The organism is Rhodobacter capsulatus (assembly GCF_003254295.1).
Taxonomy (GTDB): Bacteria; Pseudomonadota; Alphaproteobacteria; order Rhodobacterales; family Rhodobacteraceae; genus Rhodobacter; species Rhodobacter capsulatus.
The window spans coordinates 131,644-244,067 of sequence record NZ_QKZO01000003.1 but is presented as its reverse complement, the minus strand read 5'-3'; the positions used below and the strand labels follow the sequence as shown (position 1 = coordinate 244,067).

Sequence of the window (112,424 nt, the reverse complement as noted above, 5' to 3'; positions counted from 1 at the left end):
GCGTCGCTTGACCGAAGCTGCGGGCCGAACCTGCGCCAGACCATGACGGCATTGGCCAGGTTCATGCTGGCCCCGCCAAGGCTGGCGGAGATCGCCGCCCCGATCATGCCGAAGACCGGCACGAGCAAGAGCCCGCTGGCCAGCATCACCGCCGCGGCGAAGATCGTGCCGTTGCGCAGATCGGTCTCGCGGCCGAAAACCAGCAGGATGTATCCCATGTTGACGCTCAGCGCGCTCAGCAGCTGCCCCAGCGCCAGAATCGCCAGAGCCGCCGCGCCCTGGGCGAACTCCGGGCCGAAGATCGACAGGATCCGGGGCGCGAAGACGATCATCGCCACCACGAGCGGCGTGGTGATCAGCGCCACCAGACCGCTCGAGCGCAGCGTGATGGCCCGGATCCCGCGCAGGTCGCCGCGCGCGCGCAACTCTGCGTATTTCGGGACCATGGCCGTGGTCATCGATTGCGAGAGGATCGCCAGAACCATGACGATGCGTGTCGCCGCCCCCAGAACGCCGACATCGGCGGGCGTGCCCCAAAGCCCGAGCAGCACCACCGGCATCCAGGGCAAAAGCCCGCCGCTCAGAAGGGTCATCAGCCAGAGCGGGCGGCTGCTGCGCCACAGCACGGCCCGCTCGAACTGCGGCGCGCTGGCGGGAAGCCGGTCGGCCCAGCGTCGCCAAAACAGATAGCCGATCGCCGCCGAGGCCGCCGTTCCAAGAACATAGGTCGCCGCCGCGCCGGCCGCCCCGAACCAGCTGGCCATCGGCCAGATCAGGATCAGCGCCGTCAGCGGATAGATCAGCCCGGACACCAGCACCGAGGCGCCGATCTGTCCGGCGCCGCGCAGGCATTCCGCCATCTGCATCATCATCGCGAAGGAGAAAATGCCAAGGCTGATCGCCCGCAGCGGCGTCTCCAGCCCGGGTTCGCCGAACAATGCGGTGGCGATCCAGGGCGCAAGGGCGAAGACGCCGATCCCGGTCAGCAGCGTCGAGAGCGCGGCGATCCGGGTGCCAAGCCGGAACACCCCGATCACGCTGTTCCAGTCGCCGCGGCTCGCCCCGTCGGCGACGAAGCGCAACAGGACATTGTCCAGCCCCAGCTTGGCCGCCACCGCGCCGATGCTGACCACCGACAGGGCAAGGAAATAAAATCCGGCGCCCTCGGCCCCGATGATGCGGGCGATGGCAATGTTGAGCAGGAACGCCAGAACCGCGCCCATGCCACGCAAGACGACGGCAAGGCCCGCGCCGTGCAAGATCTCAAAGGTATGTCTTCGGGTTTGTTTCACGCACTCAAAACCCCTTAATCCGCCAAACCGCTTTCACCGCCTACAAGGTAAAGAAACATCCGTTCGAAAAGGGCCGCCAACCGGGGCCCGGGCACAACCTATCAGATTGTTGTGACGCATTCCAGACACGCTTTGCGGTCGTTCCGGCGGCCGGGGCCGGTGTCGGGCCAGTGTCGTGGCCAGTGTCGTGACAGGCGCCCCTTGCATCGCGGCGCCTGTGGCGAGACCCTGCCGCCACGCCGGAGGGGCGCGGGGCCAAAGGGGGGCGCGATGGATGTGACGACGAATGGACAGGTGTCGTTCTGGTTTGCCGACATCGGCGGCCTGCCGCCCCGGCGCGCACCCTTGCCGGGGGATCTTGCGGTCGATGTCTGCATCATCGGCGCGGGCTTCACCGGGCTTTGGAGCGCTTATTATCTCAAACGGCTTGCGCCGTCGCTCTCGATCGTCGTGCTCGAGCGGGACTTCGCGGGCTTTGGCGCCTCGGGGCGCAACGGCGGCTGGTGCTCGGGCGAATTCGGCTGGAGCCGCGCGAAATATCTGCAAGGCGGCAGCCGCGCCGGGGTGATCGCGCTGGAGCGGCAGCTGCGCGACAGCGTGGCCGAAATCCTGCGCGTCTGCACCGCCGAGGCGATCGCGGCCGATATCGTGAAGACAGATTGCCTGACCTTTGCCCGCAATCCGGCGCAGCTGCAGCGCCTGCGCGACACCCTCGCCGAAGAACGCGCCTGGGAGATCGGCCCCGAGCGGGTGGAGCTGCTCGACGCCGCCGCCGCCGCGGCGCGGATCCGGGTGCCGGGGGCGCTTGGCGCGCTGGTGACGCATGGCGTGGCCCGGGTGCAGCCCGCGAAACTGGTGCGCGGTCTGGCCGCGGCGGTCGAACGTCTGGGGGTGACGATTTCCGAAGACACCCGCGTGACCGGTCTGGCCCCGGGGCGGGTGACGACCGCGCGCGGCACGGTGACGGCGCCGCGGATCCTGCGCGCGACCGAGGGCTTCACCCATGGCATCGCCGGGCAGGAACGCGAATGGCTGCCGCTCAACAGCGCCATGGTGGTGACCGAACCCCTTCCCGCCGCGCTGTGGCAACAGATCGGCTGGACGGGCGCCGAGCTTTTCGGCGATGCGTCGCATGCCTATTGCTATGCGCAGCGCACCCGCGAGGGCCGCATCGCGATGGGCGGGCGCGGCGTGCCCTATCGCTTCGGCGCGCGCACCGATCGCAACGGGCAGACCCAGGCCGCGACGATCGCGGCGCTGCGGCAGATCCTTTACCGGATGTTCCCGCAGACGCGGGGGCTGCGGCTGGATCATGCCTGGTGCGGCGTGCTGGGCGTGCCGCGGGACTGGTGCGCGACGGTCGGGCTGGACCCGGCCACCGGGATCGGCTGGGCGGGGGGCTATGTCGGGCTGGGGGTTTCCACCGCCAATCTGGCCGGGCGGACGCTGGCCGATCTGGTGCTGGACCGGGTGACCGAGCGCACCGCGCTGCCCTGGGTCGACCGCCGCCCGCGCCGATGGGAGCCCGAGCCGCTGCGCTGGCTGGGCGTGCACGGGATGTATCGGCTTTACGGTCTGGCCGACCGGCAAGAGGCGGCGGCCCGCAGCGTGCAAACCTCTGCGCTGGCGAGGCTGGCGAACCGGCTGACCGGCCGCTGAGCGCGCGGCCAGGGCGCAGGCCGCGCCGAATCCCCCCGGCCGCGCTTTGGCGCCGCTTGCGCGCCGTGGCGCGGGGGCGATGCGGGCGCCAATGCCCGCCGTGCCGGATTCTCCGGCCGCTTCCGGGATCTTCCGCGTGAAAATGCAGGATCGCAGCGAAACCTGCGCAATATCGCAGCGAAAATCCGAAAATATGCGAAGGCCGCGCAATTTTGATTGCCGGTGCGGCGGGACGTCGCATCCTCGGGGCAGATGACCCCCGAGCGACGGCCCCATGACACAGAGCCCTTCCGCCTTTGCCGATCTGCCGCTGCCGGTGCTGGCGCTTTCCGCCCCGGGCACCGCGCAGGCCGCCAATCCCCCGGCCGCGCTTTGGCTGGCCGCGCGCGGCATGGCGGCCGGGGGGGCGCTTGCCGATCTCTTCGCCGCGGAGGCGGCCGACCGGCTTGCGGCGATCTGCGCGGGTGCGGAACCGGCGCCGCAGGCCTTTGCGGTCCGGCTGCCGGATGAAGACACCCCGGCCGTCGTGCAGTGCGCCCTCCGGGCCGAGGGCGGGTTTTGGCTGTTCGTGCTGCGCCTGACCGAGCCGCTGCCCGCGGCCTTTGCCGATCAGCTTGACCGGGTCGAGATCCTGTCGCAGATGATCGACGCCGCCCGCGACGCCTGCTGGTGCATCGATTTTCTCGATCCGGTCGATCTGCGCCGCCCGGAGGAAGAGATCGTCGATCAGGTGTTTCGCAACCGCGCGCGCTGGCGGGCCTGCAATGATGCGATGGCGGCGCTTTATGCCGTGCCCGCGGATCAGGATTTCAACACCCAGCCGGTCAGCCGCTACTTTCCCGAAACGCCGGTGAACCGGGCGATGATCCGCGATCTGGTGCGGATGGGCTACCGGCTCGATGGCGCGCAGGCGATCGACCAGCGCCACGACGGCACGCCGATGCTGGTGGAAAACGATTTCCGCGCCCTGATCCGCGACGATCGGCTGATCCGGCTTTGGGGCACCACCCGCGACATCGGGCCTAGCCGCGAACGCGAACGTGCGATCAGCGCCGAGGCCGAGGTGATGCGCGACATTCTGGGCGCCGTGCCCGATCCGATTTTCGTCCTCTCCGAGGCGGGGATCATTCTGGCGACGAATGCCGCGGCCGACCGCGCGCTGGGCGGCAGCGGGCTGCTGGGCGCGCCCTTCGACAGCCTCGCCGCGACGCGGCACGCCTTTGAACGGCTGTGCAGCGCGGCGCTGGAGGACAGCGAGGAGGAGACCGAACTCGCCCTGCGCGAGCCCGATCACCCCCGCGCCGCCTGGCTTTTCCGGGTCACGCTGATGCCCGAGGGGCCGCGCCGTTACGTGCTGCGCGGCCGCCGCAAGACCGCGCGGCGCCGCGCATCCGCGGGGGAACCGGCATGAGGTTTTATCGCAGCGAACCGCAGGCGGGGCTGGGGCGGCGCCGTCCGGGCTTCATCGACGATCCCGGCTTTCCAAGCTTTCTCAACGGCTTGACCGATGGCGCGGCGCTGGTCGAGCTGGATGGCCGGATCCGGCTGGTGAATGCGCCGATGGAGCGGCTTCTGCGCGCAACCCGTGCCGATCTGCTGGGCGCGGATCTTGCGCGGCATCTGCGCGGCACCGGGCGGCTGGCGGCGGACCTGTCCGAGGGGCTGATCCGGCTGCGGCGGACCGAGACCACGGGCACCTTGCCCTCGGGGCGGGCGGTCGGCGCGCAGCTCTCGATCCTGCGGCAGGACGACGATCCCTATGCCGCGCTGCTGACCTTGCGCGAGTTGGGCGCGCATCCGGTGGCCAGCCCCGCGCGCGGGCAGTTCCGTCTGGCCCGTGATCTGGCCCATGATCTGGCCCCGCAGGCGCCCTTTGTCACCAGCCCGGCGCGCCAGGCGCTGGCCGCGCAGCTCGACGCCGCCTTGGCGCAGGGGCTTTCGGTGCATCTTTCGGGCGAGACCGGCACCGGCAAGACGACGCTGCTGACCCGGCTTCTGGCCGGGCAGGGGGCGCCGGTGGCGACGATTTCCTGTGCCGCGCTTGATCCGTCCACCTTCGAGGCCGAGCTGTTCGGCACGGGCATCGGCATTGGCGCCACCGATCCGGGCCGCATCGGCCGGATCGAGGCGGCGGCGGGCGGCACGCTTGTCCTCGAGGCGGTCGATCTGCTGCCCCCCGCGCTGGCCGGGCGGCTGCTTGTGACGCTTGACGCGGTGCAGGAAACGGGCGGCACCAGGATCGTGTCCACCGCCACGCGCCCGCTCTGGCCGCTTTGCACCACCGCCACGCTGCCCGAGGCGCTTTATTTCCGGCTTTGCGGGCTGAGCCTGACCCTGCCGCCCCTGCGCGACGACCCCGCCTTTCTGCCGCCGCTGCTGGACGCCTGGCTGGCCGAGATCAACCGCGCCCGGCCGCGCCCGCTGGCGCTTTCGGCGCGCTTCGTCAAGGCCTTGGCCGCGCGGCCGCTGCCCGGCAACCTGCGCGAGATGATCGCGGCTCTGCGCCGCGCGGCCCTTCTGGCCGAGACCACGGCCGAGCCCGCGCATCTGCCGCCGGTGCAGGGCTGCGCCCCCGCAAGCGCCCCCGATCGGACCGGGCTGCCGCTCAAGGATCTGGTCCGGGAGTTCGAAATCCGGACCATCGAAAATTCCGTGGCCGACCACGGAAGCAAGCGAAGCGCCGCAAAGGCGCTCGGCATCGATGTCGCGACCCTGATCCGCAAGATGAACAGGTCACCCGACACGCAACCAACAAGGAGTGAAACCCCATGACTCGGAGACGGACCGCGCGGGCGCTGACCGCCTTTGCCCTGGCCACCCTGCCGCTTGCGGCCGCGGCGGGCGAATTGAACATCCTCACCTGGGAGGGCTATGCCGACCCCGCCTTCCTCAAGCCCTTCGAGGCGGCCTCGGGCTGCACCGTCAGCGCCACCTATGTCGGCTCGAACGACGATTTCGCGGCGAAGCTTGCGGCGGGCGGCGGCGTCTATGACGTCATCACCCCCTCGCTTGACACGGTGTCGATGATGCGGCTGGCGGGATTCGTCGATCCGGTCGACACCGCCGCGGTGACCGGAGCCGAGGGCATCTATCCCGAATTCGCAAAACATCCCGAGATCGTGGTCGAGGGCGAAACCTGGGCCGTGCCGCTGATCTGGGGCTCGGTCTCGGTGATCTACCGCCCCGACAAGGTCACCGGCACGCCGGACTCGATCGGCGTTCTGTTCGACCCGGCCTACAAGGGCAAGATCTCGCTTTGGGACGACAAGTCGGCGATCTACTGGACGGCGCGCTATCTGGGCTTCCCGAACATCTTCGATCTGAGCGACGCCGAGCTGGAGGCGGTCAAGGCCAAGCTGATCGCGCAAAAGCCGCTGATCCGCAAATACTGGTCCAGCGCGGGCGAGCTGACGGATCTGATGGCGAACAACGAGGTCTGGGTCTCGAACGCCTGGACGGGGCTGACCTCCAAGGACGTGAACGCGCTGGGCAAGGGCTTCACCGTGGCCGAATTCTCGCCCCGGGAAAAGGCCGAGGGCTGGATGGATTCGATGATGCTGGTCAAGGGCACGCCGAACCAGGAATGTGCGGTCAAGTTCATGTCCTACATGCAATCGCCCGAGGGTCAGTGCGGCATCGCCAAATCGACCGGCTATTTCCCGGTGAACCCGGGCGCGGTGGCCAGCTGCATGGACGCGGCGATGAAGGCAGAGCGCAAGGTCGACAACATCGACTTCGTCAAAAGCCTGGTGATGTGGCAGCAGCCGGTGCGGCTCGACAAATATCTTGAAGTCTGGAACGCGGTGAAAGCGGCGCCCTGAACCGCTTCCCCAGCGTCCTGCACGTCTGATCTGCGACCCCGGAGATGCCCCGGGGTCGCCCCCTTCCGCATTGCACAGGATTGGCCCATGTCCGCACGCCCTATCGTGACGCTCGACGGCGTCACCAAATCCTTCGGCAGTTTCAAGGCACTGCATGAAACCAGCTTCTCCATCGGCGAAGGTGAATTCGTCACCCTGCTGGGCCCCTCGGGCTGCGGCAAGACGACGACGCTGCGGCTGATCGGCGGGTTTGAATTGCCCAGTTCCGGCAAGATCGGCATTGCCGGGCAGGATGTGACGACCAATCCGCCCTATCGCCGCCCGGTGAACACGGTGTTTCAGGATTACGCGCTGTTTCCGCACATGACGGTGGCGGAAAATGTCGCCTACGGGCTGACCGTGCGCGGCGCGACTGTCGCGCGGTCGGACATTCCCCGGCAGGTGGCCGAGGTGCTTGAAATGGTCGGGCTGAGCCAGATGGGCGGCAAGCGTCCCGGCGCGCTGTCGGGCGGACAAAAGCAGCGCGTGGCGATGGCGCGCGCGCTGATCCGCAAGCCGCGGGTGCTGCTGCTCGATGAGCCGCTTTCGGCGCTGGATGTGAAACTGCGCGAGGTGATGCAGGTCGAACTGAAGCGGCTGCACCGCGAATTGGGCATCACCTTCCTCATGGTCACGCATGATCAGACCGAGGCTTTGGCGCTCTCGAACCGGATCGTGGTGATGGAGGCGGGGCGGATCCGCCAGATCGGCACGCCGAACGATCTTTATGACCGTCCGGCGACGCCCTATGTCGCCGATTTCATCGGCGCGACCAACTTGATCGAGGCGCGTTACGCCGGGCGCGAGGCCGAGTTCGACCTGATCACCCTGCCGGGGGGCGCGCAACTGCGCCGCAAAACCGCGGGCAATGGCGGCTTCCATCCGGGCAGTGCGGTGCTGATCGGCATCCGCCCCGAACATCTGCGCCCCGCCGCGGGCGACAATCTGGTGCAGGGCAGGGTGGTCGACACGCTCTTTCACGGCGACAGCATAAGGCTGGAATTCCTGCCCGATGGCGCGACGCAACCGGCCTTTGCGCAGCTCGCGCGGGGCTCCTCGCTTTCGGCCGATGCGCTGCTGCCGGGTCAGCCGATCCGCTTTGCCGTCGCGCCCGAAGACGTGATGCTGTTTGCCAAGGTGGCCGCATGAGACGCCCCGCCTCCTCGATGCTGCTGACGGCGGGGCTTTTCGCGCTGCCGCTGGGCTGGGCGCTGCTGCTTCTGATCGTGCCCTATCTGCTGATGATCGCGGTCGGCTTCTGGACCCGGCAATTCCCGCTGTTCGTGCCCGATTTCCAGTTCGGCAACTACCTGCAACTTTTTTCGGACCCGCAATACACGACCGTCATCCTGCGCACGCTGAAGATCGCCGCGATGGTGACCGGCTGCGCGCTGATCCTTGGCTATCCGCTCGCCTATTTCCTTGTCTTCACCCTCCGCTCCGACCGGCTGCGCAATCTGATCTACATGGCGGTGATCGTGCCGCTCTGGGTCAGCTACCTGCTGCGCGCCTATACCTGGAAGATCATTCTGGGCACCGATGGCGCGCTCAATTCCGCGCTGATCTGGCTTGGGCTGATCGACACGCCGCTGGATGCGTTTTTGTACAACCAGACCGCGATGGTGATCACGCTCACCTATATCTTCGTGCCTTTCATGGTGATGCCGATCTATGCCGTCCTTGAAAACATCCCCAAGGGGCTGATCGAGGCCTCGGAAGACCTTGGCATCGGGCCTTTGGGCACCTTTCGCCACGTGATCGCGCCCTTGTCGCTGGGCGGTGTCGTGGCGGGGGCGATGATGACCTTTTGCCTGAGTTTCGGCGATTTCGTCGCCCCGGTGCTGGTCGGCGGCCCCGACGGGACGATGGTGGCGAACCTGCTGCAAACGCAATTCGGCGCGGCGCTGAACTGGCCGCTGGGCTCGGCGCTGGCCACGCTCGTGCTGATCATGGTGCTGGCGATCCTGGGCCTGACCGGCTGGGCCGAACGCGCCTCGGCGCGCAATCTGCGATAGGGGGCGGTGATGAAACAGCTTTTGTGGTGGCAAAAGGGGATGGTCGGCTTCGTCTTCGGGGTGCTGGCGTTCCTTTACCTGCCGATCGTCGTGCTGGTGGTGTTTTCCTTCAACGACAGCAAGGTGACCTCCTTCCCGCTTTCGGGCTTCACCTGGCATTGGTATCAGGCAGTCTTCGCCAATGCGCAGATGCTGACGGCGCTGAAAAACAGCCTGATCGTCGCCACCTGCGCCACCGGCCTGACGCTGACCATCGGCACGCTGGCGGCGCTGGTCCTTGATCGGCACGACTTCCCGGGCAAGGGGCTGTTCCGCAACGCGATCTTGCTGCCGCTCAGCCTGCCGGGGCTGGTGACCGGCATCGCGATGCTGAACTTCTACAAGCAGATCGGCATTCCCCAAAGCCTGACCGCGGTGGTGATCGGCCATGCCACGGCTTTGCTGGGCGTGGTCGTCAGCCAGGTGATGGCGCGGCTCGCCAAGACCGATCACCGGCTGCTGGAGGCCTCGGCCGATCTGGGCGCCGGGCCGGTCGAGACCTTCTTTCGCGTCACCTTGCCCGCGATCCGGCCGGCGATCCTGGGGGCGGGGCTTTTGTCCTTCACCCTCTCCTTCGACGAGATCCCGGTGACCTATTTCCTCACCGGGCGCGACATCACCCTGCCGATCTACATCTATTCCACGCTGCGCCGTGGCATCACCCCCGAGATCAACGCCATCGGCTCGCTGATCGTTCTGGTCTCGCTTCTGCTCATCATCCTCTCGGTCGGGCTTCTGCGCGACCGCAAATAACCACAGGGAGACCACCATGACCGATACCACCTTGGCCTATTGGCAGGGGCTTGCCGAAAAGCTGACCCTGCGCACCCGCCACTTCATCGGCGGCGAGCATCTGCCCTCGGCCGATGGCCGCAGCTTCCAGACGATCAACCCCGCGAATGGCGCCGTGCTGGCCGAGGTTTCCCGCGGCGGTCAGGCCGAGATCGACCGCGCCGTCTCGGTCGGCCGCAAGGTCTTCCGTTCCGGCGTCTGGTCAAAGATGGAGCCGCGCGCCCGCATGGCGGTGCTGGAGAAATTCGCCGCGTTGATCGAGGCGCATGGCGAGGAATTCGCCGTCCTCGACAGCCTCGACATGGGCAAGCCGGTGATGGACATGATGACCATCGACGTGCCCTTCTCGGCCACCTCGATCAAGTTTTTCGCGGAATCGATCGACAAGTTCCACGGTCAGGTGACCGCGACGGCGACCACCGCGCTGCATTACATCCTCAATCAGCCGCTCGGCGTCGTCGGCATCATCACGCCCTGGAACTATCCGCTGATGATGGCGGCGTGGAAGCTGGGCCCGGCACTGGCCACCGGCAATTCGGTGGTGCTGAAACCGGCCGAGCAATCGCCGCTTTCGGCCTGTCTGCTGGCCGAGCTGTTCATCGAGGCGGGCGGTCCGCCCGGCGTCTTGAACGTTGTCCACGGTCTGGGCGAGGAGGCGGGCAAGGCGCTGGCGCTGCACATGGATGTCGACAAGATCGCCTTCACCGGCTCGACCGAGGTCGGCAAACTGCTGATGATCTATGCCGGTCAATCGAACATGAAGCGCGTTTCCACCGAATGCGGCGGCAAGACCCCGCAGATCATTCTGGGCGATTGGGACGATCTCGACACCGCCGCGACCTATGCGGTGAACGGCATCTTCGGCAATCAGGGCGAGGTCTGCAACGCGGGCTCGCGCATCCTTGTGGCGCGGGACTTGCACGACGCCTTTGTCGAAAAGTTCATCGCCACCGCGCAGCAGAATTTCGTTCCGGGCAACCCGCTTGACCCTGCGACGACGATGGGGCCGCTCGTCACCACCGACCAGCAGGCGCGCGTTCTGGGCTATATCGACAAGGGCCGCGCCGAGGGGGCGGTGCTGGCCTTGGGTGGCGGCACGCCCGCGGGCCTGTCGCACGGCGCCTATGTGGAACCGACGCTGTTCACCGGGGTCGACAATTCCATGACCATCGCGCGCGAGGAAATCTTTGGCCCGGTCGGCACGATCATTCCGATCGACGGGCTCGAAGACGGGCTCGAAATCGCCAATGACTCGCCCTATGGGCTGGCGGCCTCGGTCTGGACCCGCGATCTGGCCAAGGCGCATACCTTCGGGCGTGACATGGAAGCGGGCGTGTGCTGGGTGAACTGCTTCGATCACGGTGACATGACCTCGATCTGGGGCGGGTTCAAGCAGACCGGCAACGGCCGCGACAAGTGTTTCGAGGCGCTGGCGCAATATACCCAGACGAAATCGGTCTGGATCAATCTGGGCTGACAGATCCGGCCCGTCCCGGTTCCGGGGCGGGCCCGCGCCCGGGCCGGACCGGTGCCGACTTGTCGAACCGCGGCGGCGCATAGCCCCCCAGCCGCGAGGTGGCCAGACCGAGCCGCACCATCCCCTCGGCCAGGGCAACGGCACAGACGACGCCATCGAGCACCGGCAGCCCATGCGCCTGCGACAGCGCCCGGGCCAGATCGGTCATGCCCGCGCAGCCCAGCACGATCGCCTCGGCCCGGTCTTCAAGGATCGCCCGCGCGACTTCGTGGCCGATGCGGGAACAGGCGTCGCTGAGCGGGTCTTCCAGATCCAGCACCGGAATTTCCGAGGCCCGCACCCGGGCGCAGCGCGCCGCCAGCCCGTAGCGGGCCAGATTGTGCGAGATCGCCGGAACCGAGCGGCCCAAAGTGGTGACGACGGAAAAGCTGTTCGACAGCATCGCCGCCATGTGAAAGGCCGCCTCGCCGATGCCGATCACCGGCTTGTCGGTCAGACAGCGCGCGGCATCCAGCCCGGTATCGTCGAAACAGGCGATGATCACCGCGTCATAATCGTCGCGCCCGGCGATAAGGCCCAGAAGCCCCGACAGGCTCATCGCCTCGTCGTAATAGCCCTCGATCGAGGCCGGGCCCGCCTCCGGGTTCACCGCGACGATCTCGGTGCCGGGGCTGGCCACGCGCCGGGCGGCGGCGGCTGCCTTTTCGGTCATGCTCGCGGTGGTGTTCGGGTTGATCAGCAAAAGTCGCATCAGATGTCTCCGCCCAGATAAGCCGCCTTGATGCGCGGGTCGTGCATCAGATCCTTCGACGCGCCCGAGAGCGCGACGGTGCCGGTCGAGAGCGCATAGGCGCGCGCGGAAATCGACAGCGCCATGCGGCTGTTCTGTTCCACCAGCAGCACCGACACGCCCTCGTCGCGGCTGATCGCCACGATGGCGCGGGCGATGTCCTGCACCAGCTTCGGCGCGATGCCGAGCGAGGGCTCGTCGAGCAACAAAAGCTTCGGCGCCGCCATCAACGCGCGGCCGATCACCATCATCTGCTGCTCGCCCCCCGAAAGCGTGCCCGCCTGCTGGCCGTAGCGTTCCTTCAGCCGCGGAAACCGGGTCAGCACCGCATCGAGAGAGCGCGCGATCCCGGCCTTGTCGGAGCGGGTAAAGGCGCCCATCAGCAGATTGTCCTTGACCGACATCAGCGGAAAGACGCGCCGCCCCTCGGGCACCATCGCGATGCCCATTTTCACGATCTCGGCCGGGGATTTGCCGTCGATCCTGTCGCCGCGATAGGTGATCATGCCCGCGCGCGGTTTGCGCAGGCCCGTGATCGCGCGCAGGATCGAGGATTTCCCCGCCCCGTTCGCGCCGATCAGGGCCACCGTCTCGCCCTCGGCCAGATTGAGCGACACGCCCTTGAGCGCATAGACGTGATCGTAATAAAGCTCGATGTTTTCAAGGCTCAGAAGCATGTTTCACATCCCGATCGCGGCATCTTCCGAGCCCAGATAGGCCTCGATCACGCGCGGATTTTCCTGAATTTCCGCGGGCGTGCCCTCGGCGATCTTTTCGCCGAAGTTCAAGACCACGATCCGGTCCGATATTTTCATCACCGCCGGCATGTCATGTTCGACCAGAAGCACGGTGATGCCGCGTTCATCGCGCAGCCGCCGCACCAGCGCCACCATCCGCATCGTCTCGTCATGGTTCATCCCGGCGAAGGGCTCGTCCAAGAGCAGCACGGCCGGGTCGGTGGCCAGCCCAATCGCCATGCCCAGCGCGCGCAGATGCCCCTGCGGCAGGTTCGAGGCAAGTTCGTTTGCAATCGCCCCCAGCCCCAGAAAGCCGATGATCTCGTCGGCCGAGGCGGCAAAGGCGGTCTCGTCCGCTCGCGCCGCGGCGGAGCCGAAAAAGAACCCGGCAAGCGTCGCCCGGGCGCGCAGGTGATGCGCGACGATGACGTTTTCGCGCAGCGTCATGGCGCGGAAGATCGTGGTTTCCTGAAAGGTCCGCACCACGCCCTTGCGCGCCACCGCATGGGGGGAGAGGTTCGAAATCCGCTCGCCGCGAAACAGCACCTCGCCCGACGTCGTGCGCAGGAAGGACGAGATCATCTTGAACAGCGTCGATTTGCCCGCGCCATTCGGGCCGATCACCGACAGGATCTCGCCCTCGGCGACGTCGAAGCTGATGTCATTGTTCGCGACCAGCCCGTCGAAGCGCTTGGTGACATGGCGGATTTGCAGGATCGGGCTCATTTCCCCCCCTTGCCGCGCAGCATCGCGGGCAGGCTAAGCAGGCCGTTCGGCACGACCAGCATCGCGGCAATGAGCAGCGTCGAATAGATCAGCATCTGGTATTTCGCGGCGGCGAACAAAAGCGACCAGCCGAAATACAGGACCAGCGTGCCCAGCATCGGGCCGAAGACGAAGCCAAGCCCGCCAAGGAAGCAGTTCAGCATGAAGTTGACGCTGTCGGCGACCTGAAAGGACGAGGGGTAGATCGACTGCGAGATCACCACGAAGCCTGCCCCGGCGATGCCGCCCATGAAGGAGGAGATCGCATAGGCCAGCACCCGCAGAAGCGCGATGTTGACCCCGATCGAGGCCGCCAGATCCTCGTTTTGCTGCAAGGACCGGAACAGATGCCCCAGCCGCGACCGGGTCAGGCGCCAGAGCACCAGATAGGCAAGGCACATCAGCGTCACCGCCATCAGGTAAAACGCCAGTTTCGGGTTTTCGAGCCTGGCGAAATCGGGGATCAGCGTCAGGCCGAAGACCGAGACCTCGCCCGGCAGCGGGATCGAGGTGATGCCGCGCGCGCCATTGGTGATCGGCAGGGCCAGGGCCGAAAGCCGGGCGACCTCGGTCAGAACCAGCGTCACCATCGAGAAATAGACGCCCCTGAGCCGCAGGATCGGCAGGCCGATCAGCACCGCCAGCCCGGCGCAAAAGAGCCCCGCCAGCGGCAGCGTGGCCCAGAAATTGATCCCTGCCTTGGTGATCAGGATGGCGGCGACATAGCCGCCCGCCAGCGCATAGGCGCCCTGACCGATGTTGATGCGCCCGATGTAGAAGGTCAGCCAGACCCCGGCCGAGCCGATCGACAAAAGCGCCACCGAGGTGAGCGTATAGTAGAAATCCCACCGGCCGGTGAGGGCGATCAGCCCCGGCACGCCGATGTAAAGCGCCAGCAGGAAGGCGGCAACGGAAAGTGCACGGATCATGGCTCAGCCCCAGGGTTTGCCCATCAGCCCCTGCGGGCGGAAGGCGAGGAAGATCATCAGCGAGGCGAAGATGACAAGATAGGTGATGTCGCCGTAAGCGGCGAGCAGCGACAGCCCCACGGATTCGAGCATCCCAAGAAGGAAACCCCCGGCGATGGCGCCCGAAATCACCCCGGCGCCGCCGATCATGATCATCAGAAAGGCCTTGATCGAGGTCGGCCCGCCCATGCCCAGATTGACGCCGACGATCGAGACCAGAAGCCCGCCGACCAGCCCCGCCAGCATCGCGCCCAGCGCAAAGCCGATCATCGAATAGCGCGCGACATCGACCCCCATCAGCTCGGCCGCCATCCGGTCCTGCGCCAGCGCGCGCATCGCGCGTCCGGTGCGCGACTGGCGCATGAAGAGGATGAAGGCGACGATCAGCGCCACCGCCAGCACCCCGATCAGGATCCGGTCATAGGGCATGACGATGCGGAAATCCCAGTTGAAGACGCCCGGAACAAGCTTCGGAATGCCGCGCTGCTTCTCGCCAAAGACCAGAAGCGTCACCGCATCGAGGAAAAACGCGATCCCGGCGGCCAGAAGCATCGTCGATTCCTCGCGTTTCGAGCGTCGGATGACCGGGGCGAAAAGGAACCTTTCGACAAAGGCGCCCAGCGCCGCCAGCGCCACGGCCGAACAGATCAGCCCGACCACGAAGGGCAGGTGGAACTGCGCCACCACCGTATAGGTGATGAACCCGCCGATCACATACATCTGCCCATGGGCGAAATTGAGCACGTTCATCAGCGAAAAGATGAGCGTGAGGCCGAGCGCGATCAGCGCATAGGATGCGCCAAGAAAGAGCCCGTTGACGATGATCTGCTCCATGTCCTCTCCCCGGATCAAAGGATGGCCCGGCCGGTCGCGGCCGGGCCGGGGCCTGTCAATCGACGGTGGCGACGAACAGCGTCTGGAAGGCGCCGTCCTTGTATTCGTTCACCACGAGCGGCACCGAAAGCTGCCGCTTCTGCCCGAACGAGGTCGTGCCGACATAGCTCAGTTTCGCATCGCCCTTCATGTAGGGGTTCGGCGCGGCGAAACTGTCGATCGCGGTCTTGAAGGCACCGATGTCGGTCAGGCCCTGCGGATCGGCTTTCAGCGTCTCGAGGATGTATTCCAGCGCATAGACCTTGGTGTTCGACTCGTCGTTGTATTCGCCGAACATCTCGGTGTATTTCGCGACGAAGTCCTTCATGTAATCCGAGGCGATCTCGGGCGTCGACGCGCCGCCGACCGAGATGAAGCCGTTCGCCGCCTCGCCCGCGCCTTCCTCGATCACCTTGGCATCCTGCGCGGTCTCGGTCGAGATCAGCCCGGTGTAGCCCAGATCGCGGGCCGAGCGGATCAGCTGCGGCGCGGCGGCCGGGGCAACGCCCGAAAGCACCAGAAGATCCGGCTGCGTCTTCAGCACCGGCAGCAGAACGGGGGTGAAATCGGTGGTGTCGACCTGATAGGTCACGTCCGCGGAGGTCACTTCAAGGCCCAGCGCCTTCGCCGCCGCAACGCCGCTGTCGCGCTGGCTCAGCGGGTCGGATTCATTCGCCGCGACAAAGGCGACCTTGCTGACGCCCTTGTTGTCCTTGAGGTATTTGTAGATCGCCGGGCCCGATTGGTAGCTGGCCACCATGCCCAGGATCGCGTTTTCGGCAGGCTTGGTGTAAAGCTCTTTCGGGAAGGCATAGGGGATGTAGATGATGTCATTCGCCTCGGCCACCGGGCGCACCGCGGCCGCGCCGTCATCGACATTCGGGCCGACGACATAATGGATGCCCTGCTGCGCCATCTGCTCCATGCCGGCAATCGCGCGTTTGGGGTCTTTCTGGTCGTCAAAGGTGACGATCTCGATCTTGTAGGGGGTGCCGCCGATCTCGACGCCGCCCTTTTCGTTCAGCATCGCCGCCAGCGTCTGCATCGAGCGCACGTTCGAGGTGCCCCAGGCCGCCGCCGGACCCGAGGTCACGCCGACGAAGCCGATCTTCAGCGTCTCTTCGGCCCGCGCCAGCGTGGCGGAAAGCGAAAACGCCGCCGCGACCGCAAGCGCGGTGGTGGCAAGCATGATGCGTCTGTTCATCGTGGAAACTCCCTGTGGACCGTCTTTGTGTTTGCACCAGAGCCATGATCCGGCGCTCTGGCGCTGTTGCCTGAGGTCAGGGAAAAGATTGTTAACAATCCTGTCAACCATCCTGTTATCCTGACTGTGACCGCCGCGACGCTTGCTGGCCTCGGGGGGCGGATGTATTTGCCTGTGAAGACAGGATGTTTTGGACCCGGCGTGATGAACGAGAGCCCTGCACAAGAGACGGACGGTTCCGGTGCTGGTGACGAAATCACCGAAACCGAGATCGTCGAGCGCATTTTCGAGGCGGTGATGGAACGGCGGCTGGCCGCGGGGACCAAGCTGTCCGAATCGGAATTGTGCAAGGCCTTCGGGGTCGGGCGGATGCGGATCCGCCGCTGTCTGCTGCTTCTGGCCAGCCGCGAGGTGGTGGAGCTGCGCGAAAACCGCGGCGCCTATGTGGCCAGCCCGACGCCCGCGCAGGCGCGCGACGTGTTCGAGGCGCGCGCGGCGCTGGAACCGGCGATCGCGCGTCTGGTGGCCGAACGCGCAGGCGCCGCGGAAATCGCCGCGCTGGAACGGTTCATCGCCGAAGAGGCCGCCGCGCATGATCGCGGCAGCCGCCACGAGGCGATCCGGCTTTCGGGGCAGTTCCATCTGCAGCTGGCCGAGGCAAGCGGCAATGCCACGCTCGAACGGATACTGCGCGAGCTGGTGGCGCGCAGCTCGCTGATCGTGGCGATTTACGGCGCGCCGGGGCTGGAGACCTGCCGCGATCACGACCATGCCACGCTGTTGCAGGCGCTGCGCGCGCGCGACGGGGCGGCGGCGGAACGGCTGATGGCGGCGCATCTGCAAGACATCGCCGCCACGCTGGATCTGTCGGGCAGGGCGCCTGCCGGGGGCGATCTGGTGGCGGTGCTGTCCGCGCGCTGAGACCGCTTACCAGCTTTTGGTGTCGATCGGATAGGCTGTGGTGTGGCGCAGCCGCTCCATCGCGAAATGCGAGGTGATATTGCGGATCGGCACCGCATCGGTCAGGCGGCGGTAAAGCAGGTCATAGGCCGCCATGTCCGAGACCGCGACGCGCAGCAGGTAATCCATTTCCCCCGCCATGCGCCACACCTCCATGATTTCGGGCAGCTTTTCGACCGCGGCGGCAAAGGCGGCGCGCCAGTCCGGGCCGTGATCGGGGGCCTCGATGGCGACAAAGACAGTCAGCCCCAGCCCCAATTCCTGCGGATTGGCCAGCGCCACGCGCTTTTCGATCACCCCCGAGGTTTCCAGTTTCTGGATCCGCTTCCAGCACGGCGTCTGCGACAGCCCGACCCGGTCGGCGATCTGCGCCACCGGCAGCGTCGCGTCGCGCATCAGTTCGGAAACAATCTTGCGGTCGATCAGATCAAGCTGGGCCATCCGGGCTCTCCGAAGAAGGGTCTGTGCCAAGGGAATGCCATCTCCGGTAAAAAGTCCACTGTGTTTATCGAGTTTTGGTATTTTTTATGTGCGACCGGGAAAAAACGGGGTTTCGCGGGGGCTGCGGTCCCCGTCATGGCCCCGCCGTGGCCCAGCTTCCGGCCCCGGCGCCGGGCGCGGGCGGCAGAGCGCAAGCGCCGACGAATCCCTCTTGACCCCCGGGATTTGCGATGATCTTCCTGCAGATACGGGGCCTGTCCCGCGGGGCATGTCGCCTGGAATTGTGCCGGTACGCGGTTGGTCTGACCTTCGCCAAAGACGTCCGGGCGTCGGTGTTGCGCCGCTTCAGGAGAGTGCCAATCAGGAGGGTGCGAAACCCATGACATCTCCGCTGCCGCGACAGACGATCCCTGCCGGGGGGCGGCGCGCGCTGTCCACCCTGCATTTCGACATCGTCGGCGGCTGCCAGCTGCGTTGCGTCGGCTGCCCGAATTCCGGCCTTGATCCGCGGCCCGAGTTCATCGCGCCCGATCTGTTCGCGCGCTGCCTCTCCAACATCGACGTGCCGAAAATTACGCTGATACGCCTGTTCAATTACGGCGAGCCGCTGCTGCATCCCGAGCTGGAAGAGCTGGGCCGGATCCTGCTGGCCAGCCCGATCGAGCGGCATTGGGTGGAGATTTCCACCAATGCGCAAAGCGACGCCCGCGACCGGCTGGAGGCGCTGGTGGCGATGGGGGCGCTCAATCTGCTGACGGTCAGCTGCGACGGCGACGGCACGCCGGACAGTTACGAAGCCCTGCGCCCACCGGCCAAGTGGTCGAAACTGATGTCTTTTCTGGCCTTTGCCCGGGATCTGGCGACGACATATCCGGGCCTGCGCCTGCAGGCGCGCTGCGTGATCGAGACGCCCGAGGACAAGCTGCGCTGGCGCGATGTGCTGGCCCCCTTTGGCATTCATCCCGAATTCCGCGGCTGGATCCAGCTGCCCGACAGCCTGCGCGACCGGGCCCGCGATCAGGTGACGATGGGCAGCGGCGGCTGCGCGATCGCCGCCGATCCGGGCAATCTTTACGTCGATCATCGCGGCAACATCGTGCCGTGCTGCTTTCATCCGGGCGCCGCGCAGCTCGGCAATCTGGGGCAAAGCCGCTACAGCGCGCTTTGGGCCGGGGAGGGGCGGGCAGAGTTCTTGCAGGCGCTGGTCACGCGCCGGGCGACGATGCCGGTCTGCAACCGCTGCGAGATGGGCGCAAAGCTGACGCTCGGCCCCGCCACCGCGGCGGTGGCGCGGTTCCGGCAGGGGGGGCGATGATGGCGCAGACGACCGGGCCGGGGGGGCTTGCGTCCCTGCCCACCGATCAGACCACGACTTTGGCGCAGGTTCTGCAGCGGCACGCCCGGAACCGTCCCGACAAGGTCGCCTTGCGGTTTCTGGACCACGGCGAGGGCGCGGGGCAAAGCCTGACCTATGCCGATCTGGACCGTCAGGCCCGGCTTTGGGCGGCCGAACTGCTGGCGCGCGGCGCGCGCGGGCGGACCGTGCTTCTGGTCTATCCGCCGGGTCTGCCCTTTGTCATCGGCTTCTGGGCCTGTCTTTACGCAGGCGCCATCGCGGTGCCGACGCCCTACATCACGCCTGCGCGCTCCGCCCCGCGGATCGCGGCGATCGCCGCGGATGCGCGCCCCCGTCTGGTGCTGTGTTCGGCCGCGCTGGCCGCCGAAGCGACGATCCGCGACGCCGTCGCCGCGGTGCGGCCCGATCTGGACTGGATCCCCACCGACGGACCCGCGCCCGCGGGCGATGCGCCGCCTCCCGCCCCGCCGCATCCCGAAGATCCGGCCTTTTTGCAATATACCTCGGGCTCGACCGCTGATCCGCGCGGGGTGATCGTCACCCAGTCCAATCTGATCGCCAACATGGAGATGATCCGCCGCGCCTTTGGCCATGACAGCGAGACGCGGATGGTCAGCTGGCTGCCGCTGTTCCACGACATGGGGCTGGTCGGCGGGATGCTGCAGCCGCTTTATCTGGGCGCCGAGACGGTCTTGATGGCGCCGATGGACTTCATCCAGCGGCCGCTGCGCTGGCTGCAGGCGATCGCGCGCCACCGCGCCACCAGCAGCGGCGGGCCGAATTTCGCCTATGCGCTGTGCGCCGAGCGCCTGCGCCCCGAACAGATCGAGGGTCTTGACCTGTCCAGCTGGCGCGTCGCCTTTTGCGGCGCCGAACCCGTCCGGGCCGAGGATCTGCGCCGCTTCGCCGCCCGTCTTGCCCCGGCGGGCTTCGACCCGAAGGCGCTGTTTCCCTGCTACGGCATGGCCGAGACGACGCTTTTCGTCTCGGGCGGACCGGCGGGCAGCGGGCTGGCGACGCTCCCCGGGTCTGCGGACCAGCCCGAGCGGGTGATCTGCGGCATCGGCGCCGCGGGGCAGCAGCTGGCCATCGTCGATCCCGAAACCTGCGAACGCCTGCCCGAGGGCCGGGTGGGCGAGATCTGGGTGGCGGGTCCGCATGTCGGCGCGGGCTACTGGCAGCAGCCCGAACGCAGCCGGGGCAGCTTCGGCGCGCGGATCGCGAACGAGGACGGCCCGGCTTTCCTGCGCACCGGCGATCTGGGGCAGATGCAGGGCGGGGGGCTGGCCGTCGTCGGCCGGCTCAAGGACATCGTCATCATCCGCGGCGCCAAGCACCACCCCGAGGATATCGAGGCCGCCGCCACCCGCGCCCATCCCGCGCTCTCCGCCACCGCCGCCGCCTTTGCCGTGCCGCAGGATGGCACCGAGGCGCTGGTCGTGGTACAGGAGGTCAAGCGCGGCCATCAGGCCGATCCGGCGCTGGATCTGGCAACGCAGGCGGTCACGGCGGCGATCTGCGAGGGTTTCGGGGTGCGCCCGCTCGAGGTCGTGCTGGTGCGGCCCGGCACCTTGCCGCGCACCACCAGCAACAAGATCCGCCGCGGCGCCTGCCGCGCCGCCTATCTGGCGGCCGATCTGGCCCGCTGTCCGGCTGCGCCGGAAGAATGTGTTGCAATTTCAGGAGGTTCCGATGGGTGATCTTGGATCGTTCAACAGTCTTGCGCCGCTGTTGCGCGACGACCCCTATCCGGTCTACGCGACGCTGCGCGCCCGCGCGCCGGTGTTCTGGACCGAGACCGAACAGGCCTGGGTGCTGCTGCGTCATCAGGACGTCAGCGCGGCCTTTGGCACCCCCGGCCTGCTGACGCTGGATCTGGGGCAGTTCGTCGCCGATGTCTCGCAGGCGCTGGGTGATCATCCGGTCGAACTGTTGCGGCTGCTTGAAATGGCGATCTTTTTCCGCAACCCGCCCGCGCATGGGCCGCTGCGCGCGCTGGTGGCGCGGCTTCTGGCGCTGCGCCCGCAGGCCGCCTGCGCCGCCGAGGTGACGCGCATCGCCCGCGATCTGCACGCGCCGCTGGCCCGCGACGGCGGTCTGGACCTGATGACCGGCTTTGCCGATCCGCTGCCGCCGCGCTTCATGGGCTGGCTTTTGGGGCTGGCCGATGCCGATGCGCTCTGGCTGGCGCAGACGCTGGCGGGGGTGCCGGTGATCCTCAACCGCGGCGCCTCGATCCGCGATTTCCGCGCCGCCGAGCTGCGCCTGACCGAGGCGCATGCCTTCCTGCGCCCCGAGATCGCCGCCCGCCGCAACGCCCCGCGCGACGACGGCCTGTCGCTGCTGGTCAGCCGCAATGACGCCTCCGAGGCGCCCTTTGACGACGACCGGCTGACCGCCCTGACCAGCTTCGTCTTCATGGCGGGCTTCGAGACCACCTCGGCGCTGATCGGCAATGCGCTCTGGCTGCTGCTTGACCATCCCGATCAATGCGACCGCGTCGCGGCCGACCGGAGGCTGCTGGCTAGTGCCGCCGAGGAGGCCTTGCGGCTGGAGGCGCCGATCCAGCAGGTCCGCCGTCGCGCCGCCACCGACATGACCCTTGCCGGGCAGGAGATCCGGGCGGGGCAGCAGATCGTGCTGATGATCGCCGCCGCCAACCGCGACCCGCAGGCCTATCCCGACCCCGACCTTTACCTGCCCGGGCGCACCGGGCGGCCGGTGCAATCCTTCGGCGCCGGGCTGCATCATTGCCTTGGCGCCTGGGTCGCCCGGATGGAGGCCGAGATTGCGCTGGGCACCGTGCTGGACGGGCCGCGCCCGCGGCTGTGCATCGACCGGCCCGGCTGGCGGCCGCTGCACAACCAGCGCCGCATGACCAATCTTCCCGTGCAGGTCTGACCCGCATGGCCCCCGAAATCCCCTGCTGCGAGGCACCGATGCTGAACGAAACCGCCGTCAGAACCTGGATCACCGAATTTCTCGTGTCGCTGACGGGGGCCGAGGCGGCCACCATCACCGGCGATGCGCCGTTTTACAATCTGGGGATCGACTCGGTCGATGCCGTGGTGATGGCGGGCGCGATGGAGGAGCATTTCGGCACCGAGATCGAGGCGACGCTGGTCCTGCGCAATGCCACGATCGACGAGCTGATCGCCGATCTGCGGGAAAGCGGCCTGCTTTCATGACCCCCAAGCCGCCCGAGCTGAGCCTGATCGTGATCAGCCACGAGATGGCGCGCGAATTGCCGCGGACGCTTTACAGCCTGTCGCCGCGTTATCAGGAGGGCATCGCCGCCGAGGATTACGAGGTGATCGTGATCGACAACGGCTCGCGCCAGCCGCCGCGGGCCGAGGATTTCGCCGATCTGGGCCTCAATCTGCGGATCGAGCGCTTTGCCGATCCGACGCCCTCGCCGGTGCGGGCGATCAACCACGGGCTGGGCCTGGCCGCGGCGCCGCTGATCGGCGTCAGCATCGACGGCGCGCGGATGGCCAGCCCTGGCCTGCTGGAGGCCTGCCGCCGCGCGGCGCGGACCGATCCGATGCCGGTCGTCAGCACGCTTTCGTTCCAGATCGGGCCGGGGCCGCAATGGCTGACCCAGCAGCAGGGCTATGACAGCGCCTGGGAGGACCGGCTGCTGACCGGGATCGACTGGCAGGCCGACGGCTACCGGCTGTTCGACATCAGCCCCTTTGCCGAGAATGTCGGGCGCGGCTGGTTCGGCCCGCTCAGCGAAAGCAATCTGTTGTTCCTGCCGCGCGCTCTTTGGGACGCGCTGGGCGGTTTCGATCCGGCCTTCGAAAGCCCGGGCGGCGGGGCGGCCAATGCCGATCTGCTCTGGCGCGCGCTGGAACATCCGGGCACGCGGCAGGTGGTGGTTCTGGGCGAGGGGATCTTTCATCAGATCCACGGCGGCACCCATACCAATGCCGGGGCCGCCGCGCTGGAGGTGCACAAGCGCGCCGCCAAGGAATATTACCGCCTGCGCGGCCGGATCCGGGTCGTCGACACCGAGCGCAGCTATTTCGGTCCGGTCTCGCGCCGCGCCGCCGAGGCTTACGCGCGCCAGCTTGCCGCGGGGCAGACGGCGGCCCCGCGCGCGGTTGCAACGCCGCTGCGGCCCGGCCCCGAGGCGGGCGAGCGCTATATCGACCTGCTCAAGGCGGTGCTTTTGAACGAGACCGGGCTGGAAACCGAGGTCGCGCTGGATGCGCTGCGCGGCCGAAAGGACATCCCCCCCGCCTTCTGGAGCGAGACGCTTTACGACGTGCCCGGCAAGCTGGCCCCGGCGCTGGCGGAAAAGCGGCGGCTGCGGGCGCAGGGCCTTGACACGCTGACCGCGCAGGCCGGTCCGCCGCTGGGCTACACGATGATCGGGCGGCGGCGGCTGGACCATCTGCAGGACTGCGTCGCCACCATTCTGGCCGAGGCGGTGGCGGGCGATCTGATGGAATGCGGGGTCTGGCGCGGCGGCGCCTGCCTGCTGATGAAGGCGATGCTCGATCTGGCCGGGGCGCAGGACCGCAACCTCTGGGTGGCGGATTCCTTTGCCGGGCTGCCGCCGCCCGCGCTGCCCGAAGACGAGGGGCTGGATCTGTCGCGCGACCACGCCCCGGCACTCGCCGTGTCGCAGGCGCGGGTGGAGCGGGCCTTTGCCGATTTCGGCCTGCTCGATGCGCGGGTGCGGTTTCTGCCCGGCTTCTTTGCCGACACGCTGGCGGGCTGCGCGGTGGAAAAACTGGCGCTGCTGCGGCTCGATGGCGATCTTTACAGCTCCACCCTGCAGGCGCTCGAGGCGCTTTACGACCGCGTCGCGCCCGGGGGCTTCGTCATCATCGACGATTACGGCGGCCTTGGCCAATGCGCGCTGGCGGTGGACCGCTTCCGCGCCGCGCGCGGCATCACCGCGCCCCTTGGCATGATCGACTGGACGGGCGCCTTCTGGCGCAAGTCGTGACCCTTTTTCGGAGACAGCCCCGTGTTCCAATTCTGGCCCAGTGTCGTCAAACCCATTCTGGACGCCGCCGAAGCGCGCCGCGTGATCGAGGTCGGCGCCGATGCGGGCCGCCATTCCCGGCTTCTGGCCGCCTGGGCCAAGGCCGCCGGGGCGCGGCTTGACATCGTCGATCCCGAACCCGGGCCCGAGCTGGCGCGGCTGGGCGACCGCTTTGCCGGGGTGGCGGTGTTTCATCCGCGCCCCAGTCTTGAGGTGCTGGGCGATCTTCTGCCCGCCGATGTCGTGCTGCTGGACGGCGATCACAACTGGTACACGATGCATTCCGAATTGCAGCTGATCTACGGCCGCGAAGGCCCGCTTGCGGCGGATGCGCCGATCACCATCTGCCACGATGTCGAATGGCCCTATGCGCGCCGCGATCTTTACTATTGCCCCGACCGCATCCCCGCTGCGCATCGCCAGCCCTATCGCATCGGCGGGCTCTTGCCGCGGGAGCGCGGCCTCTCGCCGGGGGGCTACAATGCGGGCTTTGCCCATGCCGTGGAGGAGGGCGGTCCGCGCAATGGCGTCAAGACCGCGATCGAGGATTTTCTGGCCGAACGCGGGGCAGAGTTTCATGTCGTCTGGCTGCCGCTGCTGTTCGGTCTGGCGGTGATCGTGCCGCAACCGCGGCTGGCGGCCGACCGCGAGGGGGCGCTCTCGGCGGTGCTGGGCGGGCTCGAACTCAGCCCCCCGCTGCGCAGCCTGTGCAAGATCGCCGAGCTGGAACGGCTCGATGCCAGCCGCCCGACGCTGGCCCCTGCGGGATCGGGGCCAAGACCGGCGGCGGGGCAGGGCGGCGGGGCGCGGGATTTCTCCAGCGCGCTTCCCGACGCAGTGCTGACCGGCCTGCTCAAGGGCAGCCTCGAGACCCGCTACAAGGGCCGGGCGATGCTGCTCAACCCGCTCGACATGGCGAATTATCTGGCGCTGCTGGGCGCGCTGAAACCGGCGGCGGTGATCGAGATCGGCAGTCTCGAAGGCGGGCGGACCGAATGGCTGGCCGACATGATGGCGGCGCTGGGCCTGCCCGGGCCGGTGATCGGCATCGATCTTTTGCCGCGTCCCCCCAGCGCGCATCCGCAGGTCGATGCCCGCATCGGCGACGCCCGCGATCTGGCGCGGGTGCTGCCGCCCGAGGAGCTGCGCCGCCTCGGCCATCCGCTGCTGGTGATCGAGGATTCCGCCCATGACGAGGCGACCTGCACCGCGGTTCTGGACTACATCGATCCGCATCTGACCCCGGGCGATTACGTGATCATCGAGGACGGCGCCTTTCGCGACGCCGCCGACATCGCGGCGGTGGCCTCGGCGCTCTCGCCGCCCTCGCGGGCGATCGACGCCTTTCTGGCCCGCCGCGGCGCCGATTACGCGATCGACGCGCAATATTGCGACCGGTTCGGCCATAATGCGACGTTCAACGTCAACGGCTGGTTGCGGCGAACATGAGCAAGATCGCCTCTCCCGCCGCGCAGGACAGCCCGGCCGCCGCCCCCGCCGGGGCGGGGCTAATCGATCCGGCGCTGCTCGCGCATCTGCGCAAGACCGTCGCGGCCGTCACCCGGCCCTGGTGGCAGGGCGAGGTGGTCAGCGCAAACGGGCTGATCTTCGGGGTCAATCTCGGCGGCTCGCGCCCGCCGCTGGTCTGGTGCTTTCAGGGCTATGCGGAATTCGCCGCGCTGGCCGCGGCACTTGGCCCCGATCAGCCGCTTTACGGCCTGCGCTCGGGGCATCTGGTGGTGAAGCCCGGGGCGAAGACCCATCTGCACATGGCGATGATCTGCGCCGAAGAACTGCTGTCGCTGGGCCTGTCGGGGCCGATGTTTCTGGGCGGCAATTGTCAGGGCGCGCTTCTGGCGCAGAAGATCGCGCAGATCCTGACTGCCGCCGACCATCCGGTCGCGCTGCTGATCTGTCTCAACCCGTTTCTGATCACCCCCTATGGCGGGCGCGCGGCCTTCATCCTCGGGCGGCATGACACCACCAACCCGCTGCACCGCTTCCACGACGCCGAGGCGCTGTTGCGCGAGCGGCTGCCGCTGTGCAGCCTTGACACCATCCCCTCGGAACATGGCAGCCTGTTCAGCGGCAAGATCCTTGATCTGTGGAGCGCGATCCTGCGCCGCCGCATCGAGGCCGTCGCGGGCACCAGCCCCGGGGCCGGTCCGCTCTGGTCGCTGTGCGCCGAGCTTGCGGCGCCCGCGCAGCTGGTGATGCCCGCGCGCGGCCTGTGCGAGGTGCCGGTGACATTGCGCAACAGCACGGATCAGCTCTGGGCGCCCAGCCGCGAAAGCGGTCTGACGCTGGGCAACCACTGGCGCGCGCCCGATGGCAGCCTTTTGCAATGGCTTGACGGCCAGCAGCCGTTCACCCAGCCGCTGCCGCCGGGCGGCACGTTCGAGACGACGCTTCTGGTGCGCGCCCCCGAGCGGGAGGGCGAGTACCTGCTGGAGATCGACCTGCAACAGGCCGGGGTGCTGTGGCTGAGCGAACTCGGCTCCGCGCCGGCGATCTGCCGGGTCACCGTCCTGCCCCCGGTGGGCGGCGCGGCGGGCTGAGGGCGGCGCTCAGCGCCCCTGCCGCCGCGCCAGGAAGGCCAGCCGCTCGAACAGATGCACATCCTGTTCGTTCTTCAAAAGCGCCCCGTGCAGCTTCGGCAGCAGGTTCGCCGGATCGGCCTTCAGATCCTCGGGCGAAAGATCCTCGGCCAGCAAAAGCTTCAGCCAGTCGAGCACCTCCGAGGTCGAGGGCTTCTTCTTCAGCCCCGGCGTCTCGCGGATCTCGTAGAATCGGCTCAGCGCGGCGGCGAGAAGCGCCTCCTTGATGCCGGGGAAATGCACCTTGACGATGGCGCGCAGCGTCTCGGTGTCGGGGAAGCGGATGTAGTGAAAGAAACAGCGCCGCAGGAAGGCGTCGGGCAGTTCCTTTTCGTTGTTCGAGGTGATGATGACGATCGGCCGGTGGCGGGCGCGGATCGTCTCGCCGGTCTCGTAGACATGGAACTCCATCCGGTCGAGTTCCTGCAACAGGTCATTGGGAAATTCGATGTCGGCCTTGTCGATCTCGTCGATCAAGAGCACCACTTTGCCCTCCGCCTCGAAGGCCTGCCAGAGCTTGCCCTTGCGGATGTAATTCCTGACCTCGTTCACCCGCGCATCGCCCAGCTGGCTGTCGCGCAGGCGCGAGACCGCATCGTATTCGTAAAGCCCCTGCTGCGCCTTCGTCGTCGATTTCACCGCCCATTCCAGCATCGGCAGGCCCAGCGCCGCCGAGACCTGCCGCGCCAGTTCGGTCTTGCCGGTGCCCGGCTCGCCCTTGACCAGCAGCGGCCGCTCGAGCGCGACGGCGGCATTCACCGCCACGATCAGATCGGGGGGGGCAACGTAATCCTTGGTCGAACTGAACTGCACGGGCCTCTCCTTGCTTGCTGCCGAAAGCCTAGCCGGGCGCCAAAATCGCCGCAAGCGCCGCGCGGGATCGGCGCAGGAAAGATGCCGCAGCCGCAAAGCGGGGGTGACAACACAAGCGCGTTAGGGTAAGTGAGCGCGCAGCGGTGCCGGGGGGCAACCCCGACGCGACCGAGGGCCCGACAGTGAGTGACGCGATGAAAGCCGAGACCTTCCTTCCCGACAATTACCGCCCGGCCGAAGACGAGCCTTTCATGAACGAAAGGCAGCTTGAATATTTCCGCCGCAAGCTGATGGCGTGGAAATCGGAACTGCTCGAACAATCGCTCGAAACCCTCGAAGGGCTTGCCGAATCGGCGCGCAACGTGCCCGATCTGGCCGACCGCGCCAGCGAGGAAACCGACCGCGCGCTGGAATTGCGCACCCGCGACCGGCAGCGCAAGCTGGTCTCCAAGATCGACGCCGCGCTGCGCCGGATCGAGAATGGCGAATACGGCTATTGCGAAATGACCGGCGAGCCGATCTCGCTCAAGCGGCTTGACGCCCGTCCGATCGCCACGATGACGCTGGAAGCACAGGAAAAACACGAACGCCGCGAGCGCGTGCACCGCGACGACTGACCCCGGCCGCCGCCTCGGCAGGGGGGGTGCGACAGGGGGGTGCGACGCGACGCCCCAGCGCGGGGGGTTTGATTTCGCGCAAGGACATGGGACACCGGCACCAGCAGGGGCCGGTGCTTTTTTTTGGAAGACGGCTCCGGGTCGGGCGGGGTCCAACGGTTCGGAAAGGGTCTGGTCGTGCTGATCGGTCGGAAGGTGACGGTGCTTGGGGCCGGGGTGGCGGGTCTTGCGGTGGCCCGGGCGCTGGCGCTGCGGGGCGCCGAGGTGACGGTGCTGGAACAGGCCGATGCGATCCGCGAGGTCGGCGCGGGCCTGCAGATTTCCCCCAATGGCGCGCGGGTGCTGCATGCGCTTGGTCTGGGCGAGGCGCTGGCCGCGGCCGGTCCGCAGGCCGAGGCGATCGAGCTGCGCGAGGGCGAGACCGGCAAGCGGGTGACGCGGCTCGATCTGGCGCGGCTGCGCCCGGGCGAGGAATACCGGCTGGTGCACCGCGCCCGGCTGATCGAGCTTCTGGCCGAGGGCGCGCGCGCGGCAGGCGTCGAGATCAGGCTGCAAAGCCGGGTGGCCGAGGTGATGCTGGGCCCGCATCCGCCGCGGCTGAAGATGCTCAAGGGCGAAGAGATCGAGACCGGCCTTCTGATCGGCGCCGACGGGTTGCAATCGCGGGTGCGGCGCGCGCTGAACGGCGAGGGGCGGCCCTTTTTCACCCATCAGGTCGCCTGGCGGACGCTGATCCCCTGTGACGATGCCGAACCCAAGGTGGCGCAGGTCTTCATGGGCGACGGCCGCCATCTGGTCAGCTATCCGATCGGGCGGGGGCTGCGCAACATCGTGGCGGTCGAGGAACGGCAACGCTGGACCGCCGAGGGCTGGTCGCATCGCGACGATCCGCGCAGCCTGCTGGCCGCCTTCGAGGAGTTCTGCCCGCAGGTGCAGGACTGGCTGGAAGCGGTGAAGGAACCCTGGCTTTGGGGGCTGTTCCGGCATCGCGTGGCGCGGGTCTGGCAGGGCCGCGGCGCGGCGATCCTGGGCGACGCCGCGCATCCCACCTTGCCCTTCATGGCGCAGGGCGCGGTGATGGCGCTGGAAGATGCCTGGGTGCTGGCGGCCTCGCTGGCCGAGGCCGAAAGCGATGCCGAGGGGCTGGCCGCCTATCAGGCGGCGCGGCGCGGGCGCTGCGAGGCGATCGTCGAGGCGGCGAATGAGAACGCCCGCAACTATCACCTCTCGGGCCCGGCCCGCGTCATCGGCCATCTGGCGCTGCGCACGGCCTCGGCGATCGCGCCGGGCAAGATCCTGGGCCGCTTCGACTGGGTCTATGGCCACGACGTGACGGCGCCGCGGAAATAGGGGCCGCGGCAGCCAAGCCGGGGGGCCGTCTCAGGCGTCCAGATCGATCCAGACCGGGACATGGTCCGAGGGCTTCTCGCCCGCGCGGACCTCCTTGTCGATGCCCGCATCGCGCAACAGATCGGCCGCCTGCGGCGAGAGCAGCAGGTGGTCGATGCGGATGCCGTTGTTTTTCTGCCAGGCGCCCGCCTGATAATCCCAGAACGAATACTGCCCCGGACCGGGCACGCGGGCGCGGAAGGCATCGGTCAGGCCAAGGTTCACGATCCGCCGGAACGCCGCGCGGCTCGCGGGCAGGGCCAGCGCATCCGCGCGCCAGCTGTCCGGTTTCGCGGCATCCTCGTCTTGCGGGATCACGTTGTAATCGCCCGCGAAAACCAGCGGTTCCTCGCTGCGCAGCAGGGTTTCCACCCGCGCCTGCATCCGCGCCATCCAGGCCAGCTTGTAATCGTATTTCGGCCCCGGCGCCGGGTTGCCATTCGGCAGATAAAGCCCGCAGACCCGCACCGCGCGGGCACCGATCACCGTCGCCTCGATCCAGCGGGCCTGATCGTCGCTGTCGTCGCCGGGCAGGCCGCGCGTCACATCCTCCAGCGGCAGCCGCGACAGGATCGCGACGCCATTGAAGCTTTTCTGCCCGTGCGTGTGCACCGTGTAGCCGGTGCTGTCCAGAACCTCGTGCGGGAAGGCCTCGTCGGTCGACTTGATCTCCTGCAGCAGCACGACATCGGGCTCGGCCGCGCGCAGCCAGGCGGGCAGGGCCTCGGCGCGGGCCTTGATGCCGTTGATGTTGAAGGTGGCGATCTTCATGGTCTCTCCTTGCGGGCGGGGGTGGCCCGGGTCACAGCAACAACAGCACGATGATCTGCGGCGCCAGGATCCGCATGCACATCACCAGCGGATAGACCGAGGCATAGCCGACCGAGGCCGCCGCCGAGCCCGACATGCCATTGGCAAAGGCGAGCGCGGGCGGATCGGTCATCGAGCCCGCCAGCACGCCCGAAAGGCTCAGGTAGTTCACCCGATAGACGATGCGGGCGACGAAGCCCACGATCACCAGCGGCACGAGGGTGATCACCATGCCGTAGAGCATCCATGAAAGCCCCGGCCCGTGGATCAGCGTCTGCACGAATTGCCCGCCCGCCTTCAGCCCGACCGCCGAGAGGAAGAGCACGATGCCCAGCTCGCGCAGCGCATGGTTGGCGACGGGCGGCATGAAGAAGACGAAAGGCCCCAGAAAGCCGATGCGCGAGAGCAGGATCGCCACGACAAGCGGCCCGCCCGCCAGACCCAGTTTCAAGGGCGCGGGCAGGCCCGGAAAGGCGATCGGGATCGAGCCGAGGATCACCCCCAGCAATATGCCGAAGAAGACACCGGAATATTGCACCTGCTCCAGGCTTTTCATCTGATCGCCGAAGAGCGGCTTGACCGCCTCGATATCGGCGGGGGCGCCGACCACGGTCAGGATGTCGCCGAATTGCAGCGCCAGATCGGGCTCGACCGGCAGCTGCGTCCCCGCCCGGGTGACGCGGGAAATCGAGACCGAGCGTTCCTCGAGCCCGAGATCGCGGATATGCTTGCCCAGCGCCTTTGGCTCGGTCACTGCGACGCGCTGCCAGCTCAGCTGCGTGCCCTTGGTCGAGGTGAGCGAGACATCCACCTCCTCGCCCAAGATCAGCACCATCGCATGCAGCTTCTCGGCCGGGCCGACCAGATGCAGCACGTCGCCCATGTGCAGCGCCATCGAGCGCAGGGGATGCATCAGTACCGCGCCGCGCTTGAGCCGCGACACCACCACGCCCTGATCGTAAAGATCGGGCACCTCGCCCAGTTCCAGCCCTTCAAGATTGGGGTTGCGCACCACCACATTGAGCGCGGGCAGTTCCTTGGTGCCGCCCTTGGCCCGGGTCGCCTCGAACTCCGCCTCTTCGCGCTCGATGCGGATCGCCAGCACCTGCCGCACCGCGATCATCGTCAGCAAGATGCCAATTATACCAAAGGGATAGGCAACGGCATAGCCGAGCGAGGCTTCCGAAATCACCTCCGAGGGGATGCCCGCATCCTTCAGCACCTGCGTTGCCGCGCCCAGCCCCGGGGTGTTCGTCACCGCCCCCGACATCAGCCCGACCAGCGCGGGCACCGGAATGTCGGCAATAAAATGCAGCGCCACCGTGGTGGCGACGCCCAAAAGGACGATCGCGGCGGCGATCAGGTTGAACTGCAGACCGGCCCGCTGCAACGAGGCGAAAAAGCCCGGCCCGACCTGGATGCCGATCGTGAAGACAAAGATGATGAGGCCGAATTCGCGCACGAATTCCAGCATTTCCGGCGCCAGATGCAGGCCCGCGACCGAGGTCCAGTGACCGACGAAGAGCCCCGCGAACAGCACCCCGCCGATGCCCAGCCCGATGCCGCGCCAGTTCAGCCCGCCCAGAAGCAGACCCAGCGCCCCCGACAGCGCCAGCGCCGCCGTGGCCAGCCCCACCGGCGAAATCGTGCTGAGGAAATTCAAAAGCGCCATGGTCCCCCCCTGCGGGGGTGTCCTCCCCCACGGCAAATTGCGCTTCCCGGCCAGAGAGGTCAAGTTCTTGTGACCGGCTGAAAAAAACGGCCGGGGCCGGGTTTCGCGGCACCGGCCCGGGGCCGGGTCTCAGTCCAGATAGGGCATCGGATCGACCGAGTCGTAGCCCTTGCGGACCTCGAAATGCAAAAAGCCGGTGTCGCCCGCGCGGACCTTGGCGATGCTCTGGCCGCGGCGCACCTTGTCGCCCTTGGCGACGGTGATGCCGTCGATATTGGCATAGACGGTCAGCAGCCCGCCCTCGTGGCGCAGAACCAGGATCGGCACCTGTTCGGTGTCCTTGGTGATCGCCGCGACCGTGCCTGCATCGGCGGCCTTGACCGCGGTTCCGGCGGCGGCGCGGATGTCGACGCCGTCGTTCTTGCCCTTGGCATAGGGGCGGATGATTGCGCCCGGCACCGGCATGACGAATTTCGAGCTGCGCGAGGCCTCGGTGCGGGCGGCGCCCAGATCGGGGGCGGCGGATGTGTCGACCGGGGCCGAGGCTTTCGGTGGCACCTCTTTCGGCAGCGGTTTCGCCGCCGAGGGCGGCTCGGGCGTGGGCGAGCCTTCGCCCGGTTCGGTCAGCGCCGCGGTGGCGGGCCGCGGCGCGGCGCCGGTCGCGGGCGGGATCATCAGCATCTGGCCCTCGCGCACGCTCAGATCGGCGGGCAGGCCGTTCCAGTCCGCCACCGATTTCGCCGGGACATTGTAATAGCGCGCGATCGAATAGGCGGTCTCGCCGCGGGCGACGCGGTGGCGGATCGGCTCGGCGCCGGTCTGGCGGGCGGCGGGTTTCGCCACCGGGCTGGCACTTGGTGCGGCGGGACGGGGCGCGGCGGCGGGGGCCGCGGGCGCGGCGGCGGGCGGCTGATTGACGGCGGCGCGGTCGATCGCGGCCCCCGCCAGCGAGGTGATGTCGATCCGCTCGCTGCCCGCGGCGGCAGCCCCGCCCGCGACGGCGCCCGGTGCCGGTTCGCCGACCCGTTTGGGCAGGGCCAGAACCTCGCCCTTGCCCAAGGGCGTGTTCGGCGCCAGCGCATTGTAGCGCGCCAGTTCCGCCGCATCGAGCCCCAGCCGCGAGGCGATCGAGCCGACGCTGTCGCCCTGCCGGGCCACGGCAACCTGATAATTCGGATAGGAAATCACCCCGCGCGCATCGGGGGCGGGGCGGTCGGCGGTGGCTTGACGCACGGCCTCGGTGGTGTCGAAGCCGGTCTTGCCGAAATGGCGCAGGTCGGCATCGAAACGGCCGTCCTTGCCGCAACCGGCCAGCACGGCCAGCGCGACGCCGGTCAGCAGCACGCGGGTCAGTCGGCGGGAGTGGGGGGCTTGCATCGCTCGTCCTCGTTCGGTCTGTCGTTCTTCGGTCTTATCCCGGTTCCGCGGGGGCCCGGCTCAGTCGCCCGCCATGCCCTCGACCAGCGGCACGAAGCGCACCGGGCGCAACTCCTCGTAATCGAAGCCGGTTTCCAGTCGCGTCACGCGGATCAGGCTTTGCACGGTGTCGGACTGGCCGACCGGAAGCACCATGATACCGCCGATCTTCAGCTGCGACAACAGCGGCCCCGGCGGGTCCTCGGCGGCGGCGGTGACCAGAATCCGGTCGAAGGGCGCCTGATCGGGCAGCCCGCGCGAGCCGTCAGTGGCCAAGGCGACGATATTGGGCAGCGAGAGCGCCTCGAAGACCGCCTGCGCCTCGCGCACCAGACGACGGTGGCGGTCGACGGTATAGACGCGGCGGCACAAAAGCGACAGCACCGCGGCCTGATAGCCCGAGCCGGTGCCGATCTCGAGCACCCGGTCGCGCGGCCCCACGGCCAGCGCCTGCGTCATCAGGCCCACGACCGAGGGCTGCGAAATCGTCTGCCCGCAGGCGATCGGCAGCGGCATGTCCTCATAGGCGCGTTCGGCAAAGATGCCGCGCACGAAGGCGCCGCGGTCGATGCGCTCCATCGCCGAGAGGATCCGGGCCTCGGTCACGCCCTTCGAGCGCAGCGCGTAAAGAAACTGCATCGTGATCCGGGCGCGCTCGTCCTCGGTCATGCCAGCCGCGCCTCGAGATCGGCGAGCACGTCATGCGCGGTCAGATCGGCGCGCATCGGCGTGACCGAGATATGGCCTTCCAGGTTCACCATCGCATCGGTGCCGGGCGCGGTGGCGCCATGCTGCGGACCGCCCTTGATCCAGAGAAACCGCCGCCCATTGGGCGAGACTGCGGGCTCGACGGTGAAGAAACTGTCGCTCCGGTACCCCTGCGCCGCAACCCGCGTGCCCTTGACCGCGGCGGCGGGGACGGGGGGGAAGTTGACGTTGTAAAAGACGCGATAGGGGCCGTCGTCCCAGATGCCGTTTTGCCAGATCTTGCGCACCAGCGCCGGGCCATGCACGCGGGCGGCCTCGAACGGGTCAAGCCCGGGGCCAAGGCAGGCCGGGCCGAGGAACTGGCTCAGCGCGATCGCCGGAATGCCCTGCAGCGCGGCCTCCATCGCCCCGCCAAGGGTGCCGGAATAAAGCGCATTCTCGGCCGAGTTGTTGCCGCGGTTGACCCCCGACAGCACCAGATCCGGCCGCCCGTCGGTCAGCACGTCGTAAAGCCCCGCCAGCACGCAATCGGCCGGGCTGCCCTCGGCGGCAAAGCGGCGCGGCCCCAGCTCGGCGATCGACATCGGCCGGTTGTAGCTGATCGCATGACCGACACCCGATTGCTCGAAGGCGGGGGCGACGGTCCAGACCTCGCCCGCCGGGCCTGCCAGCTCGGCCGCGATCGCTTCGAGCACCGAAAGCCCCGGCGCGTTGATGCCGTCGTCATTGGTGATCAGAATGCGCATGCGACCCTCGTTGCCCGGTTTCTGTCTGATTAGCCGCTGCGCCGCAGCCAAACAAGCAAGGTGCTGCGTTTGGCGCGCAGGTGTGCCCTTGCGGACCCGGTCCGCCCCGGATCCGGCGGGGCAGGGGGCGCTGCCCCCTCTTGGCCTTTCGGCCAATTCACCCCCGAGGTATTTCAAGCAAGATGAAAGGCGTGATTTCATCTTGCTCGAAATACCTCGGGGGGAGCGTCAGCGGGGGGCAGAGCCCCCCCTTTTGTCAGAGGTCGGCCAGCAGCCGCTTCGCCTCGTCGCGGCAATCGATCAGCGGCGCGCGGTCTTCCGAGGGGAAAAAGCGCGCCCGCACGGCAGTGGCCATCGGCCGCGGCGCAAGGATGCGCACCTTCGGGCCGATCTTCGCCGCCTCGACCGCATAGCTGCGGGCCAGCGAAATCTGCGCCGCCTTTGTCGCGCCGTAAGAGCCGAAATAGGGCTGGCCCGCGCGGTCATCCTCGAAGAAGACCGCGGTGCCATCGCCCGCGCGCAAAAGCGGGTCGATCAGCGGGATCAGCGTCGCGGTGCCGGTCAGGTTCGTCGCCACCGATTTCTCCATGTCCTTCGCATCGGAATGCGCGGCGGGCGAGAGCGGCGCGGCATGAACCGCCGCGTGGATCCAGAGCTGCAGCCCGCCCCAGCGCCCCAGAATGCCGTTCGCCAGCGTTTCCATTTCCTCGGGCTTGGTGATGTCCAAAGGCGCCAGCGTCGCCGACCCGCCCCGGGCCTGAATGATGTCGTCAAGTGCTTCCAGCCCGCCCACGGTGCGCGCCACCGCCATGATGTGCCAGCCCTCGGCCGCCAGCTCCTCGGCGATGGCAAAGCCGAGCCCGCGCGAGGCGCCGGTCACAAGGGCAAGTTTCTTGAAGGCGGTTCCGGTCATGGCGCAACTCCTGAGCGTTTCGCGCGGGTTTTAGGCCCGCTCCGGCGGCCGCGCAAGGGGCGCGTTGGCGCGCCCGGGGGGGCGATGCTGCGCCCGATCGCCGCTTTTGCCGCGCGTCGGCCGAACGGCGGGCCGGGCGGGAACCGGCTGTTTGCCGTTCGTGCCGATCCTCACGCAAAATCGCTTCGCCTCGGGTTGCGCCCGGCGCGGTTTGGCGGTTCTTTAGGGCCTGCCCCAAGCAAGGTTCCGGCATGACCGATCTGACGACCGACACCGATCCCAATCCCGGCCTGTTCACGCAGCTGGCCGATCTGGGGCGCATCCTGCGCACCGTGCGCAGCGGGCGGCGCATCCTGTGGCTGATCGGCGGGCTTGTCGCGGTGATCGCCGTGACCGCGGCGGCGCAGATCCTGCTCAACGCCTGGAACCAGCCGTTTTATGACGCGCTCACGCGCAAGGATTTTCCTGCCTTCGTGGTGCAGCTGGGCGTTTTCGCGGTGCTGGCGGGGGGGCTTCTGGCGCTGAACGTCGGCCAGCTCTGGCTGGATCAGACGCTGAAGCTGACGCTGCGGCGGGGCATTTTCACCGCCCTGTTGCACGACTGGATGCGGCCCGGCCAGGCTTTGCGGCTGTCGCGCGCCGGGCGGATCGGCGAGAACCCGGACCAGCGGCTGCAAGCCGATGTCGACGGGCTGGCCGATCTGTCGGTGGCGCTGGGGGTCGGGCTGTTTCAGGCGGGGCTTTTGCTGTTCTCCTTTGTCGGCGTGCTGTGGCACCATTCCGACGGGCTTTCGGTCTCGATCCTGGGCCGCGCGGTCGAGATCCCGGGCTTCATGGTCTGGTGCGCGCTCTTCTATGCCGGGCTGGCGTCCTGGCTGAGCTGGCGCGTCGGCCGGCCTTTGGTCGCGATGAGCGCCGAACGCGCCGCGCGCGAGGCCGATTTCCGCTTCGAGATCGTCCGTGTCAGCGAGGCCGCCGAGGCGATCACGCTGGAACGCGGCGAGCGGGTCGAGGCGCGGCGGATCAAGGCCTCTTTCGCGCGGCTGGTCGAGGTGATCCATGGCGTGATCCGCGCCACCGTGGGGCTCACCTGGGTCACGGCGGGCTCGGGCTGGTTCAACACGGTGGCGCCGATCCTGGCGGCCGCGCCGTTCTATTTCAGCACCGACATGACGATCGGCGAGCTGATGCTGGTGGTTGGCGCCTTCAACCAGGTGCAGGGCGCTTTGCGCTGGTTCATCAACAACTTCGCGGGGATTGCGAACTGGCGGGCGATCTTGCACCGGGTGATGACCTTCCACCGCGCGCTGCACGATCTGGCGCGCGAGGACTGCGCGGCGCAGCCCGACCGCATCCGCCGCGACGGGGCCGAAGGCGGGGTCGAGATCGAGGGGCTGTCGATCGTCACGCCCTATGTCTCGGTCCGGCTGGCCGAAGACCCGATCCGGCTGGCGCCCGGGGATCGTCTGCTGCTCAAGGGCTCTTCGGGCTCGGGCAAGACGATCCTGTTCCGCACGCTGGCGGGGCTTTGGGATCGCGGCGCGGGGCGCATCGCGATGCCGCAGGCGGGGGCGGTGATGTATCTGCCGACGCGCGCCTATGTGCCGCCGGGGCGGCTGATCGACGTGCTGGGCTATCCGCATTCCGCCGCGCATTTCCCCCGTCCCGAGGTCGAGGCGGCGTTGCAGACGGTGGGGCTGGGTCATCTGATGGCCAGCCTTGACGTCGACGAGCATTGGGAACGGCTGCTGTCGGAAAGCGAAAAGCACTGCGTGAGTTTCGCGCGGGTGATCCTCAATCGGCCGGAATGGCTGGTGATGGACGACACGTTGCCGCAGCTGGACCCCGAGGCGCAGGCGCGGATCGTGACGCTGCTCAAGGGGCCGCTGGCGCATCTTGGCCTGATCGACATCGGCAATGGCGGCACGCCGCATGATGTCTTCACCCGCACGGTCGAGATCATCGCGGGCGAGGGCGTCGCCTCAGCCGAGATGCGGGCTTGAAAAGCCCAGCCGCCGCAGGCCGGTTCGCACCTCGGGGGCGGACATGAAAAGCCGCCACAAAAGCCCCGTGCGGGCGTTTTCGATCATGCCGATGATCGGGCCCTGATCAATCGCCAGATGGCTTGACGCGACCCAGCCGCGCGTGTCGTCAAAGGCGTCGACCATGCCGAAGCGTCCCCAAAGCTCGGGGCGCGCGGCCATGGCGCGGGCGGCCGACAGGCTGGCGCGCGGCAGATAGGGAGCCGCCGAAAGCGCCGCGGTGGGGGCGATCACGCCCTTGTCGTTCACGGGGGAAAAGGCACTGTAGCCATCCGGGCCGTCGCAGGCCGTCAGCCCCCAGAACGGGCCGTAACCCACGAAATTGCCGGGGTTTTCCACGCAATGCGCGTGGTTGATCCGGGTCTGGGCGCGGTTTTGCGCGAAATAATCGATGCCGTCTTCGACCAGCCCGCGCGGGTCCAGGCCCAGGAAGGAATAATGGCTGAAGAACAGGGGGCCCCCGGCTGCGGGGCCCAGCGGCAGGCGGATGCGGTGGTAGCTGTTGCCGTTGCGGAACCCGGGGCTTTGCTTCCAGCCCGCGCGATAGGCTTCGGGGGTGATCGGATGGGTGGGCGAGCCCGCGCCAAGGACGAAGGCGATCAGCCCCTCGTGCCAGCCCATCAGCGCGAGTTTTCCAAAGCCGTGATGGGGGCTCCAGTGCCAGTGCAGCCGGTCGGGCGCCGGGCAGAAGCCCGCCCAGTCGACCGCCCACCACAGCGCCTGAATGCGCGCGGCGAGCGCGGGGGCAAAGGGCGCAAGCCATTGCCGCAGCGTCAAAAGCCCCATCATCAGAAAGGCGGTTTCGACAATGTCGCCGCCGTCGTCATGGGGTGAAAAGGCGATGGTTGCGCCGGTCGCGCCATGCATCCAATGCGGAAAGGCGCCGCGATGGCGGGGGGCGGCCTCCAGATGCGCAAGGGTCCGGTCGATCTGCGCCAGCACCCTGTCGCGGGCGACGAACCCGCGCTCGGCCCCGACGATCAGCGCCATCAGGCCAAAGCCGGTGCCGCCGGTCGTCACCGTGTCGAGCCAGCCCGCGTCGCCGTATCTTTCCCGCGCCATGCTGCTGACGGGATGGGCAAATTCGGTGAAATAGCGCAGCGTTTCGGACTGGATCCGGTCCAGAAGGGCCGTCGTCCTCATTTCAGCCACCGGATGGAAATCTCTTGCGTCTCAAGTGCATGCGGGCCGATGTTGAGGCGAAACTCGCCGCCCTCCCAGTCGCGGCGCATCGTTGCCAGATCGGGGCCGCGGTCATATTCCAGATCCGCCGCGCTCAGCCGGAACCGCGCCGTACCGGTTTCGCCCGGGGCCAAAGTCAGCCGGGCAAAGCCCTTCAGCTCGCGCAGCGGCCGCGAGATTTCGGCCACCGGATCGCGCAGGTAAAGCTGCACCGTTTCCGTGCCCGCCCGCGCCCCGGTGTTGGTGACGTCGATGGTCACCTCCAGCACCGCCGCGGCGCCCCGCAGCTCGGTCGCGCTGAGATGTGGTTCGCCATAGGCGAAGCTTGTGTAGCCAAGCCCGAAGCCCGCCGGGAAAAGCGGCGTATGCGGGCTTTCCAGAATGCAGGCGGTGGTGAATTTGCGAAACACATGCTGCCCCGTCGCGTCGATCGCGTCATCGCCGATCACATCGACGCCAAGCCCCTCCTGCGGGCGGCCCGAGGGCAGGTCTTCGATCCGCAGCGGCAGTTGCCCGACATGGCGGGGCAGCGAAATCGAGAGCCGCCCCTCCGGCGCGCGGTCGCCAAACAGGATCTCGGCGATGGCCGGGCCGCCCTCGGCGCCCGGATGGCCGGTCCAGATCAGCGCATCGGAAGCCGCGGCTTCCTCGGTCAGGGCGAGCGGGCGGCCCGAAAGCACCAGCAGGATCAGGGGGATGGCGCGGGTTTTCGCGACCCGGGCCATCTCGCGCACCAGCTGCGGCTGCGCGCCGGGCAGGGTGATATCAACCCGTGTCGAGCTTTCGCCGGAATGTTCCTTGGCCTCGCCAAGCGCCAGCACGATCGCATCGGCCTGGCTTGCCACTTCGCGCGCCTCTGTCAGCATCTCGTCGAGCGAGCGGCTTTCCGGCGGCACCGAGGGCAGGACGCGGTTGTGCACGTTCAGCCGCGCCGCCAGCGCCGGGTCTTCGACGATGGAACAGCCCTTGGCGATCAGAACCTTTGTGCCGAGGCCCGCGACGGCGGTCAGCCCCTCGGCGAGGGTCACGCTGTCCATCGGGTTCACGTCGATGGCCCAGCTGCCCTGCAGGTCGATCCGGTCTTCGGCCAAAGGCCCGATGAGCGCAAGGGTGGCCCCGCGGGAAAGCGGCAGAGCCCCGGTATTCTTGAGCAGAACCAGCGACTTCGCGGCGGCTTCGCGGACAAGGGCGATATGGTCGGGGCAGCGGACCACCTTGGCGCGCAAGCCTTCGTCCAGCCCCATGAAAGGATCGGCGAAAAGCCCAAGGCGTTCCTTGGCGCGCAGAACCTGACGGCAGCGGGCGGTGATCTCGTCTTCCGTTACCGGGCCCCAGCGCCGCGCCTCGGGGGCGGTCTTGCCCTCCTCGACCAGCGGCGCCAGATGATGCAGGAAGGCGCCCGAGACCAGATCGACGGCAACCCCGGCCTTGAAGGCGAGATAGGCGGCCTCGCGCGCATCGGCGGCGATGCCGTGGTGGATCAGCTCGGGGTCGATGGCGGTGAAATCGGTGACGATCATGCCCTCAAACCCGAAACGATCCCGCAGGATGTCTTGCAACAGCACCCGATGCGCTGTGGCGGGAATGTCGTTGAGCGCGGAAAACGCCACCATCACCGCGCCCGCCCCCGCGGCCACGCCCGCTTTGAAGGGCTCCATGATCCGCATCAGCGTGGCGGGGCTGGCCTCGACCGCGGCATAATCGCGCCCGGCCAGCGACAGCCCGTAGCCCGCGAAATGCTTCAAGGTCGCCATCATCCGGTCGGGCCGGGCGATGTCGCCGTCGGCGCCCTGATAGCCGGTCACGATGGCGCGCGCGATGGCGGCGCACAGATGCGGCAGCTCGCCATGGCCTTCGGCGATCCGCCCCCAGCGCGCGTCGTAAGAAATGTCCAGCATCGGCGCCCAGGTGAGGGAGACGCCATCGGCCCGGGCCTCGCGCGCGGTCATTTCGGCAATGCGGGTGATCAGGTCCAGATCCCAGGAGCAGGACAGCGCCAGCGGGATCGGGCCGCAGGTGATGTAGCGCTGCAAACAGTCGCGGGCGAAGAACAGCGGAATGCCATGCGGGCTTTCCGTGATCGCCATGCGTTGCAGCACCCGCCGCTCGGCGATGTTTGCGCCCGCAGAGGTGCCGCACAGATGGCCGCGCCGGATCAGCGTTTCGGTATCGGCCCCCGCCGCCGCGCCGGTGGTGGGCAGGCCCGCGGCATGGGGAAAGTTGAGCTGGCCGATCTTGTCGGCCAGGCTCATCCGGCTCAGGAGATCATCCAGAAAACCCTTGTCTTCCGTGGACTTGCGCATGATCTGACCCCCTGGTTGACTGGGCTCAGATTACTCCCGAAGATCGGGGGCGCAAGCGGAAAGGCTCAGGCGCGGGCGGGCAGGCGTTCGCGCGCGGTGCGGGCCGAGACCTCTTGCAGACCATGCACCAGCGAAATGCCCATGATCCCGTGATACAGGATCGAGCCGCCCAGAATATGCAGGATGTAGATCCAGCCCTCGGCAAAGCCGCCGATCACCAGCACGACAAGCGAGCCCACCGCCGAGATCAGCAGCGAGAGCAGCATCGCCCGGCCGTTCGGACCGCGCCGACGCGCGACGATGGCGCGGCGTTCCAGTTCCGCCGCGCCGAACAGCAGGCCAAGCGAGAGCAGCATGTAAAGAACGATGACGTAGAACATCGGGGGGCCTTTCGGGATGATGACGTCAGGCTAGCAGAACCGCGGGGCGCTCGCAACGCGGGCGGTCAGCCGCGCAGCACCACGCCGACGGCCTTCGCATCCGGGTAGACATCGGGTTTCTTCGAGGAAATCGCGGCATGGGCCACGCCGTCAAGCCCGTGCACGAAGGCATGGATGCGCGAGACAAGCTCTTCCTGCGTGTCGATCCGCGCGCCGTTGAAGGAGCGGATGAATTCCGCCACGCGGTCGTAATCGAAGAACCGCCCCGCCTGCCAGTCGGTGCCGGTCACGGTGATCTCGGCCGAGACGAGGACGCGCTGCATGCGCGCGCGCTCAAAGTCATGGATGCCCAGAAACATCGTGATTTCAAGTTCTTCCAAGCGGATGATCAGATCAGCCATGCACATGTCCCTCTTTCACCAGAAACGCCACGTCGCGCGGCAGCTGCCACAAGGCCTGACCGCCATCGACCGCGATCACCTCGCCCGTCACGCCCTTGGCCTCCCAGAAGTAAAGCGCCGTGCGCAGCAGGTCGGCGGGTTGCACCTGAATGCCCAAAGGGTTGATGCGGCTGGATTTCTCGAAATTCTCCGGGGTCTGCTTGCCGGAAATCAGCGTGATCGCAGGCGCGATGGCATTGACCCGCGGGCAGCCGCCAAAGCGCATCGCCAGCATCTCGGTCGCGGCATGAAGCGCGGCTTTCGAGAGCGTGTAGGAAAAGAAATCCGGGTTCAGCGCCAGAACCTTGTTGTCGAGCATGTTGATCACCAGCGCATCGCCGCCGCCCATCTCCTGCGCCGCCATCCGCGCCGCCAGCGCCACCGGCGCCTTGAGATTGACCGCGAAATGCGCGTCCATCTTCGCGTCCGACAGCGTGAAGATGTCGTCATTCATGAAGTTCGAGGCGTTGTTCAAAAGCACATCGACCCGGCCAAGGAAGCCCTCGGCCGCGTCGAAGACCCGCTGCACCGCGGCGGCGTCCTGCAGATCGCCCTGCACCAGACGGCAGATCTCGCCCGCGTGGTTCAGCTCCTCTGCCAGCGCCTCGGCCTCGGTCGCGGAGGCGTTGTAATGCAGCATCACGCGAAAGCCGCGCGCGGCGAAACCGCGGGCCATTTCCGCGCCGATCCGCTTCGCGCCGCCGGTGATCAGAATGCCGGGCATGGGGTCTCCTGTGTTCATCCGGTCAATCTAGGGCGGGGGGCGCAAAAGAAAAAGGCCCCGGGGTTTCCCCGGGGCCGGACCTTGCGGTGCAAGGGCTCAGATCTTGCCGTTGCGCTGCAGGATCATCATGAAGGTGTCGTAGTTGTATTCCGCCACCTGCGTCCACAGGTAGTGATCGGCGCGGAAGGCCACCATCGAGTCGTAAAGCGTCTTGAAGCCCGGGTTGGTCGCGGTCATCTCGGCATAGACCTCCTGCGCCGCGTTGAAGCAGGCCTCGAGGATCTCCTGGCTGAACGGACGCAGCTGCGCGCCATTCGCCACCAGCGATTTCAGCGCCAGCGGGTTCTTGTAGTCATACTTTTGCAGCATGTCGGCGTCTTCGGCCTGGCAGGCCGTGCGCAAAAGCGCCTGATAGGATTTCGGCAGGCCTTCGTAAGCGGCCTTGTTGAACATGAAGTGGACGGTCGGGCCGCCTTCCCACCAGCCGGGATAGTAGTAATAGGGCGCGACTTTATAGAAGCCGAGCTTCTCGTCGTCATAGGGGCCGACCCATTCGGTGGCGTCCAGCGTGCCCTTTTCCAGCGCCGGATAGATGTCGCCGCCCGCCACCTGCTGCGGCACGAGGCCGAGCTTCTCCATCACCTTGCCGGCAAAACCGCCGACCCGCATCTTGAGCCCGGAAAGATCGGCGACAGTGTTGATTTCCTTGCGGAACCAGCCGCCCATCTGGGCGCCGGTGTTGCCGCCCGGGAAGCCCACAAGGCCCTGGGTCGCGAGGAATTCATTGTAAAGCTCGATGCCGCCGCCGTGGTATTGCCAGGCGTTCATGCCCCGCGCCGAAAGCCCGAAGGGCACGGCCGAGCCCAGCGCCCAGGCCGGATCCTTGCCCCAGTAGTAATAGCCGACGGTGTGGCAGGCCTCGACCGTGCCCGCGGCGGCGGCGTCGGCGGCCTGCAGGCCGGGGACGATCTCGCCACCGGCGAAGACCTGGATCTGGAAATTGCCGTCCGAGGCTTCCGACACCATCTTCGAGAGCACTTCCGCCCCGCCATAGATCGTGTCGAGCGATTTCGGGAAGGACGAGGTCAGCCGCCACGTCACTTTCGGCATCGATTGCGCCAGCGCGGGCGTGGCCAGCGTGGTCGCGGCGGCGCCGCCGATCGCGGCCCTGGTCAGAAATGAACGACGATCCATTGGGTTCTCCTCCCGTTTGTTTCGGTCTGGTTCTTCATGCCGACCGGGTCGTTGCCCGGCCGGTCCGGCGCTCAAACTGGCATCGCGGGCCGGTTCTGTCCAGACGTCGCGCAGGAAAATTGCGCAAATCGGTCCTAAAACATGACCAGATGAACGCGGGCTCGCCTCCGGGTGGAAGATCCTGTGCCGAACTGCCGCATCCGGGGCGGGGCAAGGCGGCTTTCGCCCTAGCGCATGTTGGGCAGCTGGATTCGGGCGACCCGTTCGGCGATCGGATCGACCGAAAGCGGGTGGATCTCGCCCGAATGATCCTCGGGGTCGCCAAGCGGCTGCCAGCGCCCGGCCTTGAAGATTTCCAGCGCCGAGAATTTCGCCTTGTAGCCCATCTTGCGCGAGCCGGGCACCCAATAGCCCAGATAGACGTAAGGCAGCCCCGCGCGTTTCGCGATCGCGACGTGGTCAAGGATCAGATGCGTGCCGAGGCTCAGATCGATCTGGTCGGGGTCGTAGAAGCTGTAGACCATCGAGACGCCGTCATCGAGCACATCGGTCAGGCAGACGGCCGTCAGCGGGCGGGGCCCGGTCTCCACCCGGCCGTTGCGATATTCGATGACGCGGGTCTTCACCGGCGTTTCCTCGATCATCGCGGCGAATTCGAAGATGTCCATGTCGGCCATGCCGCCATCGGCATGACGCGCGTCAAGATAGCGGCGAAAGAGCGCGAATTGTTCCTCGGTGGCCCAGGGGCTGGTCGCGGTGCGCTTGAGATGGGTGTTGCGGTTGAGCACCTTGCGCTGGGTCCGGGTCGGCTCGAAATCCGCGACGCGGATGCGCGCCGAAAGACAGGCCGAGCAATCGGCGCAGGAGGGGCGGTAAAGCACGTTCTGCGAGCGCCGGAAGCCCTGGCGCGAGAGCGCATTGTTCAGTTTCTCGGCGCCCTCGCCCTGCAGGGCCGTGAACAGCTTGCGCTCCGACCGCCCGTCCAGATAGGGGCAGGGCTGCGGAGCGGTCACATAGAATTGCGGTGCAAGCGGAAGCGAATGGCGCATGAGAGACGGGGGCTGACGCGTCAAAGGCGATCGACGCAGGACCACGCTATCAAAGCGCGGGCTCTGCGCCAAGGATTTCCTTCGAAAGCGGGACAATGACCCTGCCCTTTGGCGGGCAGGGTCGGGGGCGGGATCAGTTCGCCGCCTCTTGCCGATCTGCGGGCCGGTCTGCAGGCACCGGCGCAGCCGCGGCGGCATGGGCGCGTTCTTCCATGTATTGGTCGAATTCGGCCTTGTCGCGGGCTTCGCGCAGGCGGATCAGGAAGGATTCGAATTCTTCCTGTTCGCGTTCGAGCCGGGCCAGCATGTCGGCGCGATAGGCGTCGAAGGCGGCATTGCCGGTCGGGCGCATGGCATGAAAGGCGTAGCCGCGCGCGAAGCGGGGCGTGAACCCGGCGCGGGCGCGGCAGGTGCGGCCGCTGAAACGGCCGGTCATCAGGATGAAGCCCAGCACAAGAAGACCGAGCGGGCCCGCGAAGATGAACGATCCGATCATCACCACGATCCAGCTCATCGGGCCGCGGTCGTCGAGCCAGGCGAGCGTGCGGGTGATCGTGCCGGGGCGCTCGGGGCCCGTGTGGGTGGCGGCGGTGGTATAGGTCATGGAACCCTCCGGGGTTGGATGTGAAGTCTGTTCACATTGCGAAGGTGGGGAAGGCGCGGGGCCGGGTCAAGAGGGGATGTGAAAGATTTTCACATCGCGTCGGGGTGGGGCGGGGAGAGATTTCGCCTCGGCTTGCGCCGAGGCGACCCAGCGGGGGGGCGCTGCCCCCCGCACCCCCCGGGATATTTGCGCCAAGGTGAAAGGGGCGGGGCATTTGCGCCCATTGACCCGGCCCTTGCGGCGGATAGTCTGCCGCCATGAGCCTTGCATCCCGCCTGACCCGCACGCCCCTTGCCTTTGATCCTGCCCGCGGCGCCGATGTCGCCGCCCGTTATGGCGATTTTCCGCCCGAAATCCGCGGGCTGATCGCGGGCACGGCGGGGTGTTCGCCCTATCTGGCGGGGCTTTTGGAGCGCGAGGCGGAGTGGCTGCGCGCGGCGCTGTCGGGCCCGCCCGAGGCGGCTTTCGCGGCCGAGACCGCCCGGCTGCAGGGGATCGAGCTGGAGGCGCTCGGCGCCGAGTTGCGCCGGGCGAAGCGGCGGCTGGCGGTGCTGATCGCGCTGGCCGATCTGGGCGGGGCCTGGTCTTTGGAGCAGGTGACCGGGGCGCTGACGACGCTGGCCGATACCGCCGTCGATCTGGCCCTGCGCCGACTGGTCGCCGAGGAGATCCGGCGGGGCAAGCTGCCGGGCAAGGGCCCGGACGACGCCGCCCGCGCCGGGGGCATGGTGGCCTTGGCGATGGGGAAGATGGGGGCGCATGAGCTGAATTATTCCTCGGACATCGACCTGATCTGCCTTTTCGACGAGACCCAGTTCGCCGCCGATGACCGGATGGAGGCGCGCGCGGCCTTTATCCGGGTGACGCGGAAAATGTCGGCCTTGATCAATGACATCACCGCCGAGGGCTATGTGTTTCGCACCGATCTGCGGCTGCGCCCGGATGCTTCGGTGACGCCCGTCTGCATCTCGATGGGGGCGGCGGAGCTGTATTACGAAGCCGAGGGGCGGACCTGGGAACGCGCCGCCTATATCAAGGCGCGCCCCTGTGCGGGTGACATTGCGGCGGGCGAGAAATTCCTGCGCGCGCTGACCCCTTTCGTCTGGCGCAAGCATCTGGATTTCGCCGCGATTCAGGATGCCCATGACATGCGGCTGCGGATTCGCGCCCACAAGGGTCTGGGCGGCGCGATCGAAGTGGCCGGGCACAACATGAAGCTGGGTCAGGGCGGCATCCGCGAGATCGAATTCTTCACCCAGACAAGGCAGCTGATCGCGGGCGGGCGCGACCCCGATCTGCGCGACCGCAGCACCGTGGGGGGCTTGGCGAAACTGGCCGCCAAGGGCTGGGTGCCCGCCGATGTGGCCTGCGAGCTGACCGATCACTACCGCGAGCATCGCGAGATCGAGCATCGCATCCAGATGGTGAACGATGCCCAGACCCAGCTGATGCCGACCACGCCCGAGGGGATCGACCGGATCGCGCGGCTGATGGGGGCGGGCGATACCGCCGCCTGGGCGGCGCGGCTGAAGGACCGTCTGACCCGGGTCGAGGCGCTGACGGGGGCGTTCTTTGCGCCTGTCGAGGCGGCGGCGCGGCCGGATCTGAGCCCCGAGGCCGAGGCGATCGTCGAAGCCTGGACGCATTATCCGGCGCTGCGCTCGGACCGGGCGCAGGCGATCTTTCGCCGCATCGAGCCCGAGATCCTGAAGCGGATGGACCGGGCCGCCAGCCCCGAGGAGGCGCTGCGCCAGTTCGACGGCTTCCTCGCGCGGCTGCCCGCGGGGGTGCAGCTGTTCTCGCTGTTCGAGGCGAACCCGTCGCTGATCGATCTGATCGTCGATATCTGCGCCACCGCGCCGGGGCTGGCCGCGCATCTGAGCCGCAATCCGGGCGTCTTCGATGCGGTGATCGGCGGCAGTTTCTTTGCCGCCTGGCCCGGCGCCGAGGCCTTGGCCAGGACGTTCCGCACGACGCTGGCAGCGGTGCCGGATTACGAGAAAAAGCTTGATGCGGCGCGGCGCTGGGCGAAGGAATTCCGCTTCCGCGTCGGCGTGCATCATCTGCGCGGGCTGATCGATGCGGCCGAGGCGGCGCGGTTCTATGCCGATATCGCGGGCACCGCCGTGACCGGGCTCTGGCCCGAGGTGGTGGCGGAATTCGCCCGCAAACATGGCCCGCCGCCCGGGCGGGGGGCGGTGGTGCTGGGGATGGGCTCGCTGGGCGCCGAGCGGCTGAATGCGGCCTCGGATCTTGATCTGATCGTGATCTATGATGCCCCCGGGGTGGAGCAGTCGGAGGGGCCGAAGCCCTTGGCGACGCGGCAATATTTCGCCCGCCTGACGCAGGCTTTCATCACCGCGCTGACCGCGCCGATGCCCGAGGGGCGGCTTTACGAGGTCGACATGCGGCTGCGGCCCTCGGGGCGGGGCGGGCCGGTGGCGGTGTCGCTCGACAGTTTCCGCGACTATCAGCGGACCGAGGCCTGGACCTGGGAACATCTGGCGCTGACGCGGGCGCGGGTGCTGGCGGGCGATGCCGGCCTTGGCGCCGATGTCGAGGCGGCGCGGCTGGCGGTGCTGGCCGAGAAGGGCGGCGATCCGAAGGTGATGCCGGATCTTGCCGAGATGCGGGCGCGGATCTTTGCCGCCAAGGCCCCCGATGGCGCCTGGGAGGCGAAGATCGGCCCCGGGCGGCTGCAGGACATCGAGCTTCTGGCGCAAAGTTTCGCGCTGCGCGCGGGTGAACCGGCCCGCAAGGTCGAGGCGCAGCTGCGCATCGGTCCGCGCCGGGGGTTTGTCACGAAAGCCGAGGGCGAGACGCTGGCCTCGGCCTATCGCTTCCTGTGGCGGCTGCAGGCGGGGGGGCGGCTTTTGACCGACCGCCCGCTGGATCTGCAGGCGCTGGGCGAGGGCGGGCGGGCGTTCTTGCTGCGCGAACTCGGTGAAGACAGCCTGCAAACCCTTGCCGAAAGGCTGGAGCGCACCACATCCGAAGTTGCGGCGCTCGTCGAGAAGGCGCTCGGCTGACGGGAGAGGCGAAGATGGATCTGAAACTGGCGGACCCGAAAGGGCTTTTGCGCGAAAGCTACCGCATCGAGGGGATCGGGGCGGTCGAATGCCGCTCGATCTTTCTGGATTGGGCGTTGAGCCTTGCGCCGGGCACCGATCAGACCGCGGCGATGCGGGTGGTTCTGACCAGCTATGGCGCCGATGCGGGCCATCCGATGTCGCAGGTTCTGGCCGAGGGGCTGACGCGCGCGGAAACCCCGCCCGCCCGGCGCGGCGGCCGGGCAGGTCGGATGTCGGTCTGATCAGCCGAGCGTGGCGCGCGAGAGCGCGGCGGCGTCGGTCGCCAGCGCCTCGATCGCGGCCCAGTTGCCCGCGCTCATCATGCCCTGCGGCGCGACCCAGGAGCCGCCGACGCACATCACGTTCGGCAGCGTCAGGTAATCGCGCGCATTCTTCAGGCTGACGCCGCCGGTGGGGCAGAACGAGACCTTGGGCAGCGGCCCGCCCATCGCTTTCAGCGCGGCCGCGCCCCCCGAGGTTTCGGCGGGGAAGAATTTCAGCATGTCATAGCCCAGTTCCAGCGCCCGCATCACTTCCGACGCGGTGACGGCGCCGGGAAGCAGCGGCAGCCCCTCGTCCTCGCAGGCTTTGACAAGGCTTTCGGTCAGGCCCGGGGCGACGCCGAATTGCGCGCCCGCGGCCTTGGCGGCCTTGACATCGGCGGGGGTCAAAAGCGTGCCCGCGCCCACGACGCCGCCTTCGACATCGACCATGGCGCGGATCGCCTCGAGCGCACAGGCGCTGCGCAGCGTGACTTCCAGCGCCTTCAGCCCGCCCGCCACCAGCGCCTTGGCCAGCGGCTGGGCATGGGCCACGTCCTGCACCACGATCACGGGCACGATGGGGGCAAGCGCGCAGAATTCGCGCGCTTTCGCGGATTGGGCGGTGGGGGTCATGAGGGGCCTCCTGAGGCGATTACATTTGGCTAAGTGCGTATTTTCACCAAGAAAAAGCTGCGGTCTTTTTCTTGGCCCAAATACGCTTCTGCCGTCACACTATCACGGACGCGCCGGAGGTGGCAGGGCCGGTGTTGCGGCGGAACGTCTCGAACAGCTCGCGCCCCAGCCCCGTGCGATTGGCGCTCAGATCGGGGGTGGCCGGGGCGCGGGTCTCGAACCCTTCGGTCAGGCAGCTGAGGTCCCCGGTGTCGGCGTCAAGCCGCATCAGATCGCCGTCTTGTAGCTTCGCCAAGGGTCCGCCACAGGCGGCCTCGGGGCTGACATGGATCGCGGCGGGGACCTTTCCGCTCGCCCCCGACATCCGGCCATCGGTGACGAGCGCGACGCGCAAGCCGCGGTCTTGCAGCACCGAAAGCGTGGGGGTGAGCGAATGCAACTCGGGCATGCCATTCGCCTGCGGCCCCTGAAACCGCACCACGACCACGGTATCATGGGTGAATTCGCCACGCTTGAAAGCGTCCTTCACCGCATCCTGACTTTCGAAGATGCGGGCCGGGGCCTCGATCACATGGCGGTCGGGGGCGACGGCCGAGACCTTGATCACGCCGCGGCCCAGATTGCCCGCCAGCTGTTTCAGCCCGCCCGTCGCCGCGAAAGGATCATTGGCGGGGCGCAGGATGCGGTCATTGAGGCTGCCTTCCGGGCCCTCGACCCAAGCGAGGCGGCCCTCGATCAGCTTCGGTTCCTGCGTGTAGCGCGCCAGGCCGGGGCCTGCGACGGTGTTCACATCGGCATGCAGAAGCCCCGCGCGCAGCAGATGGCGGATCAGGAATTGCAGCCCGCCCGCGGCGTGAAAGGCGTTCACATCGGCCAGCCCGTTCGGATAGACCTTGGCCATCAGCGGCACGACATCGGAAATCGCGTCGAAATCCGCAAGGTCGAGCTCGATCCCCGCGGCCCGCGCCATCGCGGGCAGGTGCAGCACAAGATTGGTCGAGCCGCCCGTGGCCATCAGCCCGACGAGCCCGTTGACGAAGGCGCGCTCATCGAGCAGCTGGCCCACCGGCAGCGCGTCAGGGCCAAGCGCGGTGATTTCGGCCACGCGCTGCGCGCCCGCCACCGTCAGCGCATCGCGCAAGGCTGTGTGCGGGTTGACGAAGCTGGAGCCCGGCAGATGCAGCCCCATCACCTCCATCAGCATCTGGTTGGTGTTCGCGGTGCCGTAAAAGGTGCAGGTGCCCGGCCCGTGATAGGAGGCCATCTCGGCCGCCATCAGCTTGTCGCGGCCCACCTCGCCGGTGGCAAATTGTTGCCGCACCTTGGATTTTTCATCATTCGGCAGGCCCGCCGTCATCGGCCCCGCAGGCAGGAAGATCGCGGGCAGATGGCCGAAGGTCGCCGCTGCCATGACGAGACCCGGCACGATCTTGTCGCAGACGCCAAGGAAAATCGCGGCGTCGAAGGTGTCATGCGAGAGCGCAATCCCGGCGGCCAGCGCGATCACCTCGCGCGAGAACAGCGACAGCTCCATCCCCGCCCGGCCCTGGGTGACGCCATCGCACATCGCGGGCACCCCGCCCGCCACCTGCGCCGTGGCGCCGATGTCGCGCAGCGCCGCCTTGATCTGCGCCGGGTAATCGGCATAGGGCGCATGGGCCGAAAGCATGTCGTTATAGGCTGTGACGATGCCGATATTGGGCCCGCGTCCTTCGGCCAAAGGCGCCTTGTCCGGCCCCATCGCGGCATAGGCATGGGCCTGATTGCCGCAGGTCAGATGCGCCCGCGCCGGGCCCGTGGCCGCGGCCGCCGCGATCCGCGCCAGATAGTCGCCCCGCCGCGCGGCCGAGCGGGCGCGGATGCGGTCGGTCACCCGGGCAATCGTGGCGTTCATCGGTGCGGCAGTCTCGGTCATGGTCAGATCCAGCTTTGGCGAAGGCTCGGGATGTCCCGCATTATTCAGTTTAGCGCTAACAAATCAATCCTGCTTTCCTCTCTCGCGCGGGACGCGGGCAAGGTCCAGCCGATTTCGCGGAAAATCGGTGCGGTGTGGCACGGGCGGGGCGGCAGCGATGCGGGCTTTGCGCGGCGCGAAAGTCGCGCTAGAGGGGGCGCAACCATTCCTTTGCAGCAGGCCCGCCATGACCGAAGAAGAAGCGCCGAAGTCCCGTCCCGTCGTGCGGCTGCGCCCCAAGGCCGAGGCCCGCGCGATCCGGCACGGCTTTCCCTGGGTCTATGCCGACGAGCTGGTGACCGACCGGCGCACGCAGGGGCTGACCCCGGGCGTGATCGCGACGCTGGAAGATGCCGAGCGCCGGGTGCTGGGCACGGTCACGGTCAATCCGAAATCGAAGATCATCGCCCGGATGCTGGATCGTGACGCCGAGGCGCCGATCGACCGCGACTGGATCGCGGCGCGGCTCTCGCGTGCGCTGGATCTGCGCACGCGGCTTTTCGATCAGCCCTTCTACCGGCTCGTCCATGCCGAGGCCGACGGCCTGCCCGGCGTCATCATCGACCGTTTCGGCGATGTTGCGGTGGTGCAGCCGAACGCCGCCTGGGCCGAGGCGCTGATCGGCGATCTTTGCGCCGCCCTCGTCGCGGTGACGGGCGTGAAGACGGTGATCAAGAACGGTTCGGGGCGCTCGCGCGGGCTGGAGGGTCTGCCCGAGGAGACGGTGGTGCTGTGCGGTGCCATCGACGGGCCGGTGCCGGTCGAAATGAACGGCGCCACCTATATGGCCGACGTTCTGGGCGGGCAGAAGACCGGGCTTTTCTTTGACCAGCGTCCGAACCACGCCTTTGCCGCGCGGCTGGCGCGGGGGGCGCGGGTGCTCGATGTGTTTTCCCATGTCGGCGGTTTCGCTTTGGCCTGTCTGGCAGGCGGGGCGGAAAGCGCGCTGGCTATCGATGCCTCGGCCGCGGCTTTGGATCTGGCCAGCAAGGGCGCCGCGGCGATGGGGCAGGGCGCCCGCTTTGCCACCCGTCAGGGCGATGCCTTCGCCACGCTGGAAGCGCTGGCCACCGAAGCCGCGCAATTCGACGTGGTGATCTGCGATCCGCCCGCTTTCGCGCCGAACAAGCAATCGCTTGATGCCGGGCTGCGCGCCTATGAACGCGTCGCCCGGCTGGCGGCGCCGCTGGTGGCGCCGGGCGGCTATATCGTGCTCTGCTCCTGCTCGCATGCCGCCGATCTGGTCGCCTTCCGCAATGCCTCGGCGCGCGGTCTGGGGCGTGGCGGGCGCCGCGCGCAGCTTTTGCACACCGGTTTCGCCGGGCCCGATCACCCGATGCTGCCGCAACTGGCCGAATCGGCTTACCTGAAATCGCTGGTCTTCCGGCTCGACTGATGCGGGCCGCCCCCGGCAAGGTTCTGCTGGATGCCTGCGTGCTTTACCCGACGGTCTTGCGCGAGATCCTGACCGGCTGCGCGGCCGAGGCGCTTTACACGCCGCTTTGGTCGGACCGCATCCTGGAGGAATGGGCGCGGGCGGCGGCGCGGCTCTCTGCGGGCGACGAGGCCTTTGCGCGGGGCGAGATCGCCATGCTCAAGGCCCGCTTCCCAAGGGCCGTCATCGCCCCCCGCCCGGGGCTCGAATCGCGGCTGCATCTGCCCGATGAAAACGACATCCATGTGCTGGCCGCCGCCATATCTGGCGGGGCCGAGGCGATCGTGACGCAAAACCGGGCCGATTTTCCGCGCGGCGTGCTGGCCGGGGAGGGGCTTGCGCGCCTTGATGCTGATGGCTTCCTTTGGGCGCTGGCCGCGGACCACCCGGCGCAGGTCGCCGCCGTGGTCGAACGCGTCCGGGCCAAGGCCGAGGCGCTTTCGGCCCAGCCCTGGACCACCCGGGCGCTGTTGAAAAAGGCGAAGCTCTTCCGCCTTGCCCGTGCGCTTGAAACCGCCTGAGACTTTTCGCGCCCTTGCCAAACCGCTTTGAGTTCGCCCGACACCGGGCTAGACTTGCACTTGGCGCCAAGGTAGAAACCACATGTGTTACCGCTAACATGTGCAACGCGGACGGCGCATCCGGAGGAGGGCGCCAGTCATGCCAAGAATCGGAGCCAGCCCCATGGTATCGCGCGTCATTCCGGTCGATCTTTTCGATCTCGTGATCTTCGGAGCCACGGGCGATCTTGCGCAGCGCAAGATCCTGCCCGGGCTTTACCGCCGCTTCCACGCCGGTCAGATGCCCGAGGGGGCGCGGATCATCGGTGCCGCAAGGTCCGACATGGAGGCCGAGGGCTTTCGCGCCCAGGTGGCCAAGGCGATCGCCGATTATGTCGATCCGGCGAAACATGACGCGGCGACGATCGCGGCCTTTTTGCAAAACCTCGATTACGTCTCGGTCGATGCGACGGGCGAGGGCGGCTGGGATGCGCTCAAGGCCCGGGTCGACCCGGGCCGGATCAACGCCTTTTACTTCTCGGTGGCGCCGATGCTGTTTGGCCCGCTGGCCGACCGGCTGAAAGCGCATGGGATCGCCGGGGATCAATCGCGCATCGTGGTGGAAAAACCCTTCGGGCGCGATCTGGCCTCGGCCCGGGCGCTGAACGCCACCTTGGCCGCGCATTTCGAGGAAAGCCAGATCTACCGGATCGACCATTATCTGGGCAAGGAGACGGTGCAGAACCTGATGGCGGTGCGCTTTGCCAACATCCTGTTCGAGCCGCTCTGGAACGCGCAATACATCGACCACGTTCAGATCACCGTCGCCGAAACCGTGGGCGTGGGCGGGCGCGGCAGCTATTATGACAAATCGGGCGCGATGCGCGACATGGTGCAAAACCATCTGATGCAGCTTCTGTGCCTCATTGCGATGGAGCCGCCCTATCACTTCGACCCCGATGCGGTGCGCGATGAAAAGGTGAAAGTTATCCGGGCCTTGCAGCCCATTCCGGCAGCCGACATCGTGCGCGGCCAATATCTGGGGGTGAAGGCCGGGCCGGGCCGGGCGGAACAGCCGGGCTATCTGGCCGACAGCGAAAACCCCGACAGCCGGACCGAAAGCTATATCGCGCTCAAGGTTCTGGTGGCGAACTGGCGCTGGCAGGGCACGCCGTTCTATCTGCGCACCGGCAAGCGGCTGCGCGGCCGCGCGTCGGAAATCGCCATCACCTTCAAGGCGCCGCCGCATTCGATCTTCGACCAGGAGGAGGCGTCCTGGCGCGAAAACGTCCTTGTCATCCGGCTGCAACCGGACGAGGGCATGAATCTCAAGGTGATGATCAAGGAACCGGGTCCGGGGGGGATGCGTCTGGTGCAGGTGCCGCTTGACATGTCCTTTGCCGAGGCTTTGGGCGAGGATGGCGCCGACATTCCCGACGCCTATGAGCGGCTGATCATGGATGTGATCCGCGGCAACCAGACGCTTTTCATGCGCGGCGACGAGGTCGAGGCCGCCTGGGCCTGGACCGATCCGATCATCGCCGGGTGGGAGGCGCGAGGCGACCGGCCGCGGCCCTATGACGCCGGGTCTTCGGGGCCGGAAGATGCGCTGATGCTGATGCACCGCGACGGCCGTCGCTGGCGGGAGATCCGCGAATGAACCTGATCGAATATCCGGACCGCGAATTGATGATGCTGGCGCTCGCTGACAAGGTCGCCAGCCAGCTGCGCCGCGCGCTCGAGGTCGAAGACCGGGTGACGCTTTGCGTGCCCGGCGGCACCACGCCCGGGCCGGTCTTCGACATTCTCTCGGGCCTTGATCTCGACTGGGCGCGGGTCTGGGTGCTGCTGAATGACGAGCGTTGGGTCGATGAGACCAGCCCGCGCTCGAACACCGCGCTGTTGCGCAACCGGCTGTTGCGGGGGGCTGCGGCGCTGGCCCATCTGGTGCCGCTTTACGCCCCCGCCGAAACGCCCGAGGACCGGCTGGACGAGCTTTCCCGGGGCGTCCGCGCCGCGCTGCCGCTCACCGTGCTTTTGCTGGGCATGGGGGCCGACATGCACACGGCGTCCCTCTTCCCCGGTGCCGACCGTCTGGCCGAGGCGCTTGCCCCCGATGCCCCCCCGGTGATGGCGCTGCGCGCGGATGCTGCGGGCGAGCCGCGGATCACGCTGACCGCGCCGGTGCTGCGCGCGGCCATGCATTGCCATCTTCTGATCACCGGTGCAGAAAAGCGCGCAGCACTGGAGCGTGCCGCACGCCTTCCCGAAACCGAGGCCCCGGTGCGCATCGTCCTTTCCAACGCCACCATCCATTGGGCCCCCTGATGAACCGTTTCGATGACCTGCTTGCCCATGCCGCGACCGTCAAGGACCGGCATATCCTCGATCTTTTCGCCGCCGACCCCGACCGCGCCGCCCATTTCAGCGCCGAATTCGGATCCTGGTTCTTCGATTTCTCGAAAACGAACATCGATGCCACGGGGCTGAAGCTGCTCGTCGATCTGGCCGAAAGGACCGGCGTCGCCGCGCGCCGCGCCGCGATGTTCGCGGGCGAGAAGATCAACGAGACCGAGGGCCGCGCGGTGCTTCACATGGCCTGGCGCAACCTCGGCGACACGGTCACGGTGGATGGCCACGACGTGATGCCCGCGCTGCGCGAGACGCTCGGCCGGATGCAGGCCTTTGCCGAGGATGTGCGGACGGGCCGGTTCACCGGGCAGGGCGGGCGCATCACCGATGTGGTCAATATCGGCATCGGCGGCTCGGATCTGGGGCCGGTGATGGCCGCGATTGCCTGCAGCTCCTTTGCCGACGGGCCGCGGCTGCATTTCATCTCGAATGTCGACGGCGCCCATGCGCATGACGTGCTCGCGGGGCTGAGCCCGGAAACGACGCTGGTGATCGTGGCCTCAAAAACCTTCACCACGATCGAGACGATGACCAATGCCGAAACCGCGCGGGCGTGGATGGCGGCGAAGGTCGCCGACCCGGCGGCGCAATTCGCCGCGATCTCGACCGCGACCGACAAGACGGCGGCTTTCGGCATCCCGGCCGAGCGCGTCTTCGGGTTTGAGGATTGGGTGGGCGGGCGCTATTCGGTCTGGTCGCCGATCGGGCTGAGCCTGATGATCGGCATCGGCCCCGGCTATTTCGCCGAGTTCCACGCCGGCGCCGCCGCGATGGACCGCCATTTCCGGCAGGCGCCGCTTTCGGAAAATCTGCCGGTGCTCTTGGCGCTGGTGGGCATCTGGCACAATCAGGTGCTCGGCCATGCCACCCGCGCCGTGCTGCCCTATGAACAGCGCCTGGCCCGGCTGCCCGCTTACCTGCAGCAGCTGGAAATGGAGAGCAACGGCAAGCGCGTCTCGATGGACGGCGCCGATCTGCCCTATCATTCGGGCCCGGTGGTCTGGGGCGAGCCCGGCACGAACGGCCAGCACGCCTTCTATCAGCTGATCCATCAGGGCACCCGGGTCGTGCCTTGCGAATTCATCCTGGCCGCGCGCGGCCGCGAGCCCGATCTGGAACACCAGCACCTGCTGCTGGTCGCCAATTGCCTGGCGCAATCCGAGGCGCTTCTGCGCGGTCGCTCGCTGGCGGAAGCAACGGACATCATGGCGAAAAAGGGCCTGAGCGGGGCGGAACGCGACCGTCAGGCCCGCCATCGCGTCTTCCCGGGCAACCGCCCTTCGACGACGCTGCTGATCGAGGTGCTCACCCCCTTCAGCTTGGGCGGCATCGTCGCGCTTTACGAGCATCGGGTGTTTGTCGAGGGCGTGATCCTGGGCATCAACAGTTTCGACCAATGGGGGGTCGAGCTTGGCAAGGAGCTGGCGCTGGCGCTGGCCCCGGTGCTTGACGGCAGCTCGGAGGGCGCGGGCAAGGACGGCTCCACCCTCGGGCTTGCCGCCCGCATCCGCGCCGCCCGGGCCTGAGCAAAGGGGGGCGCTGCCCCCCGTCCGCAAGCGGCCTCCCCCCGGGATATTTGCACCAAGGTGAAAGGGCACATGGCTCTGCTTTCACCTTGGCGCAAATATCCCGGGGGGTGAATTGGCCGCAAGGCCAAGAGGGGGGCAGCGCCCCCCCCTTGTTCCGTCCCTGCGGTGGCGCGCGGTTCAGCCCATCCGTTCCGAGGTATAGCCGCCGGGCGAGGCCGGGAAGACCACGGTCTTGTTGCCGTTGATGAAGGTGCGGTGCTGCACATGGGCGTGGATTGCGCGCGCCAGCACCAGCGCCTCGACGTCGCGGCCAAGGCTGACGTAATCCTCGGGGCTTTGCGCATGGGTGATGCGGACGGTTTCCTGCTCGATGATCGGGCCTTCATCAAGGTCCGCCGTGACGTAATGCGAGGTCGCCCCGATCAGCTTCACGCCGCGCTCATAGGCCTGCTTGTAGGGGTTGGCGCCCTTGAAGCTCGGCAGGAAGGAATGGTGGATGTTGATGATCTTGCCCGACATCTTCTGGCAGAGCTTGTCCGACAGGATCTGCATGTAGCGTGCCAGAACGATCAGTTCGGCCCCCGATTCCTCGACCACGTCCAGCAGATGCGCCTCGGCCTCGGGCTTGTTTTCCTTCGTCACCTTGATGTGGTGGAAGGGGATGTCGTGGTTCACCACCACCTTCTGATAGGTCATGTGGTTCGACACCACGCCGACGATCTCGACCGGCAGCGCGCCGATGCGCCAGCGGTAAAGCAGGTCGTTCAGGCAATGGCCGAAGTTCGAGACCATCAGCAGGACCTTGACCTTCGTCTCGGCGTCATGGATCGCCCATTCCATGTCGAATTCCTGCGCCACCGGCTCGAAGCCCGCCTTCAGGCTGTCGAGCGTCGCCCCGGTTTGCGACACGAAGGTGACGCGCATGAAGAATTGCCCGGTCAACAGGTCGTCATACTGGTTTGAATCGGTCAGGTTGCAGCCGCTGTCGGCCAGATAATTGGCAATCGCCGCCACGATCCCGCGGGTCGAGTGGCAGTTCACGGTCAGCACATAGGTGGTCATTCCCGGTTCCTTTCGCGGCCCCCATAGGGTGTCTTGGAGGCGTCTAGCACATATTCCCCGCCCCGCGCCAAGGGGCCTGCCGGGATGCGACCGCGGATCGCCGAAATGCGTCAGGTGGCGTGTCGCAATTGCTCCGGCTGCTGTCTTTCCCCCGTCGGGATCATGTCCGGGCCGGTTTTTCGTCGCGGCTTCGCCCCGACGACCCGCCGGGGGCTCCGCCCCCGGACCCCCGGGATATTTTCGCCAAGGTGAAAGGGCAGGCCAAGGTGAAAGGGCAGGGGGGCGCATCCCGACCCATGCCGCAGAGGCGGTGTCGGGCTTTTCCTGGGGCAAATACGCCGGGGGTGCGGGGGCGGAGCCCCCGCCCGGGTCGCCCCGGCCATGCCGGGGCGAAATCCCTCCCGGCGGGGCGTCAGATCTGCTTTTCGGGCAGATGCACCACAAGCCCGTCGAGCAGCGTCGTGACCTTGATCTGGCAGGTCAGCCGCGAGGTCGCGGGGTTCGGCTCATAGGCGAAATCGATCATGTCGGTCTCGGTCGGCAGGGGTTTGGGCAGCTTGTCCACCCAGGCCGGATCGACATAGGCATGGCAGGTCGAACAGGCGCAGGCGCCGCCGCAATCGGCGTCGATGCCCGGCACGCCATTGTCGCGCGCCGCTTCCATCACCGTCAGACCCGGTTTCGCTTCCACCTCGTGACGGGTGCCATTGTGTTCGATGAAGATGATCTTCGCCATGAAATCCTCGTGTGCCTGTGGCTGCGCTGGGTTCGCTTTCCCTTTAGGACAAAGGCGCCCGCATTGCCAGCGCCGCTTGGCCGCATCCTTGCTGCCCTCCCCCGCGGGCCCGGCCCGCCGCCCGCCGCGCCGCCCCTTTGCGGCGCATCCCAAAGCCGCTATGGTCGCGCCGATATCGACCCGGACCCGCCATGACCTTTTGCCTGCCTTGCCCGACCCTTGCCCTGCTGGCGCTTTGCGCGGCCCTTGCGGGATGCACCGGGGCCGAGGCCCCGGCCACCGCCGACAAGCCAAGGGGCGAGGCCGCGCAAGCACCGGTGCCGATCGTCGCCCCCCCCGCCAATTCGCTGGCGGGCGAATGGCTGAAATCCCCCCCCGGCCCCGAGGCGAAGGGCTGTTTCACCGAGGAACGCCGCCCCGCCGTGGTCGAGACTGTCACCGAACATGTGCTGGTCGAACCCGAGGACCGCGATCCGAAAACCGGCGCGGTGCTCTCCCCGGCCCGCTACCGAACCACGACACAGGCGCGCATCGTCTCGGGCGGCGGGCGGATGTGGTTCGCCTCGGTCTGCGCCGCCGAGATGACCACCGCCCGCATCGCGGTGCTGCAACGCGCGCTCTGGGTGCGCGGGCTTTACGCGGGGCCCCTCGACGGGCAGATGAGCGCCGCCACGCGCGAGGCGATCCGCCGCTATCAGACCCAGCGCGGCTTGCTCAGTGCGGACCTTTCGCTGCGCGCGGCGCGGGAAATGGGCGTCGTCTCCTGGCTGGCAACGCCCTGATGAAAAAGGCACCCCGCAGGGTGCCTTTCCGTGTTCAGTCTGTGGCGGCCGCCTATTGCAGCGGCACCGCGACAAAGCGCGGCTCGCCCTCGCGCCGGATCAGAAGCAGCACCGATTTGCGCCCGCCCTCCTTCGCCTCGGCCACCCGGGCCTGCAGATCTTCGAGCGTCAGCACCGGCTGCTGCCCGGCCTCGACGATCACATCCCCGGCCCGCAGCCCCTTGTCGAAAGCCGCCCCGGTGGCGTCGATATCGGTCACCATCAGCCCGGTCAGATCCTCGGGCAGGTTGCGCTCGGCCCGCATCGCATCGGTGATCGGCGAGAGCACCATGCCCAGCACCGAGCCGCCCGCCAGCGCCGGAGCCGTGCCGCCCGCCGCCGTCTCGCTGCCCTCGGCCAGTTCGCGCTGACCCAGCGTCACCTGCAGCGTCACCGCCTTGCCCGCCCGCATCACCACCACATCGACCGCCTCGCCCACCGGCGCATCGGCGACGCGGCGGGTCAGCGATTTCGTGTCCTTCACCGGCGCGCCGGCAAAGCTGATGATCACGTCGCCCGATTTCATCCCCGCCACCCTGGCCGGGCCCTCGGGCACTTCCGACACCATCGCGCCTTCGGGCTTGGCCAGGCTCATCGCCTCGGCCATGTCGGGGGTGACGTCCTGGATCTTCACGCCCAGCCAGCCGCGCCGGGTGGCGCCGAATTCCTGCAGCTGGCCCACGACCTTCGACACGACATTCGAGGCCATGGAAAAGCCGATCCCGATCGAGCCGCCATTGGGCGAGAGAATCGCCGTGTTCACCCCGATCACCTTGCCGTCCATGCTGAACAAGGGCCCGCCCGAGTTGCCGCGGTTGATCGCGGCATCGGTCTGGATGTAGTCGTCATAGGTGCCCGAAAGCTCGCGATTGCGCGCCGAGACGATGCCGACCGAGGTCGAAAAGCCCTGACCCAGCGGGTTGCCCATCGCCATCACCCAGTCGCCCTCGCGCATCGTGTCGCTGTCGCCGAAGCTGACGAAGGGCAGGGGCTCCTTGCTCTCGACCTTCAACAGCGCGATGTCGGTTTTCGGATCGGTGCCGACGATCTTCGCGTCAAGCTTCTTGCCATTGGCGAATTCGATCGAGATTTCATCGGCGACGGCAGTGCCATCCTCGCCCTTGATGACGTGGTTGTTCGTGACAATGTAGCCGTCGGCCGAGATCACGAAGCCCGAGCCCAGCGCATCGGCGCGGTGCTGGCGCTGCGGCCCGCCCTGCGGCATGTTCGGCATGCCGAATTCCTTGAAGAACTCCTCGAAGGGCGAGCCCGGCGGAAAGCCCGGCATGCGCCCGGCGGGTTCGGACACCGTGGTCGAGGTGGTGATCATCACCACCGCCGGTTTCACCTGCACCACCAGATCGGCGAAGCTCTCGGGCACCGGGCCCGCCAGCGCCGGGGTCATCGCCACAGGCGACAGGGCCAGCGCGGTCGAGAGCAGCGCCGCCATCAGGATCGGTCGGGCGAGGCGCGGGGCGGTCAGGGAAAGAGGGGTCTTGGTCATGCGGGTCTCCCGTGGTCCTGGCCGGTGCTCCGGCTTGACCTTGAATAAAAGCGTAAGCGTCACGCCGTTCAAATGAAAGCCCGTCGCGCGACGTCACTTCGATGTGAGAGGGGCGAGAGGCTCAGGTGAAGGCATGGACCAGCGCGACGACGCCGACGCCCGCGGCCACCGCCGCAAGGCCGATCCGGCGCCGCCCCACGGGGCCGATGCTGGCCAGAAGCGCCAGCACCTCGAGGATGCGCGAAGGGGCCAGCACAAGTGCCAGCCCCTCGATCACGAGCACAAGGCCCAGAGCGGTGAAAACCGCCGCCATCAGTTTCCGGCCGCGGGCGGGGCATCCGCCGCCAGCGATTTCACGAAGCGCTCATAGTCGAAGTAAAGGCTGCCCGGTTCCGTCACCAGCGAAGAGGTGCCCGGCTTCAGGCTTTCGGCATAGAACTGCAGCGCCCGGGTGAAGGCGAAGAAGCTTTCGTCCTTGCCGTAGGCTTCGGCATAGATCCGGTTGCGTTCGGCATCCGCCTGACCGCGCACGATTTCCGCCTGCTTGCGCGCTTCCGAGGTGAGTTCCACCACCTCGCGGTCGGCCGTGGCCCGCACCCGCTGCGCCGCTTCGCCGCCCCGCGCGCGTTCATCCGCCGCCTCGCGTTCGCGTTCCGCCCGCATCCGCGCATAGGTCGCGGCCAGGTTCTGCTCGGGCAGGTCGGTGCGCGTCAGCCGCACGTCGATCACATCGACGCCCAGCGCATTCGCCTCGCGTTTCGCGATGTCGCGGATCTTGTTCATCAGCGCCGTGCGGTCGTTCGACAGAACGGCCGTCGAGGGCACCGAGCCCATGACTTCGCGGATCGCATTGTTCAGGATGCCGTCGAGCCGGTTCTTGGCGAAGCTTTCGCCGCCATCGCCCACGGCTTCGCGGAACTTCACCGCATCGACGATGCGCCAGCGCGCGAAGGCATCGACCACCAGACGACGGTCGTCGAGCGGCGTGACCTCCAGCGGCTGCGTGGTCAGGCTGATGATCCGGTCATCATATTTCACCACATTCTGCACGAAGGGGATCTTGAAGCCGATCCCCGGTTCGCTGCGCGCCGCGGTCACTTCGCCGAATTGCAGCACCAGCGCCTTTTCGCGTTCGTCGACCGTGTAGATCGACGACAGGCCCAGCCCCACGGCGATGATGGCGAGCGGGATCAGGATTTGCACCTTCATCAGTTCGTCCCCCCGGTCGTCGTCGGCACCGGCCGCAGCCGGTCAAGCGGCAGATAGGGCACGGTGCCCGATTGCCCGTCGATCACCACCTTGTTCACGCCGCCCAGCGTCGTGCTCATGGTTTCATAGAACATCCGCCGTTTCGTCACCTCGGGGGCCTTGCGGTATTCGTCATAGACCGAGATGAAGCGCGCGGCCTGACCCTGGGCATCGTTGACCACCGAGGCACGGTAAGCCTCGGCCTGCTGCACCAGCTGCGCGGCCTGACCGCGGGCGCCCGCCGTCACCTGGTTCGCGTAGGCGTCGGCCTCTTTCTCCAGCTTGTCGCGTTCCTGCTGCGCCGCCTGCACGTCGCGGAAACTGTCGATCACCTCGCGCGGCGGATCGGCGCGGTTGAAGTTCACCCGCACGATGTTGATGCCCGCCTGATAGCTGTCGAGCGTGCCTTGAACGGCGGCGCGCAGATCGGTGGCGATCACGCCGCGGTCGCGGTTCAGGATCGGCGCCAGTTCCGAGCGCGCGATGATGTCGCGCATCGCGGATTCGCTGACGGCGCGGATCGTGTCCTCGGGGTCGGCGAGGTTGAACAGGAATTTCGACGGGTCCGAGACGTTCCAGACGATCTGGTAGCTGACATCGACGATATTCTGGTCGCGCGTCAGCATCAGCCCGGAATCGGTGACGAAATCGCTGCTGCGGTTCGCCGAGAACACGCCGTCGCTGCTTTCCGAGGTGCCGATGGCGCGGGCGCGGCCGGTGCCGACCTCGGTGGTGCGTTCGTCGGTGACCGGGATCACCACTTTCGACACCACGGGCCAGGGCGCGAAGTTCAGACCCGGGTTGCCGGTGGCATGGTATTTGCCGAACATCAGCTCGATCGAGCGTTCGTTCTGCTGCACCGTGTAAAACGAGCTCCAGGCCCAGACCGCGGCCAGCGCCACCGCGCCGATGGCGATCGTGCCCAGCGTGAAGGCCGGGCCGTCGTCGCGCCCGCCGCCGGGGCGGCCCGGTCCGCCGCGCCCGCCCATCAGGACGCGCAGCTGTTCGGTGCCCTTCCTCACGATCTGGTCGATTTCGGGAATCGGCGCGCTGTCATTGGGCCGGCGCGGGCCGGGGCGGCGCGGCGGCTCGCGGTCGTCACCGCCACCCGAGCCCCAGGGTCCTCCGTTGGTCATGCTGTCCTCTTTCGAATGTCCTAGCCCCGAAGTGGGGATTGTTTGCGCGATGTCAACCGCTTCGCTCAGGAATGCCGGGTGGGGGCGCGCATCGTCACCAGTTCCTCGGCCATCGTCGGATGCACGGCGCAGGTAGCGTCGAATTGCTCCTTGGTCGCGCCCATCTTCATCGCAATCGCCGCCATCTGGATCATCTCGCCCGCTTCCGGCGCAACGATGTGGCAGCCCAGCACCTTGCGCGTCGCCTTGCAGACGACAAGTTTCATCAAAACGCGGTCCTCCGCCCCGGCAAAGGCCGCGCGCATCGGCTTGAAGGCGCTGGTATAAACCTCGATCGGGCCCGCCTTGCGGGCGGCTTCCTCGCTCAGCCCGCAGCTGCCGAATTCGGGTCGGGTGAAGACCGCCGAGGCGACGAGATCATGATCGGTCGCCCGCGGGTTGGCGCCAAAGATCGTGTCGGCAAAGGCATGGCCCTCGCGGATCGCGACGGGGGTCAGGTTGATCCGGTCGGTCACATCGCCCACGGCGAAGATCGAGGGGACATTGGTCTGCGACCATTGATCGACGATCACCGCGCCATTCGGGCCAAGCTTGACGCCTGCCGTTTCCAGCCCCAGCCCGGCGGTGTTCGGCACCCGGCCGGTGGCGTAAACCACGGCGTCAAATTCCTGCGACCGGCCATCGCCGCAATGGGCGACAACGCCCGTCGCGGTCTTTGTCACCCGGTCGATGATGACATTTTCATGCACATCGATGCCGCGCGCCTTCATCTGCGTCACGATCAGATCGCGGCATTCGGTATCGAAGCTGCGCAGCAGGGGCGAGCGGTTCCATTGCGCCACCGTAACTCCCAGCCCGTTGAAAACGCAGGCGAATTCGGACGCGATATAGCCGCCGCCGACGATCAGGAGGCGCTTGGGCAGCTCGGGCAGATGAAAAAGGTCGTTCGAGGTCAGCACATGCTCGGCCCCCTCGAACGCGGGCACGAAAGGCCGCCCGCCGACCGCAATCAGGATGTGTTTGGCACTGATCACCCGGCCATCGGCCAGTTCAACCTCATGCGGGCCCTTCACGGTGGCACGGCTGTCGTGGACGGTGACGCCTGCATTCTGCTGCCCGGCGCGGTAGATTTTTTCCAGCCGGTCCAGCTCCGCATGCAGCTTGCCCTTGAACGCGCCCCAGTCGAACCCTCCCAGGCTTGCATCCCAGCCATAGGCGCGGGCCTCGGCCACCGCCGCGGGCATGTCTGATGCGAAAACCATCAGCTTTTTCGGCACGCAGCCGCGGATGACGCAGGTGCCGCCCATCCGATCCTCTTCGGCCAGCGCCACGCGCGCGCCATGGCCTGCCGCGATGCGGGCCGCCCGCACGCCGCCCGATCCCCCGCCGATCACGAAGAGGTCGAAATCGAAACTCATCTGCCGTCCTTTCGAAGCCGCGACCGCAAGGGCCGCGCCCTTGGACTTAGCCCCGCGACCCGGTTCCGGCAAGGGCAGGCGCCCGCGCCGCCAGTTCCGCCTGCCAGGCGGCGTTCTCCTCGGCCGTCATCACCCAGCCCGGCACCGACAATTCGCGCTGCCGCGGCGGCGCCTTGCCCGCCGGGGCGGGGGCGCCCTCGCCGGTGATTTCGGCATAGGGGACGGTGGCGTATTTGCCGAAGAGCTTGCCGATCTCGACCCGGTCGGCGCGGAAGACCAGCACCGGACGCGGCACGGAAAGCACCACCCAGGCGAGATAGAAGCACAGCGTCGCGCCGACCGCGCCGACGAGCGCGTTCAGGATCATGTCGTCGCGGAACCCCTCGCCGAAAAACGCGGCCAAGGTCAGGATCGGCGTGATGATCTGCACCACGCCGATGAGGCCGATCACCGCCCCCATCACCAGGGGCAGCACCGACCGGCCGGGGATCACCAGATCCGGGCGGGTCTCAGTCGAGGTCGGCGAAGATGTTCTCGTCATCGGCAAAATCGATCCGTTCATGGGCAATCGTGCCCGCGTTGATATCGCGCAGCTCGACCTGGCCCTCGGCGCCGCCAATGATCACCATGTCGCAGATGTCGATGAACAGCCCGTTCTCGACCACGCCGGGGATCTGGTTGAGCGCCACCGCCAAAGCCCGCGCGTTGCCGATGCGGTTGAGGTGCAGATCGACGATATAATTACCCTCGTCGGTGATGTAGGGCTGCGTGCCATTCAGCCGCAGCGTCGTCTGCCGCCCCAGAACATCGGTGGCGATCAGCATTTCCTCGATCAGCGCGCGGGTGGTCTGCCAGCCGAAGGGCACGACCTCGACCGGCAGCGGAAAGGCGCCGAGGTTCACCACTTCCTTTGACGCGTCGGTGATCACGATCATCCGGTCCGACGCCGTGGCGACGATCTTTTCTTGCAGAAGCGCGCCGCCGCCGCCCTTGATCAGCTGCAGCTGCGCGTCGAATTCATCGGCGCCGTCGATCGTCAGATCAAGCCATTTCGCCTCGTCCAGACCGACGACGGAAATCCCGATCTGCCGCGCCAGATCGGCGGTGCGCGAGCTTGTCGGCACGCCGACGATGCGCAGGCCTTCCTCGCGCACCCGCTCGCCCAGACAGCGCACCATCCAGGCGGCGGTGGAGCCGGTGCCAAGACCGACCTTCATCCCGTCTTCGACGAAATCGACGGCACGGCGCGCGGCGGCGAATTTCGCCTTGTCGATGGGGGAAAGCTCGGCGGGCATGGCGGCTCCTGCGGACCAGAATTTCAGCTGTTGCGCGCCGTTATAGCCAAGCCCGCCTGCCCATGCGAGGTCTTTTTGCGCCCGGTCGGGGCCGATCTCTCAGCGCCGCGCCAGGCCTGCGCTTTCCAGCGGGCTGTGACCGCGCCGGTGCCGCAAGATCAGCTTCTCGGCTTTCGGCGTGGGCACGATCGGCCGCGCGGGCAGGCCGGTGAACGGATCGCCCGACAGGCTCTGGCGCAGTGCCAGCGCCTGTGTGGGTTCCAGCACGCTCATCGTCTTCGGCCCGGCCAGCATGGTTTCGGCGCGGGCGTTTTCGGCAAAGATCACCTCATGCGCGGGCATCAGCACATGCACCCAGTCCACCCGCGCCACCGGCGCGCGGGCGATGCCGGGCAGGCCGACCAGCGCCTTGGCGGCGACCAGCACCTCCTCTCCGGCAAGCGGGCCGGTGGCCGGGCGGATCAGCACCCGGTGCTGGCCCGACAGGAAAAGCGCCCGGTCATTGCCCAGAACCCCCGGCGCAAAGCGCACCGGCGCCGTCGCCCCCAGGCCGCCGACGCGCCAGCGCCCGACCCATTGCACCGGCCGATAGCCATTGTCCGAGGTCTGCAACCGGTCCTCGGGCCGCAGATCCTCGACCGGTTTCGGGCCGCGCCGGGTGGCGATCAGCGTTCCGGCGGCAAAGCAGATCGCCTGGCTGGCAAAGGGGGTCAGCATCCCCTCGGTCGCAAGCCCGGTGATGCGATAGGCCCGGCCGGGCTTCAGCCGTTCGGAGGCCGCCAGCCCGCGCCCGGTGGCGGGGGTGTCGATCAGATGCACGACCTGCGTATCGGCCACATCCTCCGAGGCGAGCGGGCGGATCAGATAGGACACATCGGGTTCGATCGCGGCGCCGTCCGGGTCCGCCCCGTCGTCCTCGGGCAGATCGATGAAGCGCATCGCCGCCCCGGGGCGCAGCGCGAAATGCGCCCGCCCCAGCGCGGCCTCCTCGGCGCCGGGCAGCGCGCCGAAAGGATCCGGGCCCGAGGAGGTGACCTCGGTCAGCGGCCAGAAACAGAATGTGGGCATGGCATCTCCCGCCTTTGCGACAGTATCGCCAGAACCGATGAAACAGCGCTTAACATGTTAAGCTGTTTAGCGAAATTTGCGGCGCCCGCCAGTGGGACCGCACCGGCGAGCCGGGAAGGTGACCGGGGCACCGCTTGCGGGTGCGCAAATGTCGCTTTCGCGCTTTCGTCGCGGCGCGCGACAGGGCAGCATGGGGCAAAGGGAGTGCGCCATGTTTCTGAGCGTTTTCGACATCTTCAAGGTGGGCGTCGGGCCGTCCTCCTCGCATACGATGGGGCCGATGGTGGCGGGGGGGCGGTTTCTGGACATGCTGCGCGCCTCGCCCTTTCACCCGCGCCATCTGCGGGTGCGGCTTTACGGCTCGCTCGCCTTCACCGGCAAGGGTCACGCCACCGACCGCGCGACGATCCTCGGCCTTGCCGGGTTCCTGCCCGAAAGTTACGAGGCCGAAAAGGCCGAGGCGGCGCTGGCGGCGAACCGCGAGACCCACATGCTGACCCCGCCCGGGCTGGCGCCGTTGCAATTCGACCCCGAGCACGATCTGATCTTCGATTACGGCCACCCTTTGCCCGGTCACGCGAACGGCATGGTGATCGAGGCCCGCGACGCCGAGGGCGACGTGATCCTGCGCGAGACCTTTTATTCGATCGGCGGCGGGTTCGTGCTGACCGAGGCGGAACATGCGGCGGTGGATGACAAGGCGCTGTCTGCGCCCTCGCCGGTGCCCTATCCGTTCCGCAGCGCCGAGGAGATGCTGGCGATGGCGCAGGCCTCGGGGCTGGCGATCGCGCAGATGAAACGCCGCAATGAACGCCGGTTCCGCTCCGACGCGGAGATCGAGGCGGGGCTTTCGCGGGTCTGGCAGGTGATGAACGATTGCCTGACGCGCGGGCTGATGACGGATGGGGTGCTGCCCGGCGGGCTCAAGGTGAAGCGGCGGGCAAAGGCGATCCATGCCGCGCTCGAGGCCGAACGCGGTCTGAACCTGGTGGCGCCGCATACGATCAACGACTGGATTTCCTGTTATGCGATGGCGGTGAACGAGGAAAACGCGGCCGGCGGGCAGGTGGTGACGGCGCCGACGAATGGCGCGGCGGGGGTGGTGCCGGCGGTGATCCGCTACTGGCTGGATCACGTGCCCGGGGCAAGCGGGTCACAGGTGGGGGATTTCCTGCTGACGGCGGCGGCGGTGGGGGGCATCATCAAGACCAATGCCTCGATTTCGGGCGCCGAATGCGGCTGTCAGGCCGAGGTGGGCTCGGCCGCGGCGATGGCGGCGGCGGGGCTTGCGGCGGTCCTGGGGGGCAGTCCCGAGCAGATCGAGAACGCGGCCGAAATCGCGCTGGAGCATCATCTGGGCATGACCTGCGATCCGGTGAAGGGGCTGGTTCAGGTGCCCTGCATCGAACGCAACGGCCTGGGCGCGATCAAGGCGATTTCGGCGGCAAGTCTGGCGCTGCGCGGCGACGGCACGCATTTCGTGCCGCTCGATGCCGCGATCGAGACGATGCGGCAGACCGGGCGCGACATGCATGCGCATTACAAGGAAACGAGCCTTGGCGGTCTTGCGGTGAACGTGCCGAACTGCTGAAGCATTGCGCCCTCCTTGGGCGGGCAAGCCCGCCGCGCGTCGGGCGCTTCGGGGGCGCTGCCCCCGCCCGCAAGCGGGCTCCCCCGGGATATTTGCGGCAAGATGAAAGGGAACATGTATTTCATCTTGCCCGAAATACCTCGGGGGTGCGGGGGCCGCGCCCCCGCGCGACGCCTCAAAGCGCGCGCCAGCCGATGTCGCGGCGGCAAAAGCCCTCGGGCCAGTCGATCGCATCGATCATGGCATAGGCGCGTTCTTGCGCCTCGGCGAGCGTCGCGGCGCGGGCGGTGATGTTCACCACGCGCCCGCCGGTGGCGGTGATCTTGCCGTCTTTCGCCGTCGTCCCGGCATGGAAGACCATCTGTGTTGATGTCTCGGGCAGGGCGTCGAGGCCCCTGATCTCGCTGCCCTTTTCGTAAGCGCCCGGATAGCCGCGCGCCGCCATCACCACGGTCAGCGCGCAATCCTCGGCCCATTGCGCGGTGATCCGGTCAAGCCGCCCCTCGGCGCAGGCCTGCAGCAGATCAAGCGCCTGACCGCCCAGCCGCGCCATCAGCACCTGGCATTCCGGATCGCCGAAGCGGACGTTGTATTCCACCAGCCGCGCCCGGCCGTTCTCGATCATCAGCCCGGCGTAAAGCACGCCCTGAAACGGCATGCCGCGGCGCGCCATTTCCGCCACGGTGGGGCGGATGATTTCCGTAAGCACCTGCTCCTGGATCGTTGCCGTCAGCACCGGCGCGGGGGAATAGGCGCCCATGCCGCCGGTGTTCGGGCCGGTGTCGCCATCACCCACCCGCTTGTGATCCTGCGCCGTGCCGACGGGAAGCACGTTCACCCCGTCCGAGAGGATAAAGAAGCTCGCTTCCTCGCCCGCCATGAATTCCTCGATCACCACCTCGGCGCCCGCCGTGCCAAAGGCGCCGCCGAAGATCTCGCGCAGCCCGGCCTCGGCTTCGGCCAGCGTCATCGCCACGATCACGCCCTTGCCCGCCGCCAGACCATCGGCCTTGACCACGATCGGCGCGCCCTGCGCGCGCACGTACTCCAGCGCGGCCTCAAGATCCTTGAACCGCGCCCAGGCGGCGGTCGGCGCGCCGCAGGCGTCGCAGATTTCCTTGGTGAAGGCTTTCGAGGCCTCAAGCTGCGCCGCCGCGGCCGAGGGCCCGAAGGTCAGCACCCCCGCCGCCCGCAGCGCATCGGCCACGCCCGCGGCCAGGGGCGCCTCGGGGCCGACGATGACGAAATCCACCGCGTTTTCCGCGACACAGGCCAGAACGGCCGTGGCGTCGCAGGGGTCGATCGCGGCGGTCTCGGCCAGCATCGCGATGCCCGCATTGCCGGGCGCGACGATCAGCCGGTCGCATTTCGGGTTCTGTTTCACCGCCCAGGCCAGCGCATGTTCGCGCCCGCCGCTGCCCAGAATGAGAATGTTCATGCGGTTCCCCCGTTTGCGGCCGCAATGGCCCTTGGCCTCGGCTTTCGCGCCTTCTAAGGTTTCGCGACACATCAGGCAAGGCAACATGGACATCCTGGACGACGGCCCCGAGGCTTCGAAAACCGGCCCCTCCGGCAATACCCCCGAATTCACCGTCTCGGAAATCTCGGGCGCGGTGAAGCGGGTGATCGAGGGCGAATTCACCCGCGTGCGCGTGCGCGGCGAGGTCGGGCGGGTCAGCCGTCCCGGCTCGGGGCATCTTTATTTCGATCTCAAGGACCCGAATGCCGTCATCGCCGCGGTCAGCTGGAAGGGGCAGGTGGCGCGGATGCAGATCCGCCCCGAGGAGGGGATGGAGGTCATCGCCACCGGCAAGCTGACCACCTTTCCGGGGCAGTCGAAATATCAGCTGATCGTTGACGATGTCGAACCCGCGGGGGCGGGGGCCTTGATGGCGATGCTGGAGGCGCGGCGCAAGGCGCTGGCGGCCGAGGGGCTTTTCGATCCCGCGCGCAAGAAGCCGATCCCCTGGCTGCCCGCGGTGATCGGGGTGGTCACCTCGCCTTCGGGGGCGGTGATCCGCGACATCCTGCACCGGCTGCGCGACCGCTTTCCGCGCCGGGTGCTGATCTGGCCCGTCGCGGTGCAGGGCCAGGCCTGCGCGCCCGAGGTGGCCGCCGCGATCCGCGGCTTCAACGCGCTGGTGCCGGGGGGCAAGGTGCCGCGGCCCGATCTGATCATCGTCGCGCGCGGCGGCGGCTCGCTCGAGGATCTGTGGGGCTTCAACGAGGAAGCGGTCGTGCGGGCGGCGGCGGAGAGCCGGATCCCGCTGATTTCCGCGGTGGGGCATGAAACCGACACGACGCTGATCGATTTTGCCGCGGATCGGCGCGCGCCCACGCCGACGGCGGCGGCGGAAATGGCGGTGCCGGTGCGGGCGGAACTGGCCACACGGCTTGCCGAGATGCAGGCCCGGATCAGCCGCGCGACCCAGACCCGGATGGCCAGCCGGGCGCAGCGTCTCGCCGATCTCTCCCGCGCGCTCGGCCGCCCCGAGGCGATCACCCGGCCGCGGCGGCAGCGCTTCGATCTGGTGGCCGACCGGCTCTTGCCCGCGCTGCGGATGGTCGTCGTGCGCAAGCGCGCGGCCTTTGCGCCGCTGGAAGCCCGGATCTCGCCGCGGCTGTTGCAGACCTATCTGCGGGTCGAACGCGACCGGCTGGCGGGGCTCTCCGACCGGCTGGGCCGTGCAGAGCAGGCCCGGCTGACCCGGGCGCAGGACCGGTTCGCCCGGCTTGCGGCGATGCTGCAGACGCTCGGCTATCAGGAGACGCTGCGGCGCGGCTATGCGGTGGTGCGCGGCCCGGCCGATCAGGTGCTGACCTCGGCCGCCACCGCGGCAGGGCTGGCGCCGCTGGAGATCGAGTTTCAGGATGGTCGTTTGCGGGTCAGCCCCGCCGACGCGCCGCCTGCGCCCGCCCCGAAACCGGCGGCCAAACCGCGAAAAGCCGCGAAACCCCCGCCCGATCAGGGCTCGCTGTTCTGAGCGGCTTTCCCGGGACGACCCGGCGAAAGGGCGTATTTGATCCAAGAAAAAGCCGATGTTTTTTCTTGGCTCAAATACGCTCTTGCCGAGGGCGGGGCCGGGCGCGGCCTGTCAGACCCCGACCTCCGGGCCGGGGCAGTTGAGCGGCGAGGCGCTGGTGTCGAGCGAGACGAGGGGCGCGCCGTCGCGCTTGCCTTCGAACCAGGCGACGAGCGCCTCGCCCTGCAGATGGAAGGTCCAGCATTGCAGGCCCACATCGGCATTGTGGTAATCGAAGCAGATCTGCTCGCCCTGCTGGAACCAGTCGCCTTCCTCGCAATCGCCCGCCGCAAATGCCCAGACGACCTTGCGGCCGGGGCGGTATTCCTCGATGCCGTAGGTCGTGTCGCCCGCGGAATAGGTGATCGTCTTGCCCAGCGTCAGCGCATCGAACTGCGCGGCGGTGAGCGGCGGGCCGATGTCCTCGGCCGGCGCGGCCAGCGGGGTGAGGGCGAGGGCAAGCGAAACGAGAACTGGGCGCATCGGGGTCTCCCTTTGCGCCCAGCTTGCCGTATCGGGGCAGGCGTGGGAAGCCACGCCTGCGTGATCTTTCAGGCCTCGGCCTTTTCCCGTTCTGCCGCGGTCGCGGGGGCCGGGGCGGCGGGGGCAACGCTGACCTCCGGCGCGGGGGCTTCGGCCGGTTCGGCGTCGGTCAGGACCAAAGGCCCGGTGTCGTCGGTCGGCGCGGTGGTCGGCGCGGCGGCGGGCGCCGGGGCCTGTTTCGGCTTCGGCTCGCTGTAGACGCTTTCGCCTTTGCGCACGGCCAGAACGCGGTGATCCATCAGCTTGGCGAATTGCGACGGCACCAGCGCCAGCATCGCCATCACCGGCAGGCTGTGGGGCAGGATCGGGCGGCCCGGCGCTTTCAGATCGCCCAGTTGCAGCGCCGGATAGGGGCGCGCGGGATGGGCGTGGTGATCGGAATGGCGCGGCGCGTTCAGCATCATCAGCGCCGAGCCGGTCTCGATCGCGTCCCAGCTGTGCGCGGCACTCACCGGTTCGTATTCGCCCGGCGCGGTTTCCTGCCGCACAAGGCCGTAATGCTGCACGTAATCCGACAGCATCAGCTGCGCCTGGGTCAGCGCGCAGAGAAACAGGAAGCTGGCAAACCCGGCCGAGCCGAACAGAAGCCCGGCGCCGATCACGAACCACAGCCCGCCCAGAACATAGGTGGCATAGGGGTTGATGCGGTTGAGCCGTTCCTTGAGCGTCGGCTTGCCCGGATTGGCCTTCACCCGCGCGTCGATGATCGCCTTTTCCCTGGCGTAGCCCGCCTTGAAGGATTCCGACCAGCTGCGCGAGGCATAATTCCAGTAGCTTTCGCCCAGCGTCGCCGTGGCCGGATCGGCGGGCGTCGCGACCGAGACATGGTGCACCAGCCGATGCGCCGAGACATGGTGGCCATAGAGCAGCGAGATATAGACCCACTTGCCCAGGTTGAACAATTTCCGGTCGGCGCGGTGGATCAGCTCATGCGCATTGGCGTTCGAGACCTGCCCGAACCAGAGCGCGGCGGCGATCATCAGGCCAAGCGTGCCCATCGTCGAGATGCCCGCAAAGCCCGCCAGCGAGGCGACGACGATCGGCAAGAGCACGAAATGGGTGATGGCGAGCGCCGAGGACAGCTTGTCGGCCTTCGGGAAGGCCGCGCCCTCGGGGGCGTCGGGGGCGGGCTTGGGCGCGCGGCGGTCGAGCACGAAGATGCCGACCGTGATCCAGGCGATGGCCAGCCAGGAGAAGACGCCTCCGAACAGCGCGCCCAGGAAGATCAGCGGCACGGGGATGAAGGCGAAGAGAGCGAAAGTGTCGACTTCGGGGGTTTCGCGGCCGATCTTGCGCAGGCTGCGCAGGGCGACCATGAGTTTCGCGAAGGACAGTTCAGCGGGCTTTTCAGTCATGATGCGGTTTACTCCGGCATGAGATGGCTCCGACTTGAGCGCGCACTTTAGACGGCTTTGCGGAAACCGCAGGGCGACGACTTGCCGCAAGGCCGGATTTTCGCGCAAACGCCCGCAGGCAGGCGGATTTTGCGCGCCTCGAGCGCGGATCGGCGGGCGCTGTGGCGATGCGCCGCCTTTGCCGGGCGGGGGCTGGAGGCGGAAATCCGCCCGCCGGACCGGGGGCCGCGCCGCCCGCGCGGCCGGGCGAGTCGCGCTTTGGCCTTGCCGCGCGGGGGAAAGGCGCCGATCCGGGCTTCTCCCTTCCCTCTTGCCCCCCGATCCGGTAGGGATTTGCAAAACGGAGGCTCCGATGTCGTTCTTCAACAAGCTGAAGTCCCGGCTGACCCGCTCGTCCTCGAAGATCGAGGAAGGGCTTGACGCGATCATCGCCGAGGCCCCGGACACCACGCCGGAGGCGGAAACCGGGGCTGTGGCCGCACCCGAGGCGATGCCCGAGCCGGTGGCGGAGCCGGAGCCTGTGGCCGTGGTCGCGCCGGAGCCCGAACCGGTGGCGGAGCCGGAGCCTGTGGCCGTGGTCGCGCCGGAGCCCGAACCGGTGGCGGAGCCGGAGCCTGTGGTCGCAGTCGAGCCGGAGCCCGAACCCGCGGCGGAACCTGAACCGGAGCCCGCGGCGGAGCCGGAGCCTGCCAAACGCGGCTTCTTCGGGCGGCTGCTGGGGCGTGGCGGCGCGACGCCCGACCCGGAGCCCGAACCCGAGGCAGAACCCGAGCCCGAACTCGAGGCGGCCGCCGCGCCGGAACCGGAGCCCGCGCCTGCGGGGGCGGGGCGTCCGGGGCTGCTTGGCCGTCTGGTCAGCCGTCCCGACGTGCCGCGCCGGGTGCTGGATGATGCGATGCTGGAAAGCATCGAGGATCTGCTGATCGGTGCCGACATGGGCGTGGATACGGCGCTTCGGGTGACGGCGAACCTGGCCGAGGGGCGGATGGGGCGCAAGCTTTCGGTGCCGGAACTCAAGGACATCCTGGCCGCCGAAGTGGCGCGGATCATGGAGCCGGTGGCGCGGCCGATGCCGCTTTATGCGCGCCGCCCGCAGGTGGTGCTGGTGGTGGGCGTGAACGGCTCGGGCAAGACGACGACGATCGGCAAGCTGGCGTCGCAGTTCCGCGCCGCCGGAAAGTCGGTGATCATCGCCGCGGGCGACACGTTCCGCGCCGCGGCGGTCGAGCAGCTCAAGGTCTGGGGCACCCGCGCCGGGGTGCCGGTGATGACCGCGCCCGAGGGCTCGGACCCGGCCTCGCTGGCCTTTGACGCGCTGACGCGGGCGAAGGCCGAGGGGGTGGATCTGTTGATGATCGACACCGCCGGGCGGTTGCAGAACCGCACCGACCTGATGGAGGAGCTGGCGAAGATCGTGCGGGTGATCCGCAAGATCGACGACTCGGCGCCGCATAACACGCTTCTGGTGCTGGATGCGACGACCGGGCAGAATGCGCTGATGCAGGTCGAGGTGTTCCGCAAGATTTCCGACGTCTCTGGGCTGGTGATGACGAAGCTGGACGGCACCGCGAAGGGCGGCGTGCTGGTGGCCTTGGCCGACAAGTTCGGCCTGCCGATCCATGCGATCGGCTTGGGCGAGCAGATCGACGACCTCTCGCCCTTCGATCCCGAGGAATTCGCCGCTGCGCTGGTGGGGATCGAACAGGGCTGAGCGCGGGGGAGACGGGGGGCGGTTGCGCCTTCGTTGGGCGGGCAAGCCCGCCGCGCCTCAGGCGCTTCGGGGGGCGCTGCCCCCCGCTTTGCGCTGCCGCGCAAACCCCCCGGCGTTTCGCCCAAGGAAAAACGGGGTATTCTGCGGCTTGCAGGACACAATCCCGTCAGGAATCCGCGCCGGACGACGAAAACCCCTGTCCTTGCGCCCATCCTTGCCTATTTATCGGGCGCGGGTCGCCCGATGGGAGAGGTGCCCGGAGCGCGGGCAGCCGCGGAGGGGGAGAGATGGCAGAACGCAAACCGATACCGCCGGGGCTGAAGCTCGCGCTTGATTTCGGGCCGCTGGTGGTTTTCTTCGCAGCGTTCTTCCTGCTGCGCGACTATCCGCTGACGCTGGGCGGCGAGACCTATGGCGGTTTCGTTCTGGCCACGGCGGTCTTCGTGCCGGTGCTGATCGTCTCGATGGCGGTGCTGTGGCGGCTTTCGGGCCATCTGGCGCCGATGCAGGTGGCGACGCTGGTGCTGGTCACCGTCTTCGGCGGGCTTTCGGTCTGGTTCAACGATCCGCGCTTCTTCAAGATGAAGCCGACGCTGATCTATCTGCTTTTCGCGGCGCTGCTGGGCTTTGGCTTGGTCCGCGGCAAGCCGTGGTTGCAGCTGGTGATGGAAGGCGCGATCCCGATGCGCGCCGAGGGCTGGACGATCCTGACCCGGCGGCTGGTGGTGTTCTTCCTGTTTCTCGCCCTCGCCAACGAGGTGATCTGGCGCAATTTCTCGGATGCGACCTGGGTCAATTTCAAGACCTTCGGGCTGACCATCCTGCTGATGGGCTTCTTCGTGGCGCAAAGCCGCCTCTTTGCCCGCTTCGCCCCCGAGGAGGGCGGCAAGCCCGAAAGCTGAGCCGGGCAAAATAGGCGCAACTTTAGCCGGTCGGGGAATTGCCGCAATCCTGCCGCGTTTCGGCAGGAGCCTGTTCGGGCACGGCCGGATCGCCCGGCCGCGCTGAACCGCCTCGGCAACAGGAGCCAGACATGTCCACCGTCACCGCCAATGCCTCCGAAACCTCCTCTGAAGTCGGCTTTCACAACGAACCGCTGGCGCTTTTGCTGGTCGTGCTCTTCGGCCCGGTGGGGCTGCTTTACACCTCGGTCCGCGGCGGGGCGGCGCTGATCCTGGTGGCGCTGGTGGGCGCGATCTTCACCATGGGCGTCGCGCCGCTTCTGGTCTGGCCGGTCTGCATTCTCTGGGTGCTGGCGGCCGGGATGATGCGCCGCTACTGAGCCCTCAAAGCTTCGCGAAGCGGCGCCCGATCCGCGCCGCTTCCTCGGCCAGGCCCCAGGGCGGGTTCAGCACGACCATGCCTGAGCCCACCATCCCGTGGCCCTCGCGCGCTGGCGGGAACCGCACCTCGGACAAAAGCGCCTCGGGGTGATCGGCCATCACGGCGCGCACCATCGCGCGCTGCGCCGGGGCCACCGCCACTTGGGGCGCCAGGATCGGATACCAGAGCGCGATGACGCCGACATTCCACTTGCGCGCCACTTGGCCCACAAGCTTCGGCACGGTCTCGTAATCCGATTTCACCTCCCACGAGGGATCGATCAGCAGAACCCCGCGCCGCGGCGTCGGCGGGCACATCGCCAAGGCCATCTGCAGCCCGTCCTTTTGATGGAAGATCCCGCCATGCGCCGCCATCGCCGCCTTCAGCGCGGCGAATTCCTGCGGGTGCAGCTCGCACAGCTGCAGCGAATCCACCGGCCGCAGCAGCGTCGCCGCCAGAAGCGGCGAGCCCGGATAGGCGGCGCGGCCGTGATCCTTGCGCACCGCGGCCAGCGCCCGGCTGTAGGGGTGATCGGCGCCAAACCAGCGCTCGGCCTCGGCGCGCGCGATCCCCGCCGCCGCCTCGCCCGTCTTCGCCGCCTCGGCCCCGTCAAGCGCATAAAGCCCGCGCCCGGCATGGGTCTCCATGTAAGTGAGCGGCTTGTCCTTGCGCGTCATGTAGTCAAGCAGCGCCGCCAGCAGCGCATGCTTGTGCACATCGGCCAGATTTCCGGCGTGATAGGCATGTTGATAAGACAGCATCGCGTCCTCCCTTTCCCGCCTTCCTGACCCGGTCTCGGCCCCTCTGCAAGGGGCTGCTTTTTCTTGGTGCAACTACGCCGGGGGGAGCGCGTCAGCGCCGGGGGGCAGGGCCCCCCGCCTTCGGGCGGCCCAAAAGAAAACGGCGGCGCTCAGGGAGGAGGAGAGAGCGCCGCCGTGCTAACCTCGGCCCAGGGAGGAGGAGAGGGCCTCGGGTATTCCGGTGCCACCCGGGAGGAGGTGGGCAGCACCATTCCGCCGCCCGGGGAGGAGGAGAGGGCGGGCAGGATCAGGTCGAAGACCGGCGGCCTCTGGGAGGAGGACGAGGCCGCCGTCTTCTATCGAAGCCCCAGGGAGGAGGAGAGGGGCTTGATCCGGTTTCCGGCAGATGGGGCCGGTATGGGGTGGCGGCATCCTCAGGGAGGAGGAGAGAGGATGCCGCCGATCTCCGAGACCCAGGGAGGAGGAGAGGGTCTCCGGAAGTCTTATTTGCCGTAGGCCGCTTCCAGCGCGATGCGGGTCAGCATCGAGCGGTGCATGCCGAGATCGTTCAGCTCGCGGTTCGACAGCGAGCGCAATTCCGCCAGCGTCTGGCGATAGACCTTGCGCCGCGCCAAGGCCTCGCGGATCGAGGCCACAAGGCTGGAAAAACCGCTCTCGGTCGTCCGGATGTCGCTGACCAGTGCCATCGGTCGTGTTCTTTCGTTCGTGTCGTCTTGGGGTTTAGCTTCGGACCGTCCGGCTGTCGCTGTGGTGCACCGTCGCTGTTGGGGCTAACATGGCCCGATTGCTGCGGCTGCACAATGGGCGGCGGGGGCAATGCTGCCTTGCGGAAAATGCATAACGGATTCTGACCTGAATCCGCCTCCAAACTGGATTAATTCCACATTGGGCCGCGCAAATATCGTGCAAATCTTGCCTGGCCCGGGGGCGCCCCCTTGCAGCCCGCGGCAAATGCGCCACAGTCCCCGGCAAATCGACAGGAGAGAGCCATGACGCTTACGAAGGAATCGGTGCTGGAGGCGCTGCGCAAGACCGCCTTGCCGGGGGGCGGGGATGCGGTCGGTCGCAATCTGGTGCATGCGCTGGCGGTCGAATCGGGGGTTGTGCGCTTCGTGCTGGAGGGCGCGCCCGAGGCGGAGCTGCTGGCGCTGCGGCCGATTCTGGAAACCGCGGTGCGGGCGCTGCCAGGGGTGAAAAGCCTGTCGGTGGTGATCCCGGCCGGGCCGTCGAAAACGCCGGGCGGCGGGGTGAAGATCGGCGGCCACGCCAAGCCGCAGGATGGCCCCCTGCCGGTTCCGGGCGTGGCGCATGTGATCGCGGTGGGCTCGGGCAAGGGAGGGGTGGGCAAATCCACTGTCGCCTCGAACCTGGCCGTGGCTTTGGCGCGGGCGGGCAAAAGGGTGGGGCTGCTCGATGCCGATCTTTACGGGCCGAGCCAGCCGCGGATGATGGGGACGACGGAAAAGCCCGCCTCGCCCGACGGGCAGACGATCCTGCCGGTGCGCGCGCATGGGGTGGTGCTGATGTCGCTCGGGCTGATGCTGCGCGAGGACGAGGCGGTGATCTGGCGCGGCCCGATGCTGATGGGGGCGCTGCAACAGATGCTGGGTCAGGTGAAATGGGACCATTTCGGGCCGCTCGATGTGCTGGTGATCGACCTGCCGCCGGGCACCGGGGATATTCAGCTCAGCCTGTGCCAGAAGACGGTGCTGGACGGGGCGGTGATCGTGTCCACGCCGCAGGACATCGCGCTGCTGGATGCGAAAAAGGCGCTCGACATGTTTTCGAAGCTGAAGCTGCCGGTGCTGGGGCTGATCGAGAACATGTCGACCTATGTCTGCCCGAATTGCGGCCATGAGGCGCATCTCTTCGGTCATGGCGGGGTGGAGCACGAGGCGGCGCGGCTGGGCCTGCCGTTTCTTGGTGCCCTGCCGCTGGCGCTTGAAGTGCGCGAGGCGGGGGATGCGGGCCGTCCCGTGGCCCTGGGCACGGGCGCGGCGGCCGAGGCCTATGCGGCGATCGCGGCGCAGCTGATCGCGGCGGGCGTGGCCTGATTTCGCCGCGCTCGCGCGCGGCGACCCGGGCGGGGGCTCCGCCCCCGCACCCCCCGAGGTATTTTAAGCAAGATGAAAGGGCAGTCGCAGGGCTGCCCTTTGGCGTTGCGGAGTTTGGGGTCTTGGGTGGGAAATCATGGGACGGATTGGGCGGGCGGGCGTCGCCGCCCGAATCACTTGCCCGTGTTTGGCCGTGATCGAGGCGTTCTTCGGGGCTGGCGCCCGGGATTTCACGGGTTTTGGCCGGTTGCGCGGGAATTTGCCCCACCGGACGGGATGGCGGATCTGTCACAGAGGTGTTGCCTAGATCTTGTGGTTGATCTGGATCAACCCCGCTACAGCTTTGCCTTTGCTGCAAAAGTTATCCACAAGTTGTTGAGTTTTCATCGCTTTCCGGGCAACGGGTCAGGCAGGAATTCCATCGCTTCCCAAAATATCCCTTGAAATCCCACCCCGGACCATGGCATCACTGCCTCACGGAAGACGGGCAAGAGGCAGCAAGACCTCAACGGCGCAAAGACCGAAGTTTCATACAGGCACCCGCTTCACGAAAGAGAGATCCGGCGCGCGAGCGAGCAGACATCCCCCAGGTGGCGCGCGCAGACCGGACAGCCCAGGAATGGGACGAGGGCGGCGGATCGAGCAGTGGCAGCAGCTCGGTCCGCCGTTTTCCTTCAAGACCACCACGGGGACGCGGACAGGAGTTGCCGCCTTGGCGGGCATGTTCATCGGCGAATACACCTTCAAGGTGGACAGCAAGGGTCGCGTGTCGATCCCCGCGCTGTTTCGTCGTGAGCTCGAAGAGGGCGATCCCGAAGCCGCCGTGACGAAGCGCCCGCGTCTGGTCATCGTCTACGGCGCCGACACCCAGAAAATGCTGCAGGTTCATTCCTTTGCGGGCTTCCAGAAGCTCGCTGCCGCGATCAACGCGCGCCCCTACAGCGACCCGAGCCGGGCGATCCTGCAACGCTTCGTGCTGAACAAGGCGCATCCGACCGAGATCGATCCCGATGGCCGTCTGGTCCTGCCCGCGCAGCTGCGCGAGCGGTTTCAGTTGACCGGCGACGCCTATTTCGCCGGCATGGGCGAGACCTTCGAGATCTGGAACCCCGAAACCTTCGCCGCCGTCGATCAGGCGCGGCTGGAAAAACTGATGGCCGAGATGGGCGAAGATTTCGACCCGCTCAGCCTGCTCAACGGGGGCTGAGATGGACCGACCCGACACCCCGCACATTCCCGTTCTGCTGCGACCGCTCCTTCAGGCGGTCGCGCCTGTCTTGGGGACATGGCTTGACGGCACCTTCGGCGCGGGCGGCTATGCGCGCGGCCTGCTGGCGGCGGGGGCCGGGCGGGTGATCGGCATCGACCGCGATCCGCTGGCCTTCGAGATGGCGGCGCCCTGGCGGGGCGCGCATGGCGAGCGGCTGGTGCTGGTCGAGAACACCTTTTCCAATCTGGATGCCGTCGCCGCCGAGCTTGTGCCCGAGGGGCTGGACGGGGTGGTTCTGGATCTTGGCGTCTCCTCGATGCAGCTGGATCAGGCCGAGCGCGGCTTTTCTTTCCTGCGTGACGGGCCGCTCGACATGCGGATGTCGCAATCCGGCCCCTCGGCCGCCGATCTGGTGAACGAGGTCGACGAGGGGGCGCTGGCCGACATCCTTTATCATTACGGCGAGGAACGCGCCTCGCGCCGGATCGCGCGGGCCATCGTCGAGGCCCGCAAGGCCGCGCCTTACGAGAGCACGAAGCAGCTGGTGGCGACGATCGAGCGCTGCCTGCCGCGGCCGAAACCGGGGCAGAGCCACCCCGCCACGCGCAGCTTTCAGGCGCTGCGCATCGCGGTGAACGACGAATTCGGCCAGCTGATCGCGGGGCTTGAAGCCGCCGAACGGGCGCTGAAGCCGGGCGGCAAGCTGGCTGTCGTCACCTTCCATTCGCTCGAAGACCGGGTGGTGAAGCGGTTCTTTCTGGCGCGTTCGGGCCGGGCGCCCGGCGGCTCGCGCTATGCGCCCGAGACCGCCCCCGAGGCGGCGGCTTTCGATCTTGTGACCCGCAAGGGGGTGGGGCCGGACGAAATCGAGCTTGCACAGAACCCGCGGGCACGCTCTGCTATATTGCGTGTCGGTGCGCGCACCGATTCCCCCGCCGGTAGAGCTGATCGCGCCAGCCTTGGCCTGCCGGCCCCCCTTTTCGAAACCGACCGCAGCCGGGGCCGCCCCAGATGAAGACCATCTCGTATATCCTTGTTTCTCTTTGTGTTCTGGGTCTTGCCTTCTGGGCTTATCACGTCAATTACGCGACCCAGGACCGCGAACAGGAACTGCGCGCGCTCAATGCCGAGATCGCCGATCTGCAGGAAGGCCTGAGCGTGCTGCGCGCCGAATGGGCCTATCTGAACCGTCCCGAGCGGCTGCGCGAGCTGGTGAACCTGAATTTCGGCGCGCTTGGCCTGTTGCCGATGACCCCCGATCAGTTCGGCACCGCCGCGATGGTCGCCTATCCCGCGCCCGAGGGCTCCGATCCGCTGTCGATCGATCAGGCCGTCGCGCAGGCGATCGAAGTTTCGGCGCCGCCGACCGATGACGAAACCTCCCGCATCGCCGAAGAGGAGGCGCAATGAGCCCGCGCACGCCGCTGCGCCCGCTGGCGCGGATCCTGGACGCCCGCGCCCGCGGCGAAAACCCCGACCTGATCGAACGCGCCAATATCCGCGCCCGCGGCGAGGCGGGGCGGGAAGCCGCGCGCGCCCGCGTCGCCTGGCGGATCGGGCTGGTGATCGGCATCTTCTGCGTCTGTTTCGGTGCGGTGGGCGTGCGGATGGGCACGCTGGCCGCCTCGACCCCCGAAGAGCCGCAGCGCGCCGACACCGCCCCTGCGATCCTGGCGCAGCGCGCCGACATCACCGACCGCGAGGGCCGGGTGCTGGCGACGAACCTGGTCACGCATGCGCTTTACGCGCAGCCGCCGATGATGGTCGATCCGGTCGGCACGGCGAAGAAACTGGCGAAGATCTTCCCCGATCTGGATGCGAAACGGCTGGCCGCCGATTTCACCGGCCCGCGCAAATTCGTCTGGATCAAGAAGAAGATCTCGCCCGAGCAGCTGCAGCAGGTGCATGACATCGGCGAGCCGGGCCTGCTGTTCGGCCCGCGCGAGATGCGGCTTTACCCGAACGGGCGGCTGGCGGCGCATGTTCTGGGCGGCGCGCGCTTTGGCAACGAGGGCGTGGACAGCGCCGAGATCATCGGCACGGCGGGGGTCGAAAAGGCCTTTGACGGCTGGCTGCGCGATCCCGACAACAACGGCGCGCCGCTGAAGCTTTCGATCGATCTGACGGTGCAGCAGGCGGTCGAGGAAATCCTGGTCGGCGGCATGAAGCTGATGAATGCCAAGGGCGCCACCGCGGTGGTGATGGATGTGCACACGGGCGAGATCGTCGCGCTGGCCTCCTTGCCCGATTTCGACCCCAATGACCGCCCGTCGCCGCTGGCCAAGGGCGATGCCAGTGACAGCCCGCTTTTCAACCGGGCGGTGCAGGGGGTCTATGAGCTTGGCTCGACCTTCAAGATCTTTGCCGTGGCGCAGGCGCTGGAACTGGGGCTGGTGAGCCCGACGACGATGCTGGACACCAAATCGCCGATGGTCTGGGGCCGGTTCCGGATCCGCGATTTTCACAATTACGGCCCGGCGCTCTCGATCACCGATATCGTCGTCGAAAGCTCGAACGTCGGCACGGCGCGGATCGCGCTTCTGATCGGCGGGCAGCGGCAAAAGGAGTTTCTGGAAAGCCTGGGCTTCATGGCGCCGACGCCGGTCGAGCTGTCCGAGGCGCCCTCGGGGCGGCCGATCGTGCCCGCGAAATGGTCCGAGATCACCTCGATGACGGTGGGCTACGGCCACGGGCTGGCGGCCTCGCCGCTGCATCTGGCGGCGGCCTATGCGACGATCGCCAATGGCGGCACCAAGGTCAGGCCGACGCTGGTGCATTCGGCCAGGCATGAACGCGGGCCCCAGGTGATGTCGACCGAGGCGGCGCGCAAGTCGCTGGCGATGATGCGGGCGGTGGTGACGCGCGGCACCGCCAGCTTCGCCGATGTGAAGGGCTACGAGGTCGCGGGCAAGACCGGCACCGCCGACAAGGTGAAGCCGGGCGGCGGCTATTACGACAACAAGGTGATTGCCACCTTCGCCTCGGCCTTTCCGGCCTCGGATCCGAAATACGTGCTGGTGCTGACGCTGGACGAGCCGTCGTCCTTTGCCGCGAACCAGACCCGGCGCACGGCGGGCTGGACCGCGGTGCCGGTCGCGGCCGAGGTGATCCGCCGCATCGCGCCGATCCTGGGCCTGCGCCCGGCCGACAGCGTGCCCGAGGTGCTGGACGGGATCCAGCTGGTCAAGGCCGCGAAAGGGCATTGAGGGCAGAGCGGGGCGCTGCCCCGCACCCCGGCGTATTTGCACCAGGAAAAACACCGCAGAGAACACCGGGCCGGGGCGCAAGCTCCGGCCCTTTGCTTTGGCGGGCTTGCGGGGCGAGGCGCTTCGGGGTACTTGAGTTATAATATAACGTAACTCAAATGGACGGCCATGACCCTTTCCCCCACCGATCCCCGCCTTCCGGTCACCGTGCTTTCGGGCTTTCTGGGCGCGGGCAAGACCACGCTTTTGAACCATGTGCTGAACAACCGCGCCGGGCGTCGCGTCGCGGTGATTGTCAACGACATGTCCGAAGTGAACATCGACGCCGATCTGATCCGCGAGGGCACCGAATTGAACCGCGCCGAAGAGGCGTTGGTGGAAATGACCAACGGCTGCATCTGCTGCACGCTGCGCGACGATCTGCTCAAGGGCGTGCGGGCGCTGGCCGAGGCGGGGCGGTTCGATTATCTGCTGATCGAGGGGACGGGGGTGGCCGAGCCCTTGCCCGTCGCCACCACTTTCGATTTCCGCGACGAGCGGGGCGAGAGCCTCTCCGACATCGCGCGGCTTGACTGCATGGTGACGGTGGTCGACACGATCAACCTGACGAAGGACTTCTCCTCGAGCGATTTTCTGGCCGATCGCGGCGAGACGGCGGGGGCGGAGGATACCCGCACGCTGGTCACCCTGCTGACCGAACAGATCGAATTCGCCGATGTGGTGGTGCTGAACAAGGTGACGGATGCCGGGCCGGAACGGCTGCGGATCGCGCGGCAGATCGTCAAGGCGCTCAACCCCGATGCGCGGCTGATCGAGACCGATTTCGGCCAGGTTCCGGCCGAGGCGATCTTTGACACCGGGCTTTTCGATTTCGACCGCGCCGCGCAGCATCCGCTTTGGGCGAAAGAGCTCTATGGTTTCGCCAACCACACCCCCGAGACCGAGGAATACGGGATTTCGAGCTTCGTCTATCACGCCCGCGCGCCCTTTGATCCGGGCCGGATCGAGGCCGCTTTGGGCGGCGCGCTTCCCGGCGTGATCCGCGCCAAGGGGCATTTCTGGCTGGCGACGCGGCCCGATTGGGCGGTCGAATTCAGCCTGGCGGGGGCCTCGGCCACTGTCACGCCGCTGGGGCGCTGGTGGGCCTCGGTGCCGCCCGAGCGGCTGCCGTCGCATCCGGACGCGCAGCGCGAGATTGCGCGGCACTGGGCCGAGCCCTGGGGCGACCGGCGCCAGGAGATCGTCTTCATCGGCGTCGATCTGGACCGCGAGACGATCTGCGCGCGGTTGAATGCGGCGCTGGTTCCGGCCGAGGAGTTCACCCCCGAGGCCTGGGCCAATCTGCCCGATCCCTTCCCGCGCTGGGGGCAGGGGGCATGAGGCGCAATCTGGCGACGCCGCTGCGCCGCCGGGTCCGGTCGGACCCGATGGCGGCCTTTGACCGGCTGCCGCCGCCCGCGCGGACCTGGGCACATCAGGCCGTGCTGCCCTGGTCGGCGGCTTCGGTGGCGCGGATCTGGGCGCGGGCGCTGGCGGAAACCGGCTGCCCGCAGACGGCGCTCGACCGCCTGCATCAGGCCGAGGCGCGGACGCTGGCGCGCGAGCCGTCGCTCAGCGCGAAAACTTGACGGAAATGGAAAAGGCGTAGCTCGGCTTTGCCAGCTCCGCCGGGGCGGCGGGGAACCTCCCCGCCTTCTGCACCGCCGCCAGCGCCGCCGCATCCAGCGCCGGATGGCCCGAGGAGCGGTTCACCGCGGCCGAGATCAGCCCGCCGTCGCGGCTGACCCGCAGCGCCAGCCCGACCGAGCCCGCCGCCCGTCCCGCCGCGGCGGGATAGCTTTTGCGCCGCTCGATCCGGGTGCGGATCGTCGCGCCCCATTTCGAGAGCAGGCTTTTCGCCGTGCCCGCCGAGACCGTCGCCTGCGCATCGGCCCCGCCCGTGCCCGCCTGCGCGCCCGCCCCCGATCCCGCCGCGCGCGAGGCGGCGCGGCTTTCGCTTTGCGCGGGCGCGGGTTTCGCCTGTTTCGGCTTTTCCGCCCGCGGCTCGGGTTTCGGCTTTGGTGGCGGGGGTTTCGGTTTGTCTTCGGCGACCTTCGGCGGCGTGATCTTCGGCGGCTCGGGCGGCAAAAGCACCGGATCGGGCAGCCGCACTTCGGGAATGTCGATCACCGGCGCGGTCAGCGGCAGCGTCATTTCCGGCTCGGGCAGGGTGATCTGCGGCGCCAGATCGACGAAGGTCGCGGCGATCGCGTCAAGGCTGTCGAGATCCTCGCCGCCCGCGCCCGCCGCCACCAGCGCCGCGGGCGCGGCCTCGGTCTGCGAGAGCACGGAAACCGCGACGGCATGCAGCGCCACCGAGAGTGCCAGCCCCCACAAAAGCGCCCGGCCGGGCGCCTCGGGCGGATCGGTCAGCGCAAGGCTCACGGCGCGGCCTCCTCCAGACCGACAAGGCCGATCTTCAGATAGCCGCCCGCGCGGAGCTGGTTCAAAAGCCCCATCATCTCGCCGTAAGGCACGGATTTGTCAGCGGAAATGAAGATGCGGGTGGCCAGATCCCCCTTTGTCGCCTCGGCCAGCCTTGCGGGCAGGTCGGTCGGGCTGACCGGATCGCGGCCCAAGAGCAGCCCCTTTTCCGCGCTGAGCGAGAGCACGACCGGTTCGGGCGGGCGCGGCTGCGGTTTGCCCGAGGCCACCGGCAGATCCAGCGGCACATCGACGGTCGAGAGCGGGGCTGCGACCATGAAGATGATCAGCAGCACCAGCATCACGTCGATGAAGGGGGTGATGTTGATCGCGGCTTCGGGCGTCAGATCCTCGCCGTCGGAGAGCCGGACCGCCATTATTCCGCCACCAGATGCAGCGGCGTGACGCTGGCGGGCGCGCGCCGCGCCCGGTCCAGATCGCGCGAGAGCGTGCGTTCGACCAGCGCCGCCGCATCGGTCAGCGCGGCGCGGTAGCCGCCGACGGCGCGGGTCAGGTGGTTGTAAAGCAGCACCGCCGGGATCGCCGCGACCAGGCCGAGCGCGGTGGCCATCAGCGCCTCGGCGATGCCCGGCGCGACAACGGCGAGGTTCGACGAGCCGCTTTCGGCAATGCCGACAAAGGCGTTCATGATCCCCCAGACGGTGCCGAACAGCCCGACAAAGGGCGCGGTCGAGCCGATCGAGCCCACCGCGGTCACCCCCGATTGCATCGCCCGCGCCGCCCCGGCCTCGATCCGGGTCAGATCGATCGCGACGCGCTCCTTGACGCCTGCGTCGGGCAGCCCTTCGGAGGCGCTGATTTCCGAGGTCGCCGCCGCCTGCATCCGCGCCAGGATCCCGCCGCTCAGCGCCGCGCCAAGCGTGCCGCGCGCCGCCAGCGCCCGGTAATCGCGCGCCAGACGGCGGCGCGACAGGGTCAGCTGCACCAGCTTGCCCGCCCAGATCGCCCAGGCCAGCACCGAGGCCGCAAGCAGCCCCAGCATCACGCCCTGCACCAGAACATCGGCATGGGCGAACATCGCCAGCGGGGTCAGCGCGTCGGACCCGGCGGCGGCGCGCAGGGACTCGGCCAGCGAGGAGAGCCCGACACGGTCGAGAAACAGGATCAGCGCGTCATCGGCAGGCGCGGGAACGACAGGGGGCATGGCAGACCTCGGGGGCGTTCAGGGCGGAAAGGGGGCGGCTCGCGGAGGGCTGGCTTTGTCCCCTCCTGCGCTTGTTGAGTGAACTTGTCAAGTAATTGGCCGCGGCAAGGGCGGTGCCAGTTTCGGCTCCGCACCTGCGCGGCGGACCGCAGGCGGGGGCGGGAATGCAACGGAAGGGGCGGGGCGGCGACGGAAGGGGCGGGGCGACAGCGGCATCGGCGAACCTTGTTCGGTCGGGCGAAACCGCCCGGCGGGTGAGATGTCGCGGAAGGCCGGGGCGTTCCGCAGACGGCGGGCCACCTCTGCGGAACGGGCCGCTTCCGCGGCGCCCCTCGCGCCCCGGAAAGGGTGAGTGTCCAAGCAGGTCTCCTGGCTCGCGGGTCCTGGCTGCGTCGGCCTTCCCGGGCGGGCCCAGTGGCATGTCGACGTCGCTCGCCGCTCACAGTTGCGGGGGCAGCCGCGGTCTGGGCCCAAGGGCCGTTCCGCGTTCCCTTTCAATCCGGCCCGCAGGCCGGAACTTGGACGCGAAAAGCCAAATCCAATTCGCCCGCCGCGTCAAGCCGGAACTGCGACTTGCGGTTGCGGGCGGCGCGCTGCGGCTCAGCCGCGGGGAAGGGGGGGCGTGCGCAGGATGCAGGGGATGCGGAAATGCGCGGGGCTGGCCGGGCCGCCCTCGATCAGCGCGAAGACCTTGGCGATCATCCCGTCCACGTCCTGCTCGATCATGCCAACATTGTCAGGCAGTTGCGCGGCGAAAGCGTCATAGTCGAAGCAGCCGTAGCGCATCCGCCCGGCGTGATCGGGCACGGCGCGGTTGAGCCAGCGCACCACCCCCTCGAGGGTGATCGTCGAGTTCACGAAGAGCCCCGGCGGCAGCGCCCCCGCCCGCGCATCCAGCGCCCGTTCCGCCTTGTCGGGCGAATAGCCGCAGGCCAGGATCGCCTCCTCGGGCAGGGCGATGCCGCGTTCGGCATGGGCGGCGCGAAAGCCGCCGATCCGCTCGGCGGTGTTGTGATCGCCCGCCCGCCCGCCGATGAACAGAAGCGGCCCGGCATGGCCCAGATCGTCGCGGCAGCGATCCAGAATCAGATGGGTCAGCGTCTTTGCCCCGGCAAAGTTGTCCGAGGTGACCGAGGCCGCCTTTGATCCCGGCAGGTCGAGGTTGACCACCCGCACCCCGGCCGCGGCGCACAGATCGGCGATCCGGTCCGGGTCGGTCGCGCCATTCGCCACCAGACAATCGACCTGATAGGACAAAAGCGCCCGCGCCGCCTCGAATTCCAGCTCGGGGTCGCGCTGCGTGCAGGTCATCACCGGAAACATCCCATGCGCGCGGGCCACCGCCTCGAAGCGCTCGGCCATGGCGCCGAAATAGCGGTTGTCATATTTCGGCACGATCATGCCGACGATGTTCGAGCGCTCCCGCCGCAGTAGGCTGGCCTGATAATTCACCGCATAGCCCAGCTCGCCCGCCAGCGCGGTGATCCGCCCGGCCAGCTTTTCGCTGATCCGCCGCTTCTTCCAGGACCCGTTCAGCACCGCGCTGACCGCACTGGGCGAGGTCCCCGCCAGCTCGGCCAGGTCATAGATCGTCGGGCGTTTGCGGCCGGGGCCAGGGGTGTCGGTCATGCTTTTCCGTCTGTTGTCATCTTCCATCTTGACGTGAATCGAAACCGGATGCAATTCTGCTTCATCGATTGAGCAAGCTTGCGCAACCGATGAAGCATGAGGGGCGGAGGCGTGGAGGCGGCGCAACCGGGTCGTGTCGGCATTGCCGGACGGGGCTTTGAGGGCCCGGTCGGGCGGCAGACGGGACCCGGGCCAAGACCGGGCCTTGGCTTTGCGGATCATCCAGAGGAGGAGACCAGGATGAACAAGACGATTTCGCTGGCGGGGGCTTCGGTTCTTGTCGCAGCTTTCTTCGGCGCGGCGGCCAGCGCGCAGGACGCGGCCACGGTGGCCTTCCTGATGCCCGATCAGGCCTCGACCCGCTACGAGCAGCACGATTTCCCCGGCTTCAAGGCGGCGATGGACAAGCTTTGCGCCGAATGCACGGTGATCTATCAAAACGCCAATGCCGATGTGGCGCTGCAACAGCAGCAGTTCAACTCGGTGATCGCGCAGGGGGCCAAGGTGATCGTGCTCGATCCGGTCGACAGTGCCGCCGCCGCGGGTCTGGTCGAGATCGCGCAGTCGCAGGGCGTCAAGGTCATCGCCTATGACCGCCCGATCCCGGCGAAACCGGCCGATTTCTATGTGTCTTTCGACAACGAGGGCATCGGCTATGCGATCGCGAAATCGCTGGTCGAGCATATGAAGGCCTCGGGCGTGCCCGATGGTGCGGGGGTGCTGGAGATCAACGGCTCGCCCACCGATGCAGCCGCCGGTCTGATCCGCGACGGCATCCACCGCGCGCTGGAGGAATCGCCCTATACCAAGCTTTCCGAATTCGACACGCCGGATTGGGCGCCGCCGAAGGCGCAGGAATGGACCGCCGGGCAGATCACCCGTTTCGGCGATCAGATCAAGGGCATCGTCGCGGCCAATGACGGCACCGGCGGCGGCGCGATTGCCGCGCTGAAAGCGGCGGGCGCCGATCCGATGCCGCCGGTCACCGGCAACGACGCCACCATCGCGGCGCTGCAGCTGATCATCGCGGGCGATCAGTACAACACGATCTCGAAACCCTCGGAAATCGTTGCCGAAGCCGCCGCGAATGTCGCCGTGACCTTCCTCAAGGGCGAAACCCCCACGCCGAAAACCACGCTTTACGACACGCCCTCGGAGCTGTTCGTTCCGGCCGTGGTGACGCGCGAAAACATCAAGGCCGAGATCTTCGACAAGGGCATTCAGACCGCCGCCGAGATCTGCACCGGCGACTATGCCGAGGGCTGCAAGGCGCTTGGTATCGAGTAAGCTGTGACCGACGGGCGCAGGCGGGCAACTGCCTGCGCCGCACTGGGGAGGAGAGCCTGATGGCTGTGAATGATGCTTCGCTTGCGCCCGCGCGCGAGCCGATCCTGCGCCTGCGCGGGATCACCAAGACCTTCGGCGCGGTGTCGGCGCTGAGCGACATCGACCTTGACGTCCATGCGGGCGAGGTGGTGGCGCTGGTGGGCGACAATGGCGCGGGCAAAAGCACGCTGATCAAGATCCTGGCGGGGGTGTTTCAGCCCACATCGGGCACGATCGAGTTCATGGGGCGTCCGGCCAGCATCGACAGCCCCTCGGCGGCGCTGACCCTGGGGATCTCGACCGTCTTTCAGGATCTGTCGCTGTGCGAGAATCTGGACGTGGTGGCGAACCTGTTCCTGGGGCAGGAGCTGTCTCCCTGGGCGCTGGACGAGGTGCAGATGGAGGTCCGCGCCTGGCAATTGCTGGGGGAGCTCGCCGCCCGCATTCCCTCGGTGCGCGAACCCATCGCCTCGCTTTCGGGCGGGCAGCGGCAGACCGTGGCGATCGCGCGCTCGCTGCTGCTGGAACCGAAGATCGTCATGCTCGACGAACCCACCGCCGCGCTGGGGGTGGCCCAGACCGCCGAGGTGTTGAACCTGATCGAGCGGCTGCGGGACCGCGGCTATGGCGTGATCCTGATTTCCCACAACATGGACAATGTCCGCGCCGTGTCCGACCGCATCGCGGTGCTGCGGCTTGGTCGCAACAACGGCACCTTCACCCGCGACGCCACGCGCGAGCAGATCGTGGCGGCGATCATGGGCGCCGATGACAATGTCGCCGCCCGCCGCGATGCCATCGAAAGAACAAGGGCCCAGCAATGAGCATGAAACCCGACGCCTCGCCCATCGCCTATGACCGCGCCGATGCCCGGGTGCGGGCCGATACCGGGCTTGCGGGCGCCGCGCGCGCCTTTCTCGACCGCATCCGCTCGGGCGATCTCGGCATCCTGCCCGTCGTGGTGGGGCTGATCCTGATTTCGGTCGTCTTCTCCACCCTGAACCCGGTCTTCTTGCTGCCCAACAACCTCGTGAACCTGCTGTTTGACGCTGCCGCGGTGGGCTTCATCTCGCTTGGCATCGTGCTGATCCTGCTTCTGGGCGAGATCGACCTGTCGGTCGGCTCGATGAGCGGGCTTGCCTCGGCCTTGGTGGGCGTTTTGTGGGTCAACATGGGGGTGCCCCTGCCGCTGGCCATTCTGGCGGCGCTTTCGGCCGGGGCGGCGATGGGGGCGGTCTATGCGACGCTGCTCAATCGCTTCACCATGCCCAGCTTCGTCTCGACGCTCTCGGGTCTGCTCGCGCTTTTGGGGATGCAGCTTTACATCCTCGGCCCGACCGGCTCGATCAACCTGCCGTATTCGTCTTTCCTGGTCCGCTTCGGACAGATCCTGATCATGCCGGACTGGATGTCCTACGGCCTCGCCCTTGTGCCGGGGCTCGGCATCCTGTGGTTCGGCTTCCGGCAGATGCGGGCGCGGGCGGCAGCGAACCTGTCGCATGCCTCGGCCAGCGTCGTGCTGGTCAAAGCGGGCGCCGTGACCCTGCTTCTGGAAGGCGCGGTCGCCTATCTGAACCTGGGCCGCGGCGTACCCTTCATGTTCGTCGTCTTCGTCCTTTGCGTCGCCGCGATGCAATATGCGCTGACCCGCACGAAATGGGGCCGCTCGATGTTCGCCGTCGGCGGCAATATCGAGGCGGCGCGGCGCGCAGGCATCAAGGTGAAACGCATCCGCCTGACCGCCTTCATGCTGGGCTCTTCGCTGGCTGCTTTGGGCGGGGTCTTCTCCGCCGCGCGTCTGGCGACGGCCAGCCAGCAGGCGGGGACGGGGGACGTGAACCTCAATGCCATCGCGGCGGCGGTGATCGGCGGCACCTCGCTTTTCGGCGGCCGCGGCTCGGCCTGGGCGGCGCTTCTGGGTGTGCTGGTGATCCAGTCGATTTCGAATGGCCTCACCCTTCTCAATCTCAGCTCGTCGCTGCGTTACATGATCACCGGGGCGGTTCTCGCCATCGCCGTGATCATCGACTCGCTCGCACGGCAATCGCGCGCCAGCCACGGCCGCGCCTGACAACCGGAGGATATCATGACAAACCTCATGCAGGGCAAAACCGCCGCCATCACCGGCGCCGCCTCGGGCATCGGCCTTGCCTGCGCGAAAATCCTGGTCGAGGAAGGCGCGCAGGTCGTGCTGATCGACCGCGACGCGACGAAACTGGCGCAGGCCTGCGCCGAGATCGGCCCCGGCGCGCATCCGCTCAGCCTGGATCTTTTCGACGGCAAGGCGGTCTCGGGGATGCTTCCGGCGATCCGCGATCTGGTCGGCGATCTCGATATCTTCCACGCCAATGCGGGCGCCTATGTCGGCGGCCCCGCGGCCGAGGGCGACCCGGATGTCTGGGACAAGGTGTTGAATTTGAACATCAACGCCGCCTTCCGCACGGTGAACGCGGTGCTGCCGCATATGATCGAACGCAAGACCGGCGACATCATCTTCACGTCGTCCGTCGCGGGCGTCGTGCCGGTGGTCTGGGAACCCGTTTACACCGCCTCGAAATTCGCGGTGCAGGCGTTTTTGCACGCCACCCGCCGTCAGGTTGCGCCGCATGGCATCCGCATGGGCGCGGTGCTGCCCGGCCCGGTGGTGACGGCGCTGCTCGATGACTGGCCGAAGGCGAAGATGGAGGAAGCCCTGGCGAATGGCTCGCTGATGCAGGCGCGCGAAGTGGCGGAAGCCGTGCTCTTCATGCTCTCGCGCAGCCGCGGCGTCGTCGTGCGCGATCTCGTTTTGCTGCCCAACAGCGTCGATCTTTGACCAAGGGCGCCGCCCTGCCCGGAGGATTTCCCATGTCCGCACCCAACCCCCGCCATCTTGTCGGCGTCGATGTCGGCACCGGCTCTGCCCGCGCCGGGGTCTTTGACCTGACCGGCCATCTTCTGGGCACCGATCACCACCCGATCACGCTTTACCGCGAGGAAGGCTCGGTCGTCGAACAATCGAGCGAGGAGATCTGGGCGGCGGTCGGCCGCGCGGTGCAGGGCGCGCTGCGGGCGGCGGGGCTGACGGGGGCGGATATCGCGGGGATCGGCTTTGACGCCACCTGTTCGCTCGTAGTGCTGGACCCGGCGGGGCGGCCCTTGCCGGTCGGCCCCTCGGATGATCCCGCGCGCAATGTGATCGTCTGGATGGATCACCGCGCCACCGCGCAGACCGAGCGGATCAACGCGACGAAACACCGGGTGCTGGATTATGTCGGTGGCCGGATCTCGCCCGAGATGGAGACGCCGAAGCTTCTGTGGCTCAAGGAACACCGCCGAACGGAGTTTGATGCCGCCGGGCATTTCTTTGACCTGACCGATTTCCTGACCTGGAAGGCGACCGGCTCGGGGGCGCGCTCGATCTGCACCGTGACCTGCAAATGGACCTACATGGGCCATGAGGGGCGTTGGGACGACAGCTATTTCCGCCAGATCGGGCTTGCGGAACTGGCCGACGAGGGCTTTGCCCGCATCGGCACCGAAGTCGTGATGCCCGGCACCGCCCTTGGGTCGGGCCTGACCGAGGCGGCGGCGCGGGATCTGGGCCTTTTGCCCGGAACGCCGGTCGCCGCGGGGCTGATCGATGCCCATGCGGGCGGCGTCGGCACCGTCGGCGCCGCGGGCGAGGGGGGGGCGAGCGCGAACCTCGCCTATGTCTTCGGCACCTCGTCCTGCACCATGACCACCACCGAGGAACCCGTCTTCGTTCCGGGCGTCTGGGGCCCTTATTACTCGGCGATGGTGCCGGGGGCCTGGCTCAACGAGGGCGGTCAATCTGCCGCCGGGGCTGCGATCGACCAGCTCCTGCGGTTCCATCCCGCCTCTGCCGAGGCCTCGGACGCGGCGTCCCGTGCCGGGCTTTCCCTCCCCGCCTGGCTTGCGAACCGTGCCGAGGCTTTGGCGGGGGCGGGGGGCGAGGTTGCCCGTCTGGCCGCGGGGCTGCATGTGGTGCCCGAGTTTCTGGGCAACCGCGCGCCGCATGCCGACCCCTATACCCGCGCGCTGATCGCCGGGCTGGGGATGGAGGATGACCTGGACAGCCTTGTCGCGCTTTACGTCGCGGGGATCTGCGGGCTGGGCTACGGGCTGCGCCAGATCCTTGAGGTGCAGGCGAAACGCGGGGCTTCGGTTGCGACGATCGTGATCAGCGGCGGGGCCGGGCGGTCGGATCTGGTGCGCCAGATCCTTGCCGATGCGACTGGCGTGCCGGTGGCCGCGCCCGAGACCGAGGAACCGGTGCTGCTGGGCTCCGCGATCCTGGCCGCGGTGGCGGCGGGGGTGGCGCCCGATGTCGCGACCGGCATGGCGCAGATGTCGAAGATCGCGCGCCGCTACGCGCCGGGGGGCGCAGAGACGCGCGCCTATCACGATGCCCGTTTCGCGCTGTTCGAGAAGTTTCAGGCGCTTGCGCGCGATGCCGCGCTGCGGGAGGCATGATGGAACAGCTCCTGCGCGCGCTTTTGTGGGACATGGACGGCACGCTTCTGGACAGCGAGCCGGTGCATCGGCTGTCCTTCGTCGATGCGGCGCGGGCCTGCGGGCTGGCGCTGCCCGAGGCCTTCCACGAGGGCCTGATCGGCAAGAGCGAGGATGCGATCCATGCGATCCTTGGGGCCGAACACGGGCTCTCGCTGTCCCTTGCGCATTGGTCCGAGCTGCGTTTCGCCGCCTATCTGGCCCGCATCGAGGAGGTGCATCCCTTCAAGATCGCGACCGATCTTTGGGCGCGGGCGCAGGCGGCGGGGCTTTGTCAGGCGATCGTGTCGAACTCGCCCGAGGGGATCGTGCGGGCGAACCTGACCCGGCTGGGTCTGGCGCCCGGATCGGTGATGACGGTCAGCCGTCAGGATGTCCGCCGTGGCAAGCCCGATCCCGAGCCCTATCTGCTGGCGCTGGCGCGGCTTGGCCTGTCGCCCGAGGCGGTGGCGGTGATCGAGGACAGCGCCGCGGGGCTGGCCGCGGCCCGGGCGGCGGGTCTTTGCGTTTACATGATGCCCTGGTTCGAGGGGCCGCCGGGCGATTGGCAGCCCTTCGCGGCGCTGTCGCAGCGCCTGCCGGGCTGACGATCTTTCCGGCCCGGCGACGGAAGCCCGGCGCTTGCGCGTTCATATTGCAAGATCAGCATGAAAGGGATCTGCGATGAAACGCGTTCTGCAATTTGCGACGATCGTGGCGCTTTGTGGCGCGACCCTGCCCGCGGTTGCGCAGCAGGCTTCCGATTCGGCGGTGGTGCCGGGACAGGCGTTCCTGGCGCAATGGGATCTGGACGGCGACGGTCAGGTGACCCTGGCCGAGGCCCGCAGCCACCGCGCCGATATTTTCGTCATGTTCGACAGCGATGGCGACGGCGGCTTCTCGGCCGAGGAGCTGGCGGGGATCGACGACTTCAAACAGGCGCAGCTGGAGGCCGGGATGGGCCCCGGGCATCAGCGCCCCGAAGGCATGACGGCCCGTCCGGGGATGGGGCGCGGCATGGGGCAAGGGCAGGGCATGGGCCAGGGCATGGCGGGGCAGGGCTTTTTTGCCCCGGCCGCCGATCAGATGCGGGCGCTTGACTTCGATGGCGACGGCCGGGTGACGCAGGCCGAATTCGTCGCGGGCACCGAGCGCTGGTTCGCGCGGCGCGAACGCACCGGCGACGGCGTGGTGACGCTGGCCGATTTCGGTCCGCGCGGCCGCAACTGACCCGGCCGGGCCGATCCCCGCCGCGTCCGGGCGCGCGCCAGATAGCGCCCGCCCGAGACAAGCGGGACAAGGCCGAACGGACCGGCGAGCGGGGCGGTGTGCTGCCCGGCCCGAGACCTTCGGCCCGGGGACCTGACCGCGGGCCTTCGCGCCTTTCGTGATCCGCGCTGCGCCCGCCGTTCTGCGTCCGCGTCAAGCCCCTTGATCGCGGCCGGTTTTCCTGTCTTTCCCTGGCGCAGTCCCCAGCGCGAAAGAGCCTGCCATGACCCTGCGCCCCCTCCTGCTTGCGGCCACCGCGGCCCTTGCCCTGCTGGCCCCCGTCGCCGCCCCGGCCGAGACCGCAGCCCCGACCGCAGCCGGGGGCCCGACCCTTGCCGCGCCCGTGCCCTTCAGCCTGGACGCGCTGGCCGCCCGCGCCGCCGCCATCGCCCGCGCGCCCTATGTGCCCGCGCCGCCGCGCCAGCCCGCGGTGCTGGAGCGCATCGATTACGACGCGCATTGGAAAATCCGCTACCGCAAGGACAAGACCCTGCATCAGGGCGCGGTGCCCGTGCAGTTCTTCCATCTGGGCACCTATTTCCGCCAGCCGGTGCGGATGTTCGCGGTGACGAACGGACAGGCGCGCGAACTCGTCTATGCCCCGGACCTGTTCGACATGCCCAAGGACAGCCCCGCCCGCGATCTGGCCGCCGATGCGGGCTTTGCGGGCTTTCGCATCCTGCGCCCGGATCTGTCGGGCGACTGGATCTCTTTCCTTGGCGCCACCTATTTCCGCACCGAGGGGGCACTGGGCCAGTTCGGCCTGTCGGCCCGCGCCATCGCCGTCGACACCGGCCTGCCCTCGGGCGAGGAATTTCCCCGCTTCACCGAGATCTATCTGGAGGAGGGCTCCGGCGGGCAAGCGATCGTCACCGCGCTGGTCGAGGGGCGCAGCCTCGCCGGGGTCTGGCGGATGGCGATCACCAACACCCCCGGACGGGGGCAGGTGATGGCGGTCGAAAGCCGGATCTACCTGCGCAAGCCGGTGGCGCGGCTGGGGCTGGCGCCGCTCACCTCGATGTTCTGGTATTCCGAAACGAACCGCTGGCACGCGCTGGACTGGCGCCCCGAGGTGCATGACAGCGACGGGCTGCTGATCGCGCCCGCCAGCGGAACGCCGGTCTGGCGCGCGCTGGACACGCCCGGGGACATCGTCACCACGCGCTTTGCAGGCCCCGCGCCAAAGGGCTTTGGCCTGGTGCAGCGCGACAGGGAGTTCGAGCATTATCAGGATGATGGCGTCTGGTATGAGCGCCGCCCGACGGTCTGGGTCGAGCCCGCTTCGGACTGGGGGCGGGGGGCGGTGACGCTGGTCGAGCTGCCGACGCATGACGAGATTTACGACAACATCGTTGCCTTCTGGACGCCCGAGACCCTGCCCCCCCCGGGGCAGGAGCTGCGCTTTGACTACACCCTGCACTGGGTTGACCAGGTGCCGCGGCAGGGCGATCTGGCGCAGGTGGTGGCGAGCCGGATCGGCATGGGCGGCAATCCGGGCCAGTCGCGGCCGCGCGATCAGATCAAGGTGGTGCTCGATTTCGAGGGCCCGGCGCTGGCGGGGCTGGGCGAGGCCGATGGCGTGACCCCGGCGATCACCGCGCCGAAGGGGGTCGAGATCGTCAATCCCTTTGCCCATCCGATCCGCGGCAGCACGCGCTGGCGGCTCGTCTTCGACGTGAAATCGCCCCCCGGCACCGGCACGGTCGATCTGCTGGCGGGGCTCAGCCGCGGCGGCCGTGCGCTGAGCGAGACCTGGGCCGCGCCGCTGCATCCCGACCGGATCGAAAAGCTGCGCTGAGGGACGGCAAGAGAAAGGCCGGGGTTTCCCCCGGCCTTGGTCGTTGTGCGGCAATCGCGCTCAGCGCTTCGGCACCGGCACGTAATCGCGGGCGACATGGCCGGTGTAAAGCTGACGCGGACGGCCGATCTTGCCGGTCGGATCGCCCAGCATTTCCTTCCATTGCGAAATCCAGCCCACCGTGCGCGAGAGCGCGAAGATCGGGGTGAACATCGCGGTCGGGAAGCCCATCGCTTCAAGGATGATGCCCGAATAGAAGTCGACATTCGGGTAAAGCTTCTTCGAGACGAAATATTCGTCTTCAAGCGCGATGCGTTCCAGTTCCTTGGCGACCTGCAGGATCGGGTTGTCGTGGATGCCGAGCAGATCAAGCACCTCGTCGGCCGATTCCTTCATCACCTTGGCGCGCGGATCGAAGTTCTTGTAGACGCGGTGGCCAAAGCCCATCAGGCGGAACGGGTCGTTCTTGTCCTTGGCCCGCGCGATATATTCCGGGATCCGTTCGACCGAGCCGATTTCGCGCAGCATTTCCAGACAGGCCTGGTTCGCCCCGCCATGCGCCGGACCCCAAAGGCAGGCGATGCCGGCGGCGACGCAGGCAAAGGGATTCGCCCCCGAAGAGCCCGCCAGACGCACCGTCGAGGTGGAGGCGTTCTGTTCGTGATCGGCATGCAGCATCATGATCCGGTCCATGGCCTTGGCCAGTTCCGGTTTCACCGTATAGGGTTCGGCCGGGACCGAGAAGCACATGTGCAGGAAGTTCGCCGCGTAATCCAGGTCGTTGCGCGGATAGACGAAGGGCTGGCCGATCGAATATTTATAGGCCATCGCGGCGATCGTCGGCAGCTTCGCGATCATCCGCATCGCCGCCACTTCGCGCTGCCAGGGGTCGTTGATGTCAAGGCTGTCGTGATAGAAGGCCGACATCGCGCCGACCACACCCACCATCGTCGCCATCGGGTGGCTGTCACGCCGGAAGCCGCGGAAGAACATGTGGATCTGTTCGTGCAGCATCGTGTGCCGGGTGATCCGCGCCTCGAAATCGTTCATCTGCTTTTCGCTCGGCAGCTCGCCGTTCAGAAGCAGGTAGCAGACTTCCAGGTAATGCGACTTTTCGGCCAGTTGCTCGATCGGATAGCCGCGGTAGAGAAGCTCACCCTTGTCGCCGTCGATATAGGTGATTTCCGATTCGCAGGCCGCCGTCGAGGTGAAGCCGGGGTCGTAGGTGAAGACGTCGGCCTGCGCGTAAAGTTTGCGGATGTCGAGCACATCCGGCCCCACCGAGGGCGACAGCACCGGCAGATCATAGGTCTTGCCGTCAAGCGTCAGCGTTGCCGTGCGTTTCGTTTCAGCCATGGTTCCCTCTCCATTCGTCCGGCGGGCCACGCCGGTGCATCCTTCCCGGTTCCCGCGCACCGGTTCCCGACGAACCGGCTGCGGGAGAGGGCGGCCGGGCCTCAGGCCGCCTGATCGCTCAGCCGGGCCAGCACTTCCTCGCGGCCCAGCAATTCCATCATGTCGAAGACCGAGGGCGTTGCCGCCCGTCCCGCCAGCACCGCGCGCAGGGGGGCCGCGATCTTGCCAAGACCCAGCCCATGCGCCTCGGCCACCCGCGCGACCACGCTTTCGAGCTCCTCACGCACCCAGCTAGCATCTTGCAACTGCTGCGTCAATTCTTTCAGTATACCACGGGATACCGGGTCAAGCGCCGCCATCGCCTTCGCGTCGATCTCGACGGGGCGGGAGATCAGCGCGAAGCGCGCCTTTTCCAGCAGTTGACCAAAGGTCTTCGCCCCCGATTTCACCACGGGCAGCGCTTTGTGCAAAGCCGCCAGTTGCACCTCGGTCAGCGCGGGCAGCTTGGCCGCCTCCAGATAGCCCGAAATCTGGGCGATCAGATCTTCCTCGGCGATCTGGCCCATGTGATGGCCGCAGACATTTTCGAGCTTCTTGAAGTCGAGCCGCGACGGCGCGCGGCCGATTCCCTCCAGCTCGAACCATTCCCTGGCCTGGGCATCGGTGAAGACCTCGTCATCGCCATGGCTCCAGCCCAGCCGCGCCAGATAGTTGCGCATGCCCGCGGCCGGATAGCCCATCGCCTGATATTCCTCGAGCCCCACCGCGCCGTGACGCTTGGACAGTTTCTTGCCGTCGGGGCCGTGAATGAGCGGGATATGCGCGAACACCGGCACCTCCCAGCCCATCGCGTGGTACACCTGCATCTGCCGCGCCGCGTTGATCAGATGGTCGTCGCCCCGGATGACATGGGTGACGCCCATGTCGTGGTCATCGACGACGACGGCAAGCATGTAAGTCGGTGTACCATCCGAGCGTAAACAAACCATATCGTCGAGCTGGTCATTCTTCACCGTCACCGCGCCCTGCACCTTGTCGGCGATCACCGTCGCGCCCTCGCGCGGCGCCTTCAGGCGGATCACATAGGGCGCATCCGGATGCGTCGCGGGGTCGGCATCGCGCCAGGGCGACTGAAACAGGGTCGATTTCCCCTCGGCCCGGGCCGCCTCGCGGAAGGCCTCGATTTCCTCCTGGGTCGAGAAGCACTTGTAGGCCGCGCCGCGGGCCAGCATCTCGCGCGCCACCTCGGCATGGCGGGGGGCACGGTCGAACTGGCTCACCACCTCGCCGTCATAATCCAGCCCAAGCCAGTCGAGCCCCTTGAGGATCGCCGCCGTCGCCTCGGGGGTCGAGCGGGCGCGGTCGGTATCCTCGATCCTGAGCAGGAAGCTGCCGCCATGGCCACGGGCGAAGAGCCAGTTGAAGAGCGCGGTCCGCGCGCCGCCGATATGCAGATAACCGGTGGGCGAGGGGGCGAAGCGGGTGACGATCTTTTGCGACATTGCGGCCTTTCTGCGGGCTCCGGGGCTGCCGGAGGCCGTGTTTTAACCATTTGGAAACCATGATGCCCGTAGGCTTGCTTGAGCGTTTCTCTAATGCAGGAGGGGGCGACAGGACAAGTGGCGCAGGCATCGGCGGTGCATCGGGACGGGATCCGGCGTCGCATTGCGGGGCTTTGGGCGGGCTTGGCCGATCCTTTGGCGGCGCTCGATCGGGCGCAGCTTGACCGGGTGCTTTGGGCGCCGCTGGGCCTTGGCTGTGGCGTCGGGCTCTATTTCGCGCTGCCCTTCGAACCCGGGGGGCCGGTCTTCGCCGGGTCTGTCCTTCTGATCCTGCTTTCGGTGCTGTCATGGCGGCGCGGTCCGGGCTTTCTGCGCCTGCCCGCGACGCTGGTTCTGATGGCGGCGCTGGGTCTTCTGTCGGCCAGTTGGCGTGCCCATTCCGTCGCGGCTCCGGTGCTGCCCTTCAATTATTACGGCCCGGTCGAGGGGCGGATCACCGGCATCGACCGCTCGGCGCGCGACGTGATCCGCCTCACCCTCGATCAGGTTCGTCTGCCCCGGGTCGCCCCCGAGGCCTTGCCCGCCAAGGTCCGCATCGCGCTGCATGGCGACATCAGCAGCCTTGCCCCCGAGCCCGGTCTGCGCGTCGCCACGACCGCGCATCTGAGCCCGCCCGCCGAGCCGATCGCCCCCGGGGCCTGGGATTTTCGCCGCAACGCCTGGTTCTCGGGGCTGGGCGCCTTGGGCTACACCCGCAGCCCGGTGGTGGTGATCGCGCCGCCCGAGGACGATTGGGCTCTGGCCGCGCATCGGCTGCGGATGCGGCTTTCGGCGGCGATGCAGGACCGGATCGGCGGTCAGGCGGGGGCGGTGGCGGCGGCCTTGATGACGGGGGACCGCTCCGGGATTTCCGAGGCGACGAATGCGACGCTGCGCGCCTCGAACCTGTACCACATCGTCTCGATTTCCGGGCTGCACATGGGGATGCTGGCCGGTTCCGTCTTTGGCGCGCTGCGCTGGGGTCTGGCGCTGGCCGGGCCTTTCGCGCTGATCTGGCCGACGAAAAAGATCGCCGCCGCCGTCGCGCTGATCGCCTCGACGGCGTATCTCTGGGTCTCGGGCGGCGATATCGCCACGCAGCGGGCCTGGATCATGACGGCGGTGATGCTGGTGGCGATCTTGCTCGACCGGCGCGCGCTGAGCCTGCACACGGTGGCGCTTGCGGCGATTTTGCTTTTGTTTCTGTGGCCCGAGGCGCTGACCGGCCCGGGCTTTCAGATGTCCTTTGCCGCCACCGTGGCGCTGATCCTGATGGCGACGCCCTGGGCTGAGCATCACCACCGCCTGCCGTGGGTGGCGCGCCCGGTGCTCCTGCTGGTGCTGACCTCGCTGATTGCGGGGCTGGCGACGGCGCCGATCGCCGCGGCGCATTTCGGGCGGATGTCGCAGTACGGCATGCTGGCAAACCTGCTTGCGGTGCCGGTGATGGGGATCGTGGTGATGCCCGCGGGGGTGCTGGCCGCGGTGCTGGCGCCGCTGGGTCTGGCCGGGCCCGCGCTCTGGCTGATGGGGCTGGGCACCGACTGGGTGCTTGCGGTGGCCGAGGTCGTCGCCGGGCTGGCGGGGGCGCAGAGCTTCGTGCCCGCGCCGCCCGGCTGGGTGCTGCCGGTGCTGGCGCTTGCCTCCGGGGCGGCGGTGCTCTCGCGCGGCGCGTTTCGGTCGGCGATGGTCGCGCTGGGGCTGCTCGCCGGTGCCGGTTGGGCGCTTGCGCCCCGTCCGGCGCTGCTGATCGCGCCCGGGGGCGCGCTGGTCGGGCTGATGACGTCCGAGGGGCGGGCGCTGTCGAAAGCTGCGCCCAGCTTCACCGCCGAGGGCTGGCTGGAGGCCGATGGCGATGCGGTCCCGCCCAAGGAGGCCGCGGCGCGGGCGGGGTTCAGCGGCAAGAGGGGGGTCCGGCAGGCCGACTGGCAGGGCAGGCGGCTTTGGCACCTGTCGGGCAAGGCGGCGCTGGACAATCTGGAAAAAGCCTGCCGGGACGGGGCCTTGGTCGTGCTGGATACCGGCGCGCCGAAGGGGTTCAAGGGGGATTGCCGACTTTATGACACCCGCAAGCTTGCCCGCAGCGGGGCGCTGTCTTTCGATGCTTCGGGGCAGATGCGTTCGGCGCGCGAGGAGGCTGGGCAGAGGCTCTGGACCGATCCGCCGCGCCGCAAGACGCCGCCCGAAGAGCGGACGGCGCCAGACCCGGACCCGTCCGGGGGCACTCAGTAGCTGCGGATCAGCCCGACCAGACGGCCCTGCACCTTCACCTGATCCTCGCGCAGAAGCCGCGTCTCATAGGCCGGGTTCGCGGCCTCGAGCGCGATCATCCCGCCGCGGCGGTAATAGCGCTTCAGCGTCGCCTCCAGATCCTCGACCAGGGCCACGACGATATCGCCATTCTCGGCGGTGGTCTGGTTGCGGATCACCACGATGTCGCCATCGTTGATCCCCGCCTCGATCATGGAATCGCCTTTGACTTCAAGGGCGTAATGCTCGCCGCGGCCAGAGAGCATCGATCCCGGAACGGTGACGTGATGCGCCACCTCGGCAATCGCCTCGATCGGTACGCCGGCCGCGATCCGCCCCATCATCGGAATGTCCAGCGCCGCCGTCGCCACCGGCAGGGCCTCGCGCGGCGGTTCGGTCCGGCCACCCGCGATCACCGTCGGCGTGAAGGCCGGTTGCGTCTGCAGGCTGCGTTCCGCCGCGGCGGCGCGTTCCATCGACTCGGGCAGCTTGACGATTTCCAGCGCCCGGGCGCGATGCGCGAGACGGCGGATGAAACCGCGTTCCTCCAGCGCCGTGATCAGCCGGTGGATCCCGGATTTGGAACGCAGATCCAGCGCATCCTTCATTTCGTCAAAGGACGGCGGAACTCCGTCACGCGCCATGCGCTTTTGGATAAAATCCAGAAGTTCCAATTGCTTGTGCGTCAGCATCCGGTTGCCCCCCCGCTTGCGTCCTGGCTCGGTGTTCCGCAGGTGTTCTATCCCCGTTCCCGTTTCGTGTCAATGACACCCCCGGTCTTGGCGTTAACGCGCTGGCAAGGATTGGGCGGTCTCAGGGCGTCGCGCGATAGGGGCCGGACTTGCCGCCGTCTTTCGACACCAGTCGTATCCCCTCGATATGCATCGATTTTTCGGCGGCTTTCAGCATGTCGTAAAGGGTCAGCGCCGCCCCTGAAACCGCGGTCAGCGCCTCCATTTCAACCCCGGTCGGGCCGGTGGTCTTCACCGTCGCCACGATCCGCACCCCGGGCAGCGCGGGGTCGGGGGTCAGCTCGACCGCGACTTTCGACAGCGCCAAGGGATGACAGAGCGGGATCAGATCGGCGGTCTTTTTCGCCGCCATGATCCCCGCCACCCGCGCGATGCCCAGCACGTCGCCCTTTTCCGCGCTGCCCGCAAGCACCAGCGCCAAGGTCTCGGGCGCCATCACGATCACCCCCTCGGCCACGGCCACGCGCGTCGTCGGCACCTTGTCCGACACATCGACCATATGGGCTTTGCCCGCTTCGTCGAAATGCGTCAGCATGTCAAAAGCGCCCGGGTGGCCGCCGCAACATCGGCCTGCCGCATCAGGCTTTCGCCGATCAGGAAGCGCCGCGCCCCGACCTCGGCCATCGCCGCCATGTCTTCGGGGGTGAAGATGCCGCTTTCGCAGACCAGCTCGCGCCCCTCGGCCAGGATCGTCGGCGCCAGCTGACGGGTCACATCCAGCGTCACCTCGAAGGTCTTCAGATTGCGGTTGTTCACCCCAAGCAGTGGCGATTTCAGCCATTTCAGCGCGCGGTCAAGCTCGGCGCCGTCATGCACCTCGATCAAGACATCCATGCCCCAGCCCGTCGCCGCGTCCTCCAGATCGACCGCCAGCGCATCCTCGAGAGAGGCCATGATGATCAGGATGCAATCGGCGCCCCAGGCGCGGGCCTCGGCGACCTGATAGGGGTCGTAAAGGAAATCCTTGCGCAAGGCGGGCAGGGCACAGGCATTCCGCGCCGCGATCAGATAGTCAGGGGCGCCCTGAAAGCTGGGCGTGTCGGTCAAGACCGAAAGACAGGCCGCGCCGCCCTCTTCATAGGCGCGTGCGAGGGCAGGCGGGTCGAAATCCGGCCGGATCAGCCCTTTCGAGGGCGAGGCCTTCTTGATTTCCGCAATCAACCCATAGCCTTGCGCGGATTTCTTGCGCAAAGCCTCGGCAAAGCCGCGACACGGCGCCTGCGCCCGCGCCTGCGCCTCAAGCTCGGCGAAAGACACCCGGGCCTTCGCCGCGGCGACTTCTTCAAGCTTGTAGGCCTTGATCCGGTCGAGGATATTCGTCATGCGCCCAGCACCTCGCGCAGCGCCACCAGCCGCGCCTTGGCCGCGCCCGAGGCCAGGCTTTCCGCCGCCATCTCGGCCCCCGCTTTCAGATCGCCCGCCTTGCCCGCCACCACCAGCGCGGCCGCCGCGTTCAGCACCACCGCATCGCGGTAAGCGCCCGTGCGGCCATCCAGCAAGTCGTTGAAGGCGCGGGCATTCTCGGCCGGTTCGCCGCCGATGATCGCCTCGAACGGATGCGTGGGCAGACCGGCTTCCTCGGGGTGGACCTCGAATTCCGAAATCTCGCCATTGCGCAGGGCCGCGACCCAGCTCACGCCGCAGATCGACAGCTCATCCGTGCCGTCCGAGCCATGCACGAGCCAGGCGGCCTCGGACCCGAGCGCCTTCAGCACCTCGGCCATCGGTCGGATCCAGGCGCGCGAAAACGCCCCGGTCAGCTGCCGTTTCACCCCGCCCGGATTGGTCAGCGGCCCGAGCAGGTTGAACACCGTGCGCGTGCCGAGTTCCACCCGCGTCGGGCCGATATGCTTCATCGCCGGATGGTGCATCGGCGCCATCAGAAAGGTGATCCCGGCATGGGAAAGCGCCTTTTCGGCGGCTTCGGGCCCTTTCATCACGTCAAGCCCCAGCGCCGTCAGCGCATCCGCCGCGCCGGATTTCGACGAAAGATTCCGGTTGCCGTGCTTGGCCACCGGCACGCCCGCCCCCGCCACCACGAAAGCCGTCGCGGTCGAGATGTTCAGCGTCCCCTTGCCATCGCCGCCGGTGCCGACAATATCCATCGCCCCCTCGGGTGCCACGATCCGATGCATCTTCGAGCGCATCACCGAAGCCGCGGCGGCGATTTCATCCACCGTCTCGCCGCGGGTGCGCAACGCCATCAGCAACCCGCCCATCTGCGCCGGGGTCGCCGCGCCGTTGAAAAAGATTTCAAACGCCGTCTCGGCCTCGGCACGGGTCAGCGGACGGTCGGCAGCAAGGCCGATCAGGGGCTTGAGTTCGCTCATGCGCTCACCTTCACTTTCGCTTCCGTCAGGAAATTGCGCAGCATCGCATGGCCATGTTCCGAGGCGATGGATTCGGGGTGGAACTGCACCCCCTCGATCAGCTTGTCGCGGTGCCGCAGCCCCATGATCATGCCGCTCTCCAGTTCCGCCGTGACCTCAAGGCACTCGGGCAGGGTTTCCCGTTCGACGATGAGCGAGTGATAGCGCGTCGCCTGAAACGGGCTGGGCAGACCGGCGAAGACGCCCTTGCCCCGATGGTGGATCGTGCCCATCTTGCCATGCACGATCTCGCCCGCGCGGATCACGCGTCCGCCAAAGGCCTCGCCGATCGTCTGATGGCCGAGACAGACGCCCAGAAGCGGCACGCCCGCCTCGGCCGCCGCCAGCGTCAGCGGCAGGCAGATCCCCGCCTGCGCCGGATCGCAGGGCCCGGGGGAAAGCACGATCGCCTCGGCGCCAAGGCCCATCGCTTCCTGCACATCCATCGCGTCGTTGCGCACCACCTTCACATCCGCGCCAAGCGCGCCGAAATAATGCACCAGGTTCCAGGTGAAACTGTCGTAGTTGTCGATCAGCAGAAGCATGCGCAATTCCTTTGGGCCGCCCGCATTCTGGGGGTGAACCGGGTCAGGCGTCGCGGTATAGATGTTCAGAGCAAGCGGCCGGGGTCAAGCCTTCAAGGCCGCGATGAAGGCGCGCAGAAAGCGGCACAGGATCAAAGAGGGGCAGCAATGGCAGGCGGTCTGATCAAGGGCATGGTTGCGGGGGTGGTCGTCTCGGGGCTGGGGCTTGGCACGGTCTCGCTGGTGCTGCCGCTGCCGTCGCAGGGCCCGGGCCGGACCGCGCCGCCCAAGGCCGCGCCGCTTGACCCCGCCCCCGCCGATCCCGCGCCCGCGCAGGCGGTGGCGCCGCCCGAAGGCCCGTCCGCCGCCGCCGCCGTGCCGCCGCTGCCCGAGACACCGCCCGCGAAATCCGAAACCGCCCGGCCCCCGCGGACCGGGGGGCCGCCCTCCGCCACGACCGAGCCGCCCGCGAGGCCCGAAACCGCGGTGACGCCGCCGGTGATCGCGCCGCCGCCGCAAACTCCCGCCGTCGCGCTCGACATCCCGCCGCAGGCCGAGCCTGCGATGCCGGTGCCGCCGCCCGGCATCGCCACCGCCCCCGATCTGCCCCCCGATCTGCCCCCCGCCGCGCCCGCACCCGCCGCTGGTCCGGGCGGCGAGATCACCCTGATGCCCGATGGCGCGCTGGTGCCGCCGGGCCCCGCGCGGCCGCGGGTGATCGTGCCGGGGCAAGGCGGGCCGGGCGAGGGGGGCGCGGGCTTCGCCTCGGCCGAGGGGACGAAGGTGAACCGCCTGCCGCAGGTGGGCTCGGCGCCGCAGGGCAGTTCCGTGCCGCCCTCGGGCGCGCCGGTGCCGCCCTTCGTGACCGACCCCGCGCCGCAGCCCGCGCCCGAAGCGACCGGCCCGGCGCTGACCCGCTTTGGCGCGGCTTTCGTGGAAAAGCCGGGCAAGCCCTATGTGACGGTGCTGCTCGTTGATGTCGGCACCACGGCGGGCGGGCTTGACGCGCAGACGATCGCGGCGCTGGGAAGCTGGGTGACGGTGGTGCTCGACCCCGCGGCCCCCGGCGTGACCGAGGCGGCCGCGACCTACCGTGCCGCCGGGCTCGAGGTGGCGATGCTGGCCGGGGCCCTGCCCGCGGGCGCGCAGGCGCAGGATCTCGAGGTGGCGCTGGCGGCCTGGCAGCGGGCGGTGCCGCAGGCGGTGGCGCTGGTCGAGCCGGAAACGCCGGTGCTGCAGGGCAAGGCGCCGCTTCTGGCGCAGGCGGAAAAGGCGCTCGCCGCCGAGGGCATGGCCTATGTGACGCAACCGGGCGGCATCGGCGCGCGGGCCACGAAAGACGTGCCGCGCGCGGGCATCTTCCGGGTTCTGGACGCGCGGCGCGACAAGGCGGCGGTGATCACCCGCACCCTCGGCCGCGCCGGGTTCGAGGCGGCCCGCGACGGCGCGACGGTCGTCATGCTCTCGGCCTGGCCCGAATCCGTCGCCGGTCTGACCGCCTGGGCCGCCGAGGAGGGGGCGAATTACAACCTCGCGCCGCTTTCGGCGCTGATCGGGGCAGGGAAGACCAAGTAAGCGCCGCGCCCGGCCCCCGGCAAGAGCGTATTTGCACCAAGAAGAAACGGCATGGGTTTCTTCTTGGCGCAAATACGCCCCTTTCCACGGGTTGCCCCGGGCGCCGCGGTCGCAGGTGCGTATTTCGGCCAAGAAAAAGCCCTCCCCGCAGGGAAGGCTGTCTTGAAGGCTGTTTTTTCTTGGCGCAAATACGCCCTTGGCGCGGGCGGGCTTAGAGGTTCGCCCGCCGCACGAACAGCCCCGCATCCTCCGCCGCGCGGCGCAGGGCCTTGGATTTGTTCACGGTTTCCTGGAACTCGGCCTCGGGGTCGCTGTCATAGACGACGCCACCGCCCGCCTGGATGTAAAGCGTCTGATCCTTCACCACCGCGGTGCGCAGCGCGATGCACATGTCCATTTCGCCATTCGCCGCAAAATAGCCCACGCCGCCGCCATAGATGCCGCGCTTTTCCGGCTCCAGCTCGTCGATGATCTCCATCGCCCGCACCTTCGGCGCCCCCGAGACCGTGCCCGCGGGCAGACCGGCCAGAAGCGCGGAAAGCGCATCTTCCCCCTCGGCCAGCTCCCCCACCACGTTCGAGACGATATGCATGACGTGGGAATAGCGCTCGATCACGAATTTCTCGGTCGGCCGCACCGTGCCGATCTTCGCCACCCGGCCCACATCGTTGCGGCCCAGATCCAGCAGCATCAGATGCTCGGCCAGTTCCTTCTTGTCCGCCAGAAGATCGGCTTCCAGCGCCTTGTCTTCCGCGGGCGTCGCGCCGCGGGGGCGGGTGCCCGCGATCGGGCGGATCGTCACCTCGCCGTCGCGCAGCCGCACCAGGATTTCGGGGCTGGCGCCGACGATCTGGAACCCGCCGAAATTCAGGAAAAACATGAAGGGCGAGGGGTTGGTGCGCCGCAAGCTCCGGTAGAGCGCAAAGGGCGGCAGCGGAAAATCCGCCGACCAGCGCTGCGCGGGCACGACCTGAAAGATGTCGCCCGCGCGAATATACTCTTTCGCCTTTTCCACCGCGGCCTTGTAGCCCTCGGGGGTGAAGTTCGATTGCAGCGGCCCGACCTGCGCCGCCTCACCCATCTCGCGGCCCTGCGCCGGGCTGCGGTCAAGATCGCGAAGCGCATCCATCACCCGTTCGGCGGCCTGCGCATAGGCCGCCCGCGCCGAAAGCCCCGAGCCCTGAAACGCGGGCGCACAGAGGATCACATCGCCCTTGACCCCATCGAGCACCGCGACGACCGAGGGCCGCATCAGCACCGCATCGGGCACGCCCAGCGGATCGGGGTTGACGTTCGGCAGATGCTCGACCAGCCGGATCGTGTCATAGCCCAGATAGCCGAACAGCCCCGCCGCCGCGGCGGGCAGGCCCTCGGGCATGTCGATGCGGCTTTCGGCAATCAGCGCGCGCAGGGATTCGAACGGATGGCCGGGCAGATCTTCGAAGCCGTCCTCGAACCGCGCCTGCCGGTTGATCCGCGCCCGCTCGCCGCGGCATTCCCAGATCACGTCGGGCTTCATGCCGATGATCGAATAGCGGCCCCGAACCTCGCCGCCGGTCACCGATTCCAGCATGAAGCTGTTCTTTTGCGCATCCGCCAGCTTCAGCATCAAGGACACCGGCGTGTCCAGATCGGCCGCCAGCCGCGCATAGACCAGCTGGTTGCGGCCCGCGGCCCAGGCGGTTTCGAAGGCGTCATAACCGGGGAAAAGCGCGACCATCGCGGCCTCCGTCACTGAAACTGCGCTTGCACGGCAGCGATCATCGCGCTGTCGAGGGTGATCCCGGCCTCGGCCTGCGCGGCGCGGGCATAAAAGGCCGCCAGATCGGCGCCGATCATCTGGCCCAGACGGGTGTCGAAGGTCTTGCGCAGCTGCACGAGTTCGGGATCGGCCAGATCGGCCGGTTTCACCGCGCGCACCAGCAGAACGAAGACCTTCTCGCCCTCGGTCAGGGTCGCGGATTGCCCCGCAGCCGTCGCGAAAGCGGTCTGGGCAAGGCCCTGCGGCGCGCCTTCGACAAAGCCGCCGCGCGGCAGATCGGGGGCGGATTTCTCCTCCAGCCCCTGCGCCGCCAGGGTCTGACCGGCCACAGCCGTCGCGCCCGCCGCTTCGGCCTTCGCCTGTTTCGCCTTCACCACCTCGGCCTTGCGCCAGCTGGCCTCGACCTTGTCGCGCAGCTGATCAAAGGGGATCGGCGCCGCCGCCGTCACCCCGTCCAGCCGCAGCGCGAAGACGCCGCCATCTTCCAGCACCGCAAGTTCCGGGAAATCCTCGGTCGTGGCCTTGGCGGCGGCCTCGCGGAAGGCGTCATAGGCGGCGATGCCGTCCCGGCTGTCGGCGGCCATCGAGATCTTGCCCGCCTGCATCTTCGTTTCCTTGACCATGTCCTCAAGCGTCGCGCCCGAGGCCAGACGGTCCTCCAGATCCGAGGTCATGTCGCCGATCATCCGGCGCGCCTTTTCCATCGCCAGCTCCGCCGCGATATCGCCGCGGGCTTCCTCGAAAGTGGTGGTCTCGCTCGGCGTCACCGCCTGAAAGTCGAACAGCGCCGGGCCAAGGTCGGTCTCATAGGGGCCGATGACGCCGGGGCTGGTCCGGGCAAAGACCGCTTCGCCCGCCGCGCCGCCGATCTCGTCTTGCGAGACATCGCCAAGGTCGATGTCGGCTGCGCTCAGCCCGCGCTCCTTCGCCAGATCGCTCAGGCTGGCCTCGCCCGCGGCGATCTTCGCCATCCCCGCCTCGGCCTCGGTCCTGGTCGGGAAGACCAGCTTCGACAGCCTGCGCCGTTCGGGCTGGATGTAGTCCGACTTGCGTTCGTCATAGGTGGCGCGCAGCTGCGCCTCGTCCACGGCGATGCCGTCCCTGAGCATCTCGGGCGTCAGCCAGACATAGGAGATCTCGCGGGTTTCGGGCCGGGTGAATTCGGCAAGATGCGCGTCGTAATGGGCTTTCAGCACCGCCGCATCGGGGCTGGCCGGGGCGATTCCCTCCGCGGGGATCTCGGCAAAGGTGACGTCGCGGGTCTCGCCCAGATAGCCGACATAGCCATCAAGCAGCGCCGCCGGGGCCTGCACGCCGCCCGCCACCGCGCCCTGCAGGATCGAGCGCGCGATATCGGCGCGCAACCGGGTTTCGAATTCCGTTTCGGTCAGGCCCTCGCGGCGCAGCACCTCGCGGTAGGTTTCGCGCTCGAAGCTGCCAGTGGCGCCCTGAAACGGCCGCG

General features: G+C 67.9%; 102 protein-coding genes and 1 riboswitch (2 of these 103 only partly in view). Of the genes, 49 read left to right on the top strand and 53 right to left on the bottom strand.

Annotated features, from left to right (window positions below; translation table 11 throughout):
- On the bottom strand, positions 1 to 1,292 hold the 5' portion of the coding sequence (locus tag LY44_RS05765; protein WP_074552495.1) for an oligosaccharide flippase family protein. It extends 31 nt beyond the left edge of the window; the window shows 1,292 of its 1,323 coding nt (coding positions 1-1,292); the start codon lies at positions 1,290 to 1,292; its stop codon lies off the left edge, out of view.
- A 270-nt stretch (positions 1,293 to 1,562) separates the two neighbouring features.
- On the opposite strand from LY44_RS05765, the gene LY44_RS05760 reads away from it, so the two are divergent.
- The 8 genes from LY44_RS05760 (at position 1,563) to LY44_RS05725 (ending at position 11,134) form a co-directional block, all read left to right on the top strand.
- Positions 1,563 to 2,951, top strand: a complete 1,389-nt coding sequence (locus LY44_RS05760) for an NAD(P)/FAD-dependent oxidoreductase (RefSeq protein WP_055212706.1) — start codon at positions 1,563 to 1,565, stop codon at positions 2,949 to 2,951.
- Between the two features lie 274 nt (positions 2,952 to 3,225).
- A complete protein-coding gene (locus tag LY44_RS05755) occupies positions 3,226 to 4,362 on the top strand; it encodes a PAS domain-containing protein (protein ID WP_055212707.1) in 1,137 nt (378 codons plus the stop codon).
- Complete coding sequence (locus tag LY44_RS05750) at positions 4,359 to 5,723, top strand: sigma 54-interacting transcriptional regulator (protein ID WP_055212708.1); 1,365 nt, start codon at positions 4,359 to 4,361, stop codon at positions 5,721 to 5,723. Before LY44_RS05755 ends, LY44_RS05750 begins: the two co-directional genes overlap by 4 nt.
- On the top strand, positions 5,720 to 6,772 hold the full coding sequence (locus LY44_RS05745; RefSeq protein ID WP_055212709.1) for an ABC transporter substrate-binding protein: 1,053 nt from the start codon (positions 5,720 to 5,722) through the stop codon (positions 6,770 to 6,772). Before LY44_RS05750 ends, LY44_RS05745 begins: the two co-directional genes overlap by 4 nt.
- Positions 6,773 to 6,859: 87 nt before the next feature.
- The gene (locus LY44_RS05740) at positions 6,860 to 7,960 is read left to right on the top strand and encodes an ABC transporter ATP-binding protein (protein ID WP_055212710.1); all 1,101 of its coding nucleotides are present in this window, start codon (positions 6,860 to 6,862) and stop codon (positions 7,958 to 7,960) included.
- Positions 7,957 to 8,826, top strand: a complete 870-nt coding sequence (locus tag LY44_RS05735; protein WP_055212711.1) for an ABC transporter permease — start codon at positions 7,957 to 7,959, stop codon at positions 8,824 to 8,826. The genes LY44_RS05740 and LY44_RS05735 overlap by 4 nt, the downstream gene beginning before the upstream one ends.
- Positions 8,827 to 8,835: 9 nt before the next feature.
- A complete protein-coding gene (locus LY44_RS05730; protein ID WP_013068158.1) occupies positions 8,836 to 9,618 on the top strand; it encodes an ABC transporter permease in 783 nt (260 codons plus the stop codon).
- A 16-nt stretch (positions 9,619 to 9,634) separates the two neighbouring features.
- On the top strand, positions 9,635 to 11,134 hold the full coding sequence (locus tag LY44_RS05725) for an aldehyde dehydrogenase (protein WP_055212712.1): 1,500 nt from the start codon (positions 9,635 to 9,637) through the stop codon (positions 11,132 to 11,134).
- Here the strand turns inward: LY44_RS05725 and LY44_RS05720 are convergent.
- From LY44_RS05720 to LY44_RS05695, 6 genes are read right to left on the bottom strand one after another with little or no spacing between them, the layout of a single operon-like run.
- Entirely contained in the window at positions 11,121 to 11,885 is a 765-nt protein-coding gene (locus LY44_RS05720; protein WP_055212713.1) for an aspartate/glutamate racemase family protein, read from the bottom strand. The genes LY44_RS05725 and LY44_RS05720 overlap by 14 nt on opposite strands.
- Positions 11,885 to 12,601 carry an ABC transporter ATP-binding protein gene (locus tag LY44_RS05715; RefSeq protein ID WP_055212714.1) on the bottom strand — a complete coding sequence of 239 codons (717 nt, stop codon included), beginning with the start codon at positions 12,599 to 12,601 and terminating at the stop codon, positions 11,885 to 11,887. The genes LY44_RS05720 and LY44_RS05715 overlap by 1 nt, the downstream gene beginning before the upstream one ends.
- A gap of 3 nt (positions 12,602 to 12,604) precedes the next feature.
- Positions 12,605 to 13,387 carry an ABC transporter ATP-binding protein gene (locus LY44_RS05710; RefSeq protein WP_055212715.1) on the bottom strand — a complete coding sequence of 261 codons (783 nt, stop codon included), beginning with the start codon at positions 13,385 to 13,387 and terminating at the stop codon, positions 12,605 to 12,607.
- Entirely contained in the window at positions 13,384 to 14,355 is a 972-nt protein-coding gene (locus tag LY44_RS05705; RefSeq protein ID WP_055212716.1) for a branched-chain amino acid ABC transporter permease, read from the bottom strand. Before LY44_RS05705 ends, LY44_RS05710 begins: the two co-directional genes overlap by 4 nt.
- A gap of 3 nt (positions 14,356 to 14,358) precedes the next feature.
- Complete coding sequence (locus LY44_RS05700; RefSeq protein ID WP_055212717.1) at positions 14,359 to 15,228, bottom strand: branched-chain amino acid ABC transporter permease; 870 nt, start codon at positions 15,226 to 15,228, stop codon at positions 14,359 to 14,361.
- 55 nt (positions 15,229 to 15,283) lie between these two features.
- A complete protein-coding gene (locus tag LY44_RS05695) occupies positions 15,284 to 16,471 on the bottom strand; it encodes an ABC transporter substrate-binding protein (RefSeq protein WP_055212718.1) in 1,188 nt (395 codons plus the stop codon).
- 204 nt (positions 16,472 to 16,675) lie between these two features.
- Between LY44_RS05695 and LY44_RS05690 the strand changes: the two genes are divergently transcribed.
- Positions 16,676 to 17,392 (top strand): GntR family transcriptional regulator, encoded by a 717-nt coding sequence (locus tag LY44_RS05690; RefSeq protein ID WP_055212719.1) that lies wholly within the window; start codon positions 16,676 to 16,678, stop codon positions 17,390 to 17,392.
- A 6-nt stretch (positions 17,393 to 17,398) separates the two neighbouring features.
- Here the strand turns inward: LY44_RS05690 and LY44_RS05685 are convergent, their stop codons facing one another.
- Positions 17,399 to 17,872: an Lrp/AsnC family transcriptional regulator gene (locus LY44_RS05685; protein WP_055212720.1), complete on the bottom strand. Its 474-nt coding sequence runs from the start codon at positions 17,870 to 17,872 to the stop codon at positions 17,399 to 17,401.
- Positions 17,873 to 18,251: 379 nt separating this feature from the next.
- Between LY44_RS05685 and LY44_RS05680 the strand changes: the two genes are divergently transcribed.
- The 7 genes from LY44_RS05680 to LY44_RS05650 are packed head-to-tail and all read left to right on the top strand — an operon-like array spanning position 18,252 to position 26,786.
- Positions 18,252 to 19,187, top strand: a complete 936-nt coding sequence (locus LY44_RS05680) for a radical SAM/SPASM domain-containing protein (RefSeq protein WP_055212721.1) — start codon at positions 18,252 to 18,254, stop codon at positions 19,185 to 19,187.
- On the top strand, positions 19,187 to 20,929 hold the full coding sequence (locus tag LY44_RS05675; RefSeq protein ID WP_055256387.1) for a fatty acyl-AMP ligase: 1,743 nt from the start codon (positions 19,187 to 19,189) through the stop codon (positions 20,927 to 20,929). The genes LY44_RS05680 and LY44_RS05675 overlap by 1 nt, the downstream gene beginning before the upstream one ends.
- Complete coding sequence (locus tag LY44_RS05670) at positions 20,922 to 22,130, top strand: cytochrome P450 (protein WP_055212723.1); 1,209 nt, start codon at positions 20,922 to 20,924, stop codon at positions 22,128 to 22,130. The genes LY44_RS05675 and LY44_RS05670 overlap by 8 nt, the downstream gene beginning before the upstream one ends.
- 38 nt (positions 22,131 to 22,168) lie before the next feature.
- Complete coding sequence (locus LY44_RS05665; protein ID WP_074552512.1) at positions 22,169 to 22,417, top strand: acyl carrier protein; 249 nt, start codon at positions 22,169 to 22,171, stop codon at positions 22,415 to 22,417.
- Entirely contained in the window at positions 22,414 to 24,189 is a 1,776-nt protein-coding gene (locus LY44_RS05660) for a TylF/MycF/NovP-related O-methyltransferase (RefSeq protein WP_055212725.1), read from the top strand. Before LY44_RS05665 ends, LY44_RS05660 begins: the two co-directional genes overlap by 4 nt.
- Positions 24,190 to 24,210: 21 nt before the next feature.
- Positions 24,211 to 25,677, top strand: coding sequence for a CmcI family methyltransferase (locus LY44_RS05655; protein ID WP_055212726.1), 1,467 nt, complete (start codon positions 24,211 to 24,213; stop codon positions 25,675 to 25,677).
- A complete protein-coding gene (locus LY44_RS05650; RefSeq protein WP_055212727.1) occupies positions 25,674 to 26,786 on the top strand; it encodes a hypothetical protein in 1,113 nt (370 codons plus the stop codon). Before LY44_RS05655 ends, LY44_RS05650 begins: the two co-directional genes overlap by 4 nt.
- Positions 26,787 to 26,795: 9 nt before the next feature.
- Here the strand turns inward: LY44_RS05650 and LY44_RS05645 are convergent, their stop codons facing one another.
- Entirely contained in the window at positions 26,796 to 27,638 is an 843-nt protein-coding gene (locus tag LY44_RS05645) for an AAA family ATPase (RefSeq protein WP_055212728.1), read from the bottom strand.
- Between the two features lie 194 nt (positions 27,639 to 27,832).
- On the opposite strand from LY44_RS05645, the gene dksA reads away from it, so the two are divergent.
- The gene (gene dksA, locus LY44_RS05640) at positions 27,833 to 28,255 is read left to right on the top strand and encodes an RNA polymerase-binding protein DksA (protein WP_055212729.1); all 423 of its coding nucleotides are present in this window, start codon (positions 27,833 to 27,835) and stop codon (positions 28,253 to 28,255) included.
- A 177-nt stretch (positions 28,256 to 28,432) separates the two neighbouring features.
- Positions 28,433 to 29,605, top strand: a complete 1,173-nt coding sequence (locus LY44_RS05635) for an FAD-dependent monooxygenase (protein WP_055212743.1) — start codon at positions 28,433 to 28,435, stop codon at positions 29,603 to 29,605.
- A 30-nt stretch (positions 29,606 to 29,635) separates the two neighbouring features.
- Here LY44_RS05635 and xth read toward each other — a convergent pair whose 3' ends face one another.
- From xth to LY44_RS05605, 6 genes are all read right to left on the bottom strand, one after another.
- On the bottom strand, positions 29,636 to 30,415 hold the full coding sequence (xth, locus tag LY44_RS05630; protein ID WP_055212730.1) for an exodeoxyribonuclease III: 780 nt from the start codon (positions 30,413 to 30,415) through the stop codon (positions 29,636 to 29,638).
- A 31-nt stretch (positions 30,416 to 30,446) separates the two neighbouring features.
- The gene (locus tag LY44_RS05625) at positions 30,447 to 32,126 is read right to left on the bottom strand and encodes a putative transporter (protein ID WP_055212731.1); all 1,680 of its coding nucleotides are present in this window, start codon (positions 32,124 to 32,126) and stop codon (positions 30,447 to 30,449) included.
- A gap of 129 nt (positions 32,127 to 32,255) precedes the next feature.
- A complete protein-coding gene (locus LY44_RS05620; protein ID WP_111395974.1) occupies positions 32,256 to 33,503 on the bottom strand; it encodes a LysM peptidoglycan-binding domain-containing M23 family metallopeptidase in 1,248 nt (415 codons plus the stop codon).
- Positions 33,504 to 33,563: 60 nt separating this feature from the next.
- The gene (locus tag LY44_RS05615) at positions 33,564 to 34,211 is read right to left on the bottom strand and encodes a protein-L-isoaspartate(D-aspartate) O-methyltransferase (protein WP_055209774.1); all 648 of its coding nucleotides are present in this window, start codon (positions 34,209 to 34,211) and stop codon (positions 33,564 to 33,566) included.
- Positions 34,208 to 34,996, bottom strand: coding sequence for a 5'/3'-nucleotidase SurE (gene surE / locus LY44_RS05610; RefSeq protein WP_055209773.1), 789 nt, complete (start codon positions 34,994 to 34,996; stop codon positions 34,208 to 34,210). Before surE ends, LY44_RS05615 begins: the two co-directional genes overlap by 4 nt.
- Before the next feature lie 256 nt (positions 34,997 to 35,252).
- Entirely contained in the window at positions 35,253 to 35,909 is a 657-nt protein-coding gene (locus LY44_RS05605) for an SDR family NAD(P)-dependent oxidoreductase (protein ID WP_055209772.1), read from the bottom strand.
- Positions 35,910 to 36,160: 251 nt separating this feature from the next.
- Here LY44_RS05605 and LY44_RS05600 point away from each other — a divergent pair, with 251 nt between their 5' ends.
- A complete protein-coding gene (locus LY44_RS05600; RefSeq protein ID WP_055209771.1) occupies positions 36,161 to 37,912 on the top strand; it encodes an ABC transporter ATP-binding protein/permease in 1,752 nt (583 codons plus the stop codon).
- On the opposite strand, the gene LY44_RS05595 is transcribed toward LY44_RS05600, so the two are convergent.
- From LY44_RS05595 to LY44_RS05560, 8 genes are all read right to left on the bottom strand, one after another.
- Positions 37,892 to 39,094, bottom strand: a complete 1,203-nt coding sequence (locus tag LY44_RS05595; RefSeq protein ID WP_055209770.1) for a glucoamylase family protein — start codon at positions 39,092 to 39,094, stop codon at positions 37,892 to 37,894. The two genes, LY44_RS05600 and LY44_RS05595, sit on opposite strands and share 21 nt — an antisense overlap.
- A complete protein-coding gene (locus LY44_RS05590; RefSeq protein ID WP_055209769.1) occupies positions 39,091 to 41,436 on the bottom strand; it encodes a glycoside hydrolase family 3 N-terminal domain-containing protein in 2,346 nt (781 codons plus the stop codon). The genes LY44_RS05595 and LY44_RS05590 overlap by 4 nt, the downstream gene beginning before the upstream one ends.
- Positions 41,437 to 41,501: 65 nt before the next feature.
- Positions 41,502 to 41,816: a hypothetical protein gene (locus tag LY44_RS05585; protein ID WP_055209768.1), complete on the bottom strand. Its 315-nt coding sequence runs from the start codon at positions 41,814 to 41,816 to the stop codon at positions 41,502 to 41,504.
- 65 nt (positions 41,817 to 41,881) lie between these two features.
- Positions 41,882 to 42,217 (bottom strand): dihydroneopterin aldolase, encoded by a 336-nt coding sequence (locus tag LY44_RS05580; protein ID WP_055209767.1) that lies wholly within the window; start codon positions 42,215 to 42,217, stop codon positions 41,882 to 41,884.
- A complete protein-coding gene (locus LY44_RS05575; RefSeq protein WP_055209766.1) occupies positions 42,210 to 42,980 on the bottom strand; it encodes an SDR family oxidoreductase in 771 nt (256 codons plus the stop codon). The genes LY44_RS05580 and LY44_RS05575 overlap by 8 nt, the downstream gene beginning before the upstream one ends.
- Positions 42,981 to 43,076: 96 nt before the next feature.
- Complete coding sequence (locus LY44_RS05570; RefSeq protein ID WP_055209765.1) at positions 43,077 to 44,174, bottom strand: TRAP transporter substrate-binding protein; 1,098 nt, start codon at positions 44,172 to 44,174, stop codon at positions 43,077 to 43,079.
- Positions 44,175 to 44,401: 227 nt separating this feature from the next.
- Positions 44,402 to 45,223, bottom strand: a complete 822-nt coding sequence (locus LY44_RS05565; RefSeq protein WP_055209764.1) for an arginyltransferase — start codon at positions 45,221 to 45,223, stop codon at positions 44,402 to 44,404.
- A gap of 133 nt (positions 45,224 to 45,356) precedes the next feature.
- A complete protein-coding gene (locus tag LY44_RS05560; protein WP_055209763.1) occupies positions 45,357 to 45,827 on the bottom strand; it encodes a DUF2852 domain-containing protein in 471 nt (156 codons plus the stop codon).
- Positions 45,828 to 46,084: 257 nt separating this feature from the next.
- Here LY44_RS05560 and LY44_RS05555 point away from each other — a divergent pair, with 257 nt between their 5' ends.
- On the top strand, positions 46,085 to 48,856 hold the full coding sequence (locus tag LY44_RS05555) for a [protein-PII] uridylyltransferase family protein (RefSeq protein ID WP_055209762.1): 2,772 nt from the start codon (positions 46,085 to 46,087) through the stop codon (positions 48,854 to 48,856).
- Positions 48,857 to 48,870: 14 nt separating this feature from the next.
- Entirely contained in the window at positions 48,871 to 49,140 is a 270-nt protein-coding gene (locus LY44_RS05550; protein WP_013068122.1) for a hypothetical protein, read from the top strand.
- Here LY44_RS05550 and LY44_RS05545 read toward each other — a convergent pair whose 3' ends face one another.
- Together LY44_RS05545 and edd are read right to left on the bottom strand one after the other, a co-directional pair.
- Complete coding sequence (locus LY44_RS05545) at positions 49,141 to 49,794, bottom strand: bifunctional 4-hydroxy-2-oxoglutarate aldolase/2-dehydro-3-deoxy-phosphogluconate aldolase (RefSeq protein ID WP_055209761.1); 654 nt, start codon at positions 49,792 to 49,794, stop codon at positions 49,141 to 49,143.
- Between the two features lie 94 nt (positions 49,795 to 49,888).
- On the bottom strand, positions 49,889 to 51,709 hold the full coding sequence (gene edd / locus LY44_RS05540) for a phosphogluconate dehydratase (protein WP_055209760.1): 1,821 nt from the start codon (positions 51,707 to 51,709) through the stop codon (positions 49,889 to 49,891).
- Between the two features lie 226 nt (positions 51,710 to 51,935).
- Here edd and LY44_RS05535 point away from each other — a divergent pair, with 226 nt between their 5' ends.
- The 5 genes from LY44_RS05535 to pgi all read left to right on the top strand — a co-directional run bounded on the left by LY44_RS05535 (position 51,936) and on the right by pgi (position 57,621).
- Positions 51,936 to 53,144: an RSP_2647 family RNA methyltransferase gene (locus LY44_RS05535; RefSeq protein ID WP_055209759.1), complete on the top strand. Its 1,209-nt coding sequence runs from the start codon at positions 51,936 to 51,938 to the stop codon at positions 53,142 to 53,144.
- Positions 53,144 to 53,704, top strand: a complete 561-nt coding sequence (locus tag LY44_RS05530; RefSeq protein ID WP_055209758.1) for an RSP_2648 family PIN domain-containing protein — start codon at positions 53,144 to 53,146, stop codon at positions 53,702 to 53,704. The genes LY44_RS05535 and LY44_RS05530 overlap by 1 nt, the downstream gene beginning before the upstream one ends.
- A 163-nt stretch (positions 53,705 to 53,867) precedes the next feature.
- The gene (gene zwf / locus LY44_RS05525; RefSeq protein WP_055209757.1) at positions 53,868 to 55,343 is read left to right on the top strand and encodes a glucose-6-phosphate dehydrogenase; all 1,476 of its coding nucleotides are present in this window, start codon (positions 53,868 to 53,870) and stop codon (positions 55,341 to 55,343) included.
- On the top strand, positions 55,340 to 56,011 hold the full coding sequence (gene pgl, locus LY44_RS05520) for a 6-phosphogluconolactonase (RefSeq protein ID WP_055209756.1): 672 nt from the start codon (positions 55,340 to 55,342) through the stop codon (positions 56,009 to 56,011). Before zwf ends, pgl begins: the two co-directional genes overlap by 4 nt.
- On the top strand, positions 56,011 to 57,621 hold the full coding sequence (pgi, locus tag LY44_RS05515) for a glucose-6-phosphate isomerase (RefSeq protein WP_055209755.1): 1,611 nt from the start codon (positions 56,011 to 56,013) through the stop codon (positions 57,619 to 57,621). Before pgl ends, pgi begins: the two co-directional genes overlap by 1 nt.
- A gap of 180 nt (positions 57,622 to 57,801) precedes the next feature.
- Here pgi and purU read toward each other — a convergent pair whose 3' ends face one another.
- Both purU and fdxE read right to left on the bottom strand, forming a co-directional pair.
- Entirely contained in the window at positions 57,802 to 58,686 is an 885-nt protein-coding gene (purU, locus tag LY44_RS05510) for a formyltetrahydrofolate deformylase (protein WP_055209754.1), read from the bottom strand.
- Positions 58,687 to 59,098: 412 nt separating this feature from the next.
- Positions 59,099 to 59,422 (bottom strand): ferredoxin FdxE, encoded by a 324-nt coding sequence (gene fdxE, locus LY44_RS05505; protein WP_055209753.1) that lies wholly within the window; start codon positions 59,420 to 59,422, stop codon positions 59,099 to 59,101.
- Between the two features lie 191 nt (positions 59,423 to 59,613).
- On the opposite strand from fdxE, the gene LY44_RS05500 reads away from it, so the two are divergent.
- The gene (locus LY44_RS05500) at positions 59,614 to 60,204 is read left to right on the top strand and encodes a peptidoglycan-binding domain-containing protein (protein ID WP_055209752.1); all 591 of its coding nucleotides are present in this window, start codon (positions 59,614 to 59,616) and stop codon (positions 60,202 to 60,204) included.
- 52 nt (positions 60,205 to 60,256) lie between these two features.
- Here the strand turns inward: LY44_RS05500 and LY44_RS05495 are convergent, their stop codons facing one another.
- The 8 genes from LY44_RS05495 to LY44_RS05460 form a co-directional block, all read right to left on the bottom strand.
- Complete coding sequence (locus LY44_RS05495; protein ID WP_055209751.1) at positions 60,257 to 61,747, bottom strand: Do family serine endopeptidase; 1,491 nt, start codon at positions 61,745 to 61,747, stop codon at positions 60,257 to 60,259.
- Positions 61,748 to 61,868: 121 nt separating this feature from the next.
- The gene (locus LY44_RS05490; RefSeq protein WP_055209750.1) at positions 61,869 to 62,060 is read right to left on the bottom strand and encodes a DUF2065 family protein; all 192 of its coding nucleotides are present in this window, start codon (positions 62,058 to 62,060) and stop codon (positions 61,869 to 61,871) included.
- On the bottom strand, positions 62,060 to 62,959 hold the full coding sequence (gene hflC / locus LY44_RS05485) for a protease modulator HflC (protein ID WP_223230753.1): 900 nt from the start codon (positions 62,957 to 62,959) through the stop codon (positions 62,060 to 62,062). The genes LY44_RS05490 and hflC overlap by 1 nt, the downstream gene beginning before the upstream one ends.
- A complete protein-coding gene (gene hflK / locus LY44_RS05480; protein ID WP_055209748.1) occupies positions 62,956 to 64,131 on the bottom strand; it encodes an FtsH protease activity modulator HflK in 1,176 nt (391 codons plus the stop codon). The genes hflC and hflK overlap by 4 nt, the downstream gene beginning before the upstream one ends.
- A 65-nt stretch (positions 64,132 to 64,196) precedes the next feature.
- On the bottom strand, positions 64,197 to 65,549 hold the full coding sequence (gorA, locus tag LY44_RS05475; RefSeq protein ID WP_055209747.1) for a glutathione-disulfide reductase: 1,353 nt from the start codon (positions 65,547 to 65,549) through the stop codon (positions 64,197 to 64,199).
- A 46-nt stretch (positions 65,550 to 65,595) separates the two neighbouring features.
- Positions 65,596 to 66,090, bottom strand: a complete 495-nt coding sequence (locus LY44_RS05470; RefSeq protein ID WP_139182366.1) for a hypothetical protein — start codon at positions 66,088 to 66,090, stop codon at positions 65,596 to 65,598.
- Positions 66,059 to 66,844, bottom strand: coding sequence for a ribose-5-phosphate isomerase RpiA (gene rpiA, locus LY44_RS05465; protein WP_013068105.1), 786 nt, complete (start codon positions 66,842 to 66,844; stop codon positions 66,059 to 66,061). The genes LY44_RS05470 and rpiA overlap by 32 nt, the downstream gene beginning before the upstream one ends.
- 99 nt (positions 66,845 to 66,943) lie before the next feature.
- Positions 66,944 to 67,912 carry a Hint domain-containing protein gene (locus tag LY44_RS05460; RefSeq protein WP_055209745.1) on the bottom strand — a complete coding sequence of 323 codons (969 nt, stop codon included), beginning with the start codon at positions 67,910 to 67,912 and terminating at the stop codon, positions 66,944 to 66,946.
- A 211-nt stretch (positions 67,913 to 68,123) separates the two neighbouring features.
- Here LY44_RS05460 and LY44_RS05455 point away from each other — a divergent pair, with 211 nt between their 5' ends.
- On the top strand, positions 68,124 to 69,503 hold the full coding sequence (locus LY44_RS05455; RefSeq protein ID WP_055209744.1) for an L-serine ammonia-lyase: 1,380 nt from the start codon (positions 68,124 to 68,126) through the stop codon (positions 69,501 to 69,503).
- Between the two features lie 175 nt (positions 69,504 to 69,678).
- Here LY44_RS05455 and purD read toward each other — a convergent pair whose 3' ends face one another.
- Positions 69,679 to 70,941 carry a phosphoribosylamine--glycine ligase gene (gene purD / locus LY44_RS05450; RefSeq protein ID WP_055209776.1) on the bottom strand — a complete coding sequence of 421 codons (1,263 nt, stop codon included), beginning with the start codon at positions 70,939 to 70,941 and terminating at the stop codon, positions 69,679 to 69,681.
- A gap of 85 nt (positions 70,942 to 71,026) precedes the next feature.
- On the opposite strand from purD, the gene xseA reads away from it, so the two are divergent.
- Complete coding sequence (xseA, locus tag LY44_RS05445; protein ID WP_055209743.1) at positions 71,027 to 72,487, top strand: exodeoxyribonuclease VII large subunit; 1,461 nt, start codon at positions 71,027 to 71,029, stop codon at positions 72,485 to 72,487.
- 111 nt (positions 72,488 to 72,598) lie between these two features.
- Here xseA and LY44_RS05440 read toward each other — a convergent pair whose 3' ends face one another.
- Positions 72,599 to 73,009: a hypothetical protein gene (locus LY44_RS05440; RefSeq protein WP_055209742.1), complete on the bottom strand. Its 411-nt coding sequence runs from the start codon at positions 73,007 to 73,009 to the stop codon at positions 72,599 to 72,601.
- A gap of 68 nt (positions 73,010 to 73,077) precedes the next feature.
- Positions 73,078 to 74,424, bottom strand: coding sequence for an alkane 1-monooxygenase (locus tag LY44_RS05435; RefSeq protein WP_065118365.1), 1,347 nt, complete (start codon positions 74,422 to 74,424; stop codon positions 73,078 to 73,080).
- A 352-nt stretch (positions 74,425 to 74,776) separates the two neighbouring features.
- Between LY44_RS05435 and ftsY the strand changes: the two genes are divergently transcribed.
- The 3 genes from ftsY to LY44_RS05420 all read left to right on the top strand — a co-directional run bounded on the left by ftsY (position 74,777) and on the right by LY44_RS05420 (position 77,417).
- Entirely contained in the window at positions 74,777 to 76,135 is a 1,359-nt protein-coding gene (ftsY, locus tag LY44_RS05430; RefSeq protein ID WP_055209741.1) for a signal recognition particle-docking protein FtsY, read from the top strand.
- 287 nt (positions 76,136 to 76,422) lie between these two features.
- Positions 76,423 to 77,037 carry an inner membrane-spanning protein YciB gene (locus LY44_RS05425; protein ID WP_055209740.1) on the top strand — a complete coding sequence of 205 codons (615 nt, stop codon included), beginning with the start codon at positions 76,423 to 76,425 and terminating at the stop codon, positions 77,035 to 77,037.
- A gap of 131 nt (positions 77,038 to 77,168) precedes the next feature.
- Positions 77,169 to 77,417, top strand: coding sequence for a hypothetical protein (locus tag LY44_RS05420; RefSeq protein ID WP_055209739.1), 249 nt, complete (start codon positions 77,169 to 77,171; stop codon positions 77,415 to 77,417).
- A gap of 4 nt (positions 77,418 to 77,421) precedes the next feature.
- Here LY44_RS05420 and rlmJ read toward each other — a convergent pair whose 3' ends face one another.
- Together rlmJ and LY44_RS05405 are read right to left on the bottom strand one after the other, a co-directional pair.
- Complete coding sequence (gene rlmJ, locus LY44_RS05415; protein ID WP_055209738.1) at positions 77,422 to 78,219, bottom strand: 23S rRNA (adenine(2030)-N(6))-methyltransferase RlmJ; 798 nt, start codon at positions 78,217 to 78,219, stop codon at positions 77,422 to 77,424.
- 482 nt (positions 78,220 to 78,701) lie between these two features.
- Positions 78,702 to 78,905: a DUF1127 domain-containing protein gene (locus LY44_RS05405; RefSeq protein WP_055209736.1), complete on the bottom strand. Its 204-nt coding sequence runs from the start codon at positions 78,903 to 78,905 to the stop codon at positions 78,702 to 78,704.
- A gap of 303 nt (positions 78,906 to 79,208) precedes the next feature.
- On the opposite strand from LY44_RS05405, the gene LY44_RS05400 reads away from it, so the two are divergent.
- The 7 genes from LY44_RS05400 (at position 79,209) to LY44_RS05370 (ending at position 86,317) form a co-directional block, all read left to right on the top strand.
- Positions 79,209 to 80,273, top strand: a complete 1,065-nt coding sequence (locus tag LY44_RS05400; protein ID WP_055209735.1) for an Mrp/NBP35 family ATP-binding protein — start codon at positions 79,209 to 79,211, stop codon at positions 80,271 to 80,273.
- Between the two features lie 619 nt (positions 80,274 to 80,892).
- On the top strand, positions 80,893 to 81,480 hold the full coding sequence (gene mraZ / locus LY44_RS05395; RefSeq protein ID WP_223230673.1) for a division/cell wall cluster transcriptional repressor MraZ: 588 nt from the start codon (positions 80,893 to 80,895) through the stop codon (positions 81,478 to 81,480).
- Between the two features lies 1 nt (position 81,481).
- A complete protein-coding gene (gene rsmH, locus LY44_RS05390; RefSeq protein WP_055209734.1) occupies positions 81,482 to 82,498 on the top strand; it encodes a 16S rRNA (cytosine(1402)-N(4))-methyltransferase RsmH in 1,017 nt (338 codons plus the stop codon).
- On the top strand, positions 82,495 to 82,893 hold the full coding sequence (ftsL, locus tag LY44_RS05385) for a cell division protein FtsL (RefSeq protein ID WP_055209733.1): 399 nt from the start codon (positions 82,495 to 82,497) through the stop codon (positions 82,891 to 82,893). The genes rsmH and ftsL overlap by 4 nt, the downstream gene beginning before the upstream one ends.
- Entirely contained in the window at positions 82,890 to 84,689 is a 1,800-nt protein-coding gene (locus tag LY44_RS05380) for a peptidoglycan D,D-transpeptidase FtsI family protein (RefSeq protein ID WP_055209732.1), read from the top strand. Before ftsL ends, LY44_RS05380 begins: the two co-directional genes overlap by 4 nt.
- Before the next feature lie 168 nt (positions 84,690 to 84,857).
- Positions 84,858 to 86,069: a GTP-binding protein gene (locus LY44_RS05375; protein ID WP_055209731.1), complete on the top strand. Its 1,212-nt coding sequence runs from the start codon at positions 84,858 to 84,860 to the stop codon at positions 86,067 to 86,069.
- Positions 86,066 to 86,317, top strand: a complete 252-nt coding sequence (locus tag LY44_RS05370; RefSeq protein ID WP_055209730.1) for a DUF6525 family protein — start codon at positions 86,066 to 86,068, stop codon at positions 86,315 to 86,317. The genes LY44_RS05375 and LY44_RS05370 overlap by 4 nt, the downstream gene beginning before the upstream one ends.
- On the opposite strand, the gene LY44_RS05365 is transcribed toward LY44_RS05370, so the two are convergent.
- The 4 genes from LY44_RS05365 to LY44_RS05350 form a co-directional block, all read right to left on the bottom strand.
- On the bottom strand, positions 86,301 to 87,113 hold the full coding sequence (locus LY44_RS05365) for an energy transducer TonB family protein (protein ID WP_055209729.1): 813 nt from the start codon (positions 87,111 to 87,113) through the stop codon (positions 86,301 to 86,303). The two genes, LY44_RS05370 and LY44_RS05365, sit on opposite strands and share 17 nt — an antisense overlap.
- The gene (gene exbD / locus LY44_RS05360) at positions 87,110 to 87,529 is read right to left on the bottom strand and encodes a TonB system transport protein ExbD (protein WP_055209728.1); all 420 of its coding nucleotides are present in this window, start codon (positions 87,527 to 87,529) and stop codon (positions 87,110 to 87,112) included. Before exbD ends, LY44_RS05365 begins: the two co-directional genes overlap by 4 nt.
- Positions 87,529 to 88,317 (bottom strand): tonB-system energizer ExbB, encoded by a 789-nt coding sequence (gene exbB / locus LY44_RS05355; protein ID WP_055209727.1) that lies wholly within the window; start codon positions 88,315 to 88,317, stop codon positions 87,529 to 87,531. Before exbB ends, exbD begins: the two co-directional genes overlap by 1 nt.
- Positions 88,318 to 88,659: 342 nt before the next feature.
- A riboswitch (cobalamin riboswitch) is annotated at positions 88,660 to 88,854 on the bottom strand.
- A gap of 63 nt (positions 88,855 to 88,917) precedes the next feature.
- On the bottom strand, positions 88,918 to 89,946 hold the full coding sequence (locus LY44_RS05350; RefSeq protein WP_055209775.1) for a substrate-binding domain-containing protein: 1,029 nt from the start codon (positions 89,944 to 89,946) through the stop codon (positions 88,918 to 88,920).
- 240 nt (positions 89,947 to 90,186) lie between these two features.
- On the opposite strand from LY44_RS05350, the gene LY44_RS05345 reads away from it, so the two are divergent.
- From LY44_RS05345 to LY44_RS05310, 8 genes are all read left to right on the top strand, one after another.
- Entirely contained in the window at positions 90,187 to 91,233 is a 1,047-nt protein-coding gene (locus LY44_RS05345; protein WP_055209726.1) for a substrate-binding domain-containing protein, read from the top strand.
- Between the two features lie 59 nt (positions 91,234 to 91,292).
- Positions 91,293 to 92,096 (top strand): ATP-binding cassette domain-containing protein, encoded by an 804-nt coding sequence (locus tag LY44_RS05340; RefSeq protein WP_055209725.1) that lies wholly within the window; start codon positions 91,293 to 91,295, stop codon positions 92,094 to 92,096.
- On the top strand, positions 92,093 to 93,343 hold the full coding sequence (locus tag LY44_RS05335; RefSeq protein ID WP_055209724.1) for a sugar ABC transporter permease: 1,251 nt from the start codon (positions 92,093 to 92,095) through the stop codon (positions 93,341 to 93,343). Before LY44_RS05340 ends, LY44_RS05335 begins: the two co-directional genes overlap by 4 nt.
- A gap of 15 nt (positions 93,344 to 93,358) precedes the next feature.
- Entirely contained in the window at positions 93,359 to 94,087 is a 729-nt protein-coding gene (locus LY44_RS05330; protein WP_055209723.1) for an SDR family oxidoreductase, read from the top strand.
- Positions 94,088 to 94,119: 32 nt separating this feature from the next.
- Entirely contained in the window at positions 94,120 to 95,748 is a 1,629-nt protein-coding gene (locus tag LY44_RS05325) for an FGGY-family carbohydrate kinase (protein WP_055209722.1), read from the top strand.
- Positions 95,748 to 96,374 carry an HAD family hydrolase gene (locus LY44_RS05320; protein WP_055209721.1) on the top strand — a complete coding sequence of 209 codons (627 nt, stop codon included), beginning with the start codon at positions 95,748 to 95,750 and terminating at the stop codon, positions 96,372 to 96,374. The genes LY44_RS05325 and LY44_RS05320 overlap by 1 nt, the downstream gene beginning before the upstream one ends.
- Positions 96,375 to 96,450: 76 nt before the next feature.
- Positions 96,451 to 96,996, top strand: coding sequence for a CREC-EF hand family protein (locus tag LY44_RS05315; protein ID WP_055209720.1), 546 nt, complete (start codon positions 96,451 to 96,453; stop codon positions 96,994 to 96,996).
- Between the two features lie 262 nt (positions 96,997 to 97,258).
- Positions 97,259 to 98,833, top strand: coding sequence for a glucan biosynthesis protein (locus tag LY44_RS05310; protein WP_055209719.1), 1,575 nt, complete (start codon positions 97,259 to 97,261; stop codon positions 98,831 to 98,833).
- Positions 98,834 to 98,893: 60 nt separating this feature from the next.
- Here the strand turns inward: LY44_RS05310 and LY44_RS05305 are convergent, their stop codons facing one another.
- The gene (locus tag LY44_RS05305; RefSeq protein WP_055209718.1) at positions 98,894 to 100,189 is read right to left on the bottom strand and encodes a citrate synthase; all 1,296 of its coding nucleotides are present in this window, start codon (positions 100,187 to 100,189) and stop codon (positions 98,894 to 98,896) included.
- A 101-nt stretch (positions 100,190 to 100,290) separates the two neighbouring features.
- Entirely contained in the window at positions 100,291 to 101,691 is a 1,401-nt protein-coding gene (gene gltX / locus LY44_RS05300; protein ID WP_055209717.1) for a glutamate--tRNA ligase, read from the bottom strand.
- A gap of 117 nt (positions 101,692 to 101,808) precedes the next feature.
- Between gltX and LY44_RS05295 the strand changes: the two genes are divergently transcribed.
- On the top strand, positions 101,809 to 103,962 hold the full coding sequence (locus LY44_RS05295; protein ID WP_055209716.1) for a ComEC/Rec2 family competence protein: 2,154 nt from the start codon (positions 101,809 to 101,811) through the stop codon (positions 103,960 to 103,962).
- Here LY44_RS05295 and lexA read toward each other — a convergent pair.
- From lexA to LY44_RS05270, 5 genes are all read right to left on the bottom strand, one after another.
- Positions 103,956 to 104,672, bottom strand: coding sequence for a transcriptional repressor LexA (gene lexA / locus LY44_RS05290; protein ID WP_055209715.1), 717 nt, complete (start codon positions 104,670 to 104,672; stop codon positions 103,956 to 103,958). The genes LY44_RS05295 and lexA overlap by 7 nt on opposite strands.
- A 121-nt stretch (positions 104,673 to 104,793) precedes the next feature.
- A complete protein-coding gene (gene moaC, locus LY44_RS05285) occupies positions 104,794 to 105,267 on the bottom strand; it encodes a cyclic pyranopterin monophosphate synthase MoaC (RefSeq protein ID WP_055209714.1) in 474 nt (157 codons plus the stop codon).
- Entirely contained in the window at positions 105,261 to 106,055 is a 795-nt protein-coding gene (gene trpC / locus LY44_RS05280; RefSeq protein WP_055209713.1) for an indole-3-glycerol phosphate synthase TrpC, read from the bottom strand. Before trpC ends, moaC begins: the two co-directional genes overlap by 7 nt.
- On the bottom strand, positions 106,052 to 107,062 hold the full coding sequence (gene trpD, locus LY44_RS05275; RefSeq protein ID WP_055209712.1) for an anthranilate phosphoribosyltransferase: 1,011 nt from the start codon (positions 107,060 to 107,062) through the stop codon (positions 106,052 to 106,054). Before trpD ends, trpC begins: the two co-directional genes overlap by 4 nt.
- On the bottom strand, positions 107,059 to 107,646 hold the full coding sequence (locus LY44_RS05270; RefSeq protein ID WP_055209711.1) for an anthranilate synthase component II: 588 nt from the start codon (positions 107,644 to 107,646) through the stop codon (positions 107,059 to 107,061). Before LY44_RS05270 ends, trpD begins: the two co-directional genes overlap by 4 nt.
- A 147-nt stretch (positions 107,647 to 107,793) precedes the next feature.
- Here LY44_RS05270 and LY44_RS05265 point away from each other — a divergent pair, with 147 nt between their 5' ends.
- On the top strand, positions 107,794 to 109,200 hold the full coding sequence (locus tag LY44_RS05265) for a divergent polysaccharide deacetylase family protein (RefSeq protein WP_111395973.1): 1,407 nt from the start codon (positions 107,794 to 107,796) through the stop codon (positions 109,198 to 109,200).
- A gap of 211 nt (positions 109,201 to 109,411) precedes the next feature.
- On the opposite strand, the gene trpE is transcribed toward LY44_RS05265, so the two are convergent.
- A complete protein-coding gene (gene trpE / locus LY44_RS05260) occupies positions 109,412 to 110,920 on the bottom strand; it encodes an anthranilate synthase component I (RefSeq protein WP_055209888.1) in 1,509 nt (502 codons plus the stop codon).
- Positions 110,921 to 110,931: 11 nt separating this feature from the next.
- Positions 110,932 to 112,424: the 3' portion of a SurA N-terminal domain-containing protein gene (locus LY44_RS05255; RefSeq protein ID WP_081024528.1), read on the bottom strand. The gene runs 355 nt beyond the window's last position; the window shows 1,493 of its 1,848 coding nt (coding positions 356-1,848); its start codon lies off the right edge, out of view — the gene reads right to left on this strand; the stop codon is at positions 110,932 to 110,934.

Bases quoted from the DNA above. Each gene is read 5' to 3' on its own strand.
- LY44_RS05760 (WP_055212706.1), top strand. From the start codon at position 1,563: ATGGATGTGACGACGAATGGACAGGTGTCGTTCTGGTTTGCCGACATC.
- LY44_RS05755 (WP_055212707.1), top strand. From the start codon at position 3,226: ATGACACAGAGCCCTTCCGCCTTTGCCGATCTGCCGCTGCCGGTGCTG.
- LY44_RS05750 (WP_055212708.1), top strand. From the start codon at position 4,359: ATGAGGTTTTATCGCAGCGAACCGCAGGCGGGGCTGGGGCGGCGCCGT.
- LY44_RS05745 (WP_055212709.1), top strand. From the start codon at position 5,720: ATGACTCGGAGACGGACCGCGCGGGCGCTGACCGCCTTTGCCCTGGCC.
- LY44_RS05740 (WP_055212710.1), top strand. From the start codon at position 6,860: ATGTCCGCACGCCCTATCGTGACGCTCGACGGCGTCACCAAATCCTTC.
- LY44_RS05735 (WP_055212711.1), top strand. From the start codon at position 7,957: ATGAGACGCCCCGCCTCCTCGATGCTGCTGACGGCGGGGCTTTTCGCG.
- LY44_RS05730 (WP_013068158.1), top strand. From the start codon at position 8,836: ATGAAACAGCTTTTGTGGTGGCAAAAGGGGATGGTCGGCTTCGTCTTC.
- LY44_RS05725 (WP_055212712.1), top strand. From the start codon at position 9,635: ATGACCGATACCACCTTGGCCTATTGGCAGGGGCTTGCCGAAAAGCTG.
- LY44_RS05720 (WP_055212713.1), bottom strand. From the start codon at position 11,885: ATGCGACTTTTGCTGATCAACCCGAACACCACCGCGAGCATGACCGAA.
- LY44_RS05715 (WP_055212714.1), bottom strand. From the start codon at position 12,601: ATGCTTCTGAGCCTTGAAAACATCGAGCTTTATTACGATCACGTCTAT.
- LY44_RS05710 (WP_055212715.1), bottom strand. From the start codon at position 13,387: ATGAGCCCGATCCTGCAAATCCGCCATGTCACCAAGCGCTTCGACGGG.
- LY44_RS05705 (WP_055212716.1), bottom strand. From the start codon at position 14,355: ATGATCCGTGCACTTTCCGTTGCCGCCTTCCTGCTGGCGCTTTACATC.
- LY44_RS05700 (WP_055212717.1), bottom strand. From the start codon at position 15,228: ATGGAGCAGATCATCGTCAACGGGCTCTTTCTTGGCGCATCCTATGCG.
- LY44_RS05695 (WP_055212718.1), bottom strand. From the start codon at position 16,471: ATGAACAGACGCATCATGCTTGCCACCACCGCGCTTGCGGTCGCGGCG.
- LY44_RS05690 (WP_055212719.1), top strand. From the start codon at position 16,676: ATGAACGAGAGCCCTGCACAAGAGACGGACGGTTCCGGTGCTGGTGAC.
- LY44_RS05685 (WP_055212720.1), bottom strand. From the start codon at position 17,872: ATGGCCCAGCTTGATCTGATCGACCGCAAGATTGTTTCCGAACTGATG.
- LY44_RS05680 (WP_055212721.1), top strand. From the start codon at position 18,252: ATGACATCTCCGCTGCCGCGACAGACGATCCCTGCCGGGGGGCGGCGC.
- LY44_RS05675 (WP_055256387.1), top strand. From the start codon at position 19,187: ATGGCGCAGACGACCGGGCCGGGGGGGCTTGCGTCCCTGCCCACCGAT.
- LY44_RS05670 (WP_055212723.1), top strand. From the start codon at position 20,922: ATGGGTGATCTTGGATCGTTCAACAGTCTTGCGCCGCTGTTGCGCGAC.
- LY44_RS05665 (WP_074552512.1), top strand. From the start codon at position 22,169: ATGCTGAACGAAACCGCCGTCAGAACCTGGATCACCGAATTTCTCGTG.
- LY44_RS05660 (WP_055212725.1), top strand. From the start codon at position 22,414: ATGACCCCCAAGCCGCCCGAGCTGAGCCTGATCGTGATCAGCCACGAG.
- LY44_RS05650 (WP_055212727.1), top strand. From the start codon at position 25,674: ATGAGCAAGATCGCCTCTCCCGCCGCGCAGGACAGCCCGGCCGCCGCC.
- dksA (WP_055212729.1), top strand. From the start codon at position 27,833: ATGAAAGCCGAGACCTTCCTTCCCGACAATTACCGCCCGGCCGAAGAC.
- xth (WP_055212730.1), bottom strand. From the start codon at position 30,415: ATGAAGATCGCCACCTTCAACATCAACGGCATCAAGGCCCGCGCCGAG.
- LY44_RS05625 (WP_055212731.1), bottom strand. From the start codon at position 32,126: ATGGCGCTTTTGAATTTCCTCAGCACGATTTCGCCGGTGGGGCTGGCC.
- LY44_RS05620 (WP_111395974.1), bottom strand. From the start codon at position 33,503: ATGCAAGCCCCCCACTCCCGCCGACTGACCCGCGTGCTGCTGACCGGC.
- LY44_RS05615 (WP_055209774.1), bottom strand. From the start codon at position 34,211: ATGACCGAGGACGAGCGCGCCCGGATCACGATGCAGTTTCTTTACGCG.
- surE (WP_055209773.1), bottom strand. From the start codon at position 34,996: ATGCGCATTCTGATCACCAATGACGACGGCATCAACGCGCCGGGGCTT.
- LY44_RS05605 (WP_055209772.1), bottom strand. From the start codon at position 35,909: ATGACCGGAACCGCCTTCAAGAAACTTGCCCTTGTGACCGGCGCCTCG.
- LY44_RS05600 (WP_055209771.1), top strand. From the start codon at position 36,161: ATGACCGATCTGACGACCGACACCGATCCCAATCCCGGCCTGTTCACG.
- LY44_RS05595 (WP_055209770.1), bottom strand. From the start codon at position 39,094: ATGAGGACGACGGCCCTTCTGGACCGGATCCAGTCCGAAACGCTGCGC.
- LY44_RS05590 (WP_055209769.1), bottom strand. From the start codon at position 41,436: ATGCGCAAGTCCACGGAAGACAAGGGTTTTCTGGATGATCTCCTGAGC.
- LY44_RS05585 (WP_055209768.1), bottom strand. From the start codon at position 41,816: ATGTTCTACGTCATCGTTCTTTACATGCTGCTCTCGCTTGGCCTGCTG.
- LY44_RS05580 (WP_055209767.1), bottom strand. From the start codon at position 42,217: ATGGCTGATCTGATCATCCGCTTGGAAGAACTTGAAATCACGATGTTT.
- LY44_RS05575 (WP_055209766.1), bottom strand. From the start codon at position 42,980: ATGCCCGGCATTCTGATCACCGGCGGCGCGAAGCGGATCGGCGCGGAA.
- LY44_RS05570 (WP_055209765.1), bottom strand. From the start codon at position 44,174: ATGGATCGTCGTTCATTTCTGACCAGGGCCGCGATCGGCGGCGCCGCC.
- LY44_RS05565 (WP_055209764.1), bottom strand. From the start codon at position 45,223: ATGCGCCATTCGCTTCCGCTTGCACCGCAATTCTATGTGACCGCTCCG.
- LY44_RS05560 (WP_055209763.1), bottom strand. From the start codon at position 45,827: ATGACCTATACCACCGCCGCCACCCACACGGGCCCCGAGCGCCCCGGC.
- LY44_RS05555 (WP_055209762.1), top strand. From the start codon at position 46,085: ATGAGCCTTGCATCCCGCCTGACCCGCACGCCCCTTGCCTTTGATCCT.
- LY44_RS05550 (WP_013068122.1), top strand. From the start codon at position 48,871: ATGGATCTGAAACTGGCGGACCCGAAAGGGCTTTTGCGCGAAAGCTAC.
- LY44_RS05545 (WP_055209761.1), bottom strand. From the start codon at position 49,794: ATGACCCCCACCGCCCAATCCGCGAAAGCGCGCGAATTCTGCGCGCTT.
- edd (WP_055209760.1), bottom strand. From the start codon at position 51,709: ATGACCGAGACTGCCGCACCGATGAACGCCACGATTGCCCGGGTGACC.
- LY44_RS05535 (WP_055209759.1), top strand. From the start codon at position 51,936: ATGACCGAAGAAGAAGCGCCGAAGTCCCGTCCCGTCGTGCGGCTGCGC.
- LY44_RS05530 (WP_055209758.1), top strand. From the start codon at position 53,144: ATGCGGGCCGCCCCCGGCAAGGTTCTGCTGGATGCCTGCGTGCTTTAC.
- zwf (WP_055209757.1), top strand. From the start codon at position 53,868: ATGGTATCGCGCGTCATTCCGGTCGATCTTTTCGATCTCGTGATCTTC.
- pgl (WP_055209756.1), top strand. From the start codon at position 55,340: ATGAACCTGATCGAATATCCGGACCGCGAATTGATGATGCTGGCGCTC.
- pgi (WP_055209755.1), top strand. From the start codon at position 56,011: ATGAACCGTTTCGATGACCTGCTTGCCCATGCCGCGACCGTCAAGGAC.
- purU (WP_055209754.1), bottom strand. From the start codon at position 58,686: ATGACCACCTATGTGCTGACCGTGAACTGCCACTCGACCCGCGGGATC.
- fdxE (WP_055209753.1), bottom strand. From the start codon at position 59,422: ATGGCGAAGATCATCTTCATCGAACACAATGGCACCCGTCACGAGGTG.
- LY44_RS05500 (WP_055209752.1), top strand. From the start codon at position 59,614: ATGACCTTTTGCCTGCCTTGCCCGACCCTTGCCCTGCTGGCGCTTTGC.
- LY44_RS05495 (WP_055209751.1), bottom strand. From the start codon at position 61,747: ATGACCAAGACCCCTCTTTCCCTGACCGCCCCGCGCCTCGCCCGACCG.
- LY44_RS05490 (WP_055209750.1), bottom strand. From the start codon at position 62,060: ATGGCGGCGGTTTTCACCGCTCTGGGCCTTGTGCTCGTGATCGAGGGG.
- hflK (WP_055209748.1), bottom strand. From the start codon at position 64,131: ATGACCAACGGAGGACCCTGGGGCTCGGGTGGCGGTGACGACCGCGAG.
- gorA (WP_055209747.1), bottom strand. From the start codon at position 65,549: ATGAGTTTCGATTTCGACCTCTTCGTGATCGGCGGGGGATCGGGCGGC.
- LY44_RS05470 (WP_139182366.1), bottom strand. From the start codon at position 66,090: ATGACGAGAACATCTTCGCCGACCTCGACTGAGACCCGCCCGGATCTG.
- rpiA (WP_013068105.1), bottom strand. From the start codon at position 66,844: ATGCCCGCCGAGCTTTCCCCCATCGACAAGGCGAAATTCGCCGCCGCG.
- LY44_RS05460 (WP_055209745.1), bottom strand. From the start codon at position 67,912: ATGCCCACATTCTGTTTCTGGCCGCTGACCGAGGTCACCTCCTCGGGC.
- LY44_RS05455 (WP_055209744.1), top strand. From the start codon at position 68,124: ATGTTTCTGAGCGTTTTCGACATCTTCAAGGTGGGCGTCGGGCCGTCC.
- purD (WP_055209776.1), bottom strand. From the start codon at position 70,941: ATGAACATTCTCATTCTGGGCAGCGGCGGGCGCGAACATGCGCTGGCC.
- xseA (WP_055209743.1), top strand. From the start codon at position 71,027: ATGGACATCCTGGACGACGGCCCCGAGGCTTCGAAAACCGGCCCCTCC.
- LY44_RS05440 (WP_055209742.1), bottom strand. From the start codon at position 73,009: ATGCGCCCAGTTCTCGTTTCGCTTGCCCTCGCCCTCACCCCGCTGGCC.
- LY44_RS05435 (WP_065118365.1), bottom strand. From the start codon at position 74,424: ATGACTGAAAAGCCCGCTGAACTGTCCTTCGCGAAACTCATGGTCGCC.
- ftsY (WP_055209741.1), top strand. From the start codon at position 74,777: ATGTCGTTCTTCAACAAGCTGAAGTCCCGGCTGACCCGCTCGTCCTCG.
- LY44_RS05425 (WP_055209740.1), top strand. From the start codon at position 76,423: ATGGCAGAACGCAAACCGATACCGCCGGGGCTGAAGCTCGCGCTTGAT.
- LY44_RS05420 (WP_055209739.1), top strand. From the start codon at position 77,169: ATGTCCACCGTCACCGCCAATGCCTCCGAAACCTCCTCTGAAGTCGGC.
- rlmJ (WP_055209738.1), bottom strand. From the start codon at position 78,219: ATGCTGTCTTATCAACATGCCTATCACGCCGGAAATCTGGCCGATGTG.
- LY44_RS05405 (WP_055209736.1), bottom strand. From the start codon at position 78,905: ATGGCACTGGTCAGCGACATCCGGACGACCGAGAGCGGTTTTTCCAGC.
- LY44_RS05400 (WP_055209735.1), top strand. From the start codon at position 79,209: ATGACGCTTACGAAGGAATCGGTGCTGGAGGCGCTGCGCAAGACCGCC.
- mraZ (WP_223230673.1), top strand. From the start codon at position 80,893: ATGGGACGAGGGCGGCGGATCGAGCAGTGGCAGCAGCTCGGTCCGCCG.
- rsmH (WP_055209734.1), top strand. From the start codon at position 81,482: ATGGACCGACCCGACACCCCGCACATTCCCGTTCTGCTGCGACCGCTC.
- ftsL (WP_055209733.1), top strand. From the start codon at position 82,495: ATGAAGACCATCTCGTATATCCTTGTTTCTCTTTGTGTTCTGGGTCTT.
- LY44_RS05380 (WP_055209732.1), top strand. From the start codon at position 82,890: ATGAGCCCGCGCACGCCGCTGCGCCCGCTGGCGCGGATCCTGGACGCC.
- LY44_RS05375 (WP_055209731.1), top strand. From the start codon at position 84,858: ATGACCCTTTCCCCCACCGATCCCCGCCTTCCGGTCACCGTGCTTTCG.
- LY44_RS05370 (WP_055209730.1), top strand. From the start codon at position 86,066: ATGAGGCGCAATCTGGCGACGCCGCTGCGCCGCCGGGTCCGGTCGGAC.
- exbD (WP_055209728.1), bottom strand. From the start codon at position 87,529: ATGGCGGTCCGGCTCTCCGACGGCGAGGATCTGACGCCCGAAGCCGCG.
- exbB (WP_055209727.1), bottom strand. From the start codon at position 88,317: ATGCCCCCTGTCGTTCCCGCGCCTGCCGATGACGCGCTGATCCTGTTT.
- LY44_RS05350 (WP_055209775.1), bottom strand. From the start codon at position 89,946: ATGACCGACACCCCTGGCCCCGGCCGCAAACGCCCGACGATCTATGAC.
- LY44_RS05345 (WP_055209726.1), top strand. From the start codon at position 90,187: ATGAACAAGACGATTTCGCTGGCGGGGGCTTCGGTTCTTGTCGCAGCT.
- LY44_RS05340 (WP_055209725.1), top strand. From the start codon at position 91,293: ATGGCTGTGAATGATGCTTCGCTTGCGCCCGCGCGCGAGCCGATCCTG.
- LY44_RS05335 (WP_055209724.1), top strand. From the start codon at position 92,093: ATGAGCATGAAACCCGACGCCTCGCCCATCGCCTATGACCGCGCCGAT.
- LY44_RS05330 (WP_055209723.1), top strand. From the start codon at position 93,359: ATGACAAACCTCATGCAGGGCAAAACCGCCGCCATCACCGGCGCCGCC.
- LY44_RS05325 (WP_055209722.1), top strand. From the start codon at position 94,120: ATGTCCGCACCCAACCCCCGCCATCTTGTCGGCGTCGATGTCGGCACC.
- LY44_RS05320 (WP_055209721.1), top strand. From the start codon at position 95,748: ATGGAACAGCTCCTGCGCGCGCTTTTGTGGGACATGGACGGCACGCTT.
- LY44_RS05315 (WP_055209720.1), top strand. From the start codon at position 96,451: ATGAAACGCGTTCTGCAATTTGCGACGATCGTGGCGCTTTGTGGCGCG.
- LY44_RS05310 (WP_055209719.1), top strand. From the start codon at position 97,259: ATGACCCTGCGCCCCCTCCTGCTTGCGGCCACCGCGGCCCTTGCCCTG.
- LY44_RS05305 (WP_055209718.1), bottom strand. From the start codon at position 100,189: ATGGCTGAAACGAAACGCACGGCAACGCTGACGCTTGACGGCAAGACC.
- gltX (WP_055209717.1), bottom strand. From the start codon at position 101,691: ATGTCGCAAAAGATCGTCACCCGCTTCGCCCCCTCGCCCACCGGTTAT.
- lexA (WP_055209715.1), bottom strand. From the start codon at position 104,672: ATGCTGACGCACAAGCAATTGGAACTTCTGGATTTTATCCAAAAGCGC.
- moaC (WP_055209714.1), bottom strand. From the start codon at position 105,267: ATGCTGACGCATTTCGACGAAGCGGGCAAAGCCCATATGGTCGATGTG.
- trpC (WP_055209713.1), bottom strand. From the start codon at position 106,055: ATGACGAATATCCTCGACCGGATCAAGGCCTACAAGCTTGAAGAAGTC.
- trpD (WP_055209712.1), bottom strand. From the start codon at position 107,062: ATGAGCGAACTCAAGCCCCTGATCGGCCTTGCTGCCGACCGTCCGCTG.
- LY44_RS05270 (WP_055209711.1), bottom strand. From the start codon at position 107,646: ATGCTTCTGCTGATCGACAACTACGACAGTTTCACCTGGAACCTGGTG.
- LY44_RS05265 (WP_111395973.1), top strand. From the start codon at position 107,794: ATGGCAGGCGGTCTGATCAAGGGCATGGTTGCGGGGGTGGTCGTCTCG.
- trpE (WP_055209888.1), bottom strand. From the start codon at position 110,920: ATGGTCGCGCTTTTCCCCGGTTATGACGCCTTCGAAACCGCCTGGGCC.